This is a genomic window from Candidatus Vicinibacter affinis (assembly GCA_016714365.1).
In the GTDB taxonomy this organism is placed as follows: Bacteria; Bacteroidota; Bacteroidia; order Chitinophagales; family Saprospiraceae; genus Vicinibacter; species Vicinibacter affinis.
The window spans coordinates 3204444-3301932 of record JADJNH010000005.1 but is presented as its reverse complement, the minus strand read 5'-3'; the positions used below and the strand labels follow the sequence as shown (position 1 = coordinate 3301932).

Below are 97489 nucleotides of genomic sequence, written 5' to 3'. Positions count from 1 at the left end.
ATTTAATTCTTCACTAAGTATTTTAAAAATTACAGATCCACTTCCTTTAGCTCTGCCTTGTTTTAAAAGTTTTAAACTTGAATCGATGGAAGAGTAGAACTTCTTTTAATTCCTACGTCTTTGATGTTCATTTCCCAGTGCTTCGATGTTACCCTTTCAATTTTATGGCAGTCCACAGTATTAAATCCATTTTCTGTGATTGGCTGTATTCGAACCACCTCACCATTAAATACATTGACATTGAGGCTAGAAATGGTTTTATAGTCGTGTAGTAGAAATATGAGTAAATGTTTCCCTCAGTTAAATCAAATATTATGATAGCTTCCGTAGTTTAAGTCTTTACAAGAAGACTGCCCAATAAAAAAGATTAAAATAAATATTACACTATATACAAGTTTTGTTTCATTATTTAAATTTTTATTTAACAATATTCTTCCATTTTTCAATTCATGCTCTTTTAAGCACGTTGCATGCTGTAATTACCTTTTCTTTGTCCAATGACATTAATAGGCCTTCCTTGTATTTTTAAATACCTCAGTTTTGTAATTCTCATTGACTTTACTTTCCTCAATTTGAAGAGCTTTATCCAATTCTGCATTTTGGTGTTTTAATTGTAATATTTGATTCATTTTATCATTGAACTCATTGAACTCAAGCACCTCTGTTCTCTCGTGGGTAATTTTTGTTGAAGCGAGGTAAGGCTATTATAAAGAAAGATCATTGAACAACATCAAAAGAATTGGTGAATTGGAAAATGTTGAGCCATCATCAAAATACCTGTCTTTGCATTCCTAAGTAAAAGAAAACTGCCTTGAAAGCTCCTATAAGTCCAACTGCAAGCCAAATTACTTTTTCTTTTTGAGTTTTGGCAAATCTAATTACTGGATCCTAAAATATATATGTGCTCCGAAAATTTAGACCAATTGCAACTGCTAATGCCAAAATTATAGCAGTCTTAGATTACTAACTAAAACTTGCAAACTTGAGTAATTGGCCATAGCATCAATAGAATTAAGTGAAAGGATTGCAATTTTGATCCATTTGTAATTCTTCCAATCATAAAGAGCTTAGTCCGTTTAACATCAACTTCCAGAGTCCCTATTTTCTTTTGATTTGCATCTTGTTTTGGATTTTGTAATTTCTTTTAACTCCTCAATATTTTGTTTTTGAGAAATTTCTTCAGTGAGTTTTCAATCTCAGGATTGAGTCTTTGGTTCACGAATTCTTTCAGTACTTCAAATGAAGCACTGACTTCATGGTACACTCAGTTCTTGATCAAGATGCTTGAGAAATAGCTATATCAATGTCTTGGTGCGCTTTAGCTACAATCTTTTGGATTTCGGCTTTGATAAAATTTTTAAAGTTCTACTACTCGAATACCAAATTAAGAGAAATGAGAAAATGTCATTTTCATAATTTTAAAGTATTTATGTTAAGAAATATTATTAAATGGTGATGGATTCTCACAGGAGTTTTTATTCCGAGAATCATTTATTTGATCGAATTAGGATATTGAGTTTCAAATGACGAGAGGATGAAATCTCATTGAATTTTCTCAATGAATCATCGAATGCATTTGGTGCATTGGATAAATTGAACATTTGTTTAGTCAACAGGAATTTGTAGAGGAAGTTGGAGGGTATCTTTTTCATTTGCATATTTATTTTAATTTATATGCCGATTACCTAAGCAGAAGAAAAACTTGACTTTAACCTTTCAAAGAGTTAAGAATTAACCCGAAGGCATTAAGTTGCCCCGTTCATTTGAATATCGGTGTAATCGTCAGAAAATTCAACCGATAAACAAATTCAAGGCTAGTTCTACTTTGTAGGACCAGCTTTTTTCTATCCGGTGAAACTTATTCTCTTATTTAAAAAACCATTTATTTTTTTCTTTTTATATTGATTTTCAGCACTTTATATTAAACTATTTTATAATTTATAAAAATTTATGATCCATTAAGTATTGAAATTCAACTTTTTATTATATTTGAATTATAAATGTTTATATATAAACTTTGGAAGTATTTATTTTACAATCCCAGGATCAAGTAAATAAATTTTACGACGATAATTTGGCAACTATGAGTTTTATAATTAAAAATACTGGTTTGCCCACATCACCGACTAGACTGATTTTTTTAATAGATCGCTTGGAGAAGTTTGGAAAATCAATAGTAGAGGTCAAATTCTTTCAAACTTAAAATCCTTTTTTTTAAATGCATATTTAAAAAAATGCCTTAAACCTTGCTGAAAAGGAGAAAAAGGAAAAATACAGATATTTGAAAATGTTAGTCAGTCTTCGATGTCGGGCCCAGAAATATTATTCAATAAAAATTGCTTTGAGCATATTGAACACATTTTAAAGTTTAATGCAATAACTGTCGTCAAATAACAAAATATTATTTGGAAGGTTATTCTAATGAAGAAATAGGTCAATTCATGAATTTGCAAAAGAATTCTGTCGCATCATATAAATCAAAATGTCTTGATAAATTTGAAGAATTAACATTAACTTATAAAATATTGTATGGAGATAACTTGGAAGAAATTATTAAATCAAAAGAAGAAACGAGATTTGAATTACTACAACAAATTTACAAGGAAGAAATGGAACTAATTAAATTTCGAAATCTTCTTCTAAAGGCTCAAGAAAAAGGGAGTTAATGAACACGAAGTCTAAAGAATATAAAGGGGATTTAGTTGAGTCTAATATAGCTTTAAAATTCCCTACAAAGCCAGAGCCTTGCAGGGAATATTTGAAATATAAAGATCATTGGCGGTGCTTTCACTTAGCCAACAATTTCTGATTTTCATTACCTAAAATATAATCAACCGCCTTGTGAGCCAATGGAGCAACTTTAAAAATAAATCGATTATCTTCCTTTAGAACTCTCAACCAATCATTTAAATACGATGCACTTCTTTGCATTAGGGTATCATTATCAATTTGTGCTATTGAGCATAAATAAGAGCTTCCAAGCTCGGCAATGAGTTCTCGGTGCTATAAAACACGCTTCCAAAAGTTTCCAGAATTTACAATTCCTTCTCTATTGAGTCTTGATTTATGTCCGGTCGAATGGGCTAACTCATGAAATAAGCAAGCACAATAAGCAAAGCTTGATTGAAATTGTTCCAGCATAGGCATGTTGATAAAGTCCTTTGAAGGTAAGTAATAGGCATGATCGGAATCTATGAATTTAATTGCTGGTCTATTTGGCATATTCTCGACTAAATCTTTCACAACTTTTAATTTTCTCATTTGGACTCAATTCAAAAATCCTGAATTTCAAACGGATATACCTTCCACATATTCTATATTAAAGACAGGATAGTATTTAATAAATCGAGAGACATCTATCTTCACTTTGTCCTTAATAAGAGCTTGAGCCTCCATTTCACTCAGTCTATGGCCTTCTAAATTCTTATAAACCAGATTAAAGTAAACGACTTTCTCCGCTTTAGCTCCTGATTTCAAAACTGCACCTAATTCTTTAATTTGCTTGAAGCTAAAAAAAAAGTATGGAATTATATGCCCTGAAAAATCATCAAAATATAATTGATGCCTCTATATATATGACCAGAAACATAGTTTCAGCCAAACCATAAGAATTCCAGGGCTGCGCCAGGGGCAACTCCGGAATCCAAGCATTGAGATAATCTTATTCGTCACTTCTTGATATAGGTCAATATTCGCTTTAGGAAACAAACTGAACTTCTTCTCCTCTTGAATACACTCTTTTCATTTCCATTAAAATTAAAAGATGAATAATTAGAGCAAGCCTTCGTCTGCGAAGGAATAAAATCCAGAATGTGGTGCAAGTATGATGTGATCTAATAGTTGAATGTCATGGAATTTTCCAATCTTTTCAACTTTCTGGTCAACTCAATATCTTGGGTGCTTGGGTTTACAAGAACCTGAAGGATGGTTATGCCTGCAATAATTCCTACAGCAAGACCTTTCAATGCAGTGGCAAATAAAATCCGTGGATCAGCTACAGTTCCAGTCAATCCACCACGACTTAATCACAACAACCCTTTACATAATTTGCACGGTTAAGGAATAACACATTGAATTCCTCAACCAACTCCATGTCATCACCCCAATTAATCCTAAATATTTTTCTGCATCGTCAGAATTATTAACTCTTGGATGATTAACAAATGGTAAATTGGATTGATACTTAACCTTTACTTCAGCAACCTGCAAAAGTGGAGGTATTTGGCTCTCGCCATTTTGATTTTCATAATTCTTAGTTTAGATTGTTAAAGAATAATTCTAAAACATAATAATTTAAATGGCTTGGGATTCCAAGATGGTAAAATCTTCAGATTGGCAATAATTAACATATATAAAATTGCAGTTAATACTATTTTTGCTCAGGGTTTTTACTGATAGGGTATCAGGGTAAACCCTGAATTTTTATCCTAAACATAAAATTTGGCATAAAATATTTTGTGAAAATATCGTTTATGTATTACATTGCATTATATTTATGATTTAAAAGTATTTATATAGAACTTATAGAACTTATAGAACTTATAGAACTTATAGAACTTATAGAACATACTGAACTATAGAAACCTATATTAATGAACCTTTATTTTCTAATGTTTTTAGTTCAATAAAGTGTCAGTATATTTAAGAATTACCAATGAGCAAATTCATCAAAATAAAATATTAAAGAGAATGCAATTTGTCCTCAAGTTATAAACTATTTTCTAACAATTTAAAACTTTCAATATGAAACGTTTAATAATTTTGTTAATTTTAAGTCATATAAATTTTTGTATAATTTATGGTCAACATGATTGTGCAATGCCAAATGTAGGCGCTACATTAAATAATGAATTTTCGGGAATTGACTTTTTTAGTGAAAATATATGTGAACCAATAATTTTGAAATGTAATTTTTGTTATAATTAGAAGAGATAATGGTACAGGCGGTTTTCTTCAACAAGTTCTTTGTGGACAGATTGGGAAAATGCAATGAATTCGCATTTGGCAAATATTGTTGACCCCCGAAAATTGTTCAAGTGGTTATCCATTGGATGCAAAAATTAGAGTTAAATTTAATGTTCACACTATAGATAATACTTTAGCTTGGGATTGGTATGGAGAAACTAATAGGGATAATTATAATGGAACTCCTAATTCATATATTTGCCCAAGGGTTGGTAATGTTTGGTCTGATTTGGAAAATGTAATGAAAGACTTCGAGTCTGCACATTTTGGAGAGCTGAATTTTTCTTTGTGGAAAATGGAGAATTAATTGATTTATTAGAAACACATATTGCTAATGGGACTAGGCCACAGTCTAAATATATTGACCGATTTGAACAGAATGGTAATGGTATTGCAACAGGGTGTCTATCCTTCCTAAAGCCTATAATAGTACTGCAAATGAAAATTCTTATATAATAGCAAACAGATACTCTGATTATTTAATTAGGAAGAATTTCCATGATATATAGTGGCCATCTCTTGCTAATGAATCACCCGAAACAGTTTGGGGATGGGCTTTTCAATTAAATACTTTGATGTTTTTACATGAGTTAGGCCATAATATTATGAATTTCTATCATGATAATTCATGCAAACAATTAATGTCAACAGATTGGCAACGCTCAAATCACATTCCGAAAGTTAGATTAAACGACATTCATAAAAATTTAGCAACCAAAGACTTGCATAATGCCGTAGATTGCAATTCATTAACTGATGGCAGTTGTGGCATAATAGTGAAGAGCAATTCAGTTATTTCTGCCCCTATGAGTGTATATGGAAACTTGATTATTCAAGATGGGATAACTTTAACTATAAATTCTGATGTGTTTTTTAAGTGAGCAGTCTCATATAATAGTACGGCCTCAAGCTAAATTGATTGTAAATGGAGGAAAATTAACGAATGGGTGTGGTGATTTTTGGCAAGGGTAGTTGTGTACGGAGGAATTCTGATTTTGATGTCAAGTTTATGAACAATGCTGTAATAGAAAATACAGCTGTCGCAGCAGTTTCAATGTTTGCACCTGAATCAATTCCTATTATCTGGGGTTATGGCAATGGCATATTGCACGCTGAAAATACAACCTTCAATAATGTGAGAAGAATAGTTGAATTAATGTCCTGGACTCCACTCCCAAACTCATCTTATATTAGAAATTGTACACAAAAATGGTGGAAGATGGAGTATAACTAATTGGAATTGTCAAGGAGTAGAGGTCAAAGATTGCATTTTTAATAATATTACAGATCATTGTATTGTTTCAGCATCTGGATCGTTTTTGATTGAAAGCAATACTTTAACAGTGGGATGAATGATATCCTTTTCAATAATGCATCTGCAGGTATTGCTTCGATTATTAAAGGTAACACTTTTAAAGGCTCCAATGTCGGTTACAATTCGAGAGGGACTACATTTGCCCAAAATATTATTGTAAATAATAGGTTTCAGACTTCATGGCTTGATGTATTAAATGATGGCCACAATAATTTTGATTTATTGAGAAATGAAATAACTGGTCTATTTGGTGCAGCAAGTTTTGCCAATGGGCTTGGGGTAGCAGATGTTGATTTTAATCAATTTAACACTAACTTAATGGCTCTTACAGTAATTGATCAAAATCCAGATTTTAATTTCTTTGAGAATTGTTTTAACAGTTCATATAGTGATGTTTTTGTCAACGGCACAGTTTCGGGAATAATTTTTCCGGATTCATTGGACCAGCAAATAATTGCTTTACTCATGATGGCACCGCCTCTTCAAGTATTCCATCAATTACTGGTACTCCTAATCCTTTTTTATTATATTGAGCCATCAGGAACAGATGTAGATTGCAGAGATGCTATTTTGGCACATCCAAACGTAAATCGTTTTCAGTTTGGACCTTCCAATTTACCTGAGCCTAACTGTGGATTAGGTCTTACACCAATCATTAATGGCAATGACTTATCTGCATGTAATTCCGGGAAATCCTTATAGTACTATACCTGTGCTAATTAATAATTTAATGCTGAATATTACATCAGTTCAACAAAATTCAACTCTAAGTAGTCTAAGAAAACAAATTCAATTATCCGGCTTAAATAAGTGTCTTAGAAAAGCCAAAGATCAATATTTTCAAGACTTAATAAAACTAGAGACTTTGCTGGAGCTGAAGTATTTATTCAATGGAACAAAATGATGATGCGAGAATTAAAATTTTTAGTTCATACATATTTGAAAATAATCTTTCAGGGGCATATACTTATTTGAGCCAATATAATCCCACTGATGAAGCAATGCAGGACTTTAAGTCTATTCAGTTTATTAACTTAGCTAGATTACCACTTGGGCCTTTTTATGAAGCAAGTAGTGAGGAAATCAATACCGTTCAAGTTATTGCTAATAAAAACCATTTTACTTCAGCATATGCAAAAGCACTTCTCTATAGCTTAACAGGTGAGGTGGTAAGTTCGGAATTACCAGAAGAAATAACCTTTGGTATTTCTCCCAGAGCAAATATAAGTGGCAAAACCACTCCTAAATTAAGTTATAGCCCCAATCCTTTTAGCAATGAACTGATAGTTGAAATTAATGGAGAATCTTCAGTCAACTTTTCTATTAAAGATTTTATGAACAATGAAGTATTTTATTCAAAAGCAGAGTTAAGAAGATATTTAATAAATACTTCAAATTGGAAAGCGGGTGTTTATTTTATTCAACTTTTCTCAAACAATAAGATTATCAATACTGAATTAATACTTTTATTGAAATGATATCTTTTAACTTCTCTTATAATTCATTGAATTACTTATTGACTGTGCTACTATTTTATATGCAAAAGTCAAACTAACTTAAGTCAATCATATTATTCAAAATTATTTAATTTAAATAGCAGAATATTTGGTTCTGAGTTTAGTGATTTTTTAGTTCATGATAATAATTTCATTATTTATACCGGAATGTATTGCGAAAATGGAAATACTTATTATCCTTGTGCTAAACTATTGAGACTTGATTTAGGTGGTAATCTTCTTATGGAGAGATTTCTTGATTCCTTAAGTGTTTCGGATAACTATAATGCATTATCAAGTAGTAATAAAAATTTTACGTAAGCTCAAATCAAGTATTTGTTAAGGAAAATTCAATTTGGCTTTACAAATTGAACAGTGATTTTAAAACTGAAAACTTTAGAATTGATAGTATAAATTCAAAAGATAAATTTATAAATAGAGGAATATATTTTATAAAATGACAATTTATTTACTTGTGATGTAATTTATTCCAATTTAAATCCAAAGATACCAACTCTGAAATTATCAAATAGAGATACATGTACACTGCAGAAACTATGGACTCGAAGTTACAATTTAGGTAATTTTGCGATCAATGCACATGATCTTCAATTAACAAGCGATAATCATTTATCTTTTATTATGTCTTCACATCCAGGTGCCGGAGTTTCTTCTATAGAACCAATGATAAAGATAATGAAGATAGATTGGGAGGAAATGTAATAGATTCTTTTCAATTTGATGATGATGGTAAGAATTATCTAAGCTTATTATCCAGTAGCTCAGGTAATTATTATTTTAGCTCACAAAGACACCCTACTAAACAAGTTTTTACAGTAGGATCTATCAATAAACTAAATAAAGATTTAGAACTTGGAATGGAGTATAGAACTACCTAATAATCAACTTATAGATGGTAGAATCTATAGAATTGCCCGAATCACGGAATGTAAGAATGGTGATATATTGGTTACTGGACGCGTTTGGGATAATTCAGACAGCAAAATTCCTGGAGCAGATATTTCTTCAGTTTATAATGGTTTTTTAGGTAGAATAAAGAGCGATGGAATTGTGGATTGGATAAGGATTTTTAAATTGCCACAAGAGTTAATTGATAAAGAAATATATGGGCAATTCCGTCCATCAATTCTTGAAAAAGCAATCGAATTATCTAATGGCGATATTGTAGCTTGTGGTGAGGTTTATTATAATAATCACCAAATTTCGGCAATTGATATCCTTAAATTTCAAACAAATCAATTATGGGTTATTAAAGTAAACTCATCAGGATGCTTCCCGGAGTATATATGTGATACAATTATAAGGATCAGACCTACTACTGAGGTTAAAACACCAGAATTTAATATTGGTTCTGAATGGATCTTTGAGACTGATTTTTCTATTGGAGGTGGTCATTCCACTGTTCAATATATTACTAAAAAAATACTTAATACAACTACCACCAACGGGAGGAAAATATATTATTTGAGTAGCGGAGATTCAATGTATGTAGAAAATGAAAGGATGTTTTTTTGGGATAATATGTTAAACTCCTACGAAATGCATTATCAGTTCAACTCTACATCTGAATATGATATTAAATATTGGGATTTCTCTAAAAATAGTGTCCAAATTGCTAAAGTAAAAGTGGACTCTATTTATAATACAGTTATAAATGGAGATACCATCCCAACACAATTATTACGCGTTTCAAATAATGGTTCTTTTGCCTCTGATTTAATAATTCCAGTTTATAAAAATATAGGCGCATCAAAATACGATATAAAACTATATTTGGGATTTGGTCTTTTTGATCCTAATCCTATCGTAACCAAATTGCGCTGTTTTAAATCAGATAGTATTGAATATAATTTCCAGAATTATCCATGCGATAGTACCTGGTTAATTACCAATGCAAATAACTTCGAATCTAATGAAATAGAAATTCAACCTAACCCTACAAATGGAAAAATAAAAGTTTATGGAATAGGATCAAATTCAACATATATTTTAATTAACTTACAAGGACAAATTGTAAGTTCTGGGAATTTTTCTAATGGTGAAATTGAAATTCCTTATATTGGTGTATTTTTATTAAAAATAAAAAATAATAATAGTTATTTTACTAAAAAAATATATAGATTATAGAAAATTAAATTAACTGAATTAGGCAGTACCAAAGGAGAAATATTTAAAGAGATTTTTGAGAAGACGGAGAATTTTAAGGAGTATAATTTATAATTCTTAATTTTCCTTATATAGTATTTTTTTTAGCTTTTACCAATATCTGTTATCCAAATAACTGCATCACCACCTTGAATTTCTTTTTCTCCAAAATAATTCTTATCAAGCCTTGGGTCATTATATCCAAAACCGCAAATTCCAACATTAATTAGGGGTAAGTCATATTCGCTTGGAATTTCTTCAGCCCTTCCTTTAAAATCAAATTTAGAATCGGATCCATCAAGAAAATCTTCTAAATCCTGAAGCAAAATATTCTGAATAATTCGAGCACCTCTAAGAAAGTCTTGATAAGATAATTTAGCCTCTAAAAATGCACAAAATAGTTGTGCTAAATATTTTGCAGATATGTGATCTTCGCATCTATCTAAAATATAAATTAATTTTTCTCCTACTTTCACCTTTTGAATTGATGAATTATTAACTAAATCAATCATTTCCTGCCTCTTTGAAACTGAAATATGATTGATCCCATTTAAAAAATAAATAATTTTTTTGAGAAATATTTTGTCCTTTATGGTTAGAGCTAGATTGTTGATGCCAAATAATGTTCCTATTATAGGTAATTCTTTTACAATGCCATCTTTCATTATTGAATCAAGTATGTTTTCAGCGAATTCAATCGAGATCTCTTTCATTTCAGAGTTTCTTATTGCTTCAGAAAAGGAAACATTAATATTTTTAATATCATCCATATAAAATATATTCTTTAAAGGAAAAATAATTTATCGCCATTTCTAAATTAACGGGAATTGTGCATCTAATTTTAATTTGCATTTAGGACAAAGAGCATTATGCAATGCCGAATTCACTCCTGTTTGTCGCTCGATATTGGTGAAATTTTGAAGCTCTTTGAAATCAGATACTTTTAATCCACAAAGATAATCATCGTTAGGTATGACACGAATTTCATCAGTAGAAATAGGTCTATCATAAATGTGATATGAACCATTGTTTGGGTCATTTATTGGCTCCCAAGCGAAATATATATCATGTTTCAATTCTTTAGCATCCATATAATTTATATATTTAGCAAATATAATGTTTTTAGGATTTTATTTATCAATTTCCACTTGAGATAAATTAAATTAATCATTTAGATAAAACCAAGTTACTCCTAGAGACAACGCATCAAAAATTGCCATATTTCTATCCTCACTCATCCACAGCTTTCTTTCTCGCGGTCGCTTAGGTTCAAGCTCTGTAAATTCCGTAAGAAGGAATTTGGCAATCTTATATTTCGTAGTTTTTCCAAAACTCTCAAATACATCCCGGATTTGATCACGGGTGAATTGGTCAACAGGAAGCTTTTCCGATTCGGCATATTTAATAATTTTATTGATTAGCTTTCGCGTTCGTCTACCTACTCTGGAGGATTTACCATCCGGATCAAGGGCAATAACAAGAGTTGGTCGGAAATAATCAAAACATTTTTTAATTCTTTCCAATACCTTTCGATTGCTTATTGGGTTTATCTGGACGATTCCAAAATCAATTAATTTTCTAGCACTCTCCATATAAACATATCCAAAACCATTGGCATTTGGATAAATGGCACAAATGATTTTCATTTTTTCAGTTGATGTTTTCATAAAGTTTTTATAGTTCTTAATCTAATAATAGTTTTTTCAAGGAATTTAATTTTAGAGGTGTTCTTTAATGTTATTTGATCTTCTTTTTCTAATTCCTTGATTCGTTCTTTCATCCGCTCGATTAATCGGGGTATCATAACTTGAGATTCTAGTATAAAAAAGTCTTCTATAGGAGTATTAAAAATGTGATGGTAAACAAGTAAAATCTCTTTAGTTGGTTCTCTTTGACCTTTTTCATATCTGGAAATACTTGAGACATCTAATAATCCGGAAATAGAAAGCATGTCCCCTTGTTGTAAAGGTGATCGCTTGCGATATACTTTTAAATAATTTGGGATGTTTGACATAAATAAAAATGGGCACCAGGAATAATAATCCTGATGCCCTAAGTATGTTTTTAATTATCGACCATTCGTAGACAGCATTATTTGCCAATTTGGCAAAATTTTTCGCCCACGTTCTATGTTTAGTGAAAATACTAATAGATTTTAAGCATCCCTTTTTGGTGATTTCATATTGATGATAATTAAATTGATATAATAGGTACCTTCTCACCTGTAGTAGCCCACAATCAGCGAAAATTGAAGGGCATCGCAGATTGCAAACCAACGGTGCCAAGGCACCGTCAATAAATTCACGTATTCCATTTAAAATTATTGAAATAATCTAGAAAGAGATAATAGCTTATCACCGATCAGTTTTTTATAGAATTTTACTTGATATTCGTTGCATAGATTATATCAATTCCATATCGAATGTCTATTGTTTAAAATCCTAAAAGTGGTTGATACTTCGATTTCTCAATTATTTCTCTAATAGTTCCAGTAGTATTTTGCCGTTTTGGCAAACTGCTTCCTTTTGTTATATTTTCTTTTGAATAGTTTCTTTTGTTATATGCACTATTGTGCACTAGTCTAATATCACTTTGTGCACTAGTTGATGTCGCAAAGTGCATTGGATTTAATAATCGAAGAAAATTAAATATCTCCTTAAAATTCATGAAGAATACTCAAAATTAAAATATTTAACAAATATTTAACTATATTTTTAAATGAATATTGATTGAATTGGGTTATTTCAATTGAAATCTGTGGAAAGCATTATTTAATTAATAAACCTTTAAAATAAATGAGTATGAAAGAGTCTTTTTGAAATTCTATTTAATTACACTTACTCTATTTGTTATTTCATGTAATCAATCCGATTTTGAAGATTTACCCGATTCAAAAATCTATAGTGAGGATCAAGCTATCTTATATGATGACATTTCTTATGTTGGTAATGATATTGAATTGGGAATATACTTGGACGATATTGCCAGTCAAATTAGAACTTACAAAAAAGCAAATCCTTACGCTAGTGACAGAGATATTGATTTATTCACAGAAAAGGTTTTAAAGAGCACTAATTTAAATAGAAATGATTTAAATTCAAGAGCTTATACTGATATGGATGGTTATCTTAGCTCTAAATTAAATTCCAAAGAGCAAGCCCTTTATAATGCAAATAAATCTAAAGCATTATTGTGTATGTTTAATGGTAGGCTTGCAATATCTTATGCTGCAAGTAATTATATTGAAGCTGTATTGCATAACGGAAATGGAGACGCATTTAGACATACTTTATGGAATTTTGGAATGACTATTGATGTTGGTAGCACATTTGCAAAAACTTGGAGTGATGCGCATGAATATGGTTCAGTAGGTCAACCTACTATAGAAAGAACAATGGACTTGTTTAATAACAATGTTGGTATACAATTAGGTAAAGACTACCCAAAAACCATTTTACATAGCACTTTTATTACAAAATCTAAGGAGAAAGCAAGAGGTGGAAAATTATATGTTATCAAACAAAACAAGCTTTATTGGTCTAATTCTTATGGCGAAAAATAATTTTAAATATTTTTATATTCTATGTATTTTAGTACTTGTCGTTTTAGGCTGTACAAAATTATTTGATAATAAGAATTATTTAACAATACAAAACCATAAACAAGAGGTTATAACTAGTGTAAGACTTGAGTATTCAAATGGTGATTTCATTAATATTGGCAAATTAGATCCGGCTTCGGAATTTAAAATAAAACTCTCTCAATCGGTAAATGAAAACTCAATTAATTTAGTTTATACAGACGAGAAAAATAATATTAAAAAGGTACTTATTGTTCCATATTTAGTTTTGGCAGAAAATTTAAACTACTACTACAAAATTGATTAATTGAATTGAGTTAAAACCTTATAAGTGCCTGATACTTTGACTGTTCTATTATTTCTCCAATAGTTCCAGTAGTATTTTGCCGGATTGGCAAATCTCTTCCTTTTGTTAAATTTTCTTTTGAATACTTTCTTTTGTTATATCCACCTTTATGCACAAGTTTAGTATCACTATGTTCACATGTAGATGTCGTAAAGTGCATTGGATTAAGTGAATAGAGCAAAATAGGTTGGCCCCGTCGTTCCAGCGAATTTTGAACCAAGTTGTGTTTTCGGTCATAAATGTTAATTAAGTTCTTGCTTGAGAGCATTTTGAGCGTTTTAGATATGATCCTCCTTGATAGTCCAGTCTTAGTTCTAAACTGACTTTGGGTGATCCTGTCTTTAACCTTTCTTTTTCCTGTAGATTGATCAACCCATCCATTGGTTTGACGAATGATAACAAGCAGAATCTTTAATTCGGATTCAGTTAGATTGGGAAGGTGAGTGTCCAACAGTATATTTGGTACTTGTGTGTGTTTAAATATCATAGTAGTTCATCTAAATTATCTTCTAAGTCATCTTTTTGAATTTTTATTTCACTATACTTAAAAATCAAATCCAGTAATTCTTGCATTCTTTCTCGTAGTGCTGGATCATCTAACATTTCTCTGGGTAGGCAATTAGATTTCAAATATTCTGGCAAATACTCTTGATTTATGTTAAGATCATGAAATGTGCATGTTGAGGTATTATCAGTATTATGAGAATCCCGTTCGCAAAAACATATTGCCAATTCGACAAGTTTTGACCGAGGGATTTCCCGATTAAGCTCACCTGACATTAATTCCGGTCGATTTGCTATCTCATAAAACGGAGATTGCATTGTCAACATTAGGTTTTTACCTTGAAGTGTTAAGTCCGAGGTGATGAATTTTAAAATTTTTCTTTTTTCTTCATTGGTTGCAATAATGAATGATTTTTTAAGGTCTTTTAGTAGTCCGAGGAAATTTCGAGCTTTTTTGAAGATTGCCTCTTTCTGGATTTCAAAGTGTCCTTCATTTCTTCGTAATTCCTGCTGTTCAATCAGGATTTGTCCCTTTTTATCTTCAAACTGTTCTTTATCAATCACACTTTCTAGATAGGCATCAGTAAGTCGTTCTAACTTCAAAGCCAATTTTTTACTTTGCATTTGTAAAGATTCTTCTAAATCCTTTTGCGTTTCAGTCCAGTTAACTTGAGTTTGAATCAATAGCTCATTCAAGACCTCATTTTCAATTGGATGAAATTTTATTTGTTGAAGGGTTTTATGTATTAATTCATGAATCAATTCTTCACGAATCGACTTTGTAGGGCAATCTTTTGTCTGGCAACGATAATATGTGTGTTTTTTTCTTGTTTCCGCTATAAGAGAATATTTGCATTCAGCACATTTTATTCGACGTCTGAATACAAAATCATGTTTAATTATTCGAGTATTTGTTTTGCCTTTTAGGATATTCTGAACTTCCATAAACAATCTTGGCGAAATGAGTGGTTCATGTTTCCCCTGAAATGATTTTCCTTTTATTTTCATAACCCCACTATAAAATGGATTATGAAGAATCATTGCCATTCCGGTTAAATGAATAAAATTACCTCGTGAGTTTCTTAATCCTAGTTTACGCATAGTCTCAGTCAAAGATTCTAAATTGTATTTACCACTTGCATATAACTCAAAAGCTTTTCTGATTAATGGAGCTCGAATTTTGTCTATTGATTTTATTTGCCCACCTCCAGTATTGATGTAGCCAATTGGCGCATAGAATGGATACAGACCCTGCTTTAATCGGCCGTATAAGCCTTTAATTGCCTCTTCACGAAGATTTCTGATGTAATCGGTAGCTAATGCCACAAGCATATCCGCAGTTAGTCTTCCTGCTCGGGTATTCATATCCAAACTTTCATGAGCAAAATGCAGTTCTGAACCGGAAGCAATTAAATCATCGATAGATGACCAATCTCTGTAATTACGAGTACCACGATCAATTTTATGAAAGATTACTCCTTTGGCTTTTCTTTCTTTCAATAGCTTCATCATTTTATTGAATAACGGCCTGCCTTGTTTGGCCGCTGTTTCCTGTTCTTCAAACCATTCGATAATATTCAATGAGTGTCTTTCCGCATATCTAATGATCGCTTCCTTCTGTTCTTGAAGCGATACACCTGAACCTTGTTTGACGGTTGATACCCGTATATATCCATAAACATTTTTCATAATTACATTTCTATTTTAGCATTTACATTAAGTGATCGTCAAAATCCTCTAGAGTTTTACCTTCAACTTCTAAGCGGTCGGCTATTTCCTTTATGACCAGTAAAAATTCTCGAAAATTCTGCTCTGTTTCCAAAACTTCATCTTCCTTTTTTTCTTTGCTTAGTTCTCTGATGAATGATATTGGTATTTGATCGATGTTTGGTTTTTCCATTTTTAAAGTGTAATTAATTCGTTGGGGAATTGTAGTCGGCATTATTTGTCAAAATGGATATTTTAACCGTCTTTGATCATTTTTATGAATTTGTCATCATAAGAGAATGGAAAATTCAAATCCTGACATAACTTATTTTGGACTTACTACCTATCGGAACCAGCATAAGCGATTTGGCATAAAGCAAGCTGACCGGTTAATGCATACATATATAATTGGAAAAACCGGAACCGGTAAATCAACATTGATTGAAACTATGATTACTCTGGATATACTGGCCGGACGAGGATGTTGTTTACTTGATCCACACGGAGATTTGGTTGAGAAAGTTGTAAAATCTATTCCAGAGAACCGAAAAGGCGATTTAACTTACTTTAATATACCTGATGTTAGTCTAAAGTTGAAGTATAATCCGTTTAGAAAGGTTTCTCAAGAAAAACGATCATTGGTTGCCTCTGGAATATTAGATGTTTTTTCAAAGTTATGGGACAGTGCTTGGGGTGTTAAACTTGAACATATCCTTCGACATACAATTCTAACCCTTCTGGATCAGCCAAAGGCTACAATTGCTGACATTGTAGAGATATTACTTAACAAAGATTTCCGCGCAGAGGCTATAAAACATGTTAAAAACGAATCAGTAAAAAAATTCTGGAAGCGTGAATTCAAGGAATATCATAAATACGACCTATTGCCTGTGTTGAATAAAATAGGTGGAATGCTTGTACATCCGGTCATTAAGCGAGTTTTAATTGATAATCCAGATGAAGTATCATTAAGAAAGGCAATGGACGAAAAGAAAATAGTTTTGGTCAATCTCTCTAAAGGACATGTTGGTGCAGATGTATCCCATATACTAGGTGCATTATTTATTACTTCCATTGCATCTGCATCATTCAGCAGAGTAGATACCGAAGAGGACAAGAGAGTTCCATTTATGGTTTATGTTGATGAATTTCATAACTTCACTACATTATCCCTAATAGGTATGTTTTCTGAGCTTCGAAAGTTTAAAGTAGGTATGATAATGGCTCACCAGTATATGGCTCAACTTGATCCGGATATTAAAAGCGCAGTACTTGGAAATATAGGTACTATAATTTCCTTTAGATTGGGCACTGAGGATGGCATGTTAATGACTAAGGAAATGTTTCCTGAATTCAGTATTGAAGATTTTATTAATCTACCTAACTACAAGATTTATTTAAAACTTATGATAGACGGCAAGCCAAGTAGACCATTTAGCGCACTAACAATAAAACCATAGCTTTATATCAATCAAGTGAGGCATTTCTGAGTCCACATTTCACCCTTGAGACAAAGTTAAAATTGCTCCTAAAAAGTCAAGAGCAAGACTATTTTCGCCGATGAAATAAAATAAAGTTGGTCGGCGAAACTCTTGACATTTTGTCCACAATTGAATTAGTCATCGTCTAAGGTTAATAAATGAGTCGTTATGCTTTGTTTTTACAATATATGATGACAAAACAGTCATAAAAAAAGAGTATTCAGATTTTATCTGTATACTCTTTTTTTATGAATATTTAGTGCACTTGATTAATGACTAACAATCAATCGTTTTGTTAGAAGCTGACCTGAGCAACCTTCTACACTGATCATATAAGATCCACTTGGCCAATGAACTATTGGAAGTGTCATGGTTCCATGTTGGTTTATCCTTACAGTATAAATTTGTTCTTTTCCATTTTCATTGGATACTTTAAGAGTTCCAGTATTGCAGATTTTGCCTAAACTAAAATCAATGTTTATTACTTGATTTGCAGGATTAGGTCGTATGTCCATGGAAATATTTCTGTCTACTTGTGTTCTAGATGTGGTAGGATTGTGAAGACATGATGGCAAAGCATCTGAAGCACCAACAACTATTAAAACATTTGGATAAGTATCATTCAAAATAAATATAAGGTATGAAATACTGTCCACTGAAGGGGCAAGTATAAAACTTCCATTTATTCCATTAGAATCTACATTGATTGATTGAATTGCAGTGCTATGATTTTGAATTATTATACTATCCAAATATGCACCATCTATACTTCCAGAATATGTTCCTTCATAGCCATAAATATTATCTCCTGATCCTGATTGTGTGCCAGCACATGTAATATTCAATTCGGTATCACCATCTCCACCTGTTCTCATATCCTGATTATAGCCAGTACATGGATTGATTACGCAAGCTTCTTCGCAATTAGTTCCATTTGAATTCTGACATAGGAAATATTTAATACAATAACAATCTCTTGCATAAGTTTGATTAAAATACAAATTGATATTATATTCTTCATTAATTCCAGGATTAGATACTATCGCTGATGTTATCAATCCAGTACAACTTGGCCCATATAACTCAGCTTTGATATAATGATATGAAGTGTCACAATTCATCAAATCATAAAGTTCGCCTTTAGCATTAATTCGGATTGTACTAGTACTTTCATTTTGATAAATAAAAATTGAAGGTAAACTACACTCCCCATCAAAGCATGGAAAATATGAAGCAAATGTCTTTATGCATTCTAGATTATCTTTACAAATTCTTATACTAATTTGTTGAGCATTTTCACAGGAATCAGTATGAAAGCTCAATATGCCACCTCTAATTCTGTATAAATGCAGATTAACTGTATCCTGTACAATCGAAGGCGGCTCAATCCAATATGCTCCTTGGACAGAAATTGGTATGCCAGAACACAAACTCCACCCGCTAGGGACAACCATATCTTCATAAATTGAATAATGAACTCTCATGCTATCACAATCGAGATAAATTCTTTTAAATGAAAGATGCGGACAACTGACACCTGGAATTGTATCACAATCAATGGGAGGCACACATTCAAGAATTTTTAAGCACAATAAGTCAGAACTATCAATACATCCTTGATCATCTTCTGCTACTATGTACATTTTTCCTTCGTGGTTAATTGTGAGTTTCATACTATCAATCGAAGAATTTGAACCACTTTTTAAAATTCTTCCGTCTATATGTTTATATGCCCAGTTCTTATAAATTCTGTCAGGGTATATCTTTGGGAGAAAAACATTTCCTTTATTTATAACTGTATCACAAATATCATAGCAACCATAAAGGAAAAGATCTAATCGAATAGGTTGAGGTATTACAACTGTATCAGGTCGATTACAATCTGAATCATTAATTGGACCTAAAATATAAATTCCACCATTATTAACGAATATGCTGTCAGTTAAGCCTAAATATATATTTGTGCCAACTGGAGGTTTATAATACCATGCACCAGGTATACCGTTTTCTTCGTTTAGGATATATGTGTATGGTTTGCAATTTAATAAGCTATCATTAATACTTAATATTTCAGCAGGATTAAATTGAACGAACACACTAAAGCTATCACATGCTGTGCTAAAAGTAGTGTCTGTTTGATCAAAAGCATATAAAATATATCTATATAATCCAGACTTACCTGATTTGTTAACAGTGGATTGATAATTAAATCCTGAATTCGTGATGCTCAGTTCGTTTGAAGTTCCTGAAGGCCATAACTGTTCAAATAGATAATATTCGTATTCAGGAAATCCACCAAATGTTAAATCGAAACTCCCTTCACCTTCACATACATTATCAGGGCCTTCCAGTGATTTAAAAAGGACAGGTAATAATCTTACATTTTCTGTTAAAACTTCAGTACATCCATTGCCATCAGTAAGAGTTGCTTGGTAATTCCCATCGATGTTGGTTATAAGAGTAGACGATGTGTCTCCGGTGTTCCATTTATAAGAATATGGTCCAACGCCAGAATCATTATGATCTAAGACAAGCTCTGCCATATTTTGACAAAAACCTATGTTTGGTGTAATTTCGCCCGCCAATGTATTGTCCTTAAAATAAATAGTTTTGGTGGTTTCTGCTTCACATCCCCAGCGATTTCGTACAGTAAGTTTGACAGTTATTGGACCATCTATGTTGCCGTAATTATAAGTAGGATTCCTTTGACGACTAATTTGGTTGTTTCCAAAATCCCAAGTATAAGCAATAATGTCATCTCCAAATTCATCTTCATCAATATCAAAACGAACTAAACTTTGTCGACATAATGTGTCAGCTAAAATGATCTGCGGAGCTTCCAGCCTTAGTGGTGCGAAAACAGAATCACAAAATGTACAACTAGTAGAATCTGGCATTTCTGTAATTATGCAAACCTTCATTCTTGATCCAGCTGCTACGATAAGGTTTGTATCACCGGCACTGACAGGATGCTCTATACCATTTATAGTGTATAGTATGGATTCGGGTTCAAAATTTTGGAGATACGATAATACCCCATATAAATACATTCGATACATAGAATCTTGATAGCATTCAAAATCTCTTTCAAAATCTCCTGTAAATGGAACCTTCACCCAAATACTTGTGTCAAGTTCACAAATTTCATTGGAGTCAATTGTGCTTGGAGAGAGCAAAACTAATTTTGCAAGATAATTACCAGCATTGCGATAAGTTGCATCTTGGGTTAAATTAGATCTATCGAAAACTGGTCTATAAATTTGTGTTGATCCTCTTATAGTCCATAATCCTTTCGCTAGTGCACTGACAGTTACTCCAGCAATCTTTGGATGTGGGTATCTTACTGTATCCTCAAGAAGGTATATATCATCGGGATTTATTTCTGCTGTAATTCGTCTAGTATTACACCCTAAACCTTCTAAACTAAAATTGGTAAATTCATGTATTGGGTTACAGCCAATCGGAACTGAGCAAGTATCAATTGTAAATTTTGTTGTATCACTACATAAAGCACCTTCAACATAAACATTTACCACAAGCGGTACTTCAGAAAAATCATCAGGATATATTATCAGAATATCTGAACTGCTGTCTGGCCACAATTGGCCATCTAATTTCCATCTATATTTTACTCCAGGGATATTATACCTTGTCGCTTCTAAGTTGATTTTTCTAGGTACACCAGAAACAATACAGTCAAAATACTCTCCTGTTTCATCATCAAAGGCTGTAATAGAAGGCCCAACCTTGGGATCAACAATCAATTTTCCAAACCAACTAAAACCTTCATAACATATTGGTGTAAATCCCCAAACAACTCCAATGTTGTAAAACCCTTCTTCGCCTACTAAAAACTCATAACTTAAATAGGGAACTTTTGTTATGATCACAGAATCTCTAATATACCATGTGTATTGATCCGCATTGAGCACATTAATACTTAATACAAAAGGAGTCTCTACGCACACTCTGGTTAGATTTATTTCCGGCATGATCCTTTTTTTAATCATAATGGGTAATGTATCAGATCTCCATTCGCCGCACATTGTGTCTGCAAACACAACATAAGTATTGGTATCTTGAGTAACATTTTTCCAATACACTGTAAGTTTAGCAGAATCTGAAGTCAATATATTTCCAAATGTGGGATCAATACTCCATATTGGGTTTTTTGATTTCTGTTTAAATCCATGAGTATAACTTTCTTCTGAATCTGAACAAGGCATTTGATTTCCAGAAATCATTACTGAATCGATCTCTGAAAGATCATTTACTTGATAATTGATTACCTTACTTAAACATTCTCCTCTTTGTGTACGTAAACTAATACTTCCGCCACCTGAATTCCAAATGATTTTGATCCTTTCAAGAAAGTTGTTTACTTTAATTCTGGAAGCTATATTTCCGCCTTGGATTTCTATTAATACAGAATCACTCGGCATTTTTGGAAACGTAGTCTGAACTTCGTATTCAACACTATCTCCAGGACATATATATTTATTGCCTGTGACTTCTGGTGGTGATGGTTTCGGCTTAACAAAGATACTCTTGTTCGTAACGCAAGATTGGTTTAAAGAATAATACACAATTGCTCTTATAATACGGACCCCCAGATTTACTAATAAATTTCCTGGAATCGTAATAGTATCTGTGCCAATTCTAGTACCAACATAGTTATTACTACTAAACCACCTGATAGAATCAAAGGCGGTGTTAATTCCTGAGAGAGAAAATAAAGTAGATGTAGCTTGGCAAACTGAATCTGGAGAGATGGAAAGTTGAGCAACTGATAATTCGATGCTTTTTTCAAAAGAGCAATCAGCAAGTGGATGTTTTACATTAATTGTTAGATCAAATGTTCCGGTATAATCATCAAGTGCAACAATAACTTGAGGAGACTTGTCACCGGATAAAATTTGTAATTCACTCGTATCAGATGGGCTGAGAGACCATTGATAACTTGCCCCTGGCCAAGAAGGAACTGAATAGGCAAACAAACCTGTTTTTTCGCATATGTAAGTTTGTCCTTTGATTTCGGCATATGCATTTAGAATTGGAACTTCTATTATAGTGATTCCTTCGCATAGATCTCCAGAGCAGCCTGTTGTAGTCAACTTAATGTATCCAAAACCAGAAGGTGGCGATTCAGTCCATTTGACACGGATCATGTTGTGGTTTTGATAAGTTAGAATTCCACCTATTACTTGCCACGAATAGCTTGCGCAACTATCCTCGGCTATATAACTCACTTCTCTCAAACTGTCACTACAAACTACAGATGGACATTCAACAGTAATCCCAACACCTTCGCGAATATTTAATGTTTTTTCATCTTGAGAACTACAACCACATTGATCAATAGCATTCAATATTATCTTATAATTTCCTGAATCTACAAATTGAAAGACTAAATCCTCTTTTGGATCAGTGCTAGATTGAGTATATAATAGCTGATTATTTGATAATTTTCTAACTTCCCACTTGTACAATACTATCCCAGTGTTTTGGCTTTTATTAATAAATCTCAATCTTTGCATAGCACAGAAAGTATCGCTCATTATACTGTCAGTCACATATCCGATTTCAGAGTCTGGTATATCTATAACTTTAACAATATAAATAAAAGAACGGCTACAGCCATTTATTGTATTTACACTTACAAGAGTAATAGTGTCGTGTCCTGTTTCCTCAAAGAGAACAGGATCACTCTCTCCTCCACTTCCTATAGATTGATTTTTATACACCCAATAATGTAGATATGCGAAATGTTCAAGAGTTGTAAAAGTAGAATAATTTCCTTTACATGTTATTCCATTTTCAATATTTTCAACATATGGTTTGCAACCTGAAGTTGTTGTCATGTTGATATCAAAATCTTGATTTTCCAATACCGAAATATTGAGATCACAATTAATCAGAGTACCCATTTCAGTGAGCATTTGTAATTGTAAGTCTATATGACCAGATACTAAAAATTCAAGTTCAAGTGTATCAATATTGGTTCGAATTATTTTCGCTTTCAGTGGATCAGAAACGGTCCAAGTCCAAGTTATTACTGGATTAGATGGATCATCAACATAACCACTGTGATACATCAATGAATTATTTGAACACACTTCAATATCTCCTAAAATGCATTGAGCCTTAAGTAATTGAGGAAATAAATTAAATATAATGAGAAAGCAATACAATTTAATCAATAGCTGATTCATATCTTATTTTTATAGGGTTTAAAAATTAAAGATAATCAGAAAATGTCAATTTTTAGATAACTTTCATAAGAATAATCCAGAATACATTATCAAAATCCTTGTTAATTTATGTTTTTAGATTGTTAATTTAAAATCAAGATTTAATACTTGATGTTTAAATTGCACATAATCAATGTGTTATAAAAATAACTTTTTTAGTCATTTTTTTGTTATTACTTTGTGTACTGTGCTTTAATCTGTGCGAACCTTTTTCTTGACATGATGGATAAAAGTAATTTTCAAGCTTGTTTTTTATTAAGCCTTTTGTTTTTTACAATACATCATTATTTGGCAAATCCAGTATTAAAATAAATTCAGAATTTAGGACATATTTTCAAACTGATACTTGCCCTACAGGTAAGGAAATGAATGTCTGGCTAATTGGAGATAAACATGGAATTGATTGGTCTAATGGGACACCCAATATTATTGGCGGTCTTAATGCGGATATTTATGAAGGACATACGAGCTATTGTAAACCTGATGGTAGCTTAGCAATCTATACTGAAGGGCATCACGTTTATAATGGACAAGGTAATTCGATCAGGTTTACTGCGGCCGAATTGTTAAGTAACACTTCCACAACGATGAGTCTGATATTGGCAAAGCCTGGGCAGGACAGCTTGTTTTATGTATTTCATATGTATGCGGCTGATCAATATTTCAATCTTAATGACGCTGGAAAACTGTATTACTCCGTTTACAATGTAAACACGGAAAAAATGGAGGGAAGAGCGGCTATCTTAGACACCACATCTGAAAAGATCACTGCAGTAAGGCATTGCAATGGGAAGGACTGGTGGGTGATCGGCATGAAAGGTACGGGAAATGCCTTTTATGCTTGGCTATTAACAGATTCCGGCCTTAACCCTAATCCGGTAATAAGCAAATCTGGTTTTGAACATCAATTTAATTCTGTGAGCAATCCTTTTTGGGCTAATGTAGGTTATCTAAAACCCAGCCATGATGGTAGGCTTTTGACTGAAATTACATCCAGCCGTCCATACCAACCTCAATTTATTGAAATTCACAACTTTGATCCGGCTACAGGGCAGGTGAGTTTTCTGACCCAAATAACAGTTGTTTTACCAGATGGTAAATTAACAAGCACCGTGTATTCATGCGAGTATAGTCCTGATAACCGATATTTGTATGTTTTAACAAATTCTCTATGGCAATTTGATTTGAGCGTGATAGATTCTGTGTCGATGATGAATAGCCTTAAGGTATTTGATTTTTCCTCCTTTAAATTAGGTAATCAAGGAAGCCCAGTATTAGGACCTGATGGTAGGATGTATATGACTAGCTTTTGGCAAAATTATATTCATTTGATACCAGAGCCTAATAAACCTTACCCTGATTGTGGTTTTATTCCTCGATATATTAATGTGGGAAGTCAAACAGGCTTAGCAGCTCCTCAATACCCTTCAGGTCTTATGTGGCCTTATAAAGCATATATGCGAGGACCTAATTCGATTTGCCGCTCTGATACATCAAAATGGTACTTGACAGATCCTTGTCCTCATGAAAAACTTGTGTGGACATTACCTGATGGTGGAAACATTTTAGAAAATGGAGATACACTTAAGGCTAATTTTGAACATGAGGGAATCTATCGAATTATTGTTTCCTATGAAATACCTTGCGGATACAAATCCGATACAATGCACGTTAATGTTGGGAGATGTCATTGTCCTTCAGATTTCCGATGGCTTCAAATTGATACTTTAGTTTGTAAGGGGAGTCAGCTACTTTAATATATGATTCTGGTAGTTGGATTTCTAGTTCAGGTGCAAATGATTCCACAATACTTTTATCAGCTGTTATAAGGGATACTATTTTAAAAATGAATTTTTTTGGACCTGAGAATTGTGATACCTCTATTCAAGTTTCTATTAAGGTTTTACCTATTAAGGAGACAAGACAAGAAATTTCAATTTGTTATGAAGATTCTGTTTATGTAAATGGTATTTGGCATAAAAATGATATTGTTTTGCAATCCAATGAATTAGGTCAAAATGGTTGCGATTCTATACATACAATATCTATAAAGGTTTACTCCGAATCTAAAGGTCGAAAGTTATGGCCTGTCTGTCCAGGAGATAGTATCTATTTGCAAGGTAGATTATATTTTAATGATACCATTCTTTATAGTCAATATAATGACAGGTATGGATGTGATTCTTTACATATTGATGAGATAAGAGTGGGAGGCACTGACTCAGTTTTCCTTTTACACAGACTATGTCGTGGTGACAGTTTATTTATAAATGGCCAAGTTTACAAAGATTCAGGAAGGTTGGAGCGAAGATTAATTTCTTCTCGAGGTTGTGAGGATAGTTTAGTGATCCACCAAATTCTGATTGTGGAACCCACAGCTAAAATCCAAGAACAAATAAAGTTATGTGCTGGGGACTCAGTGCGAATTGCTGGAAAATGGTATAAAAACGATACTGTTTTTCAAATTTCATATCTGAATGCTCAAGGTTGCGATTCGCTTAGAGAGTGGAATATCATTTTAATACCTACCATACCAATTCGACACGATACCTTATACTTCTGCAATGGAGATAGTATTCTTATTGAAGGACAATACCATATCGCTTCCAAGAAGATAGATCTGTACTATAATTCTTATAAAGGTTGCGATTCAACGGTCGTACTAAGCTTAATACAATATCCTGCTGATCCACCTTCGTTGGACCAACATTTGATTTGCTATGGGGATTCAATTCTAATAGCGGGCAATTATATTTCAAAAGACACCATTTTCGAAAAGAATTATAATGACCAATATGGTTGCGACTCAACCATACAACACTGGATTATCTTACTTCCTGAGATACCCGTTGTTGAAATATCAAACAGTATTTGTCCAGGAGATTCGATTTTTATAGATGGTAGTTTTTATTATGATTCTATTGTATTACGAAAGCATTTCTCATCGCAAATCACAGGTTGTGATTCTGTTGTAAACTATCGTATTAGCCTATTAACTGCACCTGAACCATTTTATACCAAAATAATAAGTTGTCCTGGAGACACCATCCGATTAGATGGTAAGGAATACATCTTTGATGCATCTTTAAGTCTTAGAAGATCATCTCCTTCAGGATGTGACAGTTTGTTTCATTATGAGATTCGCTTTCTTCCTGAACAGGATGCTGGTCTACCAGATGTTTTAGAGTTAGAAGAAGGACAATCTATTGTTCTTAAACCTTGGATAGCATCAAATATTCGCTCAATTCGATGGTATCCAACTCAGGGTTTGAGCTGTTCATCTTGTGGAGAACCTACGCTCACTGTTTCATCTGAATCCGTTTATTATTTAGAAACCATTGACGATGCTGGGTGTGTACACATAGATTCTGTTGTAATACTGCTTCGTAAAATAGAATCTCAGATCCATATTCCAAATGCCTTCAGTCCTAATGGTGATGGCGTAAATGATTATTGGATTCCAATAGGCTCACATAGCTCTGTTCAATTTCATAATATCGAAGTATACGATCGATGGGGCGGACAGATTTTTAACTGGTCACCAAATATTAAAGATGAATTACCTATCGGCTGGGATGGAAAATTTAAAGATCATCCCATGACCCCCGGAGTTTATGTATATCGCATTAGCTACTCTTCATTCTCAAATCCAATTGTAGAGATTAGTGGGGAATTGACATTAATTAGATAGAAAAGTTTGGTCTAAGGACAAATTTAAGACTAACACATAGTTTTTCTTGAATAGTAAGACCAACTTTATTTCAAACCCTCAGATTTTAAGTCTTCACTTCGAAACCAAGTTTTGTAAGTTCCAAATGTTCGACAAATGCATTTATATATCATGCAGGAATCTCTTGAAGATGAATATCAAATTATTAGTTATTATGTCATGAAAATAAAAAATAGTAATTAGAGATTAATTTTATTTTAAGTAGATATACAAATAAGGCAAAGATGGTAAGTATTTTCACTAACTTTAATTCGTAAAATATTTTCCAATTAGTTTCACAAAATCTTTTGCAAGCTCACCTTTTTAAATTAATACTCGTTGTCTAGAGAGCATTTTTGTTTAAGTAAATTATTGAAATAATGAGCTTAAACATTAGTTTATAAACAAGCACAGTTCTAAAATATATTTGCATCGTACCCATCTTTGTGAATTTAAATTGGTTTATACTCTGCTAATAAATAACTGCTATTAAATCCAGCAAATTTATTTACCATCTTTATTAAGCTTTTTACATTCCTCGCAAATTGGCTTATCTCCAGTCCCGTTTTTGTGGTTTTCTTTCTCAATATTGTTTCCTGTATTACAATTAGTGTTGTTATGATGCACATGTTGCTTAATGCTGTGCCAAGGTGAAGTAGTAGCCATAATTAAAAATTTATTTGTTAGAAAAAACAAATGTACTTAGTAATTTAATGATTTTTATATGTGAATTATAAATTGCGTATTTATTGCAATGAACTTGTGGTAAATACCTAATATTATTGATTATAGTATCAGTTATATAATTATTCATAATTTTGAATTCATGAAACCAGAGGAGAAATTTGAATTTAATTATGAAGGAATAGTATCTTATTTTAATAGGAATAAACTGTTTGCAGCTTTGAAAATTGTCTTTATTTTACTAATTAGCATAGGTAGCTTATTTTCAACATATCGTCTTTTATCAAGTATTAATTTGGTTGATGTAAATGGCATTTGGATTCTAAAAATTAATGTACAAAGTAGTTCATATTTACCATTCAAAGGTATGGATATTGGATATAAAATATTTTTATCTCAATCAGATAATATAATTACTGGAAATGGAGAAAAATACATGGAAAATGGAAATGAAATTCCATTTACTCAGCATGTACAAATTGAATTTGTTGGTAAAGTTGAAGGTAAGAAATTATTTATTCAATTTAAAGAATATGGCAAAAAAAGAACTTCGTTAGGATCTATAGAGCTTAATTTTATTAGTAAAAATTTATTTGAAGGAAATTTTACTTCAACTGCTGCTAATTCAAAAGGAAAGACAACATTATCAAAAAGATAACTTTTTAATTTAGAATATTTTAAATTAGTATTATTTTTAATATAAAAATGATTTCAACCCTTTAGAATATTTTTCCTAAAAAATCAAAGCAGGATTGAAATTCCCTGCTTTGATTGAAAATAGTTATAACTTAGAATTAATTTAAAGCTTAATAAATTTGCTAGTCCTTAGTGTTTGATCATTACTTAAGGCTTTAATGATATAAATCCCCGAATTCAAAGACGCAACATTAATAGTTACTTTTCTGGTTCCCATTAATTTTGTAATCAATAGAACTTTACCATTTAAATCAGTAATACTTATGTTAGTAATAGAATTTTGATTTTGTGATTCAAAATCAACAACTAAGTCATCTCCCTCAACAGGATTTGGTGAAATAGACATTACAAATTGATCTGCCAATTTATCACTGGTTCTTTGATTGGATCCACCAGGAATAACTATAGGGTTACAAAGTGTTCTTACTAAATGATCGTGTCTTGTATTTTCCATAACACGACTGATATAATTATGCCAAGGATTTTGAGGTAATTCTATAATACTAACAAATGCAGGTTCATATAAAGGATCCCATACTTCACACGGATCTTGAAGGCTAACCATACAGCGACATCCATTCGTTGTATCAGAAGCAATGAGCTTAAGAATAAATATTCCTAAATTATTGAATGTTAAATCTTCAGTCTTATGACTTTTACTAACCAAAGGATTGTTATTCAGATACCATTTATATTCATAGCTTGCAAGTGAGTCCGTACTAAAGAAAGTCTGATCACCTTTACAAAGATGAAAGTCTCTTTCTTGTGATGAATTAATACATTTCCGATTCAGTCCAATCTAAACTTCGAATTCGTGAGGATTCATTATGTCTATTACCTTTATGCAGCTGAATGTATCACCAGAGCTCGTTATGAATTTCACTTGAAGTAAAGTAGTACCATCTTCGTTCCATTCAATTGTTACTTTATCCTTAGTGGAAGATTGAATAATACCCTTACTTGGACTAAGAGTCCAAGTTGATGACACTAGACTGTCTCCATTACCAGAGACATAGTTAAGCATATAGATTGTCTGACCATATCGACAAGGACTTGAAGGACCTTCGATCATACATTGGGCGGAGGCAAGCTGGAGTTGGGAGCACCATAAAAAATAACTAAGGATAAAGAGAATCCGAGACATAATTAATTGATTTAATACGTGAATAAATGTGAGTTGAGATCAGCATATTAAATCTTCTGTGCGGGGCACAGATTATATCAATCAGTGAGTAAATATACAAGTATTTGTTGAACGAATCATTAACTTGTATTAACTTTGAAAATCTGATTTAAGTACAAGTGCATTATATTTTAAAATATAAATATTTATACTTTTATTAATCAGAGACTTAAGTAAGATAGTTAGCTAATTCAGAAATGAAGATTTTTTAAAAAATATTTTATTTCATATTTATTCATTTGCACTACTTGTAAGTGTTTTAGTTTTTTTTGAATTTTATTCATCAACTAATTCAATAGAAAGATGCAGTGACCCTCAAGATTCGGATATTTACTTTTATAAGACAGGTCATCCACAAGAAGATTCTAAAAGGAGTGATGAAAGCCAGTTATCCAGTAATAATTATTCAAGTATATTCCCAGTTCCACTTGAAGAGGATAAAAGCTTTAATTTATTTCAAGATACATTGAAGCCTAATCACTGTCTTTCTGGCCATGAAGCTGATGTCTGGTATCTTGGCAAGAATGGTATAAAGTGGATAAATGATACTCCAACAGTTATTACTGGATTTGCAGATTATGTTGGTGAAGTTATGTCAAGTATATGTGATAAAAATGGTGATTTATTATTATACAGTAATGGTGATTTTATTTTTAATAAGTACCATGAAAGACTTGCTACAATTATTCTTAAAGGTGGTGGAAGCTCTTCTACGTTTTTAATTCTTCCTCAGCCTGGTAATGATTCAATTTATTATGTCTTTCAGCCTCAGGCAACTTATGGAAATATTAATGATACAATCTTTAATCTTTACTATACTGTAGTTAATGTAAAGGCAAATAATTATCATGGTAAGGTCTTACAACTAAGTCAATTATTAATGAATACAAGCTCTGAGAAAGTTACAGCCATCCGCCATTGCAATGGTAGAGACTGGTGGATTATAGGATTAAGAGCAACTGATGAAGCCTTTTATTCTTGGATTCTTTCAGATACTGGATTAACAGTTAATAATCCTATTGTTTCATATTCTGGTAGCGTTAATCATTTGCTTACCTATGATCAAAAGAATTTAGGTTGGCTAAAGCCAAGCCATGACGGAAGGTATATTGTAGAAGTTACAGCAGGTGGTCAGTTATATTCAGCATTAGAATTACATAGATTTAACAACACTACAGGAATGATTTATGATGGAATTCAGGTATTAGATCAAGCTGATAAATTTATTTATTTATATTCAATTGAATGGTCACCAGATCAGAGTAAGATATATGTGACTGGTTATAATAGTGCGTCAGGATATGATTTATTTCAGCTTGAAATTAATCAATTTGATAAGACTAAGATTCGAAATAGTCTAACTAATATTGCTGCAACACAATCCAATATTGGCTCACCTATATTAGGAGCAGATAATAAGATTTATATAACTAATTGGGGCTCTAAGTCGGAGTTTCTACATGTGATTCATAAGCCTAATCTTTCAGGTATTAATTGTGATTTTCGATATTTCGATTTTTCATTAGGTTCTAAGACAAGTCTAGGTGCTCCGCTATACGCATCTGGCTTACAATTCCCTTACAGAGCCTATATTCAAGGTGAGCAGTTTATCTGTCATGATACCACTGTAAGATATATACTTACTGATCCTTGTTCTCATCCTGAGACCCAATGGAGTGTATTCGATGGAGCCAAGATAATCCGACATAATGAAGACACCATTGATGTGTACTTTGGGTCAAGTGGCACTTATAGCATCTCAGCAACTTATCCTACGGAATGCGGATTTAAGTCTGATACGATAGAGGGTGAAGTACAAGAATGCGACAAGCCCAAGCCTGATCACTGCCTTTCTGGCCATGAGGCAGATGTCTGGTATCTTGGCAAGAATGGTATCAAGTGGATTAATGATACTCCAACGGTCATTACTGGTTTTGCAGATGATGTTTATGAAGTACAATCAAGTATATGTGATAGGTCTGGCGACTTACTACTATACAGTGATGGAAATTATATTTATAATAAATTTCATGAGAGAATTGCTAATATTCGTAATTATAGCGGATCAAGTAGCTCAATGTTCTTAATTCTTCCTCAACCCGAAAATGACTCTATTTATTATGTCTTTCATCCACAAGAGACAACAGGTTCTGTTAATGATTCTTTGTTTGATTTATTTTTCACAGTAATAGATATTAGGGCTAATCTCGGCCATTGTAAAGTCTTGAATCTTGGACAGCTATTACTCAAGACAAGTTCAGAGAAAGTTACTGGAGTTCGACATTGTAATGGTAGAGATTGGTGGATAATAGGACTAAGAGCCACCGATGAAGCATTTCATTCATGGATTCTTTCTGATACCGGCATAAATGTCAGTAATCCTATTATATCATATTCTGGTAATATAAATCACTTAGCTTTTTATGATCAAGAAAATCTTGGTTGGCTTAAACCAAGCCATGATGGAAAGTTTCTAATAGAAGTTACATCAGGAAGTCAGCTCTATTCAACATTAGAAATTCATAAGTTTAATTCCACGAGTGGTATAATAACCGATGGTTTACAAGTTTTAGGCCAAGTCGATAAATTTGAAGAGTTATATTCAATTGAATGGTCTCCCAATCAACAAATAATTTATGTTACAGGATTTAATAAGTCCGGAGGATATGATTTATTTCAAATGAACGTATCCAAGTATGATCAGTATTTTATAAGAAGCAGCTTAATAAACTTAGCTTCAACACCAAGTAATATAGGTTCACCTGTTTTAGGAAAGGATCAAAAAATCTATCTTACCAATTATGGAACTAATTTAGGTAATTTACATATTATTAGAAAGCCTAATAGACTAGGAATGGATTGTGAATTAGAACTTTTTAATTTTGATGTAATGAATGAGTTAGATTTAGGTGCTCCCTTATTTGCATCTGGCTTACAATTCCCATACAGAGTATATATACAAGGTGAGCAGCTAGTATGTCAAGACACAATGGTAAGGTATATTCTTACTGACCCCTGTTCTCATCCTGAGACGCAATGGAGCGTATTCGATGGTGCTAAGATAATGCGACAAGCTGAGGATACCATAGATGTATATTTTGGTAAGAGTGGCAATTATAGGATCTCAGCAACTTATCCTACAGAGTGTGGATTCAAGACAGATACAATTGAGATTGAAGTTGAGAAATGTAAGTGCAATAATGAGATATCTTGGAGCACAATTGATACCTTGGTTTGTCAAGGTTCTGATGCAAGTTTTAAATTCAGCACTACAAGTAAAGAAGTGTATTTAGATAATCAGAAGGTTAACACAGATAGCTTTACTTTGCCTAATCTTCAATCTGATACTTGTATTAATTTGAGACTTGTCTATCCGCGATTCTGTGATTCCATTATACAAATTTGTATTAGAGTATTGCCTGTTGCAGTTGATAGTGTTATTTTTAATTTATGCCCTAATGACTCTGTTTTTATCTATGATACTTGGTATTCTAAGGATACTAGCTTTACACTTCATTATATTAGTAAATTGATCTGTGACTCCCTTGTAACTTATAAAGTTGATGCTCATTCATTCGATACAAGTCTTGTGATCCTTGATTATTGTATTGGAGATACAGCGATTATTAATAATCAAAAGTTTTGGTTCACTGATACTTTACATCAGCTATTTCAATCTACCTCTGGCTGCTTGGATTCTTTTCAGCAACTTATTATTAGTTTTAATAGTAACATTAAGCGAACAAGTCAATCATATCAAAGATGCTTTGGAGATTCAATATTTATTCTTGATCATTGGTATTCTGGTGATACAGTTCTTATAGATACTCTTATGTCGAGCTCTATGTGTGATTCCATTAGTACCATCACTATTGATATATTACCAGCAATCGCACCCATTATTATTAATTATTCAAGATGTCAAGGAGATACATTGCTTTTAACTACCTCACAAGGATTTTTAAGTATTACGTACAGTCGAATGTTCAAGGATACATGGACTAGCTTCCAAGGATGTGATTCAGTAGTTCTCCACCAAGTTAGCTTTTATCCTAACAGTTCTTCTTCATTATTACTATCCAAGTGTAAAGGAGATAGCATCTTCTATAAGGATAAATATTATATTAATCCACTTAAGCTTGTCGATAGCTTTTCTACAGTATATGGATGTGATTCTTTGGTATCCATTGAGATTGTAGATTATCCTGTAAGTAGCTCAAGTCTAGTGGAGATGAGTTCTTGTCTTGGTGATTCTATATTATTTCAATCTAATTGGTTTAAAAAGGATACAACAATAGAACTTTTATTAACCGACCAGAATGGTTGTGATAGTATTCATCAAGTAAGTCTAAGTTTTAGATCTTTACCTGATACAACTAACTTAAGCTTAAAGGTATGCAAGGGTGATTCTATTTTTTATAATGGAACTTATTATTATGATTCTGCACGGATTATAAGAGTGTTTCCTAGTTCCAATAATTGTGATTCAATTGTTTATGTAAGTATAGATCTTCTTTCAGCTCCAATTTCATCCATTGATACTTTCTCAATTTGTCCAGGAGATTCAATATATATTGATAATCGATATTATTATGATTCAGTAATCTTGAGTAAGAAGTTTCAAGCCGTGAATGGCTGTGATTCTTTTCATACTTCTATTATTTCATTATTTGCTTCTCCTGAGACTGTGATAAAGCATATAAACTTTTGCAAAGGTGATTCCGTCTTAGTTAATTCCTTATGGTACAAGAATCCTGAAGAATTGCAATTCAGATTTCCTTCAGCACAAAGTTGTGACAGCAGTATTTTAATAAAGTTGCAATGGCACCCCCCGGTAGATATCAATCTAACTACTCAATTAGATTTAAAGCTAGGTTCTATCGTTGTATTAGATGCAGGAATTATTCAATCTGGCATTTCATATCGGTGGTATCCTTCTGATAACCTGTCTTGTAATGATTGTAGTAGTCCTATACTTACTGCTTCAAAAGATACAGTTTATTATCTAGAGATTATTGATCAGAATGGTTGCCTTACATTGGATTCAATAATTATTAGAATTATCAAGTCAACTAATAATGACATATACCTTCCAACGATATTTAGTCCTAATGATGATAATATTAATGACATATGGATCCCTATCGTTGGAAGCAGCGATATTGATATATATCAGATTTCAATCTATGATAGATGGGGAGCTATGGTCTTCTCAACAACTACTCTAGCAGGCTGGAATGGTAAGATTGGAAGCCAGCCAGCAATTCCTGGAGTGTATGCTTATTTCATTTCTTGGCAAGATGGTCAAGGAGTTAGGCATAATACGCGAGGAGATATTACTCTGGTTAGATAGAATTAATGTATCCGTCCTACTAAGTACCAATTGCTAGTGGTCACTATGGATAAGAGGTTAGTGCAAAAAAGCATGACTAAGGAAGGATTTAAGAAATTGCAGGTGAGCTATAAGAATTACAATGTGAGTTTGAAAGGATACTTAACTGGGAAGAATATGTCTTTGACTTAATATTATGACAGGAAGTGAAAGTACTGTCAGGCGTCCAGAAAATTGTCGGGTCAATTTGAGAACATCTCATCTAAGATAAATCAGAAGCAAAATTCAGCAGAAGTTATCATACTATTTCAGAAGGGAAGAGAAGTATCTTCGGCAGTTATCCTGGGAGCAAGATTTTATTGAGTTAATAGGAATAATAGACAAATTTCAGGATAAAAAAAAGATGCTGGTCTCTAATAGACAGATTTCAGGCTGTTTATTTTTCTAGAATGAGGTTTGCATGTTTTGATTCGTTTTCTTTGTAAAACTTATTGAAACGGAAGCATGCTCTTCTGGAGAGCAACATGCCGGGGATAAAGTAAGTGACCGCCAAAAATGTCAATCAATGGGTTGTGTTTAATGCGCAGCTCATTGATATTTTTAGAGGTTGTCATACCTTCAAAAACTCATTAATAAACTTACGTTTGCAATTTTGTGAGAGTCCATTGTGGTTGCGAAGTTTGTTATTTAAATCTGAAAAATGTCCGTCAATTGAGTTTATTGTATTTGGTATGCCAATTTCAATATTATCATACCAGGTAAATAGCCAAGGAAGATTATTTTGTAAGCTTCATGCTGCGCTGCGGAGTCTTTTATAGGTGTAAAATGATTTGCCGGCAGTGGAGTTCGTACTGCGCTCATCTAAGAACCACTGCCATTTATCAAACCACATTTGTAATACTCCTGTGTATGATTCTTTATCTGTTTGCTTCATTAAATCTGCCACTTCCATATGCTCTCGTGCAGATTGTAACTTTGGTCTTTTTGTCAGGTATCTACGTAAGATAGCTGCTTGATGAAATTGGCACATTTGTATTGGAATTTCCTTGAATGATTGTGTTAACCCTTTACGCCCATCACAAACAATCGCTAAAATCGAAAATCCTTTATCTTTAAGCTCATGTATTCCTTGCTGATATAGCATTTGTTTCATATTTTACATAATACTTGAGCAGATTTTCCCCGCTTATAGAATCCTTAAAGAGCATTACTCCAAAATTCCTCCCCCAGTAGGAAGTATCCATTAAAACTATGACTTCTCTGGCCTTAGGAGCTGTAAATGAAACAACGTATGCATCAATCTTGCGCTGAATCGTGCGTATAGAGCATCCATATTTGACTGCTAACTGGGCATAAGTCTGTTTACTCTCAACATATTCATGCCACAATCGCACACTTTCCAAACGGTCACCTCCCAAGAAGTTCTTTCTGCACGTATAACATTTATACTGTTGCTTACCATTTTTAAATCCATTTTTCCTAACAATTGAGCTTGAGCAGTAAAAGCACATTTTTTATTCATAACCTTTCAATTGCCTCAAAGCTAAGCCTAGTAAGGACTCTAGACGTTTCCATCCTGAAATTTGTCTATTAATCCAGTTAATATAATCTTGAAATGATTCCATGTATTATTTAAGTAGCTTAAAGAACCATTCCATTAATCGAATCGCAGAATTATTGCCTCATAATTGGAAGTCTCTTCAGCAATCGGTTGTAGATTGGACGGATACGATAATTAGAGCGGAATATAAAAATTATTTATGGCTATAAACAAAATTGAAATTATTTTCATTTAGATTTACCTGGAATCCTTCTCTAATGTCTTTGATTTTCTCAAATAAGAGATTGCGTTAAAAGTTTGATCTAATATAAATTCTTTCTGGCCGAAAGACAGACCAGAGAAATACGAATTAATGGGTTTATAATTTTTTAATATTAAGGTCAGTACATCTGGTTCAAATTGTGCAAGGACATACCCTTGATTAAAACCTCTGATAAACTGATTTTCGTTGTTTTCTGTCATAATAAGTTGTTTGCGTTTTGATCTAAATAAGTGTAAATAGAGTTCCGGTCATAAAGAATAATTTTCTTTTCCGGTTGAGAAAATCGGATTTTGCTTTCATCTCGAAGTTTTTGTAAGGTTGTTTTGCTTTTTATCCTAAGCTTGTTCATGGCTTCTTCTGTGGAAATCCACCTATCCTCTTTAATGCCTTCTTTGTCCTTAATTCGAGCAACGACCCTGTCAATTAAAGTATAAAAAGCTTCATCTTCAAGACAAATAACTTCCATAGACAAACTTACAAAGTAATATTAATATTAAAGAAAAATATATCATATCAGGGTTTTGGATTAATTTTAGTGAGCCTTGACAAAAATATTTATCATGTATAATAAGTTTATTGTCGGCAAGTATCAATTACAGGAATAATTACTATATTACCCACTGTGTTTTTTTTAGAGTTTAAAATACCACGTAGTTTTGGATATTTTATTTCTCCAGTAATACAATAACTGCTGACATTTTTACTTGAGATTGCAATCGTAGTATCATCTTCAATGCTATTCTTAACATACAAATAAGTAGCGTCTTGGAAAACAAGTAGCTTATTATCTCTTAAACCATTCTGATATGTCAAGTTAATTTGAGACTTTGACAATCCAAATATTGAAAAATTTGTTTCATTTAGAAAGTATTTTGTGAGCATACAAGGAACGAGAATTGTGCTAATAACTATTTGATACGGTTCAATTTTTTTATTACGGAACATGTAAACCAATTCATACATTAAGTAATTAGAAACCAGATAAATTATTGTACTAATTCCTCCGAAAAGTTCTGCCAATATAATAATTAATAATGACAATAAAGAGTTTAGTCTTGTTTTAAGAACTGGATCCCATTTATCAAAAAATAAAATTTTGGGTTCCGACTCAGCTCTTAATTCTGCCTCTTGCAATTTCTTAAAATTAATAATTCTTCTGATGCCATCAGCCCGTAAAAAAAAATAGATTCCTAAAATGTACATAAATGTAATTGGGGAGTAAGTGAAATATGTAAAATATGAAATAACCATTAGTGTTTTTAAGGAATCCCAATCGTTGCCATTTTCAATTGAAATGAACAAGGATACCCAATATACTAAGTTCATTAACCCTAAGCCAACAATCAAATACAAGTTTGGTGTTGAATATGGAATATTATTTATTACGCAATATGTGAAATAACTAACATATCCAGTTAAAATTACAAAAAATGATCCAATAGTCCAAAAGGAAGTATCTTTTAACTTGGAGTTTACATCAACTTTGGAAAAGTCCAGCATCTTTTAATTTTTATTTAAAATTAAAGATTTATGCGAATTATAATTGATAAACAAATTAAAGATATTGAAAAGCAAGAAAATTTGTTCGACCTATGTTCGACCCAACTGAAATAAAAAAGGTCCGGATTTCTCCGAACCTAGTACCCGGGGCGGGACTTGAACCCGCACGGACATTACTGCCCACAGGATTTTAAGTCCTGCGTGTCTACCAATTCCACCACCTGGGCAAAAAAAAATCCGCTGTGCGGATTTTCTATGAGCGGGAGACGAGACTCGAACCCGCGACCCCGACCTTGGCAAGGTCGTGCTCTACCAACTGAGCTACTCCCGCAATGATAAAAAAACAATATTTTAAAAAGAATCCATTGATTCAATTGTTGTAAAAAAATGTGGTTCCCGACCTTGGTCCCCAACGTGTTGGGGATGCTATACCAACAAAGCTGCTCCCGCAATTTAATTTAAACTTTAAGTGCCTGGATATTAATAATTATTTTTAAAAATATTAATCCATGGCTACACAAGAAATACCCCTTGGTGTAAGAAACCGTGATGGTATTTTCTTCTTGATGTTTTATGACAAAAAAATTCCCTTCGTCCATTCTTCAAAATGAAATAACTAAAATTGTAGCTATTTCGGTAATCCTGAAGGTGAAAGCTCAACAAAAACGGGGATTTTGATGTTCCTCTACGGCTGATTCGTTAACCAGTTTTCCGAATTGGATTGCAAATATACACCGGACTTGAATTTTTCTAAAAATTGGGCAAAATATTTGTGGCTTATTTATATATTAATTTTATTACTAATATATTAACTTTGTGATTTACAGGACATGAGCAAGCATGGAAAGATATTGGTGGCGATGAGTGGTGGCATAGACAGCACGGTGGCTGCTATGATGCTGCATGAACAGGGCTATGAGGTGGTCGGCATTACCATGAAGACCTGGGATTACAGTTCGTCGGGAGGCTCCAAGAAGGAGACTGGTTGCTGTTCGCTTGATTCTCTGCAGGATGCCCGGAAAGTGTCTGTGGACATGGGTTTTCACCATTTTATTCTGGATATCAGGGACGAGTTTGGGGATGCGGTGATTGACAATTTTGTGGAAGAATATCTGGCGGGTCGTACTCCTAATCCGTGTGTCCTGTGCAATACACACATCAAATGGAATGCCTTGCTCAAGCGTGCGGATGGTCTGGATTGTGAGTTCATCGCGACTGGTCATTATGCCCGTATCAATCAACTGGAAGGGCGTTACTATGTTTCGAAAGCCAGAGATCTGGTCAAAGATCAATCTTATGTCCTCTGGGGTTTGGAGCAGGATGCCCTCAGACGCAGCAAATTTCCGCTTGCCGAGTTCCTTAAAACCGAGATCAGACAAATGGCCCATGACCAGGGTTATGACAATTTAGCGAAAAAAGCAGAGAGTTACGAGATTTGCTTTGTCCCGGACAATGACTACCGCGGATTTTTGAAAAGAAGGGTAGAAGGTTTGGAAACGCAGGTCCGTGGAGGTAAATTTATAGATCAGCATGGTAAAATCTTAGGAGAGCATGAAGGATATCCATTTTACACGATTGGTCAGCGAAAGGGCCTGGGAATGGCATTCGGTAAACCGATGTTTGTAACGGATATTTTCCCGACAGCAATACGGTTGTTTTGGGTGAGGAGGAAGAGCTTTCCAGACCTGCCATGGAGGTCAGTAAAATCAATTGGTTAAAATATGCCTCGGTTTCACCGGAGACAGAACTGGTGACGAAGGTGCGGTATAAGGATCCCGGACATGTTTCAAATGTCTTGATGGAGGAAGATAAAATAAAAGTTAGTTTTCATGCCAAAGTTAAGGGAATTGCACCCGGACAGTCGGCTGTGGTCTATGAAGGCGATGACGTGGTCTGTGGAGGTATTATCCGGAATTCATTATTTGCAAATCTTCAATTTCAATAAGTTGTGAATGAAAAAGATCAACCTTAGTTTAAATCTTTTACTTTTTGGCATTTGCATGGGCGCCATTTTCTCCTGTAAAGAAGAAACAGACCCTCTTGATTTGAACTCATTGGGTTCAGCTTATTATCCAATTTCAATTGATCAATATTGGATCTATCAGGTGGATTCTATAAATTATTCTAAAACTATCGGCGTTAAAATTGATTCCTCAAGTTCTTACATCATGGAATTGGTGCGGGACAGTTTTTTAAATAAAGACAACGAACCGGTCTATGAGATAGATTTATTTTATCGCAGTGACAGCAGCAAAAATTGGGAACTCATTGACAACAGTTTTATTACCAGGAATAATTCGATGTTGCGTAAAACGGAATTCGGATTGGATTTTATCCGACTGGTATTTCCGGTACAAAAGAATAAGTCCTGGGATGGAAATATCTTGATTTCAAAAAATAATTCCGTTTTCATAAATGGAGAACCCTTTGAGCCATTCAGATACTGGAATGGGAATACTTATTATTATAAAAATTTGTTGAAGAATGTGACAATTGGAAAAAGTACATACCCAAAAGTTGCAGAAGTAGAGGAGATCAATTACGACAATGATTTGTACAATTATATTTTTGCAGAAGCGAAATATGCGGAAAATGTTGGCATGATCTATCGTGAATTTTGGTTGTTGAAAACCAGTATAGACAATCCGTCTGTGGGATGGAAACAAAAGGCAGAGCGTGGGTTTATCCTGCGACAAACACTCATCGAGCACAATTGACAACATGATTAATTTTGTAGCAGTCGGTCAGACCTTTAAAGCGCATGGCGTTCGTGGAGAAATTTTTGCGGAGCTTACAGAAGGGTTGGAAAAATATGTATTTAAAGCGGGGGTAGTTTTTATAAAAGTGGATGGATGTCCGGTGCCATTTTTTATTGAAAGTCATCGCGATGAAGGGAGACTTTTTATTAAATTTGAAGATGTGAACGATCCTGAGCATGCCAGAAAAATTGGAGGGGCCACCATTTATCTGGATGAAAAATCATTGCCCTCCAATATTCGGGAAAAGGAACATTTTAGATCTGCACTGCATGCACTGGAAGGATATACGATTGTAGATGAAGTTTCAAAAACTGAATTAAAAATCATTTCAGTAGAAGAATATCCATCACAAATTCTCGCAAAAGTAAATTATCAGAACAGGGAAATTCTGCTACCTATACACGAAAACTTTATCACCCGGCTAGACGAATCAAAAAAGAAGTTGCACATGAATTTGCCTACCGGAATTCTTGAGCTTTGATTTTTTTGGATAAGATTTTTTAAATGATAAGCCCTGCAATGGCCGCAGTAAAAAAACAAGCGACGGTCCCTCCAATAAGTGCTTTGATGCCAAGTTCCGCAAGTGTGGATTTCTGATTGGGTGCAAGTGCACCTATTCCTCCGATCTGAATCCCAATGGAAGCAAAATTTGAAAAACCACATAAAGCATAGGTGCAAATGATCAATCCCCGTTCACTCATCAACCCGTTGAGTTTAAAATTACCCATGGTAGTATAGGCGTAGAATTCGTTCAGGATGGTTTTTTCTCCAAGCAATTGACCTGCGTACATCATATCTGCAGCTGGTACTCCCAATAACCACGCCAGAGGAGAACAAATCATCCCCAAAATAAATTGCAGCGAAAAGTGGGTATACTTTCCATCCGTAAATTCTTTCACCATATCATTCAGACCAAACCACTCTCCAATGGAATTTTGAAGTACAAAATTTACCATGTAAATCAAGGCCGTAAATACGATCAGCATGGCACCCACATTCACTGCAAGTCTAAGGCCATCGGATGTTCCATTGGATATGGCTTCTAAAAGATTGGCACCAATTTTATCTTTAGAAATGTGTATTTCCGAATTGATTTGTTCAGGTTCTGTTTCAGGTAACAGCATTTTTGATGCCACCAGGGCAGCAGGTGTGGACATGATAGAGGCAGAGAGCAAGTGAGTCGCATAGATTTGTTGCTGGACCGGATCCGTTCCACCCAGGAATCCTACATAGGCAGCCAAAACACCTCCGGCGATGGTGGCCATTCCCCCAACCATCACACAGAGTACTTCTGATCGGGTCATATGCTCGATATAGGGCTTGATAAGTAGTGGGGCCTCCGTTTGCCCCAGAAAAATATTTCCTGCCGCAGAAAGACTCTCAGCGCCTGAAAGCCTCATCGTCCGATTCATGACCCAGGCAATTCCGTAAACTATCTTTTGAAGAACACCCAGGTAGTAAAGCATGGAGGTAAACGCAGAGAAGAAGAGGACAGTTGGTAAGACCTGGATGGCAAAAATATATCCATAGGCGGGTATATTGTCTATCATTTCCTTTCCGAATAAAAAACGGGAACCCTCTTTTGTAAAGTCCAGGAACACGACAAAAATACTGGCAAGCGCTTCGAATAATTTTTTTACAATGGGTATCTTCAATACCAGGATGGCAAAAACAAATTGTAACAACAAACCTGTGCCTACCAGTTTCCAATCAATTTTTTTTCTGTGGGCGCTTAGGGCGTAACAGATCAATACCAGGACCAATATTCCCAGCAAGCTTCTTAAAATGTCTAACATCTGCAGGTCTAATTTTAAGTTTGAAAAGTAGAACAATTAGTTCAATATTTGCGAAGATTTTTAAAATGAGCGATAGACAATCTATATTGATAGGCATTTCGGGTGGCAGTGGATCCGGTAAGACCGCCTTTATCAATGCCCTGAGGACTGTCTTTAAGCCGGAGGAACTTGGGTTAATTTCTGAAGACAATTATTACAAACCCAGAGAACAACAACAAAAAGATGAAAGGGGGGTGATCAATTTTGACATCCCGGATGCCATCGATCAGGATGCCTTTGTAGGAGATTTACATCGGTTGTTGAAACAAGAACCCGTATCCCGTAAGGAATATGTTTTCAACAACGATCTTGCCCTTGCAGGTGACATTCAAATCGTTCCTGCCAGGATTTATATTGTAGAAGGACTTTTTATATTTTACAGAGAGGAAGTTCGTAAGCTGCTCGACCTTAAAGTACTGATCCATGCCAAAGACGAACTGAGAATCATCCGGCGAATCAAAAGAGATCAGGCTGAACGCAATTATCCCCTGGAAGATGTATTGTACCGTTATCAACACCATGTGGCCCCGGCCTATGAATTGTACATCCAGCCATTTCAGGAAGATTTGGATTTGATCATTAACAATAACCTGCACTTCAATAAAGGAGTAGATCTGATGACTGCATATCTTCGGTCCATTCTGGATAAGCCCTAATTACAATCAGACCCTGCTTTTAAAAGGATAAAGTCTGCCCGAATCCGCTCCGGATTCAAAATATGGTGATTTTTAATCATATAAATTATTTTTTACATTTTTATTTATGTAAAGTATAAATAACTGCTAATCAGTTATTAATGTGTGTTTTTTTATTATTTCATATGATAAAAATTAATAAATTAAAGAAAATTGGTATATAATTTGATTCATGAGAGCGACGACTTGTGCGTCGTGTAGTTTACTCAATGATCTTAAAACTTAATTCATGAACCGATTTATTACCCCAGCTAAGTGGATGTTGTCTTTATTGACCCTTTTTCTCTATTTTACTCCGGCGGAGCAAGTAGCAGGAAAATCTCCACATTTGAAAAATCTTCAGGCCATGCCACCGTTGGCTTGCAATGACCTGGTCCAGGTCTCCTTAGATGAGTTCTGTTGGGCTACCTTGTCTCCGGATATGCTTCTGGAGGACATGCAAGGTGCTCCTTCTGACTACTACATAGAAGTTTCGTATAAAGGTGTGGTCCAGTCGGATATTATTTTTGATGCCAGTGACATCAACAAGTTCTACGATTATAAGATCTGGCACATTCCATCTAAAAACTCGTGTTGGGGAAAAGTAAAAATTGAAGATAAACTTCCACCCAATCTTTTATGCAGCAATGATACCATCCGATGCGGAAGAAGTATTTCTCCTGATTCATTGGGTTTTCCAATTGTAGCACCGGGTTTGTTTTTTATTGGGAAAGATCCATCCAAGGTAAATGGCTATATTGTTTCAGGATGGGATGCCTGTGGATTGGCTTATTTATATTACGAGGACCATCTTGTGGACAATGGATGTAATTTTACTTTCTTCAAGAAAATTTATCGCAGTTGGTATGCTCAAGACGCGATTGGTAATAAGAGTTTTTGTGTTGATACCATATGCATCTATACCCCCACAGCAATAGACATTGTTTATCCAAGAGATTATGATGGCATTGATCATGCCTACATTCATTGTGGAGATGTTTTTCCAAAACTTCCAAATGGTAATCCTGATCCATCATACACGGGACATCCTGTGCCAAAATTTTGTTCGACGCTGAATGCATCTTACACAGATTTAAAAATTCCTATTTGTCCTAATACGTTTAAAATTTTACGCAGATGGGTAATTCTTGATTGGTGTTCAGGAGATATATATGAACACAATCAGATCATTAAGGTGGTAGATGATGAAGCACCTCAATTTAAGGCGCCTGCAGAATTTACAGTAGGGATGGCACCTTATACCTGTGTCACCGATTACAAATTGCCGAGACCGGATTCAGTAACAGATTGCGGAAACTGGGTATATGATGTATATGTGAAATTAATGGATGAACAAACTGGTAACCCATTACCAAAGAGCAAAGACTATATTGTATTCAATAAAACAGACAGTTGTTATTACCTGAGGGGAGCACCACAAGGCAGGATTTGGGTTATTTATGTAGTGACGGATTTGTGTGGCAATTCAAGAGAACATCAGACCGAAGCCGGTGTAGTGGATGATTTATTACCAATTGCCATTTGTGATCAGAAGACCGTTATTTCTCTTACATCGGATGGTACGGCCAAGGCGTTTGCAGAAACATTTGACGATGGTTCTATCGATAACTGCGGAATTCTGGAATTCAATGTAAGAAGAATGGACAGTACCTGCAACAATGGAACTCATAGGTTTGGCCCTTACGTAGAGTTCTGTTGCCTGGATGTTGGAAATGTAATTATGATTGCTCTTGAAGTAACCGATGCCTATGGAAATAAAAATACCTGCATGGTAGAAGCTACCGTTCAGGAAAAAGAAGCGCCGATCATTATTGCACCTTCTGATCTGACCATCTCATGTGAATTCGACAGAAGTGATTTGAATGTTTTCGGTGGAATTAAAACCAGTCAGGCAGACAGAAAGCCCATCATCATAAGAGATTACTATTACAGTCCGCCAAAATATGAAGCAGGCATTGATGGATATGCATATGATAATTGTTCGGTGACAGTTACTGATACGGCTATTTATGATTTAGTCTGTAATCAGGGTGTCATTTACAGAATTTTTACAGCCAGGGACAAACAAGGTTTTGTTTCGGTTGATACACAAAGGATTTTTGTTTGGAATCCAAGGCCATTTAGCATAAATGATATTAAATGGCCCGATACTCTGGTTGCTATAAATTCTTGCCGTTCAGCAGTGGTGCATCCAAATAATACAGGTGCTCCAAAATTTTTGAACACCAACTGCGCACAGGTAGCGGCTAATTATGCAGACACAAAGCTTACTTTGCTGGACAGTGTGTGTTATAAAATACTCAGGAAGTGGACAGTGGTAGACTGGTGTCAGTTCAACAAAAATAAATATGATGGAATTTGGGAATTCAATCAAATCATTTATATCTCCAATTCGGAACCACCTACAATATATACTTGCGATACAGCAAGGATATGTGATAATTCAGCCTATTATGATCCAAGAAATCAGAATTGTCTGGTGAATTATGATCTCACCGGTATTGCAGATGATGACTGTACCAATACTTCTGATTTAAAATGGTCCTATAGATTAGATATAGGCAATGATGGAAGTTATGAACCTCTTGCCAATGGTAACAGAGTGACCGGAGTATTGCCGGTAGGGACCCACAAAGTAAAATGGATTGTATCGGATCAGTGTGGAAATTTCAGCAGCTGTGATCAGGTTTTCATTTTGAAGGATTGCAAAAAACCAACACCATATTGCTACTCGGGAATAAACACGGTAGTAATGCCGACTACAGGAAATATAACTGTTTGGGCTAAAGATCTGGATATAAACAGTTTTGACAACTGTACACAAAAAGAGAATCTTAGATTTTCATTCAGTGAAGATGTAAACAATAAGTCCATTACCTATACTTGTGACAGTCTTAAAAAGCAGGCATTCGTAATCTTTACGGTAAGGTTGTATGTAACAGATGAGGCAGGTAACCAGGATTATTGTGAGACCAGCATCAGAATACAGGATAATCAAAATGTATGTGGTCGAAATTTTGCCAATGCGAGTGGTCAGATCTCAAGAGCGGATCAAACATCCATACCGGCAGCAGAAGTCATTGCATTCGATAAAAATAATCAAATGCTCAAATTGGTAAACACCAATCAAAATGGTCAGTATGCATTCAATGATTTGCTGGTTAAAGAGACAGAACATTTTGTAGTAGAGCGTAACGACTTCGCAGGGAACGGTGTGTCCACATACGATATCTTATTGATCCAAAAACATATTTTGGGTGTAAAAGAACTGGACTCTCCATACAAATTATTGGCTGCAGATGTAAACAATACTAAAACAATTACAGCTCGTGACATTGCAGATCTAAGAAAGGTAGTATTGGGTGTCAAAGATTATTTTCCGAATCAAAAAATATGGAGATTCTTCTCAACCAAATTTGCTTTTGGAGATGAAAAAGAACCATGGGATGGAAAGGAACAGCTGGACGTGAAAGATCTTACTGATCAATTCGATCAATTGAATTTTGTGGGAGTCAAAACAGGAGATGTTGACAATTCTGCCAACGTCAATCTTGTGAACCAAAACACTTCCCGATCAAGTAAGATCTATAACTTTAATCTGGGTACTCCGATTCCTGTTGCAGAATCCTATTTGATTCCGGTGCTGTTGACTGAAGATATTAATTTGGAAGGATTCCAGTTAAGCCTTCACGTGAAGGAAAACATGGTGCCAGTATCTGGTGGAATTAAAATGGAGGCATTTAATTTTAATGCTGAAAAAGGGACATTAAAGATTAGCTGGCACAGTCCTGAAAGTATCAAAATGAATACCGGTCAGGTATTATTTTATCTGGAGACTCGTAATGTGGAGGCTTTGAATTCCATTGAATTGGATCGCGAATCCATGCGTCCGGAGGTGTATGCTACAGAAGGAGGAGTTTTCGAATTGGTATTAAAAGCGAAGGGAGGAATTTTTACAGAAGATTTCTTTACGCTTGGTCAGAATATTCCCAACCCTTATGCAGGTCAGACCTTTATCCCGGTGGAATTGTCAGTTGCCTGTAAAGCTCAATTAAGTGTGTTTGATGCCACTGGACAATTGATTCACAAGAAAGAACTTTACCTGAATAAGGGCATGAATCAAATCAGTCTGCATCGCCATGAAATAGGGCAGCCGGGTATATACATGTACAAACTGGAGACCCATTTGGGATCCAAGGTAAGAAAAATGATCATCCGGGATTGACAATCCAGATAGGCTTAAAAAAACATAATCTACTAACAACCAATTACATACACAAGAAGGCCGGCTTTTAGCCGGCCTTTTGTATTTGTAAAAAAATCATATATAAATATTTCTATATATTTATTTTGTATATTAAAATATTAGTTATATGTTTGCACCGTAAACCTTTATCGGTTTATTCCCGAATTAAGTAAATTTCTCTTTAGCGCAATGCGTAGTGGCTGACTTTTGGTTTTTGAACCGAGTCCGAAAAACGAACTACACATAAAAACTGCGTTACATGAGGAAACTACGTTTCTTACAAACTGGAGCTTCACACAAAGCTCAAAACCCATTTAAATCCTTTTATGAAGGTCTGGGGAGGTTGGCTATTGCAATATGCTTTACTATGGCTGCCTTTCCTGTTTACACACAATGTCTCACCGAATCCGGAAAGATTGGAGGTCGTGTTTTTAATGACCGCAACTTTAATGGAAACATGGATTCCGGAGAACCTGGGGTTGCATTTGTTTCCATCAGTGCTTTCAACGGAGAAGGTCTTTTAGTGGCCAGTGCACTTACCGATTTCAACGGTGGTTTCAGCTTAACTGGTTTGACTGATGATGCGATGTACAGCATTGAAATCAGCAAACCTTCTTATTATGAGTATTCTAAAATGGGACTTGACCATTTTGGAGACACTCGTACTCTGCGCGCTCCATCTTGCAGTGCCAATTTTGGTTTGTTCAAACCTGCAGAGACTTTGATGGAAGAGAATCCAAAATTAGCGGTCGCAAATTTTGTAGGAGGCTCAGATCTTTCCATCAATGGCAACGAACGAACTATTCTCGAATTAGACGAAAATTTTAATTCTCTAAGTCCATTAAATAAATTAGTCACCAAGAGCCAAACAGGCGCAGTATGGGGCCTTGCATGGAACCGTACCAAAAAACTGTTGTACGCATCTGCATTTGTAAAGCAGGGGGCTGTATTGGGACCTAATGGGACTGGTGGTATATATGTATTTAATAAGCAAGCAGCAGCCGTTACTAATTTTATTAATTTAAGTGATATTGGAATTCAAACTGGTTCTACTCAAGGCCTGGCAGTGAGTGATTGTAAATATGGAGACCTTGTAGGTAAAGTTGGAATCGGAAATATCGATATTTCGGATGACGATCAATTTCTTTTTGTAAGCAATCTATACAACAAGTCCGTAGTAATTATTCCTACTACAGATCCGAATGCTTCTAATGTTATTGAAATAAAAATCCCGGATCCGGGATGCAACGCTGGAGATTATGCAGTATCTGCTTTAAAATACTACAATGGTCTATTATACATTGGAGTAACCTGCACAGCAGAAACCAGCAAAAAAGAAAGCGATTGTGTTTTTCATGTGTACGAATTGAATTTGTTGACGAGAGTGTACAATTTAATTCTATCGACCGATTTTGCTAAAAATTATTGGCCGAAGGAACAAAGAGATTTAAAAAATATTTCACAATGGTTGACGGATTTGGATTTTACCATCAATGGTGAAATGATTCTTGGTATTACAGACAGAAAAGGTCATGCATATTGTGTAAATGTGGAACCACTTACCAATCAAACCGGTGATATATTAATGGCTTTCAAGACAGACAAGGGTTGGCAACTGGAGAGTGGAGGTGTAGTAAATGGAAGATTGGGCACCGGAGCGGGTCATTACGAAGGTCCTGGTGGAGGTGAGTTTTTTGGTGAAGATTACTGGATTGTTGGTCCGGGACTGCATCAGGAAACTGCTTTAGGTAGTTTGACCAGTGTTGCAAAAAAGAATGAAGTCATTGCTGCCGTTTTTGATCCAATTTTTGAATCTTTTGCAGGTGGCTTGCATAGATACAGTACCATAAATGGCAAAAAGTTAGGTGCCATACAAATATATAATCCAGCCAACAGTGTATTTGGAAAGGCTTCCGGAATTGGAGATATTGAAGTAATGAACCAGGCTATACCATTGGAAATTGGAAATTTAATTTGGTTGGATAAAAATGAAAATGGAATTCAGGATTCAGAGGAGAAAGGAATCAGTGGGGTACAGGTTTCCTTGTATGATAAAAATTGTACTAAAGTTGCAAGTGTGATTTCCGGTACCAATGGTGAATATTTATTCAATCAGACAAATGTAGACATCAATAAAGATGGTACACCTGATGGTCTTGAATACGATGCTGATTTTTTTATCATAATTGATGATGCAAGATACAATACAACTTATAATACTATTATTTTAGGTAAAGACACTTTGTCTGTTACTCTTGCTGACCAAATTACAGGAGGTATTCTTGATCAAAGAGACAATGATGCAAGAATTCTTGCCATCTATCCATGTCCTAATTTTAAAGGTTTGCCAGCAGTTAAAATTCATACCGGCAATAATGGACAGAATAAATTTAATCTCGATATCGGACTCAGACATGCAACGGATAGTTCCACTGCACCTCCGGAAGAAGATGTGGTAGACCTTGCGTTGATTAAGAAAGTCAAAACTCTTGGCTCTTTAAGGAAAAATGATTTTGTTGAATTTGCTATTGAGGTGCACAATCAGGGAACTGTTCCGGTAGAATCCTTCGAAATTGTGGATTACATTCCTTCAGAACTTGGGTTTGTTTCAGAAGAAAATTTAGATTGGAATATTACAGGTTCTATAGCACACCTCAATAGTAAAAGTGCAATTGTACCTGGTGGGATAGAGGTTTTTAACATAAGACTTAAAGTGTTGAATGATGTCAGCATGACCGACATAATCAATCAGGCAGAAATTGCCGCGATGTATGATGACAAAGGGCTACCCATGAAAGATCACGATTCCTCTCCGGATCAAATTTTGGGAAATGACAGGGGAGGTATTCCAAATTCATTAACAGATAATACATTGGATAATCCTGATGATGAAGACGACCATGATGCAGAAGCATTATTTGTGCATGATTTGGCATTGATTAAAACTACAGCGAGCACTGCTCCGGTTAAAAGAGGTGATCTTGTAACTTTTAATATCACTGTAAGAAATCAAGGAAATACCAACATTGCAGCTTATGAAATTACAGATTACATTCCAGCAGGTTTTGAGTTTGTAATAGCTTCCAATCCATTATGGACATTGACTCCTGCCGGTGCGGTTTATCACAATCCATCCGGAATTTCCACAGGGTCAACTCAAATAGTAAACATTGTATTAAAAATAAAAGATAATGCTACTGCGGGAACGCTGATCAATACTGCTGAAATTTCTAGCATGACCAATAGTGCAGGCGTAGAAATTATGGATCGTGATTCAAAAGCCGATAATAATCCTGGCAATGATGCAGGAGGGGTATTGGGTTCCATTACTGACAATGCATTTGATGGGGATGGAACAACAGATGAAGATGATCACGACCGAGAAACAGTCTTTATTGCGGACCTCGCATTAATCAAACAAACGACAAATATTAATCCTGTAAAAGTTGGGGATTTAGTTCCATTTCAACTCACCATATATAATCAGGGAAGTATTGCCATCAGTAATTATACTGTTTCAGATTATCTTCCAGCAGGACTGGAATTTGTTGCCAATGAAAATCCGGGATGGTTGCTTTCAAACGGTATTGCAACATTTCATGACATACAAACTTTGGAACCAAACAAGTCCAGAATTCTCAACATAAAATTAAAAGTAAAATCTTCCGATTATCGTCAACTAATCAATGTCGCTGAGATCAGCGCGATGAAAGATGCAAACAATGCGGACATCAAAGATTGGGACAGTACACCTGATAATAACCCTGTAAATGATGCAGGTGGTGTGTTGGGATCTGCAAGTGATAATATAATATCCGGTGATGGTCAATTGGATGAGGATGATCAGGATCCTGCAGGTCTGCAGATTTTTGATCTCGCACTGATTTTAACTACTTCAAAAAATACGCCTGTAAAGTTAGGCGAGGATGTATTGTTTCAAATCAGAATTTGCAATCAGGGGAATGTTACTGCTCAGAATGTAGTGTTCATTGATTACATCCCTGCAGGATTGGAATTAAGTCCGGTGGACAACAATGGATGGATGCTTAAGAATGGTAAGTTCTACAACAGCATATTATCAAATATTGAACCCGGTCAATGTGCGACGAGAGAAATTACTTTGCGCGTAAAGGATATTGCTCAAGCATCAAACTTATACAATAAAGCAGAAATCGTTTCTGCAGAAAATTCTTCAGGGACTGACATGTCTGCCGTAGATGTGGATTCTAATCCGGATGAAAATGATGGAAATGACGCAGGAGGTGTTTATGGATCGGTAACTGATAATAAGTTAGATGGAAATGGAATCGATGATGAAGATGACGCAGATCCGGAGGCATTAAATATTTTGGATATAGCTTTGAGAAAAATTCTTGTACCGGGGTCTGTATTAAAATACAAAGGTGAGGTGAGTTTCCGAATTGAACTTTTCAATCAAGGAAATATTGCTGTCAAAAATATCAGACTCGCTGATTACATTCCTTCAGGATTTGAACTGAGTGAAGCTTCAGTTGCGGCTGGTTGGGTTATGAACAATGGTGTTGCAGAATATCAATCAAATGCAGTTTTACAGGCGGGAAATTCTATTTCAGTTTTAATCGGACTGAAAGATCTTGGTACTTCGAATATTCTTGATGTCAAAAATTTTGCTGAAGTAATTTCTTTGCAAAATTTGGCAGGGGAGGATTACAGTGCCTTCGACTTTGATTCAACTCCTGATCGCGTATCAGGAAATGATGTTGGTGGGGAATTGGGCACCATAACAGATGATTTGATCAGTGATCATGGCGCACAAGATGAGGATGACCATGATGTTGCGACGGTACCAGTATTTGACCTTGCTTTAAGAAAGACACTTGAAAATAAAAAGTTGATATTCCACAGTGGAGATACTGTAAACTTCCAAATTGAAGTTTTGAATCAAGGTAATGTAGCAGCCTCCAGTTCCGAAATCGTAGATTATCTAGATACCAGTTTTATTTTCTCTGCTGCAATAAATCCTGGTTGGGAATTGCGTGCAGACAATAAAATTTATTTTAAGGTGGATCAGACGATTGGAGCAGGAGAATCCTTTAAAACCAATGTCCTGGTAATTATTAAAGCAAAGAAATATGGTTTGACCATATTCAATTGCGGAGAGATCAGTCAAGCAAAAGATTTTGCAGGAAATCTCTTGATCGATTATGATTCCACTCCGGATGATACCCAGAATAATGATAAAAGTACTCCGAATCACGATGTCAGCGATCATGGAGAGAATGATGAGGACGATCATGATGTTGCCAACACCAATCCAAATAATTTTGACCTGGCGCTGAGAAAGGAAATTGCAGTCAGAACTGTGGTTAGAGGACAGATTGTTCCTTGGACCATTACCATTACCAACGAAGGTACCGTAACCGCAAGTGAAATTGTTATATTTGATTATTTGCCATCGGGTACTTTAATGATCAGCAAAGACTGGTATCAAAATCCACAAAATCCGGATCCGAGAAAGTATTATTATCTGATGAATGTGAAAAATGGAAGATTGCCTGCAGAAGGTTTGAAACCGGGCGAGAGCATTCAGGTCATCGTAGAAACTCAGGTGGATCCTACAAGGCCAAGTGGCCAGGTAGTAAACAGAGCTGAAATTTATTCAGCCAGCAATGATTTTGGAGAACCAGATGAAGATTCCACACCGGACGATGTGGTAGACAATGATGAAGGTGGTCAGGTATTTGAAGATTCAGACCAGTCCGGTAGCGCAGGTCCTGAGGACCCATCCGGCTTGGATGAAGATGACTCAGATGTGGCTGGTGCAGTCTTGTTGGAAATTGTAAATTCTGCATGTGAATGTCTCAACAATGCAAGTAATCCTGATGATGGTCAGTTCAGAACAACCTTAACGCTAGAGTCAAGAACAGGAGAAATTTGGTTTATCCGAAGTGTAAATGGTTTGTTTCAAACATCAAGTCCGGCACCTCCTGCAATTCCTGTTCCATTTAGTACAGGCCCAATGGGCTTCTTATTGTCACCTGTTATTTCTAATGGTGCAATGACTGTCTATGAAATGAGTGGGGTTCATCTTGATGGAGTAGGATTTGACATTGTTTTGGAAAATCAGTTTGGAGATAAAGTAAGTCTTGGTAATATAAGATGTAATTACAATGAATCTACTTTGATAGAAGCACAGAACAATGTGTGTACTGGTTCTAATGTACGATACAGTGTAGATTATCACCCTGGAAGTACCTATCAATGGATATTAAGTTCTGGAGGAACATTTACTTCACAAACCAATACTTATGCTGCGGCTATTACCTGGAATGGTGCGGTAGGAACAAAGCATTATTTAACAGTTATTGAGCGCAATCCTGATCTTTGTTTGAAGCCTATAAGATTTGAAGTTACCATCGGCGATCAGATTGGTTCTGTAAGCTGTATAGGTTCCGCACAAATATCCCTTGGCATAAATTGTGAAGCATTGGTGACTCCGCAAATGTTGTTATTGGGCGGTCCATACGATTACGATTCATATGCCGTGATGATTATGAATAAGGATGGATCATTAGTACCAAATGCCACTTTAACTTATGAGCATTTGGGAAAAACCCTTATGGCAAAAGTGTTGAACGTATGCAACGGAAATAGTTGCTGGGCTACACTTACTGTAGAAGATAAAATTAAACCGCAAATTGTTTGTTTGAATGATACAATTGATTGCACAAGAATGCAATCCTATCTGGGTCCGTTGGTGTACGATTATTGTGATCCTGCACCACAGAAAATTCTATTGGACGAAAGAATTGAGGATACCCGTTGCAATCAGGCCTACTCAAAAATAGTTACCCGTAATTATGTGGCAAAGGATGCCTCCGGAAATATTTCTGATACCTGTACACAACAGATATTTTTAAAGAGAATTAATTTAAATGAAATTGTTTTTCCGGATTCTTTAAGTCTGGCTACCAACAATCCTTTGTTGTGTGGATCATTTGCAACTGATTCTCTAGGTAGACCTCATACGTCTTCTACAGGCGTTCCATTGTATCATGGTGCACCTATTTGGCCTAACAAGGATAACAAATACTGTGATTTTGGCGCTTCCTATGAAGATTTTGTAATTCCAACCGGAAAGAGTTGCACTCAAAAGATATTAAGAAATTGGAGATTCGTCATTTGGTATTGCACCACTTTTGAGCAAAGAGTTTATAATCAGTTGATCGAAATTACTGATACAACGGCACCGGTAATTATGTGTCCTTATGACATTACTGCCAGCACAAATTCTTATGAGTGTTTTGGTAATGTCTGGATTCCGAATCCTGTAGTATTTGACTCATGCAGCAGTCAGGTTACCCTGGATCTGGTTTCGCCTATAGGTATCATTAAAAATTTCACCTCGAGGACTTTAAGATTGCCAGCAGGCAATAACGTTTTGACTTTTAGAGCTTATGACAATTGCCATAACGAAAGTACCTGCAGCTTTAATGTATACGTAAAAGATCAGGCCGCGCCAGTGGTTCAGTGTGATAAAGAAACAGTTGTAACCTTGGACCGATTTGGACAAGCCTGGATACCTGCTCATGTATTTGATGATGGAAGTTATGACGACTGTCACATTGCGTCCATGCAGGCAAGAAGAATGGATGATGGAGTACCTTGTCAGTACAATCCAAATGTTTATGCCGATTCAGTTGGATTTTGTTGTGCTGATATCGGTAATTTGGTTCAGGTGATGCTTAAGGTTACCGATGCAGAGGGCAACTCAAATACATGCATGATTTTAGTGGAGGTTCAGGATAAAACCATTCCTCAAATATCCTGTCCGCATGATGTAACAATTGACTGCGAGTATCATTACAATCCGAATGATTTGTCAGAGTTTGGACAACCAAGAGTTTCTGACAATTGCGATGTTACCGTTCGTGAGGTGGACAGCTTTTACATCAATCAGTGCCGGGAAGGATACATCGATAGAATATTTATTGCCGGAAATAGTTTTGGACAGAATGTATGTGTTCAAAGGATTACCATCATCAACAATAAACCTTTTACTGAAAATTCTATACGTTGGCCAAGAGATTTTGACACCACTTCATGTGCTTCTGACATACTGGATCCAAAAAACCTGCCTCTTGGTTTAGGTTATCCAATTATCAACGAAGACAAGTGTGATCTGGTCGGTGTTAATTATGAGGATCATGTGTTCCGCATCGTAAATGGAAATGATGCTTGTTATAAAGTATTGAGAAAATGGAAAGTAATTAACTGGTGCAGATTTTATAATCCTACCGGAAGTCCAATTATTTATGAGCGGGAGCAGATTATAAAAGTATACAATACAGTGAAACCCATCTTCCTGAGTGGATGTGTGGACAGGAGATTTGAAATCAATGATACATCATGTGTCGGCAGAGTTGTTGACTTAATTGCAACCGGTTATGATGATTGTACACCAGACAATCAGTTGAGAAATGAATTTCATGTAGACTTGAATTCAGATGGAATTGAAGACAGAAGTGGATTGGGCGTCGGAAATATTGTAGATGCTTCGGGATTTTATCCTTTAGGAAAACATAGAGTAAAATATGTTTTGGAAGATTTGTGTGGAAACAAGGAAGTCTGTGAAATAAATTTTGAAATCATCAATGTAAAAACCCCAACGGCATATTGTCTGAAAGGATTGGCTGCAGGATTGGTGGCGATGGATTTGAATGGTGATGGTCGTATCGATGGTGAATTAGTTACTATATGGGCTAAAGATTTTGATCAGGGAAGTAATCATCCTTGCGGATATCCATTGACTTATTCCATAGGACGGGATACCACCATTAAGTCTGTCACTTATAATTGTGACAGCCTTGGTAGGAGAGAAGTTTTATTCTGTGTTACTGCATCAAATGGTCAGCAATCTTGTTGCGAAACTTTTATTGACATTCAAGACAACAACAATGTCGATTACTGCAATTGTTTCAAGCAACCTGCTGACATCACGGTGTCCAACTGTTCGCAATTGACAGATCCGGGAGATCTAAATTCATATCCAACCATTGGAACTTGTCGATGCACAGATGCGGATATAACGCATTCAGATGTGAAAGTCAGTGGCGGAAGAAATGAGTGTTTCGTGATTGAGAGAACCTGGTTCTTAAAATTCACTTGTCCGGGCAACAACAATGACTTTTCATTTGTACAGAGGATAGTAGTCACTACCGACCTTAAGGAATCTGATATTACCTGGCCTAAACAAACAGTCATTGTAGACAATTGTCTAGGGTCAAAAGATACGGCTTACATTGGTGAAGTGCCGACCGTATGTGGTTATAAAGGTCAGGTCATGCTGATGTATGATGATCGGTTTATTTCAAAGTCAGCGGATACCAGTATTTGTGAAAGAACCTGGACAGTATTTAGTAAGTGTGTTACAGACGGAAGTCAGACATTTACCTTCGTCCAGACCTTGATAGTGGTAAATTCAACTGGAGTAAAATACACAGTGCCAGCAGATGTGACTGTGACCGATTGTAAAAAATCCATCTTGCCGGATTCATTGAATGGATATCCGAAGACAAACTGTCCATGCAATATTGTACAGCACAGTTATACAGATTCTATAGGATTTGGCACTCAAAACGCTTGCTATGTTATTTATCGAAAATGGACTTCTGTGTACAATTGTCCACCGGATGTAGTCGGCACTTTCCGCGGAACGCAACGCATCATTGTTTCAATAGATTTGAAACTTTCAGACATCAAATGGCCGGCGGATAGTTTTGTGGTGGACAATTGCAGTGGAAATATTGACACCGGTAGAGTGAATCATGTGCCGATGTTACTAAAAGATTTCTGCGGATATGTTACCATATCCTATGTAGATACCATTAAATTGAATAATGACACCTGCAGAATTGTACAACGTACATGGAGGGTAAATAATGTGTGTAAGACCGGTGCTCAGGCTCAGGTTTATAAATTCGACCAAAAGATTAAAATCTTATATCCTAATGGTCCGAAACTTATCGTGCCAAATGACATCACCATCACAGATTGTAAAAAATCTACACTTCCGGATTCTTTGAATGGTTATCCTAAGTCAAATTGTCCGTGTACCATGGTGCAGCATAGCTATAAGGATTCTATTGGATTTGGTACACCAAATACCTGTTATGTTATTTATAGAAAATGGACATCCGTATTTAATTGTCCACCTGACTTAGTTGGTACCTTAATGGGAACACAACGCATAGCAGTGTCTATTGACTTGAAACTAACAGATATCATGTGGCCTGCGGATAGTTTTGTAGTGGATAATTGTACCGGAGATATCGATACATCTGTAGTGAATCATGTTCCTACTTTAAAGAAAGATTTCTGCGGTTATGTGAGCATTACTTATGTGGACTCAGTGAAGTCAAACAACGATACTTGTAAAATTGTACAGAGAAAGTGGACTGTTAATAATACTTGTAAAACAGGTGCACAAGCTCAATCATTTAAGTTTAATCAGGTGATCAAAGTATTGTTCCCTACAGGACCAAAATTAGTACTGCCTCCAGATCTAACCGTGACAGATTGTGCCAAACCATTTTTACCGGATTCTTTGAACGGATATCCAACAGTCAAGTGTGGATGTGATTCATTGACTTTCAAATATACAGATGACACGATCCGCACAAATCCTGAAGTCTGTTATGTGGTAAATAGAAATTGGGAAGTAAGAATCCGTTGCAGACCTGAGGTGGATACTACCATTTTTGGAATTCAGAAAATTACCAGAGATGTAAATCTTAATCCTGCTGATATTACCTGGCCTAGGGATAGCTTTACTTCATTTACTTGTACTCCGACCACAAATCCTGATATTGTAGGCAGACCATCTTTAAAGAAAAATTATTGTGGTTTGGTTAAGTTTAATTTTGTGGATACCATATTGGCAGGAAATCCTTGTCGCACAGTGAAGCGGACCTGGAGGGCAACAAATGATTGCAGTGCAAGCCAAGTGTTCAGCTTTAATCAATACATCATTACTTTGAATCAAACACCGCCAAGCATTACTTGCCCTGCGGATAGAACTGTGAACGCTGATCAGAATACTTGCGGCGCAGTCGTCAATCTGGGCAATCCGACTTTGAATACGGCTTGTAATACAGGTGTTACTTTCCAAAACAATGCTCCTGCAATTTTCCCGGTTGGAAAAACAAATGTAATTTTTACCGCCACAGATTCCTGCGGAAATTCAGCAACGTGCATTACCATGGTGACTGTCATTGAAACCGTTCCGCCGACGATAAATTGTCCTCGCGATACAGTGGTTGGATGTGATGTGAATACGGATAATTTAGGTCAATTCGGAACAGCAACTGCATCGGATAATTGTCCCGGGGTAAGCGTGAAGGATACCGCCATCAGAAATCAAAATGTGTGCGGAATCGGTACTATCACCAGAATATTTACAGCAACAGATGCATCCGGGAATACACGTTCCTGTACACAAATAGTTACGGTGAATAATCCGGATCCATTGGATAGTTTGGAAATCAATTGGCCAATATCTCCTGTAACAGTTGATGAATGTCAATCCATCAGTCCTGATAGTCTTGGTAAGCCAACAGTGAATGCTGGTTCAGCATCTTGCTTTAAGCTGAGAATTACCTCTCAGGATTCCAATTTCTGTAAAACCAGAGGAAATTGTGAAATTGAAAGAGAATGGACAGTGTTTGACAGTTGTTCCGGTAATACCTTCAAATTTATTCAGTTGATTATCCGGGACGATCAAAGCGCACCGACCATACAAGGAATTGCAGATATTACAGTATATGCTTCAGACACTTCCTGTAACAATTTTGTGACCATGATTGCATCTGTGAGTGATTGTGATTCTGCTTCAGTAGTAATCACAAACGATTCACCTTATGGAGCAAATGACTTTGAAGATGCATCCGGATATTATCCTGTGGGCGTTACCAATGTAACATTTTCTGCTGAGGATGCTTGTTGCAACGTTGCTACCAAAACAGTTAAAATTACAGTAGTCGATACCATTGCTCCGGAAGTTACCTGTAAGAAAGTTATACACACCATTCAGGACAATGGTTGTGCAGATTTCAATGCCAATGAATTCATCTTTAACATATCGGACAATTGTTCGAATGCTACTAACATCATGGCATCTTTTGATCGCAATAATTTTATGGATACTGTGGTGACCATTTGTTGTGATTCATTGGTGAACAGAGATTATCTGGGAGCTTATACAATTTACTTCAAAGATGAGGCGGGTAATATTGATTCTTGCGTGACTTTATTGCAAGCTATTGATCTGGATACCATTTGTCCGCCAAATTTCAATGGCGCAAATGTGGCAGGTATTATCAGCAGTAGGAAAGATGTTAAATTGAAAGGCATTGATGTGTACCTCAATGGTGGAAAAGCAGGATTGGTTACTACAGGTAATGCCGGCTTATACGCTTTCAATAATATGAAAATGGGTGGTAGTTATGAAACGAAACCAATTTATGATCTGGATCATTTAAATGGGGTAAGCACGTATGACATTATCCAAATTCAAAAGCATATTTTGGGCTCCAAACCATTTGATGAACCATTTAAGTGGATCGCAGCGGATGTCAATAAATCAGGTAGTGTTACGGCAGCAGATCTTACAGAAATCAGAAAACTGATTTTAGGAATTAATCAGCGTTTCCGCAATAACAATTCATGGAGATTTATTTATTCAGATTATGTTTGGGAAGATAGAGATAATCCTTTACAGGAAGCTTTCCCTGAATCTTACGTCATTCCGACATTGAATAAAAATTACCTGGTGAATTTTGTGGGTATAAAAGTTGGGGATGTCGACGATTCTAACAAGATGAATGGTGCTTTGAATACTTCCTCAAGAACACAGGAAAAAGCGCAACTCAAGACGGCTGATATCTTTATGGAAAAAGGAAAGGAATATGCCATTGAATTAAAGTTGTCTGATTGGGAAAAGCTGGAAGGCGCTCAGGCTGGAATTTATATCGATCCACAGTTGGCATGGATAAAAGAGATCAGTACAAGCCAGGAAGGTTCCTTGAGGCCGGAGCATGTTGCGGATGTTTTTAAAGAGCAAGGCTCGGTAAGATTCGCATGGAATCAGGAGAAAGGCAATGAGTGGAAACTGATCCTAAATATCAGATCTCATAAAGATCAATATTTGTCCGATGTGATATTCCTGGATAAGCAATTAATGAATGCGGAAGCATACAAAAAATCCGGAGAAGTAAATGAACTGGAATTGAAGCTGGATGGATCCATAAATACACAGGGTAAAATTCATCTCTTCCAGAATATTCCAAATCCATTCAATCAATCCACGATGATACCATTTGAAATCAATCAGGATTCAGAAGTATTGTTTGAAGTGACGGATCTCAGTGGAAAATTGGTTTATTCAAAACGTGCATACTACCAAAGAGGATATCATCAAATAGAATTAAACAGAGATGTGTTGAAGTTTGGCGGGGTATATTACTACCATATTCAAACTGGACGCGAAAAATTGTACAGAAGGATGCTGATGATCGATTAGATCGCAGATCTAAAGATAGTGTGTAGTAATCGGTTTCGTTTTCAACAGCCCTCCGGAGTGATCCGGGGGGCTTTTTTTTGGTGTAATAAATAAAGGGTAAAGTTAAAAATTTGGGGAGAAGCCAGTTTTTGCGACCTCGTTTTTATCTAAAATTATCCTAAATACCATCCTATTAACCTTGTTCTTTTTTTTCTTAATACAAAAAAGAACCAAAAAAAATCAAAGCTGTTTTCATTTCTTAATGCTAAAATGAAAAAGGCCGATCTGAATTTTTTATTCGATAACTATATGAGGTGTCGGAATCTATTTAACCCAACCAGTAAAGAGGTTTTATTTCTTCTCAATCCCCATAAAATTTAACTGACACCAAATAAATGGACAGGGGTTAAAATAAAGGTTGAATCCAACCTAATTTTAGAATTATGTGTGTGACTTAGGGGTAAAATAGTTTCTATCAATATAATTGAATAACAATATATTACATGTTATTAAATTACATATGTAAAAATATACTGATAAGTAGGTATTGTGGTGTAACAATTTATTTGTTACATTGTGATTCACTTGATCAGTTTTGTCCGCGCCCTGCAGTTAGGATACACCACCATAGAAAAAATAGGTGCGGCACCATCGGCATTTGATTGTCTGTTTTTTTTACTTCCCGTTAGCGCGCCCGAGCAGTATTACATGCAGATGAGGAATTATTTTATAATGTACATCAATGGACTCAGACCTTATACTTATACAGGTATGAGAAATTATTGATTTTATTAACCCTTTAATTTAAATTTTATGAGAAACGAATTAAATTTATTTTACACGACACCCGCCAACTTTGTTGGGGGAGGCGACATGCATCAACTTTGTTGATTTTGGGCATGCAAGACAATTTCAATTTATATGGGGTGAATTCTTTAGCTTATTTAAGAAAAAAGCCTATTATTCAGTATTTATTTTATTTATGTTTGGAATTGGAATGAACGATTGCGTTGGGCAAGAAGATCCGGATTGCTCCTTTTTATTTACAAAAGCCCTATGTGTGGATGATGGGTTTCAAATTTAATGCCACTAATAGTGATTTTTCTCAAAGTCAATGGGATGTTGAGTGGACTTTTTCTGATGGCACTAAGAACACAAATTGGATTTTTTCTAAACAATTTTCAAGTAGAGTAACAGTGACTTTATGTTACATAAATAAAATTTCGAAAACAAGATGTTGCGGTTCAAAATTTCTTGTATCTACTTCTTGTGATTGCGGTATAAAGAAAACTAGAAATGTAGAATTAAAAAAGGAAGTCAATGGCCAAAAATGGAAAATTTAAGCTAGTATATGGGTAAAAGCAAGTGAAGTAGGCTGTGAAATGAAATATTTAAGAAAATTTTGGGTAGGTTGGTTACCCGCAAGTAATGATGGTGTTGTTACTGATTTATCTGGTACTAATAAAAGACAATTAGCGGATAAATCTTGTTTGGACGTGTTAGCTTTTGGAATTAAAGCCCTTGGAAAAGGAACCTACCCAACTTCAATATCTTTTACACAATCAGATATTCAAAATATTTTTAGAGAATCGAATAAACTTACTTCAGGTCATAGAGTAAATGTAAAAGGTACTTGGTTTGGATTTGGTATTAGCGGAGTTTCTAGATTGATTCTTGATTAAATTAACCCTGAAATGAAAGCGTTTAACTAAGAACGATTTTATTTTCATTCTAAATAATTTAGCAATGTGGAATAGAAAATTATCTATAACAATCTGCATAATATTTATAACAAATATTATATTAAATAGCCAATCAATAAATATTGGATTTGGACCTATTTATACCTTGACAAATCAATCAACACGCATGATTAATAGCACTGATGATTTTCAGAATACCGCTTCACAAAGTAAAATTACCTATGAGCAATATTTTAGGGGAAGAAAATATTCCATATTTAGTTCACTTTCAAAATTTGAAGGACATACTTGGATTAAATTTAGCAATGGAAGTGTAGTAACTAAAGATGGATTACCTACTCTTGGGGTAGGTTATAGTGGGGTGGATCTTTTTAGATTGGACTTTGGATTAAGTTACAACCTAATTAATAAATTTAAAAAATATTATTTTAAGCCTCAAATTGCAATTGGTATTCTTAAGTCGCTTAGTAATGGTGAAGATATTTATAGTGAATTAATTGTAATAAATGGCCCTGATTACTATCAACTAGAGTTAATAACAGCTGAGTCATATAATAATCTTCAGCTCATGCCAATATTAGGCTTTTCAACGGGTTTTCTGTTTTGGAATAAACTTGACATAAACTTAAATATCCAAGGAGTTATTGGCTTTAATGCTTTTCAAAAAATGTTTTTCAAATATACTTATAAAGGGGTGCCTCAGGAAACAGCCGTATTTGAAGGTCGAGGCACAGGAATATACACTTCCATTGGAGTTGGATATCGCTTCTTTAATAAAAAATAAAATGCAAAGTAAATTAATTTTAACATTAAGTACATTTTTTGGTATCCAATTCGCTTTAGTTGGACAAACTTTAAATATTGGATTTGGACCCATTTACACCCTTACAAATCAATCTGTTCGAATGATCAATAGCAAAGAGGATTTCCAAAATACTGATTATCATTTTGTTTTTTCGTATGAACAGTATTTAAAAATTAAAAAAATATCAATTATGGCTCAATTTTCCCAATATGAAGGTCATACATGGATTAAATTTAATAAAGGTTCAGTTATTGCACCTGATGGTTTTCCAACTTTAGGTGTCGGATATTCAGGAGTTAATATTTCAAGATTTGACATTTTATTGTGTTATAATTTAATAAATCCTTATAAATATTTCTATTTAAAACCTACTTTAGGAATTGGACTCCAAACTTCAAAAGAAAATGGATCAGAATATGGAGCGTTTGAACGACAAAATGGGCCAGACTATGTAGAACTTGAACCAATTACTGCAATAACAATGAATGTTACTCAAATTGTACCACTTCTTGGAATCAAAACAGGTTTTACGTTATTTCATAATTTAGAAGTAACTCTATCAATAAATGGCTTGTATGGCTTTAAATCCTTTCAAAAAATGTTTTTCAAATATACATACAAAGGCATAGAACAGCCCACCGCAATTTTTGAAGCTAGAGGTACAGGAATATACACATCAATTGGAGTTGGATATCGCTTCTTTAATAAAAAAGTAAAATAAACTGATGATAACAAAGTATTGACGATCATGCAACCAAAATGCTATCTTTTTAGGCTTGCAATAAAGAAAGATATTTTTCACTCTTGGCTTCAAGCTGGAAGTGGCACGTCGTCAATACTCAAAGATGGCTAGAGATCCTGACGGCTACTGGCACGGCTGTTAAGTCATTACTGATAGGTAAAGGATCTACATCCACTACCATCGATGGTCACGACTGGCCTACCGAAGTTTATTTTGTTAGGTATCGCGATATGGAAGGTAGGAGTAGTATGGAGCGGGTGGTGGTGGAGTAGAGGAATTACATTGGAATTCTAAATTTTAGCAAATGAACATTAAATGTGTATTATAATTGTATTGAAATGCAGCACACCATCAATATTTCCTACGTCCACTTCAAAAGTATTTGTTCTGATTCAAGTTCCAACAGTTTCATCATAATGAATTTATTACTCAGTTGTTATTTCAATGGTAGGTTGATCTCAAATTGCGTTGATTGAAATTTCCATTTATGATTTATCGAATTTAAAATTTTAATATTCAATATAATTTCTGAATCAATTTTATTTTTTTTCTATCAATGGAATAAATTTTACTAAGGTGTCCTGGTTAAATACAGCATGGTCTGTAAGTTGATTTAAAGTGTCAAATCTAAATTGATCTCCTTGGATTTTTCCATTCTCATATTTGCTGATCAGTTGGAAGGCTCCATTTTCATGGTAGGTGGTATCCCAATTTATTCTTTTTCCTTTTTCATAGTATTGCACTTCTTTGATTTTGCCTGAGGGATAATAGTATTCAGTTTTTCCAGTTTGTTGATCGTTTTCAAAGAAAAGTTTTCCTTTTAATTTACCGGACGCATAATAAACTTCACACAATCCTTCTTTTTTACCCTCCTTGAGGGTGTATCTCTTTTCTACATTCCCGTTCTCATGATAAGTGATTAATTCATTGGGTTGTTTTTGTGTACAACTAAATTGAAACACGAAGTTTAAAATCGTAATGATGTTAATTGCAATGATTAATTTTTTATTTATTTCCATTGATAAAGCTATTATTTATTCCAAAATTCAATGTTCTTCCTATATAAAAAAAAAACAAGCCACCTTAGAAGTGGCTTGTTGATTTATATTATTTGAATCTAAAGTATAATTTAACCTTTCCAAGGGATTCTTGAATTCATTTTGCGTGCTATTTCAGTACCAAATCTAACACCTTCATCGCAGTCCATTCTCCAGTGAACACCAAGTGGAACCCTTGACCAGGCATTTTCCTGAGCCATTTCAAAGAAACTGCCAAATGTACGAGGCGTACCGTTGAATTCCGCTCTGCCCTGATGACAATAATCCGTCATGCCATAGCTGTAACCAAAGATACTGGCCAAAGCTTCTGCACCGGCTGCACCCATGGTAGAGTGACCGGAAGGGTAAGCAGGAAATGGTGGTGTAAATCCATCCCATTTGTTTTCAGCATAAATCAATGATGAAATCCAGGTTGGGTCCAAGTATTTGTTGATGTACGTCTGTGGTCTTTCTACATTGTAAAAGTATTTGGAATACCAACATGCTACAGCAGACTCATGAAGTGCGATACCCACTTTGGCGCTCATGGCAATGGCGATTTCCAAATTGCTGTTTTCATTTTTCAATACCTGATCACCAATGGCAATCCATCTCGGGCCAGGAGAAAAAGTTTGATTCAACAAATCATCACTCCAGAATTCACCCACCCATTGGTCTTCTTCTGCTTCTAATGAATTATTACGGGTTAATATCTCATAAGCCTGGCCATAGTATGGGGAGTTTTTATCTGTACTGTATGGTAGGGGTTTTCTCGCAGTTTTTTCTGCATTCCCTTGTAGAACGAAAGTTCTGCATCGTCCATAAACACCACCCATTGGTTGGTTTGGTCCCGGAGGAGTAGGTTTCCAATCTCCTTCTTTTTTATAATTCGTCTGCCAGTCATACCCCTGGAATGGGTTTTTGTAATGATTGTATGCTACAGGATCAGAAGTAAACCATTTCCAAACGGCCTCGCCAACTTCCTGACCTCTTTTTCTGGATCTTTCGATCACTTCATCAGAAGCTTCATCCCGGTATTTTTTCAATAATCTTGCATCTAAGTTTGTCATCCATCCTTTGTGCTCCTGAGGCTGATCCACGAAAAACCTTGGCATCATGGTGCCATAAACAGCATTGACCACAGTTGGCCAATGGAATTCCTTTCCATCTTCAATTTTTGGAATGTTGATTTCCGGAAAGTTATTTTGGATGGATTTGTATTCTGAAAATCCTGGTGCGGTCGCCTCGTAAACCGCAAAACCCATATATCCTAACGCCGTAGGTGCAGGTCCCGGACGGTATCCGGCAGCATAACGCTCAATTTTAAGAAACAATTCATTCCATTCGTAAACAACTTCATTAGGGTAATCGCTCACCTTTTTGATAGAGGTGTCATTTCCTGTAGAGCCTGTGTCATTTTTACAGCCATTGTTTAAGATCACAAGGCCAAGCAATAAAAGGAAGGTACTAAATTTTGTTAATTTGGAAGTCATGATTAATTGTTTAATTTGTCCAATGAAAAAGTTAAACAAAATTACCATCTGTGTATAAATATTGGGCGTAAATCGTATTAAAAAGTAATTAAAATTTGAATTTAACTCCAGGATATTTTTCAAATTTGGTTTTGATGTTTGATTTTTTGAAATCTTATTTGTCCCGGTTACAGTTTTGGTGTACTAAGAGAAGAACATTCAACTTGCTTGATAATCAGCAAATTATTTTAATATAAAAAAAAGAAAGCCTCTAACAGAGGCTTTCTTTTTTTTATATTTAATAAGTCTAATCTAAAACTTAAAATTACTTTTTCCAAGGCATGGCTGCGACTCTTGAGCCAATTTCCCTTCCAAGGCGAACGCCTTCTACACAATCGATTCTGATGTGAACACCCAATGGAATTCTGGACAATGCATCCTCTAATCCAAGGTCACTGAAATTATAGAACGTCCTAGGAGTTCCAATAAACTCAGTTCTGTTTTCGTGACATCGGTCGGTAAGGGTGTAATGGTCTCCCCAGATTGCAGCTAAAGCAAAAGCACCACCACCACCGAAAGTAGAGTGACCGGAAGGGTACGCTGGAAACGCCGGTGTAACACCTCTGGTTCCGGTATAAGGATGATCCAACTGAGATTCCCAGGTAGGATCTATCACGTCTTTAATAAAATGTTCTGGTCTTTCTGTATTGTAATGCCATTTGGAATTCCAACAAACTACGGCGCAATCATTTAAGGTGATGCCCATGACTGCAGCAGCATAAACAGCTTCTTCAAGAGTAGATTTTTCATTTGCAAATACCTGGTCCATGATGGCAACCATTCTTGGAGGAGGCGCAAAGGTTAATCCAAATAAATCATCTGACCAAAATTCAGCTATCCACTCATCTTCATAACTTGCTTTAGGCGTTGTAGCTGAATAAACTTCCAAATTGTTGGCATACCATTGTGAAGTTTTAGATTCGCTGTAAGGCAAAGGAGGTCTGGAAATTTTTTGTGAGTTGTTGGTTGCAAAAGCTCTTACCCGTCCCCAGAATGGAAACATGCCACCATCCGGATTGTCGTTGGTAGGGGCCCATTTACCAGGAATTCTCTTGCCATTGGCATCTAAACTTGCTTCTTTCCAATTGTGGTAAGGGGTTTTTAGTGGATCGTTGTTGAGTGGATTCAAGTAAGCTTCATGACCATAGGTATCTGTTTTTGACCATTCCCAAATGGCTGATGCTACTCTTTCTCCCCATTCTTTGGAAGCATTGTATTTAGAATTGCCTGCCTCAGCTTTGTATTTACTTTCAAGGCTGATTCGCAAATCTTCAATTAACTTCAACCCAGCCTCAGTATTCGCAATGTGACTGCCTCTTGCAGATTGAAAATAGCTTACTTTTTCAAACAACTTGCTCATCAAATAGGCATAAGCTGCATTGACTGCAGAAGGGTAGTGTATCTCATTTGCATTTGTCAGTTCAGGAATATTTGAACCCTGAAAGCTTGGCAAATTTTTTAAGGAATTAAAATTTGGCATTCCAGGAACACAAACTTCGTAAGCCGCAATCCCCAGGTAACCAAGAGCACGTGGTCCAGGTCCTGGCCTGAAGCCTAATGCATCTTTGTCCAAAGCAAGGAATAACTCATTCCATTCCCACACAACATTGTATGGATGGGATGAAACTAAATTTGTGTTTGAATTTCCATTGCTGGTATCGTTGTCCTTCTTACAACCATTGGTAAATAAGGCCATCCCGAACACAAAAATCAGGGCAGTGATTTTGTTAATTCTGTAAAGCATAAATTTGATTTGATAATTAAAATAGGCTAAATCCGGGCAAATGTAGCCTTCAGGGCTCTAAAAGGCCTTAAAATCAGCTTAAAAAGTTATTAAAATTTAGAGAGAAATATTAAAAAAAGAAAACCTATAACTGAGCTAAGTCCTTTATTAGCAATGAGTTCGCGATTAATAAAAGTGCCAGTTAGAAATCGCAATAGTCTGGATAAAGTAAATTTTCAATGTTTTTTTAGTATTTTTGACCATTCCTTATTAATTAATTTCGACCACAATGCTTAAAGTTCTTCTCATTGAAGATGAAGTGAAGTTATTGAATTCTCTGAAGCAAGGGCTGGAAGAAAATCAAATCGAAGTAGAGACTGCCAGAGATGGTGAAATCGGAATGTCGCTACTGGACAAGAATGATTATCACGTAGTGGTATCTGATGTCCTCATGCCAGGGATATCAGGAATTCAGGTTTTAAAAAAGTTAAGAGCCAGTGGAAAACATACCCCTTTTATTTTTCTATCCGCGCTGAACCATACAGATGATAAAATTGAAGGGCTGGAAGCAGGTGCAGACGATTATCTGCCTAAACCTTTCGAATTTAAGGAACTGCTTCTGAGAATCAAGGCTTTGGCCAGGAGGCCTGCTGAAATAAAGCAAACCGTTAGTGAAATTCTTACTTTCGGAGACTTGGAACTTCGTTACAAAACCAAGGAGGCTTTTAGAAAGTCAGCAAACCTCAGAATTCCACTGACTCCTAAAGAATTTGCACTACTTGAGTACTTCATCCTTAATCCGGAGAGGGTCATTTCAAAAAATGAACTGTCTGAAAAAGTTTGGAACATGAACTTTGATACCGGAACTAACATAGTGGAAGTATATGTCAATTTTTTAAGAAAGAAGATTGACCGGCCCGATCAACAAAAGTTGATTCATACTGTTTTTAAAACCGGCTATATACTTAAATCAGAATAGCATGCAAATTAGAACCAGGTTGACCTTACAATTTATACTGCTGGCTGCAGGGATACTTGGTTTTTCATTATTGTTCTTTTATTCCAAGTACAGTCAATTGGTCATGAAGGAACATTTTTACTCATTAAAAACAAGATCATCCAACATTGCCGAAAGGGTGTTGAGAGACCAGAATGCTGCTATTACAGGACAGCTTAATAAGAATGACAGTTTCGCTTTGGTTGTAAATTCCAATGTAGAGATATACAACAGTCGTTTCCAAAAAGTGTATGCATTAAATTCAGGATCGATCAGTTTGAATTCTGAAGAAATGGTCACCCTGATGGAAGATAAAGAAATTTGTTTTACGGATAAACAGGATGTAAACAAAATTGGCTATGTGTTTATTGCATCCAATGGTGATAAGTATTACGTGCTTGCGCAGAAAAAGATGAATATGGAAGAATTGGTAAGTATTCAATACATACTTTTGCTAACCATGTTAATTGGGCTTTTTATTGCTGCAGCTGGTGGCTGGTGGTATACCAAGCAAGCTTTGAGTCCCGTAAAGACTGTGGTGGCACAAGTAGAATCCATGTTGCCCTCGAATTTAAATGTAAGAATCGTAAACAGTGGATCAAAGGATGAAATCAATCATCTGATCACGACCTTCAACCGTTTGTTGGACAGGATTGAAGAAGCATTTGCCATGCAAAGGAATTTTATTTCCAATGTTTCCCATGAATTAAAAAATCCCATTTCCGTAATTACCTCTCAATTAGAAGTCTTACTGCAACAAAAAAGTCGAACAGAAGAAGAATACAAGCGCTCCGTTCAATCAGTGTTAGAGGATGCCTTCCGTTTGTCCGACATCACAGATAATTTGTTACAAATGGCCAGGCTTCATTCTGAACAAGGCTCCGTAAATTTTTCGACCGTCAGAATTGATGACTTGCTTTTAGAATCACGTACCCTTTTATTAAAATCCAACTCAGAGTATAAGATAGATATAGACATAGTGGGGGATCCTATTTCAGAAGAAGATTTTTGTGTGACCGGGAATAAGTCATTGCTCAGATCTGCCTTTATGAATATCATGGATAATTGTTGTAAATATTCTCAGGATAAATATGTGGACGTGAAGATCTATTTTGAAAAAAATGGAAATAGAAGACTTGAAATGGCAGATGATGGTCCTGGAATCAAAACTGAGGACATTCCATTGGTCTTTAAGCCATTTTACCGGGACCCAAAAGCAAAACATAAAAAGGGATCAGGGATTGGATTGTCACTGGTTGATTCTGTAATGAAAATTCACCAATTTTCCATTGACATTGATTCTAAAAAAGGTCAAGGCACGATATTTAAAGTTCAATTTCCATTGTACTCCCCAAACTAATTTTATGAAGCAGTATATAAATAGTTTTTCAATCCTAAAATACTTTTCCATTCTGTTGGTGTTGATGATTTTTAATTCATGTTCTGACTCAACCCACCTGGATGTTTCAAGAAGAGAGACGATCAGGGATTGGAACAAATTATTAATTGAATTAGAACGTTTTACCCCTGGTTACAGGGGACCTGTCAGTGCCCGAATGTTTGCGTACATAGAATTAGCGGCATACTTGTCTTCTGTAGAAGAATGCAATTATGTAAATACCTCAGAGTTGCTTAGTAATTTAGATTTATATCATGGGGTGGAGGAATCAGGAATTGAACCGGGTATTGCGATCAATAGTTGTTTTGCTGATTTGGCTGAAATGTTTTTTCCGACCATTTCAGAGGAGTATAAGAATCGAATCAGTGCACTCAATATCAAAAATAAAAAAAGATTTTTCAATAATTTGAGTCCTGAAACCTATAACAGATCACTGGTTTATGGAAAGGAAGTGGCACATAAAATCTGGGAATATTCTAAGACAGATCGGGTAGGCCATGACGGCTTTTTATTTAATTATGACAACAACTACATCCCACCTTCTTGTCCTGGTTGCTGGCAACAAATGGGTGAAAGACCAATGCCGGCTTTGTTGCCTCATTGGGGTAAAATCAGAACCTTTTTGATTAAACCGGGAGATATTGAAATCAATCCACCAATCCCTTTTGATACTGCAGTCTTTTCTGAGTATTTCAGGCAAGCGCAGGAATTGGTGTACATCAGTGAAAATAATTCAAAGGAAGATAAATGGATCGCAGAATTCTGGAGTGATGACAAAGCCGGGCTTACCATGACACCCGTGGGAAGATGGTTTTCAATAGCCAGCCAGGCTGCAGAAAAATCTGATCTTAGTTTTAGAAAATTATTAGAATTAAATATGGTACTTGGATTGGCCATGAATGATGCGAGTGCCATTACCTGGGCAGGCAAATATCATTTCAACGTTCAACGACCTGAAGCTTTTATCCAAAAGTATATTCAGCCAACCTGGGTATCGATGATACCGGCACCTTCCTTTCCAGCTTATCCTTCCGGTCATTCAGTTTTTGGAGCTACTGCCGCTCAAGTATTAAGCAATTACTTTGGAAGTAATTTCAATTTAACAGACTATTCTCACGAAGGCCGCAAGGAATTTTTGGGTAAGCCCAGGAGTTTTAACTCCTTCTTCGAAATGGCCAATGAAAATGCCAGATCAAGAATGCATTTGGGGGTTCATTTTAGAATGGACTGTGAGGAAGGAATGCGCCTCGGTAACAGGATAGGAAAAATATATACCGCCAAAAAAGGATTCTTAAGCATTAACGATTAGTAGAATTTCCCTCTTGAATTTTATAGATTTCAGGTGTCAGATCACTTGAATGATCAATTTAAAAATTCAGTGTTATTACACAGTCCAGTGGTCTCTTGATCCGCACTTCTTTATCAAATACACTACCAACAAGTTGTATTTGTAAATTTTACCGACTAATACGTTTTTGCTGATTAAATAAAGTGAAGGCTAATGACAATAGCAGAACTGAATATTCCAATATCTTAACCACATTGAAGTAAGCTTCATATCTGACATCGTAGTGGATGTAGCTGGTCATAATTAAACCTGTCCAGACTATTGATATGAAAGGATAACTAAATACCCCGATAAATAGAAGTGTTGCCAGATACCATGGATGAACAGTAGAACTCAACAATAAATACGAAAAAAATATCCACCATGCCAGTTGAAAATTAAATGAGGAATTTAAATTTATCAAATGAAATGGCTGACTACCGACTTCACGAACCAGTGAGCTTTTTTTAAATACTTTATAAAAGTGATATCCGATCATCCATGTATAAATACTTAAAAATATTCCCCCGGTAATCATACCGGTTTTTGATTTTAGGACCCAAAGATTGTGATGAATAAAATATTGTTCGAGTGGTCCATAAATCATTGAGTTGAACTCAAATTGCCGTATATAAAGAAAATAACCCTGGAGATGCTGCAGGTCATTTATAAATAGTACCTGAGTTCCAATAAATAATAACATACATGCGAGGATAAAATAAACAGTTTGCTTTAATGATTTGGTAGATAAGAGTAATGGCGTAAAGAATGCAGTGGTAATTTTGGAAATGATTGAAAGACCCAAAAAAATCCCACTTTTCAAATATTTGTTTTCTAAAAAGTACAACACAGACCAACCAAAAAACAAAATGAGCCAGAGCTCAAAATGAAGATTGCCTGAAAGCTCCGTAATGACCAAGGGGTTTAGGAAATAGATTACTGAAAGGCTAAGTGGTAAGTTTAATTTTCGGGTAAGATTGTGAACAACATACAATAAAAGAATATCCCCGATTAGAAAGAAAAGCTTCAGTGCAATGCTGAACAGATACAAATTTTTTCCACTGATTAAAACTCCGAGATAAAATAGCAGTTGACTGAATCCCGGATATACTGTGCGGTATTCAGGTGAGTTAAGATTTGGGAATACTTGGGCAAGGGACTGTCTTAGATCAGGGCTAATCGTACTGTTCAGAATTTCTGCAGGAGTAAAACTAAACGGATTTATTCCATTCGATAAGAGGGTTCCGTCCCACCAATATCTGTATACATCATCTGAAAGATGGGGGAAAGCAAATACAGCCAGAAGACGTAAGACGATTCCTATTTTTAAAAGAAAATAAACACTGCTGATGTTTAGTTCCTTTCTGATAAGGAGCACATAACTTCCAAATGCAAAAACATATGGCAACAAAATAGAAATGAAATTCTGCTGCCTCGATATAAATAACAATGAAATCTGTGAGGTAAAATAAACAACCAGCAACAGATAGCCAAGCCTAACTTTGAGCAGGTTATCCTCCTCTGCAGGTTTTGGCATTTTGCAGAATTTTTACTTGGTACTCAAATGACGCATGGAATAGAAAAAGTTTATTCCAAAACCTACCATCAACATCACGTGAAACATAATAAAAGAGTAATATTCAATCATCAAACCAAGCCCTATCGCAAAGGCAAAGTAGGCAAAGATGATGGCCTCCGCCCAAGTCTTCCAATCAATTTTTTGAATGATGTATTGATTTTTACTAAAAGATTCGCTGCTTTTTATGATGCTGAATTTCGGTGTACGCACGAAGCTTGATTTCTTTCCTCGGAAACCCTGAATGACTGCTATGCTGTTGTGGAAACTAAGTCCCATAGACACCGCCATAAAAACAGGAAATAGGATGACAAAATTCAACAACCTTTTACCCAGGGGTTGGTCGTTCCAACAGGTAACCACATTGGCTTCATAAAAAATGGACATCATTGAAATGGTGCCAAGCAAGCAAAAACCAAGGAAGGTAGCCTTCATACCCATATCATCCATCGCATAGAGTACCGGAACACTGATCAATGCAACCCAAAATATAACCAGAAAGATACTGCTGCCCAATAAATGCATAGCAGCATAAAATTTTGTCTTTAACGGTAAATCTGCTTTTAAGATAGTCGGCAAAAGTTTCTTTGAATTTTCTGCACCACCTTTCATCCAGCGAAATTGCTGTGATTTATATCCATAAATTTCAACCGGTAATTCTGCGGGGCATGTAATGTCTTCTACAAATTTTATTTTCCATCCTTTGATCTGCGCTCTGTAGCTCAGGTCAAGATCTTCAGTGAGTGTATCGGAATGCCAGCCTCCTGCATCTTCTATGGCGGCTTTGCGCCATATACCTGCAGTGCCATTGAACTGTAGGAAGTGATCTGCTTCACATCTGCCTGCCTGTTCTACCGTGAAGTGTACATTGAGCTGGAAGGCCTGTAATCTGGTCAATAGAGAATAATCTTCATTCAGGTGTGCCCATCTGCTCTGCACCACTGCAATGCGCTCATGACTGAAATGGGGCAGTGCTCTTTTTAGGAAATCAGGATTGGGTAAAAAGTCAGCGTCAAAAATGGCAACAAACTCACCCTTCGCTGATTTCATTCCTTCTTTTAAGGCACCTGCTTTATAACCTTGGCGATTGGTCCTGTGAAGGTGTTCAATGTCAAATCCCTGACTTTTATAGTAGGCAACTTTAGATTGAGCATGTCCCACGGTTTCATCTGTGGAATCATCCAGAACCTGAATGTGCATTTTATCTTTTGGGTAATCCAGCTTGGTGATGTTATCCAACAAACGATCCACCACATACAACTCATTAAAGATGGGGAGTTGGATGGTCACCATCGGGTGTTCATCCTCCGCGCTGAGGGAGGGTACATTAACTTTATTTTTCTTTTGCTTTCTGTATGCCTTCAAAAGGCTTAATTGAAGAAGACAGAAAAATGTCATATACAACAAGCAAGCCGTGTATAGAATTATTAAAAAGACATGTAGTTGGTTCATACTGACAAAAATACCCATAATGTGCCAATCAAATTCCTTGCAACCGGGAGATTAGCATATCATTCACAAGATTTAATAAATGTTAATTATAGTAATTTAAAAATGGTGTAAATTATCTTGTAACCGGCTAAAATACTTCCCTTGACGGTGCCGGATACCTTTGATTTCCCAATTCGGTTTTTGTAGTTTACAGGTACTTCTGTAGCGCGTATTTTTAGTTTTGCAACCCGGATTTGCATCTCCACCGTCCAGCCATAATTCCGGTCCTTCATCCCCAATTCTTGCAGGGTTTTAAATTTTATGGCCCTAAATGGTCCAAGATCTGTAAACTGGTATCCATAGATGCACCTGATCAACAAGGTAGCCAAGGCATTTCCAAACCGCTGGACAAAGTTCAGGGAACCTCGCTCCGCATCGCCCAACACCCTTGAACCAATAACAAGATCTGCCTTGTTTTCAAGGATAGGTCGGATTAATTCCGGTATTTCTTCGGGATAATCTGAATAATCGGCATCTATAAACACGACAATGTCAGGTTGTTCTTCTAAGGGTAGGTTGTTGAGGAATTCAATGCCTTTCAGGCAGGCGGCTCCATAACCTCTTTCAGGTTCCGAAACGACTACAGCACCCAGGGAGCGGGCAATTTCGACGGTGCGGTCTTTACTGCCGTTGTCGCAGACTATAAAGTATCTTACTAAATTGGAAGGAACATCTTTGATGACGCTGGCAATGGCCTGCTCCTCATTGAGCGCAGGCGTAATGACATCTATGATCATTACAAACTGACCAATCTGTTTTCAAACAGCTTAAAGGGCATTCAATGCCTTGGTAAGATAAGTCAGTACAAATGGCAGGGGTACCCAAAACCAAGCCGGTGCAGCCCACAGCAACCCACACATCACACACAATGAAACCAGGAAAATTAGCCAGTCGTTTCGTTTAGAATCTTTTCTTTCTGACATGAGATAAATTTTGGCAAAAATAGTATATTTTTTAAGAATATCTTCGTTTAGCTTCTCTAAGTCAACTGATGAAAAAAAATAGCTTTTTTGGACACCTCACGGGACTTGCCCTACTGATGATTCTCCTGAACAATTCCTGTCAGCAAGAACAGTTTACATCTGACCCTGCCAAATTGCCGGCCTTTTCCTCTGATACCATTTCATTTGATACCGTTTTTACCACTTTGGGCTCTGCAACTCTTTTCATTAAAATTTACAATCCCCATGAGGAGTTTTTGAGAATTACTTCCATCAAGCTCGCAGGAGGTCAGCAATCTCATTTCAGGATGAATCTGGATGGACAACCGGGAACTGAATTTAAAAACATTGAGATAAGGCCTAAAGACAGTCTCTATATTTTCTGTGAAGTAACCATAAACCCGGTAGATCCTCTTGAGGTAAGCCCATTTATCATTCAGGATTCCATTGTATTTCTGACCAATTCGGTGAGTCAGCGCGTACTACTAGAAGCCAGGGGACAAAACGCCAATTATTTTCCGGACAAATCAAATAAGGCTCAGGTAAGTTTATTGGACCTGCAGGGAGGGACGCTCAGGCTCGATGACCCCAAGCCTTATATTTTTTATGGAATCGTGGTAGTGGATAATGGAACATTGGAAATTGAAGCAGGCACGAATCTTCATTTTTTTGGCGGGATAACCGCGGCTAAAGATGCCGAAGGAAATAGATTCTTCTATAATGATGGAAGACTCATCATAGGAAGCAACGCACGCATTTTAGTTAAAGGTACCTTGGAAGAACCCGTCATTTTCAGAGGAGTCAGGTTGGAATCCTTTTATCAAAATATTCCCGGACAGTGGTCGGGTTTATTCATCGACAAATATTCTACAGGCAACGAAATCCGTTTTGCTGAAATTAGAAATAATTTGGTTGGACTTTACCTTGATTCTCTTGCAGAGTGCCTGGTAGATAAGTGTAAATTTTCCTTCAACTCTTATCAGGGCATTTCCTGTTACGCTGCACAATTGAGACTCTACAATTCTTTGTTTCACAATCAAGGTCAGCAATCACTTTTAATTCAGAATGGAGGAATTTATGATGTGGTGTACAGCACTTTTGCAAATCTTGGCAATACTGAATCTGCAGTTCAGCTGAGTAACAACTATTGCACCAATGCTCCGTTCTGCAGCGTGTTCAATAAGCATCCCCTAAAAGCTGGTTTCACCAATTGTCTCATAACCGGTACAGCGGGTGATGAATTCTGGATGAGAAAGGATGCAGATGAAAATATTGGTTTTGAGGTATCGCTTGATCATTGTTTGCTAAGGGTCAACGAACTGATCAGGAAGGATTACTTTCCGGATTTTAAGACCAAGTATGGGATGAATTGCTATTATAAAAATGATCTGGACAGTCTCTTTAAAAATATATCAACAGATGATTTCAGTTTGGATAGCCTTTCTTTCGCTGACAAAAAGGCAATTCCGCTGGGAATGCATCCTACAGATTTGAAAAACTTGGTGAGGGATCTGCAATTTCCGGATCTCGGTTGTTATGAATTAAAATAATGCATCCGACTTTAATTTCTGTGGCATTTAATCATGATAGAGTTTTAAAAAAAAACTAAACAATCAATTTTGAATGCACTTCCTTACTCTGTTGCCAGATGTTCCTTCTTTACTTTACTGATCAGAATAAACCCTAAGACAAAAAACATAATCAGGCTCAGTACACTGTAGCGCATACTTCCGAAAATTTGTTCTATTAGCCCAAACAACAAGGTCCCACTTACAATGGAGATGTAATAGACCACATCGTAAAAGCTAAAAAAACAAGTAATGTCCCGATGATCGTGTGGAAGTAATTTTGAGTAGGTGGATCTGGAGATTGCCTGAATTCCACCAATGACCATTCCGACCATTCCTGCTATAAAATAAAAGTGAATTTTGGTGTGGATAAAATAGCAGGCAATGCAAATGACGACCCAAATAAGTAGCATCCATTTCATACTCACCAAATTGTTGGTGAGCTTGGATACATGAGCAAATATATAAGCTCCGCCTATGGCAACAATTTGTAAAAGCAAGATGACAATGATGAGTTCTGAAGATTCAAAACCAAGTTCTTTCTGTGCAAAAGGAGAGGCCAGATAAACTACCGTCTGAACACCTGCACTGTAACAAAAAAAAGCGGCCAGGTAATAAAATACGGAATCTTGTGTTTGAATTTGCTTCCATGCTTTCTGCAATTCATGGAGTCCTTCAGAAAGTAGAAATTTCTTGCTGGCCACTGTTTTATCTTTAGGTAACCACGCAAAAGACAACTGACTGAAACCAAGCCACCAGGCGCCTACAGTAAAGAATGCCATTCTTACGGGTACATGATTTTTGACCATCTCCTCCGTAAAGCCAAACCAATCCGGTTTTTGAATCATCAGAATATTGGTGATTAAAAGTATTACACTTCCTACATAACCAAATGCATAACCTCTGGCACTGAGTTTATCTGATCTTTTTGGAGGAACCAATTCAGACAAGTAGGAATCATAGAATACCAGTGATCCGGCATGACAAGTAGCAGCGCCCATGAATGCGATCAATCCGATCCACAAATGCTCCATCCCATCAAAGAAAAACAGCAACATGCAACATAAACTGCCTAACGTGGTAAATATCCGCATGAACAATTTTCGGTGGCCGCCATAATCTGCTATTCCTGAAAGGACAGGAGAAAGGAAACTGACGACCAGGTAGGCAAACGCCACGGCAAAAGAATAAACTGCAGAATTACTCAAACTAAATCCCATAAACGGAATTTTGGCATCGGTCATGGCAATGAAGAAAGTTGGAAAAATAGCTGTTGAGATGACCAGAGAATAAGAAGAATTGGCCCAGTCAAATATGACCCATCCCAGTTCGGCTTTTGAGTTTTGTTGAGACATGTTTCGTTTTGTAGGGTACAAGATTACAAAAATCCAGGGAAGCGATGATTCTTTTTCACAAAAATATGGGAATGCTCAGACCCGAGTCTTCAGCTTGACCGCGCAGGAGCAAGTTTAAATAAATGCAAACATCTTGTTAGGAGTGATTGGATTTAGTTGGTAACAAAAAAGTTAAATGTGATGATGACTGCAATTAGAAATATCCCTATCAGTGAACAAATAAAAATGTTGTTGGCAATATTTTCAAGGCGATTTTCCAATGCGGCATTTTGAGTTTTAATGGACAGAAATGAAAATACGGCAGAAAAGGTCAACATCAGCGTAATAACACAAGTGAACTCATCAAATAAATATCCACGCCCATTATTATTTAAATGAACAGAGGTTATGATGATCAGACAAAATCCGATTAGATTAGTGGCCGAGCCAAGTATGTGTTGAGAAGTATTGTTGGGCATAATTTGTAATTTATTTTTTTTGAAATTGTAGAATTTTTTATTTTGGTTGTAGGGAATAGTTGATTGATACAAGTTCAAATTCGAAAGGCAAAATTGAAACCGGTTTTGATGCCAGGCTTAATTGAATGTTCATCATGGTATAAATAATTTCCTGCATTTATTGTTTTTGTTCTGGATGCAACAAAACGACACTTGGGACCGGCATACATCTCCAGATGCCATCTGGAGGAAAGCTTGAAATTTTTTCCAATAATCAAACCCGGATCAAAAGACAGCTCCCTGGTATGAAGTTTTATTTCAGGACCGCCTTGTTCGCCGCCATATTTTTGAACACATCTTGTGAACTCTGTAAAAATCCCCATGAAATATTTTTTAGATGCAGGCTGAGTATTGTGCTTGAAATAATATCTGTATTCCGGACAAATTTTAAAGTTTGCATGAACAGAGCCATCATAGTCATTTGAACCAAACTGACTAAAGTGCATCATAGCAGAAGCAGAATGTCTGCCATGATAATTTTTTTCGAAACCAACACTCAACGCAACGGCTGAAATGCCCTTTACGGGTAAAGCAAGCACTTTTCCTTTAAGATAATGATCTTGTGTGTAAGCAATAAGGGGCTGCATGAATGCAAACATCAGCATCATTCTTTGTATGTATTCAAACATATTTTTTGTTTACATAAGACGATTGGTTAAAGATGGATAAAATTACAGGATATCCAATATCTTTAAGCGTTTATTCTGGAATGTTGAAGTATAATGAATACATAAATTTTAAATGTGGAACAACAAATATATTTCAATTATTTTCTATATGCCTGGATCGGTTTGGCAATATTGATCTTTCCTATTCAGTTTAGGGTCACGGCTCCATACGGAAGGCATTACAAATCAGGATGGGGCAGTGGCATGTCCAATCGCTGGGGGTGGTTGACGATGGAATCCGTTTCTTTTGTTGTATTGAGTATATTTTTTTTATCATCTCCAGGAGAACCCTCAAAGTTTGCCTGGTTTGCTTATATTTTGTGGTCCTTGCATTACATTCACCGTTCCTTTATTTTTCCATTCAGGACGAAAACCGGTGGAAAGTTAATTCCGCTCAGCATCGTTTTTTCAGCGGTATTTTTTAATGTCATCAATGCAGGTACCAATGGTTACTATCTGGGGTATCTGGAAAATTATTCGGACAGTTGGTTCTCCGATCCGAGGTTTATAGTAGGGTTTATTCTATTCTGCATCGGTGTATTGGTGAATGTATGGGCAGATAATTATCTGATCAGACTTCGCAGCAATTCATCACAAGGATATCAGATTCCGAGAGGTGGATTCTTTGAATACATTTCCTGTCCGAATCATTTTGGAGAAATGGTGGAGTGGATTGGTTTTGCTGTGATGTGTTGGAATCTTCCCGCATGTGCATTTGCCATTTGGACAGTTGCCAATCTTTTTCCCCGCGCCTGGAGTCATCATCGCTGGTACAAAAAAGAATTTGAGAATTACCCATCCGACAGAAAAGCGGTTATTCCTTTCTTGCTGTGATGGAATTTTTGTAGTAATGATTTTACTCTAATTGAATATTGATTTCCGTGGTTTGCAACTTCGAAATAATTTGCTATAAAGTGTTTAACTATTGATGCACGTTTTTTGAAGGATTAGTATTGGTGGTTTTTCATTCATGAACAATTGGGATAACAGGCCGCATTGAAAATGCTACCATCCTACAGCATCGCAGTTTAAAACTGCGACGAACAATAGATTTCAAACTTTCCTATTTTATTGCTAACATTGTAATTTCATATACAAACACATGCACATTACGGTTACAGGCGCGACAGGACACATAGGGAATAATCTGGTCAGACTACTTTGCACACAAGGCCATCAAGTACGAGCTGCGTTTAGGACCACTGAGAAATCATTTGTTTTGGAAGGACTTCCTGTCGAACAAATCGTGGGTGATATCTTGGTGCCTGATTTTTGCAATAGAATTTGCAAAGATACGGAGGTTGTGGTGCACACCGCTGCGTTGATCTCCATTGATGGAGATCCCCATGGGTTGGTTCATAAGACCAATACTATCGGGGTGGCAAATATTGTAAACTCTTGCCTGAAGAAGGACGTGAGAAAGTTGATACATTTAAGTTCCATTCATGCATTTGATTTGGCAGCATCAGGTCCAGTAGTAAAAGAACTCAGTCCGTCAGCTACGCCTCATGGCATGGCATATGATTATTCCAAGGTCCGTGGAGATGAAGAGGCTAGAAGAGGGTTATTGGAAGGATTGGATGCTTATGTCATACATCCTACAGCGGTCATTGGTCCACACGATTATTTTAATTCTCTCAGTGGTGTGTTCTTAAGAAAATTATTCACCGGCAAACTACCTGCATTGATAAGAGGTGGATTTGATTGGGTGGATGTACGGGATGTGGTGCAGGGAATTTCAACAATTATTCAGTTATCTTCCAATCGGGAACAAACGCTGAATGCTCGCAGGTATATTTTTTCAGGTGCCTGGGCCAGTGTGGAAGAAATTGCGGAGATGTGTGCTGAAATCAGTGACCGAAAAAAATACTATCCGGTTTTCTCAAAACAAGTGGCGCGTATTGGTTTACCATTTATCAGGGGGTATGCAGCTTTGTCAGGAACAGCTCCACTTTATACCCGGGAATCCATAGATACCTTGCTTCATCCGCCCATTCAAATTTCAAAATCAAAAGCGGTTCAGGAAATTAATTTTCATGCCAGGCCATTGGCAGAGACACTGAAGGATTGTTATTTATGGTATCTGGATAATGATTTTTTAGGTTGAATTTTAAATAATTCATCTATAGATTTTATGCGATGTGATTTCCGCGGTTTGCACCCGAGGAACAATACGCCATAAAGTTTGCAACTTTTAAAGTAATTATGATGACGGATTAAGCAAATGTACTTTTTCGTTCATCTACAATTGAAATATCAAGCCGCATTTAAAATGCTACGATCCAATGATAAAATATTTGAATGGTCTTTCGTTAATATCTTGTCTAACACCAATTATAAAAATACAGCACTAAATCTTTATAAATTTATAAACTACCTCCTTCCCTTTGAATTGAATTTTGATCACATAACTTCCCGTGCTTAAATGGGCCACATTAAAACTACCATTTTCTAACATTCCCTTGTGGATACTGAGTCCCCCGGAATTGAAGATAAAGAATGGTTCGGATTTTCCCTCCGGCACATAAATATTGTTTGTCCCGGGATTGGGGTAAAGTGGGTAATTTTCTGTTTCTCTTCCTAAGTCTATATTTTCATTGATCACATCTCCTTTTATACACCTGCACGGAATAAACTGATCGCTGTAAAATTGCTTCTCAATTAATACTGAGTTTGATTGCATCATAACAAGTATTGTAGCTGTTTTTAAACCAGTTTCATTGCCCAATGGAATGTAGGTAAATGAACCAAAATTAAAAAACCCATTATTCTTGCCTGAATACAAACCGGTTGGCAAAAGACTCAATCCGGAAGAATTCGTTGCAAATGGCCAACTGGTATCAGCTAGTTTCTTACTCACATTTTGATAATGACCCCAGTAAATATCTGTAGTGTCGGCATCCAAATAAATCATCAATTCGTGAAGTTCTGTGGGGGTCGCTATAAAATATCCATGAGGACAAGCGCCATGAATTTTTTTTCCTCTTTCATCACGACTGTATGCTTTGTAATGATATAAATATCCATAACGTTTTACCAAACTATCCATTCCGTTGGTGGGCAAATAATACTCTTGTGGAATAGGTACACCATCGCTGTAATATTTTGATCGTAGATTTTGTTTTAGCCAGGTTTGCTTCCCGATTACTACTGTGTCATATATATTCCCTTCAAAGTCTGCTACCTGAGCATATGCAAAAACACTTTGTAGGATGATGGTTACCAATATAATTATTTTTTTCATAATTGTATTTTATGGATTGTATTAATTAGGACAAGCGGAAATGTTCAAACTGATGAATCCGCTCCAAATTTAAATCCATCTTGTAAAACCAAAACAATATATAAATCGCAATAGAGTACACATCGACATTCAAAAACTACATGCAAGACATTAATTAAACGCAGTTTATGCGAATCTTTTCTCCATTTATTCCAAATATAATACAAAATATTTCAAATTCAAGACATTAACATATCTTGGTCGAAGTTCATTAAAAATTGAGATAACAGGCCGCATTAAAAATGCTGCAATCCTACGGCATCGCAGTTTGTAACTGCGACGAACAATGGATACATAATGCTACAATCCATAACTTGAGATTCGATGAATTAAATATATCTGAGTTGACTATTGTTAATACCTTGGGTCGCACCATTAATAAAAAACAGCACTAGATTTTAATAAATTTATACACCACCTCCTTCCCTTTGAATTGAATTTTAATAACATAGTTCCCTGTGATTAAAAGGCCGACATTAAAACTACCATTTTCTAACATTCCCTTGTGGATGTTGATGCCTTCGGAATTGAAGATAAAGAATGGTTCGGATTTTCCCTCCGGCACATAAATATTGTTTGTCCCGGGATTGGGGTAAAGTGGGTCATTTTCTGTTTCTCTTCCTAAGTCTATATTTTCATTGATCACATCTCCTTTTATACACCTGCACGGAATAAACTGATCGCTGTAAAATTGCTTCTCAATTAATACTGAGTTTGTTTGGATTTGAACATCTATCGTTGCAGTTTTTATACCGGTTTCATTTATCAATGGAATATAAGTGAATGAACCAAAATTGAAAAAATCTTTATACATTCCTGAATACAAACCAGTCGGCAGGAGACTCAATCCGGAAGAATTGGTCGCGTATGGCCAACTGGTATCCGCAAGTTTCTTACTGACATAACTATATTTACCCCAATATATATCAGAGGTATCTGCATCTAAAAAGATCATTAAGTCGTGAAGTTCTGCGGGTGTTGCAATAAAATATCCATGAGGACAAGCGCCATGAATTTTTTTTCCTCTTTCATCACGACTGTATGCTTTGTAATGATATAAATATCCATAACGTTTTACCAAACTATCTATTCCGTTGGTGGGCAAATAATACTCTTGTGGAATAGGCACACCATCGCTGTAATATTTTGATCGTAGATTTTGTTTTAGCCAGGTTTGCTTCCCGATTACTACTGTGTCATATATATTCCCTTCAAAGTCTGTTACCTGAGCATATGCAAAAACACTTTGTAGGATGATGGTTACCAATATAATTATTTTTTTCATAATTCTATTTTATGGATTGTATTAATTAGGACAAGCGGAAATGTTCAAACTGATGAATCCGGTACCGGATTGATTTAAAGTAACGGAATCACTAAGTAAGATATAATCAGTTGCCCAAAGACTTATCTGATCTTGTGTACTTAATGAAGAACTACATCCTGCACCTCCGAGGGAAATGCTCTTTTTTATTTTACGGTCATAGGTGGCATGATTATACGGACAAGGTGCAGTGTCTACATCACATGCTCTCTTGAGTTGATGAACTTTTATCCAATTGGTTTCGTAATATTTTGGAAAAACACTTCCTCCATTTGGTGGATTCCAAGGATCAATAGCAAAATTGAGGTAAATTTCCATAGCATTACTCGGAGTGCTGTCTATATTGGATTCAGCGTACACTACAGAGTCGTCCAGAAACCAAATCATCTTTCCGGGTTGCCACAGAACCCCATATTTATGTTCTTGAGCAGTGTTGCCTACATTTACTTCAATTGCTTGATTGGGAGATGATCTACAGGAATCCACATGAGCCCATTTCCACAAGTAATTCAATGTAGTCTTTGATCCTGTTTCTGATTGAGGACCTCCAGGTTCATTAATATCTATCTCATTATACCATGTACAGCCATTTATTTTAAGTAGCCAGAACGCCGGCCACAAACCTCTTCCCATGGGCATTTTGGAAGAAGTTTCAAAATATCCATACTTATATGAAGCCTTTGATCTTAGTATTCCTCCTTGATATCTGTATGATTTGCCGGAATAATTTGTGTTAGGCACAAGTGTATCGGTTCTTATCTTCAGCCATCCACTTTGAAATATCAGGTTGGAATCAATGCACAACTCTAATCCATTGTTTGCTCGTCCCCATGAATATTCTCTATTCCATCTGGATGTATCTAATGAGTTAAAAGCATCATAAAATATCGAATCCCAGGTCATATCATTAACAGGTATCTGCGCCTTGATTTGATGGATATTTATAATCACTAATAAAATTGCATAGACAATCCACTTCCCGACTTGATTTACTTCACGATTCATGGCGGCTATTTTTTAAGATTTGTAGGGCAACAAGTTTGTAATTGCTTTTCTAATACTTCTATTCTCTGATTTAATTCCTGAATGGATTTAACAAGTAAAGGAATAATCGATACATAATCTATTCCTTTTAGATTTTGATTATCCGTACTCACAATTTCAGGCACAACCCGTTCCAGTTGTTGTGCCAAAAACCCGATTCGTGTTCTGTCACTGGTAGCCAATTCATCCTTAAATTTGTACGTATAAGTATTAAAAGAAAGCACCCTTGTCAATGAGTTACCCAAGGGTTGGATATCAGTTTTTAATATAGAATCGGATAAATAAACTGTACTCCCATCACCCTTAATATAATATTTTGAAACACCGCTTAACATCACCTCAAATGCCTTGGAATTGGCTCTATTCACATCGTTTACTTGAGCATATGAATAATCAGCCTGATGTCCTAAAGATTTCACATACAACCCACAGGGCTCGTATCCAGAAACATTTCCTCCATCTACTTGCAGTTTAAATTTGGTGTCGATTTGTGATAGGGTTCCTACAGTGGTGTTTCCACCAGAAAAAACTTTCACCTGTCCATTAACTTGAAATACGAAATTGAGAATAAGTAGAACAACCGCAGTTTGACACTTAAAAATTGAATAAAAGCGACTAACTCTAAAATTCTTTTGTATAACGTTGGAAGATTTATTGGTATTCATATCTTTATTTTCTCCAAGTATAGTACAAAATAGATTAAATTTCAAAACATTAACATATCTAATTTAATTGTTAAACTATTTCAATACTATCTTAAACCAATTTAATAAAGGAATTATTTGCGTTTATAGAAAAGTATATCCAGGCTTGATTTTTTCAAACTCAATATCTACAATGAAAGTGATGGTGTACAACGAACTTGAGATTCGATGAATTAAATATATCTGAGTTGACTATTGTTGATACCTTAAATCGCACCATTAAAACAATACAGCACTAGATCTTTATAAATTTATATACCACCTCCTTCCCTTTGAATTGAATTTTAATAACATAGTTCCCTGTGATTAAATGGCCGACATTAAAACTACCATTTTCTAACATTCCCTTGTGGATACTGAGTCCCCCGGAATTGAAGATAAAGAATGGTTCGGATTTTCCCTCCGGGACATAAATATTGTTTGTCCCGGGATTGGGGTAAAGTGGGTCATTTTCTGTTTCTCTTCCGATGTCTTTATTTTCATTGATCACATCTCCTTTTAGACACCTGCACGGAATAAACTGATCGCTGTAAAATTGCTTCTCAATTAATACTGAGTTTGAAGAAATTTGAACATCTATCGTTGCAGTTTTTATACCGGTTTCATTTATCAGCGGAATATAAGTGAATGAACCAAAATTGAAAAAATCTTTATACTTATCTGAATATAAACCTGTTGGAAGAAGACTTAAGCCGGAAGAATTGGTTGCATATTGCCAACTGATGTCTGCAAGTTTCTTACTCACATATTGATAATGACCCCAGTAAATATCTGTAGTATCGGCATCTAAATAAACCATCAATTCGTGAAGTTCTGCGGGAGTTGCAATAAAATATCCCTGAGGACAAGCGCCATGAATTTTTTTTCCTCTTTCATCACGACTGTATGCTTTGTAATGATATAAATATCCATAACGTTTTACCAGACTATCTATTCCTTTGGTGGGCAAATAATACTCTTGCGGAATGGGTACACCATCGCTGTAATATTTTGATCGTAGATTTTGTTTTAGCCAGGTTTGCTTCCCGATTACTACTGTGTCATATATATTCCCTTCAAAGTCTGTTACCTGAGCATATGCAAAAACACTTTGTAGGATGATGGTTACCAATATAATTATTTTTTTCATAATTGTATTTTATGGATTGTATTAATTAGGACAAGCGGAAATGTTCAAACTGATGAATCCGCTCCAAATTTAAATCCATCTTGTAAAACCAAAACAATATATAAATCGCAATAGAGTACACATCGACATTCAAAAACTACATGCAAGACATTAATTAAACGCAGTTTATGCGAATCTTTTCTCCATTTATTCCAAATATAATACAAAATATTTCAAATTCAAGACATTAACATATCTTGGTCGAAGTTCATTAAAAATTGAGATAACAGGCCGCATTAAAAATGCTGCAATCCTACGGCATCGCAGTTTGTAACTGCGACGAACAATGGATACATAATGCTACAATCCATAACTTGAGATTCGATGAATTAAATATATCTGAGTTGACTATTGTTAATACCTTGGGTCGCACCATTAATAAAAAACAGCACTAGATTTTAATAAATTTATACACCACCTCCTTCCCTTTGAATTGAATTTTAATAACATAGTTCCCTGTGATTAAATGGCCGACATTAAAACTACCATTTTCTAACATTCCCTTGTGGATGTTGATGCCTTCGGAATTGAAGATAAAGAATAGTTCGGATTTTCCCTCCGGCACATAAATATTATTTGTCCCGGGATTGGGGTAAAGTGGGTCATTTTCTGTTTCTCCTTCTAAGTCTATATTTTCATTGATCACATCTCCCTTTATACACCTGCACGGAATAAACTGAGTGTCGTAAAACTGCCTTTCAATTAATACTGAGTTTGTAAAAATTTGAACGTCAATTGTTGCAGTTTTTATACCGGTTTCATTAATCAATGGAATATAAGTGAATGAACCAAAGTTAAAAAAACCATTATTCTTGCCTGAATACAAACCGGTTGGCAAGAGACTCAAGCCGGTGGAATTGGTTGCGTATGGCCAACTTGTGTCTGCAAGTTTTCTACTGACATCATTGTATTGACCCCAATATATATCAGAGGTATCTGCATCTAAAAAGATCATTAAGTCGTGAAGTTCTGCGGGTGTTGCAATAAAATATCCCTGAGGACAAGCGCCATGAATTTTTTTTCCTCTTTCATCCCGGCTATAGGCTTTGTAGTGATATAAATATCCATAACGTTTTACCAAACTATCTATTCCGTTGGTTGGCAAATAATACTCTTGCGGAATAGGCACACCATCGCTGTAATATTTTGATCGTAGATTTTGTTTTAGCCAGGTTTGCTTCCCGATTACTACTGTGTCATATATATTCCCTTCAAAATCCTTTACCTGAGCATATGCAAAAAAACTTTGTAGGATGATGGTTAACAATATAATTATTTTTTTCATAATTGTATTTTATGGATTGTATTAATTGGGACAAGCGGAAATGTTCAAACTGATGAATCCGCTCCCGGATTGATTTAAAGTAACGGAATCACTAAGTAAGATATAATCAGTTGCCCAAAGACTTATCTGATCTTGTGTACTTAATGAAGAACTACATCCTGCACCTCCGAGGGAAATGCTCTTTTTTATTTTACGGTCATAGGTGGCATGATTATACGGACAAGGTGCAGTGTCTACATCACATGCTCTCTTGAGTTGATGAATTTTTATCCAATTGGTTTCGTAATATTTTGGAAAAACACTTCCTCCATTTGGTGGATTCCAAGGATCAATAGCAAAATTGAGGTAAATTTCCATAGCATTACTTGGAGTGCTGTCTATATTGGATTCAGCATACACTACAGAGTCGTCTAGAAACCAAGTCATCTTTCCGGGTTGCCACAGAACCCCATATTTATGTTCTTGAGCAGTGTTGCCTACATTTACTTCAATTGCTTGATTGGGAGATGATCTACAGGAATCCACATGAGCCCATTTCCACAAGTAATTCAATGTAGTCTTTGATCCTGTTTCTGATTGAGGACCTCCAGGTTCATTAATATCTATCTCATTATACCATGTACAGCCATTTATTTTAAGGAGCCAAAATGCCGGCCACAAACCTCTCCCCACGGGCATTTTGGACGAAGTTTCAAAATATCCGTATTTATAAGAAGCCTTTGATCTCAAAATTCCACCTTGATATTTGTATGATTTGCCGCCATAATCAGTGTTAGGAACGAGTGTATCTGTTTTTATCTTCAACCATCCACTTTGAAAGATCAGGTTGGAATCAATACACAATTCTAATCCATTGTTTGCCTTACCCCATGGATAATTTCGATTCCATCTGGATGTATCTAATGAGTTAAAAGCATCATAAAATATCGAATCCCAGGTCATGTCATTAACAGGTATCTGTGCATTGATTTGATGGATATTTATAATCACTAATAAAATTGCATAGACAATCCACCTCCCGACTTGATTTACTTCACGATTCATGGCTGCTATTTTTTAAGATTTGTAGGGCAACAAGTTTGCAATTGCTTTTCTAATACTTCAATTCTCTGATTTAACTCCTGAATGGATTTAACAAGTAAAGGAATAATCGATACATAATCTATTCCCTTAAGATTCTGATTATCCGTACTCACGATTTCAGGAACAACCCGTTCCAGTTGTTGTGCCAAAAATCCGATCCGTGTTCTGTCACTGGTAGCCAATTCATCCTTAAATTTGTACGTATAAGTATTAAAAGAAAGCACCCTTGCCAATGAATTACCCAAGGGTTGGATATCAGTTTTTAATATAGAATCGGATAAATAAACTGTACTCCCATCACCCTTAATATAATATTTTGAAACACCGCTTAACATCACCTCAAATGCCTTGGAATTGGCTCTATTCACATCGTTTACTTGAGCATATGAATAATCAGCCTGATGTCCTAAAGATTTCACATACAACCCACAGGGCTCGTATCCAGAAACATTTCCTCCATCTACTTGCAGTTTAAATTTGGTGTCGATTTGTGATAGGGTTCCTACAGTGGTGTTTCCACCAGAAAAAACTTTCACCTGTCCATTAACTTGAAATACGAAATTGAGAATAAGTAGAACAACCGCAGTTTGACACTTAAAAATTGAATAAAAGCGACTAACTCTAAAATTCTTTTGTATAACGTTGGAAGATTTATTGGTATTCATATCTTTATTTTCTCCAAGTATAGTACAAAATAGATTAAATTTCAAAACATTAACATATCTAATTTAATTGTTAAACTATTTCAATACTATCTTAAACCAATTTAATAAAGGAATTATTTGCGTTTATAGAAAAGTATATCCAGGCTTGATTTTTTCAAACTCAAAATCTACAATGAAAGTGATGGGGTGCAACGAACTTGAGATTCGATGTATTAAATATATCTGAGTTGACTATTGTTGATACCTTGGATTGCACCATTAAAACAATACAGCACTAGATCTTTATAAATTTATACACCACCTCCTTCCCTTTGAATTGAATTTTGATCACATAACTTCCCGTGCTTAAATGGGCCACATTAAAACTACCATTTTCTAACATTCCCTTGTGGATGTTGATGCCTTCGGAATTGAAGATAATGAATGGTTCGTATTTTCCCTCCGGGACATAAATATTGTTTGTTCCGGGATTGGGGTAAAGTGGGTCATTTTCTGTTTCTCTTCCTAAGTCTATATTTTCATTGATCACATCTCCTTTTAGACACCTGCAAGGAATAAACTGATCGCTGTAAAATTGCCTCTCAATCAATACTGAGTTTGTCTGAATTTGAACACCTATCGTTGCAGTTTTTATACCGATTTCATTTATCAATGGAATATAAGTGAATGAACCAAAATTGAAAAAATCTTTATACTTATCCGAATACAAACCGGTTGGAAGCAGACTTAAGCCTGTGGAATTGGTCGCATATTGCCAACTGGTGTCTGCAAGTTTCTTACTGACATAACTGTAATGACCCCAATAAATATCTGAGGTGTCGGCATTCAGATAAATCATCATATCATGAAGTTCTGCAGGTGTAGCAATAAAATATCCCTGAGGACAAGCGCCATGAATTTTTTTTCCTTTTTCATCCCGGCTATAGGCTTTGTAGTGATATAAATATCCATAACGTTTTACCAAACTATCTATTCCGTTGGTTGGCAAATAATACTCTTGCGGAATAGGCACACCATCGCTGTAATATTTTGATCGTATATTTTGTTTTAGCCAGGTTTGTTTCCCGATTACTACTGTGTCATATATATTCCCTTCAAAATCCTTTACCTGAGCATGTGCAAAAACACTTTGTAGGATGATGGTTACCAATATAATTATTTTTTTCATAATTGTATTTTATGGATTGTATTAATTAGGACAAGCGGAAATGTTCAAACTGATGAATCTGCTCCAAATTTAAATCCATCTTGTAAAACCAAAACAATATATAAATCGCAATAGAGTACACATCGATTTTCAAAAACTACATGCAAGACATTAATTAAACGCAGTTTATGCGAATCTTTTCTCCATTTATTCCAAATATAATACAAAATATTTCAAATTCAAGACATTAACATATCTTGGTCGAAGTTCATTAAAAATTGAGATAACAGGCCGCATTTAAAATGCTACAATCCTATGATATCTCAGTTTGAAACTACGGGAACAATGTAATGGTCAACTTAGAAGTTACCAAGCTCCTTAGCATAGGCTCAAACTTTCTTCTATCTTTGATCTCAAAGCCAAGGTTCTCATGAAGATTCTGATATTATCCCGCAACATCAACCTGTACAGCACACAAAGTCTGATGGAGGCCATTAGAAAAAGGGGCCATGAGGTTCAGGTGTACGATCACCTGATGTGCAACATCATTGTTGAAAAAAACAAGCCAAAAGTCATGATTGGCCTTGATGATTTGGGGCATTTTGATGCAGTGATTCCAAGAATAGGGGCTTCTGCAACAGCTTACGGTGCCGCCATTATACGCCAGTTTGAGGCAATGGGCGTATTTGTCACGGTAACTGCCGAGGCATTGCTGAAAGCAAGAGATAAACTGCATTGCATGCAGATTCTAAGTGCAGTGGGTATCGATGTTCCAAAGACTGGAGTTTCGGCCGGGGATTTTTCGGCAGGAGCTGTTTATGACAGAGTATCCAAGGAACGGGCCGTAATCAAACTCTTGTCAAGCACCCAGGGACTTGGCGTGATACTCGCACATTCTAAAAATCAGGGAATCTCCATTGTAGAAGGATTTCATAGGGTGGGGCAGGAAATTTTAATTCAGGAATTCATTCAGGATGCCAAAGGGTCCGACCTAAGGGTTTTTGTGGTGGATGGTGAAGTAGTGGGTGCCATGGTGCGACAGGCCGTACCCGGAGAATTCAGATCCAATATTCACAGAGGAGCCACGGCTACGGTTGCCAAGCTCAGTATGGAAGAGCATGACATGGCCATAGAGGCAACCAAGAGGCTTGGATTGGCCATTGCTGGTGTAGACATCTTAAGATCCGGAAGAGGGCCTCTGATACTGGAGGTGAACGCTTCACCCGGTCTGGAAGGAATTGAGACCACCACACAAAAAGACATTGCAGGAAAAATTGTGGAATACATCGAGCGGCAGGTTAAAAAATAAGGATGATGGATAAGTTGATCATACAGGGACAGGAGTTCGGACCAGGGAGTTATGGCATGATCAGGATCAATGCAGGAAGGTTGCCGTCAGGTAACAGAATCTCTATTTTTGCCTACGTTTTCAGGAGTAAAAATCCGGGACCTGTGGCGCTGTTTATGGGAGGAATGCACGGGGATGAAATCAATGGTTTGGAGATAGTGCGTCGTTCCATTACGGATGGCATGTTTACCAATCTCAAATGCGGCTCGGTGATCTGTATACCGCTTTTAAATATTTTCGGCTTTATAAATTTTTCCAGAGATGTTCCTGATGGTAAAGATGTGAACCGCAGTTTTCCGGGAAGTATGACGGGATCTTTGGCCTCCAGAGTTGCCAGATTGATCACTAAAAAAATACTAAGCCTGGTCGACTTCGGAATAGATTTTCACACAGGCGGAAGAGATCATTGGAATGAACCTCAATTGCGCTTTTCTCCTAAATCACCCGAATCTTATGACCTTGCCCGACAATGTGAATTCCCTTTACTGGTAGAAAAAGCGGTGGTCTCCAAGTCACTCAGAAAGATTGCAAAAGACCTGAAAAAGCCTATCCTGGTATTTGAAGGGGGCGAAGCACTGCGTTTGGAAAATTACATCGTCACAAAGGGTATCCAGGTCATGAGGAATTTATTGATCAAAAAAGGAATGCTCGACGGTGAATTAAAATCATTGGAACACGTGAAGGTTTTTCGGAAAACCATCTGGGAAAGAAGTCCTGAAGGCGGACTGCTTACCTACCGGCGCAAAGCAGGGGAGTTTGTCCGCAAAGATGAACTGATTGCGATTCTTAATGATCCCTTCGGTCAGAAGGAAACCAGAATGTATGCCTCCAGAGATGGGTTCATTCTTGGACACAACAACGCACCAGTGGTGAACATGGGCGATGGAATGTTTCATTTGGCTTACGACTGATCACATTCATGAGAAGTTTAATTTTTATTTTCATATTATTAATTGGAGGTCAACGGAATGTCTTGCAGGGGCAGAGGCACAAAATTCAACAGACCATCAATAAATTTGTCAAAGCAGAATTGCTCTCTTCTTCCAGTATGGGAATAGCCATCACGGATCTCCGCAATGGTAAAATGATCGCTTCCTACGACCCCAATCGTAGTCTCATTCCGGCCTCTTCCATGAAAATACTCACCTGCGCTGCGACCATGAAAACTGCCGGAAAACAGTTCAGTTTTGTAACGCCCGTTTATTTAGCGCGCAAGGATTTTGAAAATGGAGTATTGCATGGTGACCTGATTATTCAGGGAATGGGAGATCCAAGTTTCGGCTCTTATTGGCTGGAAAATAATCTTTCATTTGAGCAATTTGCGGACAGTGTATTTTATCTGTTAAGAGGTTTGGGAATTACTGAACTGAATGGACAAATAAAAGTGAACAATGATTACATTAAAGACATCCCGGAAAATCCTGAATGGCTGTGGTATGATTTGGGAAATTATTATGGCGCAGGTTGTTTTGGATTTAATTTTCTGGAAAACACTGCACAGATAAGTATTGAAGAACCGAAAACTCCCAATCAGGTTTGTGAAATTGTCAAAGTAGTTCCGGAAGCACTTGAAGAACAATTTTGTTCCAATGTGCAAGCCACAAAGGAGGTTGTTGCCAAGGATTTATTTGTGCTGGGTTCTACTCAGGCTGATCATTATGAAGTTTTTGGAAAAATAAAATGCTGTGGCAATGGCCAGGTTGTTTTGAAAGCGGCCATCAAAAATCCTGCAGAAACTTTTGCAGCCATGCTTGCAGCAGGACTTAAAAAACGTGGCCTTTTGGTAACTGGAAGTTATCAACTAAAACCTTATAAATCCATCGAATTACTGTGGAATTACAAATCCCAGAATTTGGAAAAACTCATAAAGAGAACATTGGATAAAAGTGTAAATCTTTACGCAGAAAGCTTCTTGCATCTGTTGGGAAATCTGCTGAACGGCACAACAGTGAGAGCGGATGCTTTAAAATCTATGCAAAAATATTGGACAGATCAGGGAATGGATGACGAGGGTGTTAAATTTTTTGATGGAAGTGGTCTTTCTCCTAAAAATAAAATGACTGCAAAGGCAATGTCAAAGGTTTTATACAACATTCATAAGGACAGTAGCCTACGGGATTTTCATCTTTCCCTTCAGGACGTTACCAAAGCAGGAATCCTTTCAGCTCGATTAAGTAATGTCTCTGCGCTGACGGATCGGTACCGGTTAAAAAGCGGAAGTATGGAAGGGGTGCGTTGTTTTGCAGGATACATCCTGGAAAATGGTAAACCAAAATACGCGCTGGTATTGATGATCAACAGCTATTCTTGTTCATCTACTGAAATCAGAAATAAAATTGCAGATTTTCTGATACATTTGTCCTCCGTTATATGAAGTCGAGTCAACATAATTTTAATATTTTAAATGGTTGCACGATCATTTTGGTTTTGCTACTGATGCCAGCCTGTCAACTAAAGGAAAAAACGGATGCAGTTGCAGTCAGAAATGAAACTTCAGTCGATTCTTCAAATTCTTCAGAACAGGAAAAATTAGAATCACAGGATCGCACCATCTGGCAAAAACCTTACGACATAATTGGATTGCTCGGTCCATTGGAGGATAAAGTAATTGCAGACATTGGAGCAGGCAGCGGGTATTTTTCATTTAGATTTATTCACCAGGCAAAAAAGGTAATTGCCATTGATATCGAGAAAGAATTAATCGACATGATGAATGCTGAAAAAACATATTACAAACCTGAAATTCAGGAACGTTTTGAAGCAAGACTTGCTACGCCCATGGATCCAAAATTAAATAAAGGCGAAGTGGACATCGTGTTTTTATCAAACACCTACAGCTATATCAAACAAAGGTCTACCTATCTCCGCAATTTGAAGGATAAGTTTAAACCCGGCGGGCGCATTATGATAGTAGATTTTAAAAAGAAAATGACGCCGATGGGACCTGATTTGGAACATCGTCTGGCACAAGGAGATGTCGAACGAGAATTGATTGAGGCCGGTTATGAACTGATCAGTTCAGATGACAACAAGCTGCAATATCAATACATCATCATGGCCAGTCCTAAAAATTAACCCTGAATTCTAATATCTATTTTGGGATTAAGCTTTTCCCTTCACAAGCATCCAGGCAGGCCCTGCCTTTTTGATTTTATGAAATGTTGGACAGGATTTAATGTGTGCTCCGGGTAAATAACCTGTACTGAGTAAAAACTCGTTGACGATTTCGCCACCGGTAAATTTAAATTGCTTTTTGAATATTTTTAC

General features: G+C 35.8%; 74 protein-coding genes, 2 tRNA genes and 2 pseudogenes (1 of these 78 running past the window's edge). 34 read left to right on the top strand and 44 right to left on the bottom strand.

All coding sequences use genetic code 11. From position 1 onward, the window contains the following. Window positions 1–2405: 2405 nt before the first annotated feature. Window positions 2406–2666 carry a hypothetical protein gene (locus IPJ53_13115; protein ID MBK7800038.1) on the top strand — a complete coding sequence of 87 codons (261 nt, stop codon included), beginning with the start codon at window positions 2406–2408 and terminating at the stop codon, window positions 2664–2666. A gap of 121 nt (window positions 2667–2787) precedes the next feature. Here IPJ53_13115 and IPJ53_13110 read toward each other — a convergent pair whose 3' ends face one another. From IPJ53_13110 to IPJ53_13090, 5 genes are all read right to left on the bottom strand, one after another. Then, entirely contained in the window at window positions 2788–2991 is a 204-nt protein-coding gene (locus IPJ53_13110; protein MBK7800037.1) for a hypothetical protein, read from the bottom strand. A 12-nt stretch (window positions 2992–3003) separates the two neighbouring features. Next, window positions 3004–3261 (bottom strand): hypothetical protein, encoded by a 258-nt coding sequence (locus IPJ53_13105; protein MBK7800036.1) that lies wholly within the window; start codon window positions 3259–3261, stop codon window positions 3004–3006. A 27-nt stretch (window positions 3262–3288) separates the two neighbouring features. Continuing rightward, window positions 3289–3531, bottom strand: coding sequence for a DUF1738 domain-containing protein (locus IPJ53_13100; protein MBK7800035.1), 243 nt, complete (start codon window positions 3529–3531; stop codon window positions 3289–3291). A 240-nt stretch (window positions 3532–3771) separates the two neighbouring features. After that, on the bottom strand, window positions 3772–3864 hold the full coding sequence (locus tag IPJ53_13095; protein MBK7800034.1) for a hypothetical protein: 93 nt from the start codon (window positions 3862–3864) through the stop codon (window positions 3772–3774). Next, complete coding sequence (locus IPJ53_13090; GenBank protein MBK7800033.1) at window positions 3834–4010, bottom strand: hypothetical protein; 177 nt, start codon at window positions 4008–4010, stop codon at window positions 3834–3836. Before IPJ53_13090 ends, IPJ53_13095 begins: the two co-directional genes overlap by 31 nt. 1001 nt (window positions 4011–5011) lie before the next feature. On the opposite strand from IPJ53_13090, the gene IPJ53_13085 reads away from it, so the two are divergent. The 6 genes from IPJ53_13085 (at window position 5012) to IPJ53_13060 (ending at window position 9924) form a co-directional block, all read left to right on the top strand. Further along, window positions 5012–5272, top strand: coding sequence for a hypothetical protein (locus IPJ53_13085; protein ID MBK7800032.1), 261 nt, complete (start codon window positions 5012–5014; stop codon window positions 5270–5272). 298 nt (window positions 5273–5570) lie between these two features. Then, window positions 5571–5846, top strand: coding sequence for a hypothetical protein (locus tag IPJ53_13080; GenBank protein ID MBK7800031.1), 276 nt, complete (start codon window positions 5571–5573; stop codon window positions 5844–5846). A 62-nt stretch (window positions 5847–5908) separates the two neighbouring features. Further along, entirely contained in the window at window positions 5909–6199 is a 291-nt protein-coding gene (locus IPJ53_13075) for a hypothetical protein (protein ID MBK7800030.1), read from the top strand. Window positions 6200–6313: 114 nt separating this feature from the next. Continuing rightward, on the top strand, window positions 6314–6982 hold the full coding sequence (locus IPJ53_13070) for a hypothetical protein (protein MBK7800029.1): 669 nt from the start codon (window positions 6314–6316) through the stop codon (window positions 6980–6982). 188 nt (window positions 6983–7170) lie between these two features. Further along, a complete protein-coding gene (locus IPJ53_13065; GenBank protein ID MBK7800028.1) occupies window positions 7171–7758 on the top strand; it encodes a T9SS type A sorting domain-containing protein in 588 nt (195 codons plus the stop codon). Between the two features lie 891 nt (window positions 7759–8649). Beyond that, the gene (locus tag IPJ53_13060) at window positions 8650–9924 is read left to right on the top strand and encodes a T9SS type A sorting domain-containing protein (protein MBK7800027.1); all 1275 of its coding nucleotides are present in this window, start codon (window positions 8650–8652) and stop codon (window positions 9922–9924) included. Between the two features lie 122 nt (window positions 9925–10046). On the opposite strand, the gene IPJ53_13055 is transcribed toward IPJ53_13060, so the two are convergent. The 4 genes from IPJ53_13055 to IPJ53_13040 all read right to left on the bottom strand — a co-directional run bounded on the left by IPJ53_13055 (window position 10047) and on the right by IPJ53_13040 (window position 11956). Then, entirely contained in the window at window positions 10047–10712 is a 666-nt protein-coding gene (locus IPJ53_13055; protein ID MBK7800026.1) for a hypothetical protein, read from the bottom strand. A gap of 42 nt (window positions 10713–10754) precedes the next feature. Then, entirely contained in the window at window positions 10755–11033 is a 279-nt protein-coding gene (locus IPJ53_13050; GenBank protein MBK7800025.1) for a hypothetical protein, read from the bottom strand. A 72-nt stretch (window positions 11034–11105) separates the two neighbouring features. After that, complete coding sequence (locus IPJ53_13045; GenBank protein ID MBK7800024.1) at window positions 11106–11609, bottom strand: hypothetical protein; 504 nt, start codon at window positions 11607–11609, stop codon at window positions 11106–11108. After that, window positions 11606–11956: a helix-turn-helix transcriptional regulator gene (locus tag IPJ53_13040; GenBank protein ID MBK7800023.1), complete on the bottom strand. Its 351-nt coding sequence runs from the start codon at window positions 11954–11956 to the stop codon at window positions 11606–11608. Before IPJ53_13040 ends, IPJ53_13045 begins: the two co-directional genes overlap by 4 nt. Window positions 11957–12757: 801 nt before the next feature. Between IPJ53_13040 and IPJ53_13035 the strand changes: the two genes are divergently transcribed. Further along, entirely contained in the window at window positions 12758–13504 is a 747-nt protein-coding gene (locus tag IPJ53_13035) for a hypothetical protein (GenBank protein MBK7800022.1), read from the top strand. Further along, complete coding sequence (locus IPJ53_13030) at window positions 13491–13829, top strand: hypothetical protein (GenBank protein MBK7800021.1); 339 nt, start codon at window positions 13491–13493, stop codon at window positions 13827–13829. The genes IPJ53_13035 and IPJ53_13030 overlap by 14 nt, the downstream gene beginning before the upstream one ends. 10 nt (window positions 13830–13839) lie before the next feature. Here IPJ53_13030 and IPJ53_13025 read toward each other — a convergent pair whose 3' ends face one another. The 3 genes from IPJ53_13025 to IPJ53_13015 are packed head-to-tail and all read right to left on the bottom strand — an operon-like array spanning window position 13840 to window position 16314. Further along, entirely contained in the window at window positions 13840–14355 is a 516-nt protein-coding gene (locus IPJ53_13025; protein MBK7800020.1) for a replication protein, read from the bottom strand. Next, window positions 14352–16061 carry a recombinase family protein gene (locus IPJ53_13020; protein MBK7800019.1) on the bottom strand — a complete coding sequence of 570 codons (1710 nt, stop codon included), beginning with the start codon at window positions 16059–16061 and terminating at the stop codon, window positions 14352–14354. The genes IPJ53_13025 and IPJ53_13020 overlap by 4 nt, the downstream gene beginning before the upstream one ends. A 22-nt stretch (window positions 16062–16083) precedes the next feature. Next, complete coding sequence (locus tag IPJ53_13015) at window positions 16084–16314, bottom strand: hypothetical protein (protein ID MBK7800018.1); 231 nt, start codon at window positions 16312–16314, stop codon at window positions 16084–16086. A gap of 64 nt (window positions 16315–16378) precedes the next feature. Between IPJ53_13015 and IPJ53_13010 the strand changes: the two genes are divergently transcribed. Then, complete coding sequence (locus IPJ53_13010; protein ID MBK7800017.1) at window positions 16379–17539, top strand: type IV secretion system DNA-binding domain-containing protein; 1161 nt, start codon at window positions 16379–16381, stop codon at window positions 17537–17539. Between the two features lie 290 nt (window positions 17540–17829). Here the strand turns inward: IPJ53_13010 and IPJ53_13005 are convergent, their stop codons facing one another. After that, window positions 17830–23772, bottom strand: coding sequence for a hypothetical protein (locus IPJ53_13005; protein MBK7800016.1), 5943 nt, complete (start codon window positions 23770–23772; stop codon window positions 17830–17832). A gap of 284 nt (window positions 23773–24056) precedes the next feature. On the opposite strand from IPJ53_13005, the gene IPJ53_13000 reads away from it, so the two are divergent. Together IPJ53_13000 and IPJ53_12995 are read left to right on the top strand one after the other, a co-directional pair. Then, on the top strand, window positions 24057–25568 hold the full coding sequence (locus IPJ53_13000) for a hypothetical protein (GenBank protein ID MBK7800015.1): 1512 nt from the start codon (window positions 24057–24059) through the stop codon (window positions 25566–25568). Between the two features lie 89 nt (window positions 25569–25657). After that, window positions 25658–27502 (top strand): gliding motility-associated C-terminal domain-containing protein, encoded by a 1845-nt coding sequence (locus IPJ53_12995; GenBank protein MBK7800014.1) that lies wholly within the window; start codon window positions 25658–25660, stop codon window positions 27500–27502. A gap of 522 nt (window positions 27503–28024) precedes the next feature. Here the strand turns inward: IPJ53_12995 and IPJ53_12990 are convergent. Continuing rightward, window positions 28025–28186, bottom strand: a complete 162-nt coding sequence (locus tag IPJ53_12990) for a hypothetical protein (GenBank protein MBK7800013.1) — start codon at window positions 28184–28186, stop codon at window positions 28025–28027. Window positions 28187–28346: 160 nt separating this feature from the next. On the opposite strand from IPJ53_12990, the gene IPJ53_12985 reads away from it, so the two are divergent. Beyond that, window positions 28347–28862 (top strand): hypothetical protein, encoded by a 516-nt coding sequence (locus IPJ53_12985; protein ID MBK7800012.1) that lies wholly within the window; start codon window positions 28347–28349, stop codon window positions 28860–28862. Window positions 28863–29003: 141 nt separating this feature from the next. Here the strand turns inward: IPJ53_12985 and IPJ53_12980 are convergent, their stop codons facing one another. Both IPJ53_12980 and IPJ53_12975 read right to left on the bottom strand, forming a co-directional pair. Then, complete coding sequence (locus IPJ53_12980; GenBank protein ID MBK7800011.1) at window positions 29004–29567, bottom strand: T9SS type A sorting domain-containing protein; 564 nt, start codon at window positions 29565–29567, stop codon at window positions 29004–29006. Window positions 29568–29699: 132 nt separating this feature from the next. Next, on the bottom strand, window positions 29700–30044 hold the full coding sequence (locus IPJ53_12975; GenBank protein ID MBK7800010.1) for a hypothetical protein: 345 nt from the start codon (window positions 30042–30044) through the stop codon (window positions 29700–29702). Window positions 30045–30549: 505 nt separating this feature from the next. On the opposite strand from IPJ53_12975, the gene IPJ53_12970 reads away from it, so the two are divergent. After that, a complete protein-coding gene (locus IPJ53_12970; protein ID MBK7800009.1) occupies window positions 30550–35436 on the top strand; it encodes a gliding motility-associated C-terminal domain-containing protein in 4887 nt (1628 codons plus the stop codon). 589 nt (window positions 35437–36025) lie between these two features. On the opposite strand, the pseudogene IPJ53_12965 reads toward IPJ53_12970, so the two are convergent. From IPJ53_12965 to IPJ53_12935, 7 genes and pseudogenes are all read right to left on the bottom strand, one after another. Next, window positions 36026–36818 (bottom strand): annotated as a pseudogene (locus tag IPJ53_12965) (hypothetical protein). Then, on the bottom strand, window positions 36758–36937 hold the full coding sequence (locus IPJ53_12960) for a hypothetical protein (protein ID MBK7800008.1): 180 nt from the start codon (window positions 36935–36937) through the stop codon (window positions 36758–36760). Before IPJ53_12960 ends, IPJ53_12965 begins: the two are co-directional and overlap by 61 nt. Before the next feature lie 276 nt (window positions 36938–37213). Then, window positions 37214–37438: a hypothetical protein gene (locus IPJ53_12955; GenBank protein MBK7800007.1), complete on the bottom strand. Its 225-nt coding sequence runs from the start codon at window positions 37436–37438 to the stop codon at window positions 37214–37216. Continuing rightward, window positions 37435–37704 (bottom strand): helix-turn-helix domain-containing protein, encoded by a 270-nt coding sequence (locus IPJ53_12950; protein ID MBK7800006.1) that lies wholly within the window; start codon window positions 37702–37704, stop codon window positions 37435–37437. The genes IPJ53_12955 and IPJ53_12950 overlap by 4 nt, the downstream gene beginning before the upstream one ends. A 107-nt stretch (window positions 37705–37811) precedes the next feature. Further along, window positions 37812–38738 carry a hypothetical protein gene (locus IPJ53_12945; GenBank protein ID MBK7800005.1) on the bottom strand — a complete coding sequence of 309 codons (927 nt, stop codon included), beginning with the start codon at window positions 38736–38738 and terminating at the stop codon, window positions 37812–37814. A gap of 141 nt (window positions 38739–38879) precedes the next feature. After that, window positions 38880–38965, bottom strand: a tRNA-Leu gene (locus IPJ53_12940). 31 nt (window positions 38966–38996) lie between these two features. Then, window positions 38997–39069: transfer RNA gene (locus IPJ53_12935), tRNA-Gly, on the bottom strand. Between the two features lie 499 nt (window positions 39070–39568). Between IPJ53_12935 and mnmA the strand changes: the two are divergent. The 3 genes and pseudogenes from mnmA (at window position 39569) to IPJ53_12920 (ending at window position 41978) form a co-directional block, all read left to right on the top strand. Further along, window positions 39569–40683 (top strand): annotated as a pseudogene (mnmA, locus tag IPJ53_12930) (tRNA 2-thiouridine(34) synthase MnmA). A gap of 7 nt (window positions 40684–40690) precedes the next feature. Continuing rightward, complete coding sequence (locus IPJ53_12925; GenBank protein ID MBK7800004.1) at window positions 40691–41455, top strand: hypothetical protein; 765 nt, start codon at window positions 40691–40693, stop codon at window positions 41453–41455. A 4-nt stretch (window positions 41456–41459) separates the two neighbouring features. After that, window positions 41460–41978 carry a hypothetical protein gene (locus IPJ53_12920; protein MBK7800003.1) on the top strand — a complete coding sequence of 173 codons (519 nt, stop codon included), beginning with the start codon at window positions 41460–41462 and terminating at the stop codon, window positions 41976–41978. 19 nt (window positions 41979–41997) lie between these two features. Here the strand turns inward: IPJ53_12920 and IPJ53_12915 are convergent, their stop codons facing one another. Continuing rightward, window positions 41998–43293, bottom strand: coding sequence for a Na+ dependent nucleoside transporter (locus IPJ53_12915; GenBank protein MBK7800002.1), 1296 nt, complete (start codon window positions 43291–43293; stop codon window positions 41998–42000). Window positions 43294–43358: 65 nt separating this feature from the next. Here IPJ53_12915 and IPJ53_12910 point away from each other — a divergent pair, with 65 nt between their 5' ends. From IPJ53_12910 to IPJ53_12880, 7 genes are all read left to right on the top strand, one after another. Further along, entirely contained in the window at window positions 43359–43988 is a 630-nt protein-coding gene (locus IPJ53_12910) for a uridine kinase (GenBank protein ID MBK7800001.1), read from the top strand. A gap of 268 nt (window positions 43989–44256) precedes the next feature. Next, a complete protein-coding gene (locus IPJ53_12905) occupies window positions 44257–48252 on the top strand; it encodes a T9SS type A sorting domain-containing protein (GenBank protein MBK7800000.1) in 3996 nt (1331 codons plus the stop codon). A 280-nt stretch (window positions 48253–48532) separates the two neighbouring features. Then, window positions 48533–61831 (top strand): DUF11 domain-containing protein, encoded by a 13299-nt coding sequence (locus tag IPJ53_12900; GenBank protein MBK7799999.1) that lies wholly within the window; start codon window positions 48533–48535, stop codon window positions 61829–61831. A 555-nt stretch (window positions 61832–62386) separates the two neighbouring features. Then, window positions 62387–62596: a hypothetical protein gene (locus tag IPJ53_12895; protein MBK7799998.1), complete on the top strand. Its 210-nt coding sequence runs from the start codon at window positions 62387–62389 to the stop codon at window positions 62594–62596. 596 nt (window positions 62597–63192) lie between these two features. Continuing rightward, on the top strand, window positions 63193–63492 hold the full coding sequence (locus IPJ53_12890; GenBank protein ID MBK7799997.1) for a hypothetical protein: 300 nt from the start codon (window positions 63193–63195) through the stop codon (window positions 63490–63492). A 64-nt stretch (window positions 63493–63556) separates the two neighbouring features. After that, complete coding sequence (locus IPJ53_12885; GenBank protein MBK7799996.1) at window positions 63557–64297, top strand: hypothetical protein; 741 nt, start codon at window positions 63557–63559, stop codon at window positions 64295–64297. 1 nt (window position 64298) lies between these two features. Beyond that, on the top strand, window positions 64299–65039 hold the full coding sequence (locus tag IPJ53_12880) for a hypothetical protein (protein MBK7799995.1): 741 nt from the start codon (window positions 64299–64301) through the stop codon (window positions 65037–65039). A gap of 560 nt (window positions 65040–65599) precedes the next feature. On the opposite strand, the gene IPJ53_12875 is transcribed toward IPJ53_12880, so the two are convergent. From IPJ53_12875 to IPJ53_12865, 3 genes are all read right to left on the bottom strand, one after another. Further along, window positions 65600–66079 carry a hypothetical protein gene (locus IPJ53_12875; protein MBK7799994.1) on the bottom strand — a complete coding sequence of 160 codons (480 nt, stop codon included), beginning with the start codon at window positions 66077–66079 and terminating at the stop codon, window positions 65600–65602. 110 nt (window positions 66080–66189) lie between these two features. Beyond that, window positions 66190–67590 carry a vanadium-dependent haloperoxidase gene (locus tag IPJ53_12870; GenBank protein ID MBK7799993.1) on the bottom strand — a complete coding sequence of 467 codons (1401 nt, stop codon included), beginning with the start codon at window positions 67588–67590 and terminating at the stop codon, window positions 66190–66192. Window positions 67591–67894: 304 nt separating this feature from the next. Continuing rightward, a complete protein-coding gene (locus IPJ53_12865; protein ID MBK7799992.1) occupies window positions 67895–69373 on the bottom strand; it encodes a vanadium-dependent haloperoxidase in 1479 nt (492 codons plus the stop codon). Between the two features lie 268 nt (window positions 69374–69641). On the opposite strand from IPJ53_12865, the gene IPJ53_12860 reads away from it, so the two are divergent. Genes IPJ53_12860 through IPJ53_12850 form a run of 3 tightly spaced genes read left to right on the top strand, consistent with a single transcriptional unit; the run spans window position 69642 to window position 73057 of the window. Continuing rightward, a complete protein-coding gene (locus tag IPJ53_12860) occupies window positions 69642–70331 on the top strand; it encodes a response regulator transcription factor (protein ID MBK7799991.1) in 690 nt (229 codons plus the stop codon). Between the two features lies 1 nt (window position 70332). Then, the gene (locus IPJ53_12855) at window positions 70333–71709 is read left to right on the top strand and encodes a HAMP domain-containing histidine kinase (protein ID MBK7799990.1); all 1377 of its coding nucleotides are present in this window, start codon (window positions 70333–70335) and stop codon (window positions 71707–71709) included. A gap of 4 nt (window positions 71710–71713) precedes the next feature. Next, window positions 71714–73057, top strand: a complete 1344-nt coding sequence (locus IPJ53_12850; protein ID MBK7799989.1) for a vanadium-dependent haloperoxidase — start codon at window positions 71714–71716, stop codon at window positions 73055–73057. A 148-nt stretch (window positions 73058–73205) separates the two neighbouring features. On the opposite strand, the gene IPJ53_12845 is transcribed toward IPJ53_12850, so the two are convergent. The 4 genes from IPJ53_12845 to IPJ53_12830 form a co-directional block, all read right to left on the bottom strand. Next, window positions 73206–74612, bottom strand: a complete 1407-nt coding sequence (locus IPJ53_12845) for a hypothetical protein (GenBank protein ID MBK7799988.1) — start codon at window positions 74610–74612, stop codon at window positions 73206–73208. A 12-nt stretch (window positions 74613–74624) separates the two neighbouring features. Then, a complete protein-coding gene (locus tag IPJ53_12840; protein ID MBK7799987.1) occupies window positions 74625–76103 on the bottom strand; it encodes a glycosyltransferase in 1479 nt (492 codons plus the stop codon). A gap of 86 nt (window positions 76104–76189) precedes the next feature. Then, window positions 76190–76879, bottom strand: a complete 690-nt coding sequence (locus IPJ53_12835; protein MBK7799986.1) for a glycosyltransferase family 2 protein — start codon at window positions 76877–76879, stop codon at window positions 76190–76192. A 30-nt stretch (window positions 76880–76909) separates the two neighbouring features. Continuing rightward, complete coding sequence (locus tag IPJ53_12830; GenBank protein MBK7799985.1) at window positions 76910–77065, bottom strand: hypothetical protein; 156 nt, start codon at window positions 77063–77065, stop codon at window positions 76910–76912. A 68-nt stretch (window positions 77066–77133) separates the two neighbouring features. Here IPJ53_12830 and IPJ53_12825 point away from each other — a divergent pair, with 68 nt between their 5' ends. After that, window positions 77134–78633 (top strand): hypothetical protein, encoded by a 1500-nt coding sequence (locus IPJ53_12825; protein ID MBK7799984.1) that lies wholly within the window; start codon window positions 77134–77136, stop codon window positions 78631–78633. A gap of 83 nt (window positions 78634–78716) precedes the next feature. Here IPJ53_12825 and IPJ53_12820 read toward each other — a convergent pair whose 3' ends face one another. The 3 genes from IPJ53_12820 to IPJ53_12810 form a co-directional block, all read right to left on the bottom strand. Further along, a complete protein-coding gene (locus tag IPJ53_12820) occupies window positions 78717–80006 on the bottom strand; it encodes an MFS transporter (GenBank protein ID MBK7799983.1) in 1290 nt (429 codons plus the stop codon). A gap of 152 nt (window positions 80007–80158) precedes the next feature. Beyond that, complete coding sequence (locus IPJ53_12815) at window positions 80159–80464, bottom strand: hypothetical protein (GenBank protein ID MBK7799982.1); 306 nt, start codon at window positions 80462–80464, stop codon at window positions 80159–80161. Between the two features lie 74 nt (window positions 80465–80538). After that, a complete protein-coding gene (locus IPJ53_12810; protein MBK7799981.1) occupies window positions 80539–81132 on the bottom strand; it encodes a DUF3575 domain-containing protein in 594 nt (197 codons plus the stop codon). A gap of 114 nt (window positions 81133–81246) precedes the next feature. Here IPJ53_12810 and IPJ53_12805 point away from each other — a divergent pair, with 114 nt between their 5' ends. Further along, entirely contained in the window at window positions 81247–82005 is a 759-nt protein-coding gene (locus IPJ53_12805) for a DUF1295 domain-containing protein (protein ID MBK7799980.1), read from the top strand. Between the two features lie 268 nt (window positions 82006–82273). After that, complete coding sequence (locus IPJ53_12800) at window positions 82274–83278, top strand: NAD-dependent epimerase/dehydratase family protein (protein MBK7799979.1); 1005 nt, start codon at window positions 82274–82276, stop codon at window positions 83276–83278. Between the two features lie 243 nt (window positions 83279–83521). Here IPJ53_12800 and IPJ53_12795 read toward each other — a convergent pair whose 3' ends face one another. The 9 genes from IPJ53_12795 to IPJ53_12755 all read right to left on the bottom strand — a co-directional run bounded on the left by IPJ53_12795 (window position 83522) and on the right by IPJ53_12755 (window position 92895). Further along, entirely contained in the window at window positions 83522–84415 is an 894-nt protein-coding gene (locus tag IPJ53_12795) for a T9SS type A sorting domain-containing protein (GenBank protein ID MBK7799978.1), read from the bottom strand. Window positions 84416–84845: 430 nt separating this feature from the next. Next, entirely contained in the window at window positions 84846–85739 is an 894-nt protein-coding gene (locus tag IPJ53_12790) for a T9SS type A sorting domain-containing protein (protein MBK7799977.1), read from the bottom strand. A gap of 21 nt (window positions 85740–85760) precedes the next feature. Then, entirely contained in the window at window positions 85761–86783 is a 1023-nt protein-coding gene (locus IPJ53_12785; GenBank protein MBK7799976.1) for a glycoside hydrolase family 16 protein, read from the bottom strand. Between the two features lie 5 nt (window positions 86784–86788). Then, the gene (locus tag IPJ53_12780) at window positions 86789–87487 is read right to left on the bottom strand and encodes a tail fiber domain-containing protein (protein MBK7799975.1); all 699 of its coding nucleotides are present in this window, start codon (window positions 87485–87487) and stop codon (window positions 86789–86791) included. 274 nt (window positions 87488–87761) lie between these two features. After that, the gene (locus IPJ53_12775; protein ID MBK7799974.1) at window positions 87762–88655 is read right to left on the bottom strand and encodes a T9SS type A sorting domain-containing protein; all 894 of its coding nucleotides are present in this window, start codon (window positions 88653–88655) and stop codon (window positions 87762–87764) included. Window positions 88656–89085: 430 nt separating this feature from the next. Next, window positions 89086–89979 (bottom strand): T9SS type A sorting domain-containing protein, encoded by an 894-nt coding sequence (locus IPJ53_12770; GenBank protein MBK7799973.1) that lies wholly within the window; start codon window positions 89977–89979, stop codon window positions 89086–89088. A gap of 21 nt (window positions 89980–90000) precedes the next feature. Beyond that, complete coding sequence (locus IPJ53_12765; protein ID MBK7799972.1) at window positions 90001–91023, bottom strand: glycoside hydrolase family 16 protein; 1023 nt, start codon at window positions 91021–91023, stop codon at window positions 90001–90003. 5 nt (window positions 91024–91028) lie between these two features. Continuing rightward, on the bottom strand, window positions 91029–91727 hold the full coding sequence (locus IPJ53_12760; protein MBK7799971.1) for a tail fiber domain-containing protein: 699 nt from the start codon (window positions 91725–91727) through the stop codon (window positions 91029–91031). A 274-nt stretch (window positions 91728–92001) separates the two neighbouring features. Then, window positions 92002–92895: a T9SS type A sorting domain-containing protein gene (locus tag IPJ53_12755; protein ID MBK7799970.1), complete on the bottom strand. Its 894-nt coding sequence runs from the start codon at window positions 92893–92895 to the stop codon at window positions 92002–92004. Window positions 92896–93304: 409 nt separating this feature from the next. Between IPJ53_12755 and IPJ53_12750 the strand changes: the two genes are divergently transcribed. Genes IPJ53_12750 through IPJ53_12735 form a run of 4 tightly spaced genes read left to right on the top strand, consistent with a single transcriptional unit; the run spans window position 93305 to window position 97297 of the window. Beyond that, entirely contained in the window at window positions 93305–94183 is an 879-nt protein-coding gene (locus IPJ53_12750; GenBank protein MBK7799969.1) for a RimK family alpha-L-glutamate ligase, read from the top strand. Between the two features lie 56 nt (window positions 94184–94239). Continuing rightward, on the top strand, window positions 94240–95133 hold the full coding sequence (locus tag IPJ53_12745; GenBank protein ID MBK7799968.1) for a succinylglutamate desuccinylase/aspartoacylase family protein: 894 nt from the start codon (window positions 94240–94242) through the stop codon (window positions 95131–95133). Between the two features lie 8 nt (window positions 95134–95141). Next, window positions 95142–96596 carry a D-alanyl-D-alanine carboxypeptidase/D-alanyl-D-alanine-endopeptidase gene (gene dacB / locus IPJ53_12740; GenBank protein ID MBK7799967.1) on the top strand — a complete coding sequence of 485 codons (1455 nt, stop codon included), beginning with the start codon at window positions 95142–95144 and terminating at the stop codon, window positions 96594–96596. Then, window positions 96593–97297, top strand: coding sequence for a methyltransferase domain-containing protein (locus tag IPJ53_12735; protein MBK7799966.1), 705 nt, complete (start codon window positions 96593–96595; stop codon window positions 97295–97297). The genes dacB and IPJ53_12735 overlap by 4 nt, the downstream gene beginning before the upstream one ends. Before the next feature lie 27 nt (window positions 97298–97324). On the opposite strand, the gene IPJ53_12730 is transcribed toward IPJ53_12735, so the two are convergent. Beyond that, window positions 97325–97489 carry the final stretch of a DNA-3-methyladenine glycosylase I gene (locus tag IPJ53_12730; protein ID MBK7799965.1) on the bottom strand. Its footprint extends 402 nt past the window's final position, so 165 of the gene's 567 nt are visible here — the last part of the coding sequence; its start codon lies off the right edge, out of view; its stop codon occupies window positions 97325–97327.

Coding starts and splice junctions, on each gene's coding strand:
- IPJ53_12945 (MBK7800005.1), bottom strand. CDS start 38,738: ATGCTGGACTTTTCCAAAGTTGATGTAAACTCCAAGTTAAAAGATACT.
- IPJ53_13055 (MBK7800026.1), bottom strand. CDS start 10,712: ATGGATGATATTAAAAATATTAATGTTTCCTTTTCTGAAGCAATAAGA.
- IPJ53_12785 (MBK7799976.1), bottom strand. CDS start 86,783: ATGAATCGTGAAGTAAATCAAGTCGGGAAGTGGATTGTCTATGCAATT.
- IPJ53_12790 (MBK7799977.1), bottom strand. CDS start 85,739: ATGAAAAAAATAATTATATTGGTAACCATCATCCTACAAAGTGTTTTT.
- IPJ53_13040 (MBK7800023.1), bottom strand. CDS start 11,956: ATGTCAAACATCCCAAATTATTTAAAAGTATATCGCAAGCGATCACCT.
- IPJ53_12735 (MBK7799966.1), top strand. CDS start 96,593: ATGAAGTCGAGTCAACATAATTTTAATATTTTAAATGGTTGCACGATC.
- IPJ53_12835 (MBK7799986.1), bottom strand. CDS start 76,879: ATGATCATAGATGTCATTACGCCTGCGCTCAATGAGGAGCAGGCCATT.
- IPJ53_12875 (MBK7799994.1), bottom strand. CDS start 66,079: ATGGAAATAAATAAAAAATTAATCATTGCAATTAACATCATTACGATT.
- IPJ53_12975 (MBK7800010.1), bottom strand. CDS start 30,044: ATGTCTCGGATTCTCTTTATCCTTAGTTATTTTTTATGGTGCTCCCAA.
- IPJ53_12760 (MBK7799971.1), bottom strand. CDS start 91,727: ATGAATACCAATAAATCTTCCAACGTTATACAAAAGAATTTTAGAGTT.
- IPJ53_12960 (MBK7800008.1), bottom strand. CDS start 36,937: ATGAATAAAAAATGTGCTTTTACTGCTCAAGCTCAATTGTTAGGAAAA.
- IPJ53_12750 (MBK7799969.1), top strand. CDS start 93,305: ATGAAGATTCTGATATTATCCCGCAACATCAACCTGTACAGCACACAA.
- IPJ53_12870 (MBK7799993.1), bottom strand. CDS start 67,590: ATGACTTCCAAATTAACAAAATTTAGTACCTTCCTTTTATTGCTTGGC.
- IPJ53_12775 (MBK7799974.1), bottom strand. CDS start 88,655: ATGAAAAAAATAATTATATTGGTAACCATCATCCTACAAAGTGTTTTT.
- IPJ53_12915 (MBK7800002.1), bottom strand. CDS start 43,293: ATGTTAGACATTTTAAGAAGCTTGCTGGGAATATTGGTCCTGGTATTG.
- IPJ53_13080 (MBK7800031.1), top strand. CDS start 5,571: ATGAATTTCTATCATGATAATTCATGCAAACAATTAATGTCAACAGAT.
- dacB (MBK7799967.1), top strand. CDS start 95,142: ATGAGAAGTTTAATTTTTATTTTCATATTATTAATTGGAGGTCAACGG.
- IPJ53_13045 (MBK7800024.1), bottom strand. CDS start 11,609: ATGAAAACATCAACTGAAAAAATGAAAATCATTTGTGCCATTTATCCA.
- IPJ53_13030 (MBK7800021.1), top strand. CDS start 13,491: ATGGCGAAAAATAATTTTAAATATTTTTATATTCTATGTATTTTAGTA.
- IPJ53_12880 (MBK7799995.1), top strand. CDS start 64,299: ATGCAAAGTAAATTAATTTTAACATTAAGTACATTTTTTGGTATCCAA.
- IPJ53_12985 (MBK7800012.1), top strand. CDS start 28,347: ATGAAACCAGAGGAGAAATTTGAATTTAATTATGAAGGAATAGTATCT.
- IPJ53_13020 (MBK7800019.1), bottom strand. CDS start 16,061: ATGAAAAATGTTTATGGATATATACGGGTATCAACCGTCAAACAAGGT.
- IPJ53_12830 (MBK7799985.1), bottom strand. CDS start 77,065: ATGTCAGAAAGAAAAGATTCTAAACGAAACGACTGGCTAATTTTCCTG.
- IPJ53_12950 (MBK7800006.1), bottom strand. CDS start 37,704: ATGGAAGTTATTTGTCTTGAAGATGAAGCTTTTTATACTTTAATTGAC.
- IPJ53_13025 (MBK7800020.1), bottom strand. CDS start 14,355: ATGATATTTAAACACACACAAGTACCAAATATACTGTTGGACACTCAC.
- IPJ53_12885 (MBK7799996.1), top strand. CDS start 63,557: ATGTGGAATAGAAAATTATCTATAACAATCTGCATAATATTTATAACA.
- IPJ53_13065 (MBK7800028.1), top strand. CDS start 7,171: ATGGAACAAAATGATGATGCGAGAATTAAAATTTTTAGTTCATACATA.
- IPJ53_12850 (MBK7799989.1), top strand. CDS start 71,714: ATGAAGCAGTATATAAATAGTTTTTCAATCCTAAAATACTTTTCCATT.
- IPJ53_12810 (MBK7799981.1), bottom strand. CDS start 81,132: ATGTTTGAATACATACAAAGAATGATGCTGATGTTTGCATTCATGCAG.
- IPJ53_12745 (MBK7799968.1), top strand. CDS start 94,240: ATGATCAGGATCAATGCAGGAAGGTTGCCGTCAGGTAACAGAATCTCT.
- IPJ53_12770 (MBK7799973.1), bottom strand. CDS start 89,979: ATGAAAAAAATAATTATATTGTTAACCATCATCCTACAAAGTTTTTTT.
- IPJ53_13070 (MBK7800029.1), top strand. CDS start 6,314: ATGAATGATATCCTTTTCAATAATGCATCTGCAGGTATTGCTTCGATT.
- IPJ53_13010 (MBK7800017.1), top strand. CDS start 16,379: ATGGAAAATTCAAATCCTGACATAACTTATTTTGGACTTACTACCTAT.
- IPJ53_12920 (MBK7800003.1), top strand. CDS start 41,460: ATGATTAATTTTGTAGCAGTCGGTCAGACCTTTAAAGCGCATGGCGTT.
- IPJ53_12755 (MBK7799970.1), bottom strand. CDS start 92,895: ATGAAAAAAATAATTATATTGGTAACCATCATCCTACAAAGTGTTTTT.
- IPJ53_12925 (MBK7800004.1), top strand. CDS start 40,691: ATGAAAAAGATCAACCTTAGTTTAAATCTTTTACTTTTTGGCATTTGC.
- IPJ53_12865 (MBK7799992.1), bottom strand. CDS start 69,373: ATGCTTTACAGAATTAACAAAATCACTGCCCTGATTTTTGTGTTCGGG.
- IPJ53_13105 (MBK7800036.1), bottom strand. CDS start 3,261: ATGAGAAAATTAAAAGTTGTGAAAGATTTAGTCGAGAATATGCCAAAT.
- IPJ53_12780 (MBK7799975.1), bottom strand. CDS start 87,487: ATGAATACCAATAAATCTTCCAACGTTATACAAAAGAATTTTAGAGTT.
- IPJ53_12845 (MBK7799988.1), bottom strand. CDS start 74,612: ATGCCAAAACCTGCAGAGGAGGATAACCTGCTCAAAGTTAGGCTTGGC.
- IPJ53_12820 (MBK7799983.1), bottom strand. CDS start 80,006: ATGTCTCAACAAAACTCAAAAGCCGAACTGGGATGGGTCATATTTGAC.
- IPJ53_12900 (MBK7799999.1), top strand. CDS start 48,533: ATGAGGAAACTACGTTTCTTACAAACTGGAGCTTCACACAAAGCTCAA.
- IPJ53_12795 (MBK7799978.1), bottom strand. CDS start 84,415: ATGAAAAAAATAATTATATTGGTAACCATCATCCTACAAAGTGTTTTT.
- IPJ53_13005 (MBK7800016.1), bottom strand. CDS start 23,772: ATGAATCAGCTATTGATTAAATTGTATTGCTTTCTCATTATATTTAAT.
- IPJ53_12910 (MBK7800001.1), top strand. CDS start 43,359: ATGAGCGATAGACAATCTATATTGATAGGCATTTCGGGTGGCAGTGGA.
- IPJ53_12905 (MBK7800000.1), top strand. CDS start 44,257: ATGAACCGATTTATTACCCCAGCTAAGTGGATGTTGTCTTTATTGACC.
- IPJ53_12765 (MBK7799972.1), bottom strand. CDS start 91,023: ATGAATCGTGAAGTAAATCAAGTCGGGAGGTGGATTGTCTATGCAATT.
- IPJ53_12855 (MBK7799990.1), top strand. CDS start 70,333: ATGCAAATTAGAACCAGGTTGACCTTACAATTTATACTGCTGGCTGCA.
- IPJ53_12990 (MBK7800013.1), bottom strand. CDS start 28,186: ATGGCTACTACTTCACCTTGGCACAGCATTAAGCAACATGTGCATCAT.
- IPJ53_13075 (MBK7800030.1), top strand. CDS start 5,909: ATGGGTGTGGTGATTTTTGGCAAGGGTAGTTGTGTACGGAGGAATTCT.
- IPJ53_12860 (MBK7799991.1), top strand. CDS start 69,642: ATGCTTAAAGTTCTTCTCATTGAAGATGAAGTGAAGTTATTGAATTCT.
- IPJ53_12840 (MBK7799987.1), bottom strand. CDS start 76,103: ATGAACCAACTACATGTCTTTTTAATAATTCTATACACGGCTTGCTTG.
- IPJ53_12825 (MBK7799984.1), top strand. CDS start 77,134: ATGAAAAAAAATAGCTTTTTTGGACACCTCACGGGACTTGCCCTACTG.
- IPJ53_12955 (MBK7800007.1), bottom strand. CDS start 37,438: ATGACAGAAAACAACGAAAATCAGTTTATCAGAGGTTTTAATCAAGGG.
- IPJ53_12890 (MBK7799997.1), top strand. CDS start 63,193: ATGAAATATTTAAGAAAATTTTGGGTAGGTTGGTTACCCGCAAGTAAT.
- IPJ53_12800 (MBK7799979.1), top strand. CDS start 82,274: ATGCACATTACGGTTACAGGCGCGACAGGACACATAGGGAATAATCTG.
- IPJ53_13015 (MBK7800018.1), bottom strand. CDS start 16,314: ATGCCGACTACAATTCCCCAACGAATTAATTACACTTTAAAAATGGAA.
- IPJ53_12995 (MBK7800014.1), top strand. CDS start 25,658: ATGAATTTTTTTGGACCTGAGAATTGTGATACCTCTATTCAAGTTTCT.
- IPJ53_13050 (MBK7800025.1), bottom strand. CDS start 11,033: ATGGATGCTAAAGAATTGAAACATGATATATATTTCGCTTGGGAGCCA.
- IPJ53_12815 (MBK7799982.1), bottom strand. CDS start 80,464: ATGCCCAACAATACTTCTCAACACATACTTGGCTCGGCCACTAATCTA.